This is a genomic window from Spirillospora sp. NPDC049024 (assembly GCF_040649235.1).
Taxonomy (GTDB): Bacteria; Actinomycetota; Actinomycetes; order Streptosporangiales; family Streptosporangiaceae; genus Spirillospora.
The window spans coordinates 371,439-482,731 of the sequence record NZ_JBEZFD010000002.1 but is presented as its reverse complement, the minus strand read 5'-3'; the positions used below and the strand labels follow the sequence as shown (position 1 = coordinate 482,731).

At 72.7% G+C, this 111,293-nt stretch carries 108 protein-coding genes and 1 pseudogene (2 of these 109 cut by a window edge); 53 read left to right on the top strand and 56 right to left on the bottom strand.

What is annotated here, in order from left to right; all coding sequences use genetic code 11:
* On the bottom strand, positions 1-115 hold the beginning of the coding sequence (locus AB0C21_RS05090; protein WP_500202771.1) for a response regulator transcription factor. It extends 569 nt beyond the left edge of the window; the window shows 115 of its 684 coding nt (coding positions 1-115); its start codon is at positions 113-115; its stop codon lies beyond the left edge, outside the window.
* A 110-nt stretch (positions 116-225) separates the two neighbouring features.
* Between AB0C21_RS05090 and AB0C21_RS05085 the strand changes: the two genes are divergently transcribed.
* From AB0C21_RS05085 to AB0C21_RS05075, 3 genes are all read left to right on the top strand, one after another.
* Complete coding sequence (locus AB0C21_RS05085; protein ID WP_500202770.1) at positions 226-789, top strand: hypothetical protein; 564 nt, start codon at positions 226-228, stop codon at positions 787-789.
* A gap of 204 nt (positions 790-993) precedes the next feature.
* Positions 994-1,407, top strand: coding sequence for a protein kinase domain-containing protein (locus AB0C21_RS05080; RefSeq protein WP_500202769.1), 414 nt, complete (start codon positions 994-996; stop codon positions 1,405-1,407).
* 151 nt (positions 1,408-1,558) lie between these two features.
* Positions 1,559-2,044 carry a hypothetical protein gene (locus AB0C21_RS05075; RefSeq protein WP_500202768.1) on the top strand — a complete coding sequence of 162 codons (486 nt, stop codon included), beginning with the start codon at positions 1,559-1,561 and terminating at the stop codon, positions 2,042-2,044.
* Here the strand turns inward: AB0C21_RS05075 and AB0C21_RS05070 are convergent, their stop codons facing one another.
* The 3 genes from AB0C21_RS05070 to AB0C21_RS05060 all read right to left on the bottom strand — a co-directional run bounded on the left by AB0C21_RS05070 (position 2,045) and on the right by AB0C21_RS05060 (position 4,144).
* Positions 2,045-2,212 carry a hypothetical protein gene (locus tag AB0C21_RS05070; protein ID WP_500202767.1) on the bottom strand — a complete coding sequence of 56 codons (168 nt, stop codon included), beginning with the start codon at positions 2,210-2,212 and terminating at the stop codon, positions 2,045-2,047.
* Entirely contained in the window at positions 2,212-3,153 is a 942-nt protein-coding gene (locus AB0C21_RS05065) for a hypothetical protein (protein WP_500202766.1), read from the bottom strand. Before AB0C21_RS05065 ends, AB0C21_RS05070 begins: the two co-directional genes overlap by 1 nt.
* A gap of 103 nt (positions 3,154-3,256) precedes the next feature.
* The gene (locus AB0C21_RS05060; protein WP_500202765.1) at positions 3,257-4,144 is read right to left on the bottom strand and encodes an alpha/beta fold hydrolase; all 888 of its coding nucleotides are present in this window, start codon (positions 4,142-4,144) and stop codon (positions 3,257-3,259) included.
* A gap of 79 nt (positions 4,145-4,223) precedes the next feature.
* On the opposite strand from AB0C21_RS05060, the gene AB0C21_RS05055 reads away from it, so the two are divergent.
* Positions 4,224-4,703: a MarR family winged helix-turn-helix transcriptional regulator gene (locus tag AB0C21_RS05055; RefSeq protein ID WP_500202764.1), complete on the top strand. Its 480-nt coding sequence runs from the start codon at positions 4,224-4,226 to the stop codon at positions 4,701-4,703.
* Positions 4,704-4,718: 15 nt separating this feature from the next.
* Here the strand turns inward: AB0C21_RS05055 and AB0C21_RS05050 are convergent, their stop codons facing one another.
* Complete coding sequence (locus AB0C21_RS05050) at positions 4,719-5,396, bottom strand: GAP family protein (RefSeq protein ID WP_500202763.1); 678 nt, start codon at positions 5,394-5,396, stop codon at positions 4,719-4,721.
* An 11-nt stretch (positions 5,397-5,407) separates the two neighbouring features.
* Positions 5,408-6,997 carry a DUF1254 domain-containing protein gene (locus AB0C21_RS05045; protein ID WP_500202762.1) on the bottom strand — a complete coding sequence of 530 codons (1,590 nt, stop codon included), beginning with the start codon at positions 6,995-6,997 and terminating at the stop codon, positions 5,408-5,410.
* Positions 6,998-7,237: 240 nt separating this feature from the next.
* Here AB0C21_RS05045 and AB0C21_RS05040 point away from each other — a divergent pair, with 240 nt between their 5' ends.
* Entirely contained in the window at positions 7,238-8,203 is a 966-nt protein-coding gene (locus AB0C21_RS05040; protein ID WP_500202761.1) for a metallophosphoesterase, read from the top strand.
* 250 nt (positions 8,204-8,453) lie between these two features.
* Here the strand turns inward: AB0C21_RS05040 and AB0C21_RS05035 are convergent, their stop codons facing one another.
* The 3 genes and pseudogenes from AB0C21_RS05035 to AB0C21_RS05025 all read right to left on the bottom strand — a co-directional run.
* Positions 8,454-8,597, bottom strand: a complete 144-nt coding sequence (locus AB0C21_RS05035) for a hypothetical protein (protein ID WP_500202760.1) — start codon at positions 8,595-8,597, stop codon at positions 8,454-8,456.
* 419 nt (positions 8,598-9,016) lie between these two features.
* The gene (locus tag AB0C21_RS05030) at positions 9,017-9,445 is read right to left on the bottom strand and encodes a hypothetical protein (protein WP_500202759.1); all 429 of its coding nucleotides are present in this window, start codon (positions 9,443-9,445) and stop codon (positions 9,017-9,019) included.
* A gap of 294 nt (positions 9,446-9,739) precedes the next feature.
* A pseudogene (locus AB0C21_RS05025) lies at positions 9,740-10,006 on the bottom strand (ATP-binding cassette domain-containing protein); the annotation flags it as partial.
* A gap of 126 nt (positions 10,007-10,132) precedes the next feature.
* On the opposite strand from AB0C21_RS05025, the gene AB0C21_RS05020 reads away from it, so the two are divergent.
* From AB0C21_RS05020 to AB0C21_RS05005, 4 genes are read left to right on the top strand one after another with little or no spacing between them, the layout of a single operon-like run.
* A complete protein-coding gene (locus AB0C21_RS05020; RefSeq protein ID WP_500202758.1) occupies positions 10,133-11,239 on the top strand; it encodes a TetR/AcrR family transcriptional regulator in 1,107 nt (368 codons plus the stop codon).
* Entirely contained in the window at positions 11,236-11,862 is a 627-nt protein-coding gene (locus AB0C21_RS05015) for a transcriptional regulator (protein WP_500202757.1), read from the top strand. Before AB0C21_RS05020 ends, AB0C21_RS05015 begins: the two co-directional genes overlap by 4 nt.
* Positions 11,859-13,439 carry a pyruvate, phosphate dikinase gene (locus tag AB0C21_RS05010; protein WP_500202756.1) on the top strand — a complete coding sequence of 527 codons (1,581 nt, stop codon included), beginning with the start codon at positions 11,859-11,861 and terminating at the stop codon, positions 13,437-13,439. The genes AB0C21_RS05015 and AB0C21_RS05010 overlap by 4 nt, the downstream gene beginning before the upstream one ends.
* Positions 13,436-13,654, top strand: coding sequence for a hypothetical protein (locus AB0C21_RS05005; RefSeq protein ID WP_500202755.1), 219 nt, complete (start codon positions 13,436-13,438; stop codon positions 13,652-13,654). Before AB0C21_RS05010 ends, AB0C21_RS05005 begins: the two co-directional genes overlap by 4 nt.
* A gap of 30 nt (positions 13,655-13,684) precedes the next feature.
* Here AB0C21_RS05005 and AB0C21_RS05000 read toward each other — a convergent pair whose 3' ends face one another.
* A complete protein-coding gene (locus AB0C21_RS05000; protein ID WP_500202754.1) occupies positions 13,685-14,380 on the bottom strand; it encodes a GntR family transcriptional regulator in 696 nt (231 codons plus the stop codon).
* Positions 14,381-14,532: 152 nt separating this feature from the next.
* Here AB0C21_RS05000 and AB0C21_RS04995 point away from each other — a divergent pair, with 152 nt between their 5' ends.
* Entirely contained in the window at positions 14,533-15,066 is a 534-nt protein-coding gene (locus tag AB0C21_RS04995) for a YbhB/YbcL family Raf kinase inhibitor-like protein (RefSeq protein ID WP_500202753.1), read from the top strand.
* Positions 15,067-15,220: 154 nt separating this feature from the next.
* Here the strand turns inward: AB0C21_RS04995 and msrA are convergent, their stop codons facing one another.
* From msrA to AB0C21_RS04980, 3 genes are all read right to left on the bottom strand, one after another.
* Positions 15,221-15,730 carry a peptide-methionine (S)-S-oxide reductase MsrA gene (msrA, locus tag AB0C21_RS04990; RefSeq protein ID WP_500202752.1) on the bottom strand — a complete coding sequence of 170 codons (510 nt, stop codon included), beginning with the start codon at positions 15,728-15,730 and terminating at the stop codon, positions 15,221-15,223.
* A gap of 245 nt (positions 15,731-15,975) precedes the next feature.
* The gene (locus AB0C21_RS04985; RefSeq protein ID WP_500202751.1) at positions 15,976-16,275 is read right to left on the bottom strand and encodes a hypothetical protein; all 300 of its coding nucleotides are present in this window, start codon (positions 16,273-16,275) and stop codon (positions 15,976-15,978) included.
* A gap of 90 nt (positions 16,276-16,365) precedes the next feature.
* Positions 16,366-17,127 (bottom strand): FadR/GntR family transcriptional regulator, encoded by a 762-nt coding sequence (locus tag AB0C21_RS04980; protein WP_500202750.1) that lies wholly within the window; start codon positions 17,125-17,127, stop codon positions 16,366-16,368.
* Positions 17,128-17,231: 104 nt separating this feature from the next.
* On the opposite strand from AB0C21_RS04980, the gene AB0C21_RS04975 reads away from it, so the two are divergent.
* Both AB0C21_RS04975 and AB0C21_RS04970 read left to right on the top strand, forming a co-directional pair.
* Positions 17,232-18,122, top strand: a complete 891-nt coding sequence (locus tag AB0C21_RS04975; protein WP_500202749.1) for a carbon-nitrogen hydrolase family protein — start codon at positions 17,232-17,234, stop codon at positions 18,120-18,122.
* Between the two features lie 35 nt (positions 18,123-18,157).
* The gene (locus AB0C21_RS04970) at positions 18,158-19,525 is read left to right on the top strand and encodes an APC family permease (RefSeq protein WP_500202748.1); all 1,368 of its coding nucleotides are present in this window, start codon (positions 18,158-18,160) and stop codon (positions 19,523-19,525) included.
* Positions 19,526-19,613: 88 nt separating this feature from the next.
* Here the strand turns inward: AB0C21_RS04970 and AB0C21_RS04965 are convergent, their stop codons facing one another.
* A complete protein-coding gene (locus AB0C21_RS04965; RefSeq protein WP_500202747.1) occupies positions 19,614-20,687 on the bottom strand; it encodes a GNAT family N-acetyltransferase in 1,074 nt (357 codons plus the stop codon).
* 30 nt (positions 20,688-20,717) lie between these two features.
* Here AB0C21_RS04965 and AB0C21_RS04960 point away from each other — a divergent pair, with 30 nt between their 5' ends.
* On the top strand, positions 20,718-21,206 hold the full coding sequence (locus AB0C21_RS04960) for a MarR family winged helix-turn-helix transcriptional regulator (RefSeq protein ID WP_500202746.1): 489 nt from the start codon (positions 20,718-20,720) through the stop codon (positions 21,204-21,206).
* A gap of 130 nt (positions 21,207-21,336) precedes the next feature.
* Here the strand turns inward: AB0C21_RS04960 and AB0C21_RS04955 are convergent, their stop codons facing one another.
* A complete protein-coding gene (locus AB0C21_RS04955) occupies positions 21,337-21,903 on the bottom strand; it encodes a hypothetical protein (RefSeq protein WP_500202745.1) in 567 nt (188 codons plus the stop codon).
* Between the two features lie 508 nt (positions 21,904-22,411).
* On the opposite strand from AB0C21_RS04955, the gene AB0C21_RS04950 reads away from it, so the two are divergent.
* The 5 genes from AB0C21_RS04950 to AB0C21_RS04930 all read left to right on the top strand — a co-directional run bounded on the left by AB0C21_RS04950 (position 22,412) and on the right by AB0C21_RS04930 (position 28,434).
* Positions 22,412-23,851, top strand: a complete 1,440-nt coding sequence (locus AB0C21_RS04950; RefSeq protein ID WP_500202744.1) for a serine/threonine-protein kinase — start codon at positions 22,412-22,414, stop codon at positions 23,849-23,851.
* 191 nt (positions 23,852-24,042) lie between these two features.
* Positions 24,043-25,368 (top strand): amino acid permease, encoded by a 1,326-nt coding sequence (locus tag AB0C21_RS04945; RefSeq protein WP_500202743.1) that lies wholly within the window; start codon positions 24,043-24,045, stop codon positions 25,366-25,368.
* A gap of 26 nt (positions 25,369-25,394) precedes the next feature.
* Positions 25,395-26,603: an arginine deiminase gene (locus AB0C21_RS04940; protein WP_500202742.1), complete on the top strand. Its 1,209-nt coding sequence runs from the start codon at positions 25,395-25,397 to the stop codon at positions 26,601-26,603.
* Positions 26,600-27,538: an ornithine carbamoyltransferase gene (gene argF, locus AB0C21_RS04935; protein ID WP_500202741.1), complete on the top strand. Its 939-nt coding sequence runs from the start codon at positions 26,600-26,602 to the stop codon at positions 27,536-27,538. The genes AB0C21_RS04940 and argF overlap by 4 nt, the downstream gene beginning before the upstream one ends.
* Entirely contained in the window at positions 27,535-28,434 is a 900-nt protein-coding gene (locus AB0C21_RS04930) for a carbamate kinase (RefSeq protein WP_500202740.1), read from the top strand. Before argF ends, AB0C21_RS04930 begins: the two co-directional genes overlap by 4 nt.
* 36 nt (positions 28,435-28,470) lie before the next feature.
* Here AB0C21_RS04930 and AB0C21_RS04925 read toward each other — a convergent pair whose 3' ends face one another.
* Both AB0C21_RS04925 and AB0C21_RS04920 read right to left on the bottom strand, forming a co-directional pair.
* On the bottom strand, positions 28,471-29,013 hold the full coding sequence (locus tag AB0C21_RS04925) for a hemerythrin domain-containing protein (RefSeq protein ID WP_500202739.1): 543 nt from the start codon (positions 29,011-29,013) through the stop codon (positions 28,471-28,473).
* A gap of 164 nt (positions 29,014-29,177) precedes the next feature.
* Positions 29,178-30,074, bottom strand: a complete 897-nt coding sequence (locus AB0C21_RS04920) for a LysR family transcriptional regulator (protein WP_500202738.1) — start codon at positions 30,072-30,074, stop codon at positions 29,178-29,180.
* A 112-nt stretch (positions 30,075-30,186) separates the two neighbouring features.
* Between AB0C21_RS04920 and AB0C21_RS04915 the strand changes: the two genes are divergently transcribed.
* Positions 30,187-30,909 (top strand): aspartate/glutamate racemase family protein, encoded by a 723-nt coding sequence (locus tag AB0C21_RS04915; RefSeq protein WP_500202737.1) that lies wholly within the window; start codon positions 30,187-30,189, stop codon positions 30,907-30,909.
* 75 nt (positions 30,910-30,984) lie between these two features.
* Here the strand turns inward: AB0C21_RS04915 and AB0C21_RS04910 are convergent, their stop codons facing one another.
* The 5 genes from AB0C21_RS04910 to AB0C21_RS04890 form a co-directional block, all read right to left on the bottom strand.
* Entirely contained in the window at positions 30,985-31,200 is a 216-nt protein-coding gene (locus AB0C21_RS04910) for a hypothetical protein (RefSeq protein ID WP_500202736.1), read from the bottom strand.
* 10 nt (positions 31,201-31,210) lie between these two features.
* Positions 31,211-31,750, bottom strand: a complete 540-nt coding sequence (locus tag AB0C21_RS04905; protein WP_500202735.1) for an isoprenylcysteine carboxyl methyltransferase family protein — start codon at positions 31,748-31,750, stop codon at positions 31,211-31,213.
* Positions 31,747-32,808: a type III polyketide synthase gene (locus tag AB0C21_RS04900; RefSeq protein ID WP_500202734.1), complete on the bottom strand. Its 1,062-nt coding sequence runs from the start codon at positions 32,806-32,808 to the stop codon at positions 31,747-31,749. The genes AB0C21_RS04905 and AB0C21_RS04900 overlap by 4 nt, the downstream gene beginning before the upstream one ends.
* 117 nt (positions 32,809-32,925) lie before the next feature.
* The gene (locus tag AB0C21_RS04895; RefSeq protein ID WP_500202733.1) at positions 32,926-33,159 is read right to left on the bottom strand and encodes a hypothetical protein; all 234 of its coding nucleotides are present in this window, start codon (positions 33,157-33,159) and stop codon (positions 32,926-32,928) included.
* On the bottom strand, positions 33,156-33,872 hold the full coding sequence (locus tag AB0C21_RS04890; protein WP_500202732.1) for a helix-turn-helix transcriptional regulator: 717 nt from the start codon (positions 33,870-33,872) through the stop codon (positions 33,156-33,158). The genes AB0C21_RS04895 and AB0C21_RS04890 overlap by 4 nt, the downstream gene beginning before the upstream one ends.
* A gap of 92 nt (positions 33,873-33,964) precedes the next feature.
* On the opposite strand from AB0C21_RS04890, the gene folE reads away from it, so the two are divergent.
* Together folE and AB0C21_RS04880 are read left to right on the top strand one after the other, a co-directional pair.
* The gene (gene folE, locus AB0C21_RS04885) at positions 33,965-34,582 is read left to right on the top strand and encodes a GTP cyclohydrolase I (protein ID WP_500202731.1); all 618 of its coding nucleotides are present in this window, start codon (positions 33,965-33,967) and stop codon (positions 34,580-34,582) included.
* A 71-nt stretch (positions 34,583-34,653) separates the two neighbouring features.
* Complete coding sequence (locus AB0C21_RS04880) at positions 34,654-35,865, top strand: NAD(P)/FAD-dependent oxidoreductase (protein WP_500202730.1); 1,212 nt, start codon at positions 34,654-34,656, stop codon at positions 35,863-35,865.
* Positions 35,866-35,908: 43 nt separating this feature from the next.
* Here AB0C21_RS04880 and AB0C21_RS04875 read toward each other — a convergent pair whose 3' ends face one another.
* Positions 35,909-36,100, bottom strand: a complete 192-nt coding sequence (locus AB0C21_RS04875) for an AMP-binding enzyme (RefSeq protein WP_500202729.1) — start codon at positions 36,098-36,100, stop codon at positions 35,909-35,911.
* Positions 36,101-36,305: 205 nt separating this feature from the next.
* Positions 36,306-37,418, bottom strand: coding sequence for an ABC transporter substrate-binding protein (locus AB0C21_RS04870; protein ID WP_500202728.1), 1,113 nt, complete (start codon positions 37,416-37,418; stop codon positions 36,306-36,308).
* 143 nt (positions 37,419-37,561) lie between these two features.
* Between AB0C21_RS04870 and AB0C21_RS04865 the strand changes: the two genes are divergently transcribed.
* Positions 37,562-38,065, top strand: coding sequence for a SigE family RNA polymerase sigma factor (locus tag AB0C21_RS04865; RefSeq protein WP_500202727.1), 504 nt, complete (start codon positions 37,562-37,564; stop codon positions 38,063-38,065).
* Positions 38,066-38,068: 3 nt separating this feature from the next.
* Positions 38,069-38,740 (top strand): hypothetical protein, encoded by a 672-nt coding sequence (locus AB0C21_RS04860; protein ID WP_500202726.1) that lies wholly within the window; start codon positions 38,069-38,071, stop codon positions 38,738-38,740.
* Between the two features lie 70 nt (positions 38,741-38,810).
* On the opposite strand, the gene AB0C21_RS04855 is transcribed toward AB0C21_RS04860, so the two are convergent.
* The 7 genes from AB0C21_RS04855 to AB0C21_RS04825 are packed head-to-tail and all read right to left on the bottom strand — an operon-like array spanning position 38,811 to position 47,012.
* On the bottom strand, positions 38,811-39,488 hold the full coding sequence (locus AB0C21_RS04855) for a response regulator (RefSeq protein ID WP_500202725.1): 678 nt from the start codon (positions 39,486-39,488) through the stop codon (positions 38,811-38,813).
* On the bottom strand, positions 39,485-42,031 hold the full coding sequence (locus AB0C21_RS04850; RefSeq protein ID WP_500202724.1) for a DUF4118 domain-containing protein: 2,547 nt from the start codon (positions 42,029-42,031) through the stop codon (positions 39,485-39,487). The genes AB0C21_RS04855 and AB0C21_RS04850 overlap by 4 nt, the downstream gene beginning before the upstream one ends.
* Positions 42,032-42,047: 16 nt before the next feature.
* On the bottom strand, positions 42,048-42,962 hold the full coding sequence (locus AB0C21_RS04845; protein ID WP_500202723.1) for a potassium-transporting ATPase subunit C: 915 nt from the start codon (positions 42,960-42,962) through the stop codon (positions 42,048-42,050).
* Entirely contained in the window at positions 42,959-45,133 is a 2,175-nt protein-coding gene (gene kdpB, locus AB0C21_RS04840) for a potassium-transporting ATPase subunit KdpB (protein WP_500202722.1), read from the bottom strand. Before kdpB ends, AB0C21_RS04845 begins: the two co-directional genes overlap by 4 nt.
* Positions 45,133-46,794, bottom strand: coding sequence for a potassium-transporting ATPase subunit KdpA (kdpA, locus tag AB0C21_RS04835; RefSeq protein WP_500202721.1), 1,662 nt, complete (start codon positions 46,792-46,794; stop codon positions 45,133-45,135). The genes kdpB and kdpA overlap by 1 nt, the downstream gene beginning before the upstream one ends.
* On the bottom strand, positions 46,795-46,884 hold the full coding sequence (gene kdpF / locus AB0C21_RS04830) for a K(+)-transporting ATPase subunit F (RefSeq protein WP_149261790.1): 90 nt from the start codon (positions 46,882-46,884) through the stop codon (positions 46,795-46,797).
* Positions 46,881-47,012 (bottom strand): hypothetical protein, encoded by a 132-nt coding sequence (locus AB0C21_RS04825; protein ID WP_500202720.1) that lies wholly within the window; start codon positions 47,010-47,012, stop codon positions 46,881-46,883. The genes kdpF and AB0C21_RS04825 overlap by 4 nt, the downstream gene beginning before the upstream one ends.
* A 138-nt stretch (positions 47,013-47,150) precedes the next feature.
* Between AB0C21_RS04825 and AB0C21_RS04820 the strand changes: the two genes are divergently transcribed.
* Complete coding sequence (locus AB0C21_RS04820; RefSeq protein ID WP_500202719.1) at positions 47,151-49,010, top strand: glycoside hydrolase family 15 protein; 1,860 nt, start codon at positions 47,151-47,153, stop codon at positions 49,008-49,010.
* Positions 49,007-49,492 carry a hypothetical protein gene (locus AB0C21_RS04815; protein ID WP_500202718.1) on the top strand — a complete coding sequence of 162 codons (486 nt, stop codon included), beginning with the start codon at positions 49,007-49,009 and terminating at the stop codon, positions 49,490-49,492. Before AB0C21_RS04820 ends, AB0C21_RS04815 begins: the two co-directional genes overlap by 4 nt.
* A 49-nt stretch (positions 49,493-49,541) precedes the next feature.
* Here the strand turns inward: AB0C21_RS04815 and AB0C21_RS04810 are convergent, their stop codons facing one another.
* The 7 genes from AB0C21_RS04810 to AB0C21_RS04780 form a co-directional block, all read right to left on the bottom strand.
* Positions 49,542-50,117 (bottom strand): dihydrofolate reductase family protein, encoded by a 576-nt coding sequence (locus AB0C21_RS04810; RefSeq protein ID WP_500202717.1) that lies wholly within the window; start codon positions 50,115-50,117, stop codon positions 49,542-49,544.
* A gap of 144 nt (positions 50,118-50,261) precedes the next feature.
* Entirely contained in the window at positions 50,262-50,390 is a 129-nt protein-coding gene (locus AB0C21_RS04805) for a hypothetical protein (RefSeq protein WP_500202716.1), read from the bottom strand.
* A 57-nt stretch (positions 50,391-50,447) separates the two neighbouring features.
* A complete protein-coding gene (locus AB0C21_RS04800; protein WP_500202864.1) occupies positions 50,448-51,119 on the bottom strand; it encodes an aldo/keto reductase in 672 nt (223 codons plus the stop codon).
* A gap of 79 nt (positions 51,120-51,198) precedes the next feature.
* The gene (locus tag AB0C21_RS04795; RefSeq protein ID WP_500202715.1) at positions 51,199-51,504 is read right to left on the bottom strand and encodes a putative quinol monooxygenase; all 306 of its coding nucleotides are present in this window, start codon (positions 51,502-51,504) and stop codon (positions 51,199-51,201) included.
* Positions 51,505-51,526: 22 nt separating this feature from the next.
* Entirely contained in the window at positions 51,527-52,345 is an 819-nt protein-coding gene (locus AB0C21_RS04790) for a helix-turn-helix domain-containing protein (protein WP_500202714.1), read from the bottom strand.
* A gap of 74 nt (positions 52,346-52,419) precedes the next feature.
* Entirely contained in the window at positions 52,420-53,013 is a 594-nt protein-coding gene (locus AB0C21_RS04785) for a TetR/AcrR family transcriptional regulator (RefSeq protein ID WP_500202713.1), read from the bottom strand.
* Between the two features lie 349 nt (positions 53,014-53,362).
* Positions 53,363-55,315: a potassium transporter Kup gene (locus AB0C21_RS04780; protein WP_500202712.1), complete on the bottom strand. Its 1,953-nt coding sequence runs from the start codon at positions 55,313-55,315 to the stop codon at positions 53,363-53,365.
* A gap of 114 nt (positions 55,316-55,429) precedes the next feature.
* Between AB0C21_RS04780 and AB0C21_RS04775 the strand changes: the two genes are divergently transcribed.
* Entirely contained in the window at positions 55,430-56,443 is a 1,014-nt protein-coding gene (locus AB0C21_RS04775) for a TerC family protein (RefSeq protein ID WP_500202711.1), read from the top strand.
* 33 nt (positions 56,444-56,476) lie between these two features.
* On the opposite strand, the gene AB0C21_RS04770 is transcribed toward AB0C21_RS04775, so the two are convergent.
* The gene (locus AB0C21_RS04770; RefSeq protein ID WP_500202710.1) at positions 56,477-57,736 is read right to left on the bottom strand and encodes a hypothetical protein; all 1,260 of its coding nucleotides are present in this window, start codon (positions 57,734-57,736) and stop codon (positions 56,477-56,479) included.
* Positions 57,737-57,896: 160 nt separating this feature from the next.
* Between AB0C21_RS04770 and AB0C21_RS04765 the strand changes: the two genes are divergently transcribed.
* The 8 genes from AB0C21_RS04765 to AB0C21_RS04730 all read left to right on the top strand — a co-directional run bounded on the left by AB0C21_RS04765 (position 57,897) and on the right by AB0C21_RS04730 (position 65,004).
* Positions 57,897-58,865: an AraC-like ligand-binding domain-containing protein gene (locus tag AB0C21_RS04765; RefSeq protein ID WP_500202709.1), complete on the top strand. Its 969-nt coding sequence runs from the start codon at positions 57,897-57,899 to the stop codon at positions 58,863-58,865.
* A 116-nt stretch (positions 58,866-58,981) separates the two neighbouring features.
* Positions 58,982-59,374, top strand: a complete 393-nt coding sequence (locus AB0C21_RS04760; RefSeq protein ID WP_500202708.1) for a VOC family protein — start codon at positions 58,982-58,984, stop codon at positions 59,372-59,374.
* Between the two features lies 1 nt (position 59,375).
* Positions 59,376-59,501, top strand: a complete 126-nt coding sequence (locus AB0C21_RS04755) for a hypothetical protein (protein ID WP_500202707.1) — start codon at positions 59,376-59,378, stop codon at positions 59,499-59,501.
* 25 nt (positions 59,502-59,526) lie between these two features.
* Positions 59,527-61,308: an N-acyl-D-amino-acid deacylase family protein gene (locus tag AB0C21_RS04750; RefSeq protein WP_500202706.1), complete on the top strand. Its 1,782-nt coding sequence runs from the start codon at positions 59,527-59,529 to the stop codon at positions 61,306-61,308.
* Complete coding sequence (locus tag AB0C21_RS04745) at positions 61,309-61,938, top strand: TetR/AcrR family transcriptional regulator (RefSeq protein ID WP_500202705.1); 630 nt, start codon at positions 61,309-61,311, stop codon at positions 61,936-61,938.
* 76 nt (positions 61,939-62,014) lie between these two features.
* Positions 62,015-62,965, top strand: coding sequence for a LysR family transcriptional regulator (locus tag AB0C21_RS04740; protein WP_500202704.1), 951 nt, complete (start codon positions 62,015-62,017; stop codon positions 62,963-62,965).
* 77 nt (positions 62,966-63,042) lie between these two features.
* A complete protein-coding gene (locus tag AB0C21_RS04735; RefSeq protein ID WP_500202702.1) occupies positions 63,043-63,585 on the top strand; it encodes a DapH/DapD/GlmU-related protein in 543 nt (180 codons plus the stop codon).
* 126 nt (positions 63,586-63,711) lie between these two features.
* Positions 63,712-65,004 carry a cation:proton antiporter gene (locus tag AB0C21_RS04730; protein WP_500202701.1) on the top strand — a complete coding sequence of 431 codons (1,293 nt, stop codon included), beginning with the start codon at positions 63,712-63,714 and terminating at the stop codon, positions 65,002-65,004.
* 22 nt (positions 65,005-65,026) lie between these two features.
* Here the strand turns inward: AB0C21_RS04730 and AB0C21_RS04725 are convergent, their stop codons facing one another.
* From AB0C21_RS04725 to AB0C21_RS04710, 4 genes are all read right to left on the bottom strand, one after another.
* Complete coding sequence (locus AB0C21_RS04725; protein WP_500202863.1) at positions 65,027-69,892, bottom strand: DNA repair ATPase; 4,866 nt, start codon at positions 69,890-69,892, stop codon at positions 65,027-65,029.
* 110 nt (positions 69,893-70,002) lie between these two features.
* Positions 70,003-72,039 carry a flotillin family protein gene (locus tag AB0C21_RS04720; protein ID WP_500202700.1) on the bottom strand — a complete coding sequence of 679 codons (2,037 nt, stop codon included), beginning with the start codon at positions 72,037-72,039 and terminating at the stop codon, positions 70,003-70,005.
* 59 nt (positions 72,040-72,098) lie between these two features.
* The gene (locus AB0C21_RS04715; RefSeq protein ID WP_500202699.1) at positions 72,099-72,758 is read right to left on the bottom strand and encodes a hypothetical protein; all 660 of its coding nucleotides are present in this window, start codon (positions 72,756-72,758) and stop codon (positions 72,099-72,101) included.
* 412 nt (positions 72,759-73,170) lie between these two features.
* Positions 73,171-73,482: a hypothetical protein gene (locus tag AB0C21_RS04710; RefSeq protein ID WP_500202698.1), complete on the bottom strand. Its 312-nt coding sequence runs from the start codon at positions 73,480-73,482 to the stop codon at positions 73,171-73,173.
* 81 nt (positions 73,483-73,563) lie between these two features.
* On the opposite strand from AB0C21_RS04710, the gene AB0C21_RS04705 reads away from it, so the two are divergent.
* Positions 73,564-74,025, top strand: coding sequence for a tellurite resistance TerB family protein (locus tag AB0C21_RS04705; RefSeq protein ID WP_500202697.1), 462 nt, complete (start codon positions 73,564-73,566; stop codon positions 74,023-74,025).
* A gap of 16 nt (positions 74,026-74,041) precedes the next feature.
* Here AB0C21_RS04705 and AB0C21_RS04700 read toward each other — a convergent pair whose 3' ends face one another.
* Genes AB0C21_RS04700 through AB0C21_RS04690 form a run of 3 tightly spaced genes read right to left on the bottom strand, consistent with a single transcriptional unit; the run spans position 74,042 to position 76,217 of the window.
* Positions 74,042-74,932 (bottom strand): M56 family metallopeptidase, encoded by an 891-nt coding sequence (locus AB0C21_RS04700; protein ID WP_500202696.1) that lies wholly within the window; start codon positions 74,930-74,932, stop codon positions 74,042-74,044.
* The gene (locus tag AB0C21_RS04695; protein WP_149261816.1) at positions 74,929-75,291 is read right to left on the bottom strand and encodes a BlaI/MecI/CopY family transcriptional regulator; all 363 of its coding nucleotides are present in this window, start codon (positions 75,289-75,291) and stop codon (positions 74,929-74,931) included. Before AB0C21_RS04695 ends, AB0C21_RS04700 begins: the two co-directional genes overlap by 4 nt.
* A gap of 5 nt (positions 75,292-75,296) precedes the next feature.
* A complete protein-coding gene (locus tag AB0C21_RS04690) occupies positions 75,297-76,217 on the bottom strand; it encodes a cation diffusion facilitator family transporter (protein WP_500202695.1) in 921 nt (306 codons plus the stop codon).
* 208 nt (positions 76,218-76,425) lie between these two features.
* Here AB0C21_RS04690 and AB0C21_RS04685 point away from each other — a divergent pair, with 208 nt between their 5' ends.
* On the top strand, positions 76,426-77,841 hold the full coding sequence (locus AB0C21_RS04685) for a dihydrolipoyl dehydrogenase family protein (protein WP_500202694.1): 1,416 nt from the start codon (positions 76,426-76,428) through the stop codon (positions 77,839-77,841).
* On the opposite strand, the gene AB0C21_RS04680 is transcribed toward AB0C21_RS04685, so the two are convergent.
* A complete protein-coding gene (locus AB0C21_RS04680; RefSeq protein WP_500202693.1) occupies positions 77,829-78,542 on the bottom strand; it encodes an ABC transporter ATP-binding protein in 714 nt (237 codons plus the stop codon). The genes AB0C21_RS04685 and AB0C21_RS04680 overlap by 13 nt on opposite strands.
* Positions 78,539-79,594, bottom strand: coding sequence for an FtsX-like permease family protein (locus tag AB0C21_RS04675; protein WP_500202692.1), 1,056 nt, complete (start codon positions 79,592-79,594; stop codon positions 78,539-78,541). The genes AB0C21_RS04680 and AB0C21_RS04675 overlap by 4 nt, the downstream gene beginning before the upstream one ends.
* A 169-nt stretch (positions 79,595-79,763) precedes the next feature.
* Between AB0C21_RS04675 and AB0C21_RS04670 the strand changes: the two genes are divergently transcribed.
* Positions 79,764-80,969: a sensor histidine kinase gene (locus AB0C21_RS04670; protein ID WP_500202691.1), complete on the top strand. Its 1,206-nt coding sequence runs from the start codon at positions 79,764-79,766 to the stop codon at positions 80,967-80,969.
* Positions 80,966-81,604: a response regulator gene (locus AB0C21_RS04665; protein WP_500202690.1), complete on the top strand. Its 639-nt coding sequence runs from the start codon at positions 80,966-80,968 to the stop codon at positions 81,602-81,604. The genes AB0C21_RS04670 and AB0C21_RS04665 overlap by 4 nt, the downstream gene beginning before the upstream one ends.
* 35 nt (positions 81,605-81,639) lie before the next feature.
* Here AB0C21_RS04665 and AB0C21_RS04660 read toward each other — a convergent pair whose 3' ends face one another.
* The gene (locus AB0C21_RS04660; protein ID WP_500202689.1) at positions 81,640-83,796 is read right to left on the bottom strand and encodes an MMPL family transporter; all 2,157 of its coding nucleotides are present in this window, start codon (positions 83,794-83,796) and stop codon (positions 81,640-81,642) included.
* A 164-nt stretch (positions 83,797-83,960) separates the two neighbouring features.
* Between AB0C21_RS04660 and AB0C21_RS04655 the strand changes: the two genes are divergently transcribed.
* On the top strand, positions 83,961-85,178 hold the full coding sequence (locus AB0C21_RS04655; RefSeq protein WP_500202688.1) for a sensor histidine kinase: 1,218 nt from the start codon (positions 83,961-83,963) through the stop codon (positions 85,176-85,178).
* Positions 85,175-85,858, top strand: a complete 684-nt coding sequence (locus tag AB0C21_RS04650; RefSeq protein ID WP_500202687.1) for a response regulator — start codon at positions 85,175-85,177, stop codon at positions 85,856-85,858. Before AB0C21_RS04655 ends, AB0C21_RS04650 begins: the two co-directional genes overlap by 4 nt.
* A gap of 23 nt (positions 85,859-85,881) precedes the next feature.
* Here AB0C21_RS04650 and AB0C21_RS04645 read toward each other — a convergent pair whose 3' ends face one another.
* Positions 85,882-86,526 (bottom strand): TetR/AcrR family transcriptional regulator, encoded by a 645-nt coding sequence (locus tag AB0C21_RS04645; RefSeq protein WP_500202686.1) that lies wholly within the window; start codon positions 86,524-86,526, stop codon positions 85,882-85,884.
* 144 nt (positions 86,527-86,670) lie between these two features.
* Here AB0C21_RS04645 and AB0C21_RS04640 point away from each other — a divergent pair, with 144 nt between their 5' ends.
* A complete protein-coding gene (locus tag AB0C21_RS04640) occupies positions 86,671-86,946 on the top strand; it encodes a hypothetical protein (RefSeq protein ID WP_500202685.1) in 276 nt (91 codons plus the stop codon).
* A 213-nt stretch (positions 86,947-87,159) separates the two neighbouring features.
* Here the strand turns inward: AB0C21_RS04640 and AB0C21_RS04635 are convergent, their stop codons facing one another.
* Positions 87,160-87,615, bottom strand: a complete 456-nt coding sequence (locus tag AB0C21_RS04635) for an STAS domain-containing protein (RefSeq protein ID WP_500202684.1) — start codon at positions 87,613-87,615, stop codon at positions 87,160-87,162.
* Positions 87,616-87,856: 241 nt separating this feature from the next.
* Here AB0C21_RS04635 and AB0C21_RS04630 point away from each other — a divergent pair, with 241 nt between their 5' ends.
* The 5 genes from AB0C21_RS04630 to AB0C21_RS04610 all read left to right on the top strand — a co-directional run bounded on the left by AB0C21_RS04630 (position 87,857) and on the right by AB0C21_RS04610 (position 94,170).
* Positions 87,857-89,584: a PP2C family protein-serine/threonine phosphatase gene (locus AB0C21_RS04630; protein ID WP_500202683.1), complete on the top strand. Its 1,728-nt coding sequence runs from the start codon at positions 87,857-87,859 to the stop codon at positions 89,582-89,584.
* Complete coding sequence (locus AB0C21_RS04625; protein WP_500202682.1) at positions 89,581-90,726, top strand: cobalamin B12-binding domain-containing protein; 1,146 nt, start codon at positions 89,581-89,583, stop codon at positions 90,724-90,726. Before AB0C21_RS04630 ends, AB0C21_RS04625 begins: the two co-directional genes overlap by 4 nt.
* On the top strand, positions 90,723-91,121 hold the full coding sequence (locus AB0C21_RS04620; protein ID WP_500202681.1) for an STAS domain-containing protein: 399 nt from the start codon (positions 90,723-90,725) through the stop codon (positions 91,119-91,121). Before AB0C21_RS04625 ends, AB0C21_RS04620 begins: the two co-directional genes overlap by 4 nt.
* Positions 91,122-91,312: 191 nt before the next feature.
* On the top strand, positions 91,313-91,924 hold the full coding sequence (locus AB0C21_RS04615; protein WP_500202680.1) for a TetR/AcrR family transcriptional regulator: 612 nt from the start codon (positions 91,313-91,315) through the stop codon (positions 91,922-91,924).
* On the top strand, positions 91,924-94,170 hold the full coding sequence (locus tag AB0C21_RS04610; RefSeq protein WP_500202679.1) for an MMPL family transporter: 2,247 nt from the start codon (positions 91,924-91,926) through the stop codon (positions 94,168-94,170). The genes AB0C21_RS04615 and AB0C21_RS04610 overlap by 1 nt, the downstream gene beginning before the upstream one ends.
* Here AB0C21_RS04610 and AB0C21_RS04605 read toward each other — a convergent pair.
* The gene (locus AB0C21_RS04605) at positions 94,131-95,141 is read right to left on the bottom strand and encodes an ArsR/SmtB family transcription factor (RefSeq protein WP_500202678.1); all 1,011 of its coding nucleotides are present in this window, start codon (positions 95,139-95,141) and stop codon (positions 94,131-94,133) included. The two genes, AB0C21_RS04610 and AB0C21_RS04605, sit on opposite strands and share 40 nt — an antisense overlap.
* Before the next feature lie 59 nt (positions 95,142-95,200).
* Here AB0C21_RS04605 and AB0C21_RS04600 point away from each other — a divergent pair, with 59 nt between their 5' ends.
* The 3 genes from AB0C21_RS04600 (at position 95,201) to AB0C21_RS04590 (ending at position 103,641) form a co-directional block, all read left to right on the top strand.
* A complete protein-coding gene (locus AB0C21_RS04600) occupies positions 95,201-96,379 on the top strand; it encodes an MFS transporter (RefSeq protein ID WP_500202677.1) in 1,179 nt (392 codons plus the stop codon).
* 85 nt (positions 96,380-96,464) lie between these two features.
* A complete protein-coding gene (locus AB0C21_RS04595) occupies positions 96,465-97,877 on the top strand; it encodes a B12-binding domain-containing radical SAM protein (RefSeq protein ID WP_500202676.1) in 1,413 nt (470 codons plus the stop codon).
* Between the two features lie 193 nt (positions 97,878-98,070).
* Entirely contained in the window at positions 98,071-103,641 is a 5,571-nt protein-coding gene (locus AB0C21_RS04590) for an ATP-binding protein (RefSeq protein ID WP_500202675.1), read from the top strand.
* Between the two features lie 84 nt (positions 103,642-103,725).
* On the opposite strand, the gene AB0C21_RS04585 is transcribed toward AB0C21_RS04590, so the two are convergent.
* The 3 genes from AB0C21_RS04585 to AB0C21_RS04575 form a co-directional block, all read right to left on the bottom strand.
* Positions 103,726-104,067 (bottom strand): HEAT repeat domain-containing protein, encoded by a 342-nt coding sequence (locus tag AB0C21_RS04585; RefSeq protein WP_500202674.1) that lies wholly within the window; start codon positions 104,065-104,067, stop codon positions 103,726-103,728.
* Positions 104,068-104,203: 136 nt separating this feature from the next.
* The gene (locus AB0C21_RS04580) at positions 104,204-104,635 is read right to left on the bottom strand and encodes a lytic polysaccharide monooxygenase (protein WP_500202862.1); all 432 of its coding nucleotides are present in this window, start codon (positions 104,633-104,635) and stop codon (positions 104,204-104,206) included.
* An 18-nt stretch (positions 104,636-104,653) separates the two neighbouring features.
* Positions 104,654-105,127 carry a MarR family transcriptional regulator gene (locus AB0C21_RS04575; protein WP_353817652.1) on the bottom strand — a complete coding sequence of 158 codons (474 nt, stop codon included), beginning with the start codon at positions 105,125-105,127 and terminating at the stop codon, positions 104,654-104,656.
* Positions 105,128-105,174: 47 nt separating this feature from the next.
* Between AB0C21_RS04575 and AB0C21_RS04570 the strand changes: the two genes are divergently transcribed.
* The 4 genes from AB0C21_RS04570 to AB0C21_RS04555 all read left to right on the top strand — a co-directional run bounded on the left by AB0C21_RS04570 (position 105,175) and on the right by AB0C21_RS04555 (position 110,294).
* On the top strand, positions 105,175-106,302 hold the full coding sequence (locus tag AB0C21_RS04570; protein WP_500202673.1) for a substrate-binding domain-containing protein: 1,128 nt from the start codon (positions 105,175-105,177) through the stop codon (positions 106,300-106,302).
* Positions 106,303-106,395: 93 nt separating this feature from the next.
* Positions 106,396-107,799 (top strand): APC family permease, encoded by a 1,404-nt coding sequence (locus AB0C21_RS04565; RefSeq protein ID WP_500202672.1) that lies wholly within the window; start codon positions 106,396-106,398, stop codon positions 107,797-107,799.
* Positions 107,796-108,806, top strand: coding sequence for an acetamidase/formamidase family protein (locus tag AB0C21_RS04560; protein WP_500202671.1), 1,011 nt, complete (start codon positions 107,796-107,798; stop codon positions 108,804-108,806). The genes AB0C21_RS04565 and AB0C21_RS04560 overlap by 4 nt, the downstream gene beginning before the upstream one ends.
* Before the next feature lie 117 nt (positions 108,807-108,923).
* Entirely contained in the window at positions 108,924-110,294 is a 1,371-nt protein-coding gene (locus AB0C21_RS04555; RefSeq protein WP_500202670.1) for a hypothetical protein, read from the top strand.
* Positions 110,295-110,378: 84 nt separating this feature from the next.
* Here the strand turns inward: AB0C21_RS04555 and dacB are convergent, their stop codons facing one another.
* A protein-coding gene (gene dacB / locus AB0C21_RS04550; protein ID WP_500202669.1) for a D-alanyl-D-alanine carboxypeptidase/D-alanyl-D-alanine endopeptidase crosses the window boundary here: on the bottom strand, positions 110,379-111,293 show its 3' portion. Its footprint extends 627 nt past the window's final position; 915 of the gene's 1,542 nt are visible here — the last part of the coding sequence; the start codon falls outside the window, past its right edge — the gene reads right to left on this strand; it ends in the stop codon at positions 110,379-110,381.

The following is a 111,293-nucleotide window of genomic DNA, read 5'->3' as shown; positions in this document are numbered from 1 at the left end:
GGATCCCTTCCATGCCGGTCGGGACCGACGCCACCGCGTGCCCGCGCTCACCGAGCGCCCGGACGAGCCTGCCGCGCACCTCGATGTCGTCTTCCACGAGCAACAGTTGGACCACGCGGCAACGCTAGACCGCCCGCGCCGCCGGCACCGGCCGGATCACCCCCTTACGGGGGCCTTAAGGGCAACTTAACCGACCCTTAGCCACGAACATGCGACAGTCGGCACATGTCCAAGCACAGCGCGCTCGCCGCCATGGCGTGGGCGGCGGCCGCTGTCATCGCGATCATCTCGGGCATGGCGGCGATCTCCGCGGTGGGCTCCGGCATCACCGACCGCGGCACCGAGCCCATGAGCCCGCGCGAGGTGGAGGCCGCGCTGGCCGCCCCCACGGCCGGACCGGCCCCGTCGCCCTCGTCGCCCGCGGCGCCGCGGCCCTCGCGCCGCCCGGCTCCGACGGTCACGGTCACCCAGAAGATCACCACCTCCGTCACCAACCTCGCCTCCGAGGCCGGCGACATCGTCGCCCGCTGCAACCACGGCTCGGCGTACCTGGTCTCCTGGACGCCCCGGCAGGGTTACAGCGTCGGCGACAGCCGCCGCGGACCGCAGGGCCCCGTCTTCGTCCGGTTCCGCTTGTCCGCCCGCCAGGTCACCATGGTCGTCGCCTGCCGCGGCGACCGCCCCTTCGCCACCGTCCGCAGGGAGCGCACGGACCGCACCGGCGAGCATCCCGATGACCGCACGCATACCGAAGACCCTTACCACCACCATTCCGAGAGCCGCGAATAGCCTCGTCCGGCCTGGTGGTGCACGGTGAGGAAGGCGCGACCACCCGGTCCCGATTCCAGGGACGATCCGCTCCCGGCGCCGCTGCCGGAACGCGGTCGATGTGATGTTCCGCTTGGATCTGACGCTGTTCCTGGGTAGTCGCATGTCAGGCCGGGCGTGGCCATCGGAGACAGAGGATCGGGGACAAGTGCTGGTAGCGGGTCGATGGCGCCGTCGCGGGTCGCCGACATCGCAGCGCAGGCGGCGGCCGGGCTGTCCGCCGCGCACCGGCAGGGCGTCGTCCACCGCGACGTCAAACCGGGAAACCTGCTGCTCGCCGCCGACGGCACCGTGAAGATCGCGGACTTCGGCATCGCACGGTTCACCGGCGAGGCGTCGGCGGCGCTCACCATGACCGGGCAGGTGATCGGCACCAGTACCTATCCGGCGCCCGAACGGGGCCCGGGCCGTCCCGCCGGGGCCGCCTCCGACGTGTACTCCCTCGGCTGCGTCCTGTACGAGTTGCTGACCGGGCGACCGCCGTTCCAGGGCGACAGCGCCGCCGCCGTCGTGTACCAGCACGTGGACGCCGAACCCGTGCCGCCCCGGCACCTGTGCCCGGGTTTGCCGGCACACTGAAACCAGCCAAGAGGCCGGCCAAGCACAAGCAGGGCAAGCACGAGCAAGGCAAGCGCAGGTGAGCCGCCCGGTTTCGCTGGAGGCTGCACACCGGCCCACCTGAACTGCCCATACCTCCCGGCTCGGGTAAGAGATCCCTTATGCTCGCCGCATGCAGCTCGTGGCAATGGGGGACGGCACCCCGGCGGTCCTCGCGGTCGGGCCCCGGGCCGTCGGCGTGTTCGCCGTCGGGCAGGAAGCCAGCGGGATCATCGCCATCGGTCAGATCGCCACCGGTGTCATCGCTGTCGGCCAATTCGCGCGGGGCGTCGTCGCCGTCGGCCAGCTCGCCATCGGGGCCGTCGCGGTCGGCCAGGGGGCCTTCGGCCTCTGCGCCGCGGGGATGGGCGCCATCGGAGTCGTCTTCCAAGCCGGGTTCGGTATCGGCGGGACCAGCGCGATCTCATCCAAACTCGGCTTCTGGGGCAAGCTCCACGTCGACCGGGTGTTCGACCCGCACGCCCGCGGCCCGATCCTCGAGAACGGCGGCCTGCCCGGCTGGCGGGTCGCGCTCGCGCTCGTCGGCACGCTGATCCTCGCCGGGGCCTGGTGGAAGATCACCGGCGAGCCGCTCCGGGCGGCGATCCGGGAAATGTGATCAGGCGAAGAGCAGCAGGCAGAGCAGGACGATCAGTACCAGCCCGCCGAGGGCGTTCAACCAGACCGGGATCCGGCCGAACAGCTCCTCCCCGCCCGGAGACAGCGCCGGAAGCGTCCCGGCCTTGCCGCTCCTGCCGCTCCTGCCGCTCTCGCGCCGACGCGTCATCAGCCCGCCTCCGCCAGCCCGCCGGGCAGCAGCGTGAGCCCGGTTCTGCGCGCCTTCTCCACGCTGCGCCGCAGCGCCTCCTCGAGCTTCTTCGCCTCGTCGGTGAGCCCGTCGATCTCCGCGACCGCCAACTCGTCCCGGACGGTCCGCGCGAGCAGTTCGCCGTAGGCGTCGCTGCTGTCGGCCAAGCGCTGCAGGGTCTTCCACTGCAGGAGCGCCCGATCGGCGGCCGTCACCTGCTCGGCGTACCGCTCGATCGCCTCGATGCGCTCGGTGACCGAGGCCGTGGCCAGCTTCAGCGCTTTGGCCTGCGGGGCCATCATCTGGGCGAGCTCGGCGCTCTGCCCGGCCAGGCGCGCCGTCCGCTGCTCCTCCGACAAGCGGCTGATCTCCTGAAGGGTCTGGGCGACCTCCCACTCCTGCGCCGGCAACGTGACGGTGTTCCGCAGATCGTCGAGCAGGCCCTCCTTGGTGACCTCGGAGGTCAGCACCACCCGGATCGCCCGCTGGACCCGCCCGAGCAGAGCGGCCGTGGCGGTGTCGAGGTCGCCCGGCACCACGTAGGAGCCGTGGAGCCGCCGCGCGAGGGAACCGGCACGGCCCTGACCGCACCGGGCCAGCAGCACACCGAACGCGACCACGGCCGCTCCCGACAGGACGAGGACGCCGCCGGGCGCGAAGATCAGCACCGCGCCCGCCACGACCTGCCCGATCGCTCCGGCGATCAGAGCCTTGCGCCCGTAGAACGGAGCGACGACGAGGGGCAGAAGTGCCCACAAGGGGGCATTCCAAAGGCTGAAGAGCACATCCCGGGGGGTCCGCCCACCGACCGGCCCCGACGGCCGCACTCCGGCGGCGGGGTGCAGCAACTCAGGCCGCGCCTCCAGCAGGGCGCGGTCCTCCGCCGCGATGAGCGGGTCGAACGAGGGTCTGACGGTCACGGGAGTATCTAAGCACTTACCTCCTCGGGAACTAAGGGGTCCGTTTCTCGGCGCATCCTCGATCAGCGCAACGGGGAACGTCCGACCCGCCGTCGCTCGCGCCCTAGGCGGCGTCGATGGCGTCGACGAAGTCGAGGACGGCCTTCGCCAGCTCTTCGGGAGCCTCCATCGCGGCGTAGTGGCCGACGCCGTCGAGCTGGACGGAGGTGACTCCTGCTGACGCGACCTGGGACATGCTCCTGGCCGTGAACGCGCCGCCGCCGGCCCCGACCGCGAGCACGGGCACGTTAAGCCCGGAGGACTCGGCGAGCGCCTTGAGCTCGGGCCCTTCTCGAAGCAGCGACCGGTAGAGGCCGGTCGCGCCGCGCCAGCCGTCCGGGCGTGCGTAGGCGCGGGCGAAGTCGTCGATGTCGGCATCGGTGACCGCACCCGGGACGGCGGTCATGGACGGGAACGCGTACTGCGCGAGGAACTCGCGCTCGCGGCCCGCCAGGAGCATCTCGGGTATGCCGGGCGCGGCGAGGACACCGATGTGCCAGGCCCCGCCGTGAGCGACGTCGGCCAGCATCTCCCAGCCGAAGCCGGGCAGGCCCGTCTCGATCGCGGTGAGGCTGAGCACGTCCTCCGGGTGGGTGGCGGCCAACCGGAAGACCGTCGCCCCGCTGATGTCCTGCCCGGTCAGGTGGACCGGGCCGAGGCCGAGGTGCGCGATCAGCTGGTGCAGGTCCTCGGTCGAGGTCCTGCTGTCGTAGTCGCCCGGCGCGGTGTCGGAGTCACCGAAGCCGCGCAGGTCCACGGCGAAGACCCGGTGGCCGACGGCGAGCAGGGGGATGAGCTTGCGGAAGGCCCGCCATGTCTCGGGGAACCCGTGGACCAGCAGGACCGGGGACCCGGCGGTCCCGGCGGCGGCGTAATGCAGGGTCGTTCCGTTGACGTGGGCGCGGTGGTGGGTGATCTCGGGGACCGTGAGGCCCGCCGGTGCGGTGGCCATGTCTCTCCTCATTTCGACAGCCTGGCTGTCCAATATAGCCAGCCAGGCTGTCTTTTGTCCACGGTCATATCCTTCTCGCATGTCTCGTTCTGGCGCTGATCTCGCGCTGCTGCTGCTCGGGGGCTTCCGCACGCTCGTGGACACCGCCACCGCCGAGCTGGCCGACCGCGGCCACGAGGACGTGCGTCCTGTCCACGACTTCGCCATACGGGCCATCGCCGCCGGCGCCGACAGCGCCTCGGAGCTGGCCCGCCGCCTGTCGATCACCAAGCAGTCGGCCGCGAAGACCATCGCCGTCCTGCAGGAGCGCGGGTACGTCACCCGCGACACCGACCCGCGCGACGCCCGCCGCAAACGCCTTCAGGTGACCGAGCTCGGCTTCGACGTGCTGCGCCAGGGCGAGGCGATCTTCGAGGAGCTCCGCGACCAGTGGGCGCAGCGCATCGGCGCGGCCGAGCTGGAGCGGCTCGAAGACCACCTCAGGGCGCTGGCGGGCGCGCAGCCGGTCCGCTTCGACACGCCGGCGTGGATCGCCCGCGACGTCGGCGAGCCGGCCTGAGCATGCTCGGCCTCGTCAGGAGGAGAGATCGCTGATGGCGCCGCCCACCAGCTTCGCGGCGAGGATCAGGCAGATCACCGTCATGATCGCCGAGTTGTTCCGCTCCATCCAGAGCTTGAGGCCGTCGAGGATGTGCTCGGAGCGCTCCTTGAGCGCGAAGTAGAGCACGACCGGCGCTCCGGTCCCGAGCGCCCCGATCACGACGAAGACCGCGAGCGCCGCGGCCTGCGCGCCGGCCGAGACGTCCGTGCGCGCGATCGCCGCCGCCGCGGCGATCACGAGCAGCAGGTTCTTCGGGTTGACGGCGGACAGCGCGATCCCGAGTGCCCCCGCCTTGACGGGGGTGAACGAGTCGACCGCGTGCAGCCACTTCGGCAGCGACACCTCCTCGTCGCCGCGCGGCCGGCCGCGCCACTCCTTCACCGCCACCCACAGCAGCAGCACGCCGAGCGCGAGATCGAGCGCGCTGGCCCACTCGGCCGGCTGCCCCTGCTCGCTCGGGCCCGCGCCGCCCGACACCAGCAGCACGACCGTGCCGACCAGGGACAGCCCCAGGATCCAGCCCAGGAGCAGCGCCGGCCCGTTGGACCGCGCCCTGGGAGTCGCGAGCATCAGCACCACACCGATGATCGGAAACGGGCTCAGGGCCACCCCGACGCCGTACGACAGAACCTGACCGATCGCCTCGCCCACGGCCGTCTACCTCACGTCGGCTCGACCTCGCCCGGCCGCCAGGTCTTGTCGAAGAACGGCGGCAGAGGGCTGTAGAGCCGCAGGACCACGAACCATCCCTTGCCCGGCACGGTCTGGATCCAGTTGCCCTCCGGCACGCCGTCGGGCCGGTCGGACCCGAAGTGCACCGTGGTCGTGCCGTCCGCGGCGGCGGCCGCCGCCGGGGTGGGATAGTCCTGGCTGCCGGCCCGGGGGAAGCGTTGCGGTGTGGAGAGCATCGAGCGGGTCTGGTTGTCGTAGACGGTGCACGACCAGAAACGGGCGGCGGGGATGTCCGGCGGGAGCACCAGGCGGTAGTGCCCGCCCCCGTCGAGTGCCCGGCCATGCCGGTCCGCGAAGGCGAACAGGTACTGCGAGCCGATGCCGGGCAACGGTGCGGTGAACGCCGGGCTGATGCCCACGCCCAGGTACCACCACCAGGTCCGCAGGTTCAGCTTGCGGGCGCCGTCGCTCGGACGGAGCTCGACGCCCCGGTCGGTGATGTCCGGAGGCGGGGTCATGAAGTCGTAGCCGGACACGAGCAGGCCGTTGACCCACTGGGAGGACGCGCCGTAGAAGTGCGCCCCCTCCTCCGGGCGCGGGCGGCAGGCGAGGGTACGGGCCGTCGCGTTCCCCACCGCGGCCGCCTCGGCGAGGATTCCGCGCATCCGCGAATCCGGCTGGAAGGGCCGGTCCTTGGCGATCCCAAGGGCGGCCAGAGCACCGGCGATCTCGGGATCGAGCGCCTCGGCCGGCTGGTCGTGCACGAGCTCGCTCGCGAGGTCGAAGTAGGTCGCGTCCGCGGGTGGGACCGTGTTCACGGCGAACCCGGTGCCCTCGACGAAGCGCGGCGGGTCGGGCCTGCGGAGCGCGGCGGTCCACGTCTGAGCGGTCCACGGCGACGGCTGGGCCGTGCCCCCGGTGACGATCTCCCCGATGCCGGTTCCGAAGAATCCGGGGGCGTAGCGGTGGATGCGCAGCCCGTCCTTGATGCGCGCGACCGCCGGCTTCGGGTCGTCCCCCTCCAGGAATGCCCGCCCGCCCAGGAGAAGCCGCGTGGTGCGGGTCGGCTGGGTGAAGTAGCCGCCCTGCGGAAGGGGGCCCTCATAACCGGGCGGGAGGAAGAGGTATTTGCCGCCGGCCCCGCGATCCGGCCCGGCCATACCGGGGTCCGCGACCCAGCGGAACCACATGTCATTGACGAAGCACAGGGAGAGGGGCGGCATTTCCACTACCAGCGGGCCCTCAGTCAGGTCGAGAAACGTCACGAAATAGACGGTGTCCGCGTTCCCTGTCAGCACGAGCGTCTCGGAATCCATGAACTCCGAGAAGAGCAGGACGTCGTGGTCCCTGATCCCGGCCTCGAGGAAGCCCTTGCGCGCCGCCCACACGTTGACCCCGGAGTACGCGTCCAGGAACGCTCCGACGGCGTGCACATGGTCCAGATGGTCGTAGACGCGGTCGGCGGTCTCGTCGGTGGGCATGCCCAGCGGGAATTCCAGAGTGCCCAGACGCGTCTCCACCCGCTCGGGCGTCGAGAGCGACTCCAGGACCTGGGGCGGGATCCGTCCGGCTTGCTGCAAAGCATCGCTCCGTTCTCGGGAGAGGGCTCCCCTCGCCCACGAGCCGTACCTGCCGCGAACCATCACCAAACGCAGTGTCCTGAGTCATTGGTTTCTCGCTGGCCGAAAGATGAACGATCGCCGCCGTGGACAGGGCCACCCGTCGTCGCGGGCGCCGCGGCGCCGCCGTGTCGGCCGGCCGTCGTCGCCGGGCCATTCGCCGGTCATGGTGCGTTGGTTCGGACGCGCAGAGAATTCCCCATGAAAAAATTCCTATGGGCGGCGCAGGTCATGGCGGCCGCCGCCGCCGTCGGACTGGTCGTACCGGGCACCGCCGAGGCTCAGGCCGACCGCGGCCGTCCGGTCACGTTCGCCCTGCTCGGTGACACGCCCTACGGCGACGCCCAGCGAGCCGCCTTCCCGGCGCTGGTCTCGGACGTGAACGACGACAGGAAGATCCGGTTCGTCCTGCATGCGGGCGATGTCAAGAACGGCTCGTCCACGTGCGACGACGCCCGGTTCGCGGATCTGGCCGGGCTGTTCGGCACCTTCCAGGCCCCGTTCGTCTTGACGCCCGGCGACAACGAGTGGACCGACTGCCACCGCACCGCCGCCGGCGGCTACCTGCCGACCGAACGCCTCGACAAGGTCCGCAAGGTCTTCTACCCCGTGGCGGGCAGGACCCTGGGCCGCCGGCCGATGGGCGTGTCCAGCCAGGCCACCGACCCCCGGCACCGCGCCTACCGCGAGAACGTGATGTTCAGCCGCGACCGGGTGGTGTTCTCCACCCTGCATGTCGTCGGCAGCGAGAACGACCTGGAGCCGTGGGCGGACCTGCCCGGCGGCGACCGGCCCGCGCCGCGGCTGGCCGAGTTCGAGGCCCGCAAGGCCGCCGCCCTGGACTGGATCGACACCACCTTCGCCAAGGCGAGCCGCACCCACGCCCCTGGAGTGCTGCTGATGATGCAGGCCGAGCCGACGGCGTCGCCCGGATTCGCCGAGATCAGGGAGCGGATCGTCCAGCGCTCCAGGGCGTACGGAAAGCCGGTGCTGCTGGTCCATGGCGACGAGCACCACTATGAGGTGGAGCCCGCGTACGCCGGGGTCCCCAACCTGACGCGCCTGGAGACCTTCGGGTCCACTGCTTCCCAGTGGCTCCGCGTCACGGCCGACCGGAACGACCCGAAGGTGTTCACCTGGGAGCCCCAGACGGTCCCCGCCGGCTGACTCCTCCTCCACGCGCGCGCTTCCGGCTCGGCGATCCTGCCCCGCTGCTCTCTCGACCGTGCGCACACCCGGCGTCCGCGTCCCCGGTGCGGTCATGCACCGGGGATGCGGCGTATCAGTCGCCGCCGTGCCCCTGGGGCTTGCGCTGGTGGCGGCGGCACCGCGGGCTGGCCCGGCTCGGGTTCGGGTACTGGGATGTTCGACGCCGCCTGGGCGGCACGGCGGGCTACCGCGGTCGGCGAGATCTCGCTCAGGCCAGGGCGGGCATCACATTGCCCGCTGGGTTGCGGCGCTGGCGTGCCGTCTGCACAAACTGCACGAGCAGGCGCGTGAGGAGGGCCTCGACAGCCGCGACGAGAGCCTTGGCGAGGATGCTGGCGAGGAGGTCCGACATCGAAGTTCTCCAACAGGAAGACGAAAGATTACCTTTTGTCCGTTATGCCGGGTTACGGCTTCCCTTGGGGAACCAGAACTTGGCCAGAAGGTGAACATTGGCCCATGACCGGTTAATGCCTTGTGCGGGGGGCGGGCGCCGATGGCCGGGCGACCGTGTGGGCGGGACCGCCGGCAGCGGGCACGCCCTGCGGATCCGAGGGCGGCGATGGCCCAGCCATCGGGAAGCAGCAACCGATAGCCGAAGCAGTGGGTCGGTGATGGTCCCGGGCGGTCAGCCGCAGCTCGTCCGGGCGGCGTGCATGACGCCTCGGTCAACCTCTCGATCAACGCGATGCCTGGTCATCGGGTCGCCGGTGACGGCGTGTGGCCAGGTCGTGGTGCCGTTGTCCGGGGGGCATCAACCAGCCGACCGTCCTCCTACTGCCTGCGCCCCGTCTGCTCATGCCGCTGCTCGTCGGAGCGGCGTGCCCGCTTCGCGACAGCGACCCCGACTCCGATCGCTGCGGCAACCGGCCATTCCACGACACCGAACGCGGCCAGGGCGCCCAGCCCGGCGTAGTAGACCAGCCGGCCCGGCGGCCGAATGAACGAGGTCACGGTCTTGCCCGCCGTCACCATGTCGTCGCCGCTCACCGGAAGGGTCGGCGCCGGCACGTCCACCTTGTGGACGGTGAAGTGCGGGGCGACGAGAGGGACGCTGACCGTCCGGTGCGCCTTTTCGGTGCTCTTCTTCGCCGCGGGCCGCCTCGCAGGGGCGGCCCGGCCCTTGGTCTGGGGCTTCTCCTTCTGCGGCGCACGACTACGCGTGGTGGTGGTCGTGGTCCTGGCTTTTTGGGGCGCTGCCATATCGGCCTCCTGGAGAGGATCTCGGCCTCTCATCGTCCGAAGACGGGCCTGCTGTCTGCGAGTCCGCTAGGGCCGCCTACCCATGGCATCAGCGCCACAATCACCACGTTGCACCGCGTTTACGGTGGTTTAAGAACTCTTCTCCGTCGCCCCCAGCGTGCTCCCGCGCCCAACGCCCAGATCAGCGTTTGCGGTTGTAGGTGGCGATGGCCATGGGGCAGAAGACGATGAGGGTCGTCGCCGACCAGATGAGGGTCAGGGGTACGGAGTCGTGGGCCGGGGTGCCGGTGAGCAGAGTGCGGCGTACTGGCCGGCCAGCCCGATGAGCGGCCGGACCGCGGCGGCGTCCTGGACGACGTCGAGTCCACCGACGCGCGCGATGCCCTCGTCGGGGTCCGTCAGCGTCGCCAGGACACGGATCGCCGTGGTCTTGCCCGCACCATTCGGTCCCAGCACGCCCAGCACCGTTCCGGGGCGCGCGTGCAGATCGACCCCGGCCAGGGCCGTGGTGCTCCCGAACCTCTTGACCAGTCCTTCGGTCTGGAACGCGTATTCCTCCACGCGCCTGCCCTCCTCTCGCGGTCGCGTCCCCCCTCGGTCCCGGAAGGACGACCGGAGTTCAGATGGTGCCATCATTCGGATGATGTGAGTATCTTGGAGCCTCGTGGAGTTGTGGGAGTGGTGGCGATGGCCCGGCTGACGCGGGTCCAACAGCAGGCACGCACACGCGCGTCGGTGCTGGCGGCGGCCAGGCAGGAGTTCATCGAGCAGGGCTACGCGGGGGCGAAGATCGACCAGATCGCGTCGCGGGCGCAGTTGACCCGGGGGGCCGTCTACTCCAACTTTCCCGGCAAGCGGGCGCTGTACCTGGCGGTGCTGATCGAGATGGTCGAAGGCACCGACGTCGCGGAGCCTCCGCAACGGCCGGAGTCCGCGGGCGATGCGCTCGGCTCGTTCGCCCGGGCGTGGTTGGAGCGGTTGCCGCTGACGGGCGACACGGCGCCGGAAGGCCGCCTGCGGCTGCGCTCACTGGCGGAGGTCGTCGATGACGAGCAGAGCCGCACCGTGCTGGCACAGATCGCCCGGCTGGAGGCGCTGCTGCTGGCCATCGGGCTGGAGAGCTGCGGACGGAACGGCTCCGCATCGCGGCAGGTCCGGCTCGCCGAGCTGGCACTGACGTTGCTGGGCGGATCCGCCCTGCTCGCGGAGATGGCACCCGGTTTCGGCGACCCCTTCGACCGGGCCCGCGCCTGCGAGCATCTGGCCGGCCTGCCCCTGGCCGACACCTGGGCGCCGCCGTACCTGCCCTTCGTCAAGCCCGCTCGTACCAGCCGCGACGTCTGGTCCCCGCCGGGGGGACTCACCGATCGGCTCACCGGCGATCGCATCGACCTCCGCGCCGACGGGCTGGTGAGCGTGGTGGGCGCACACCGGATGGAGGCGGCCGAGGACGCCGTCCGGTCGGCTCGGTCCGGCGAACGGGTCACGGTGGCCGTCGTCACCAGTGACCCCGACGAGACGGGACTTCTCCTCCGGCTGAGAATCGCCGACCTCGCCTCCTGCCTGCGCCGCGTGTTCCCCACCGAGATCTGGCGGCGCTTCCGGCTGGTCATCGGCGACGACGCGGACGCCGTGGCGACGTCCATCGGCCTGGCCGGCACCGACGACACGACCGAGGCCGCGGTGCGGATCCAGGCCGGGGCGATCGTCGCCCGGGCCCACGGCCGGGGAGCCGCCCACGCGGCCGCCACCGCCGGCACCGTGCGCGCGACGTCGCGGGAGGCGGGAACGTGACCTCGCCGGGACCTTCTTCGACCGACGGCGACCTGCTGGTGCTGCACGCCCTGCGCTGCTGCGGCCACACGGGCACCGCCCGCCTGGCGGCCGCCACCGGTATGGACGAGTCCGCGGTCGAGTCCGAGCTGATCGACCTCGCGGTCGCCGGGCTCGTCGCCTACGAGTCCGGTGTGTTCAGCGCCTGGGGGCTGACGGACGCCGGACGCCTCGCCGCCGGCGAGCGCATCACCGCGCAGCTCCGATCGGACGGCGCCCGCGCGGCCGTGGCCGGGGCGTACGAGCGGTTCATGGTGCTCAACCCGGAGCTCCTGGACCTCTGCACGGCCTGGCAGCTGAGGCCTGTCGACGGCGTCACGACCGTCAACGACCACGGTGATCCCGCCTACGACGCCCGTGTCCTCGGCCGGTTCGCCGATCTGGACGAGCGGGCCGCGGCCGTCTGCGCCGACCTGGCGGCGGTGGTGCCGCGCTTCGGCCTCTATCGGGAACGCCTTGCCGACGCCCTCGCCCGTGCCGCCTCGGGGCAGCTGGAGTACGTGGCCGACCACATCGCGTCGTACCACACCGTGTGGGCCGAGCTGCACGAAGACCTGCTCGCCACCCTCGGGGTCCCCCGGTGAAATGGATCCGCCAGATCTCCGCCGAGGTCGAGGACCCCGCCGAGACGCTGGGCGCCAAAGCACACGGTCTGGTGTCACTGCACCGCTTGGAACTACCGGTGCCCGCCGCATTCGTCGTCACCACCGAGGCATGCCGGGCCTTCCTCAGCGAAGGAAGCCTGCCCGCCGGGCTCGACACCGAACTCGCGGCCGCGATGAGCGCCCTGGAGGCCGCGACGGGACGACGTTTCGGCGGTGACCGGACGCCGCTGGCCGTATCGGTCCGCTCGGGGGCGAGCGTGTCGATGCCCGGCATGATGAACACCATCCTCAACCTCGGTCTCACGACCGGAGCTGCGCAGGCGCTCGCGGCCGAGACCGGCGACGAGCGGTTCGCCCGCGACTCGCGGCTGCGGTTCCGGTCCGGATTCGCCTCCGCGCTCGCCGACAGCGGCGCCGCCGGGCGCCTCGGTGGGGCGGTGCGCGCGACCAGGGCGGACCGGCGGCCGCGCGGGGAGACGATTCCGGACGATGCGTTCCGGCAACTGGAGTTGGCGGTCGAGACCGTGTTCTCGTCGTGGGAAGCCCCGCGCGCGCGGACCTACCGTGAGCTCCACGGCATCCCGCACGACCTCGGCACCGCCGTGATCGTGCAGGCCATGGTGTTCGGGAACCGCGACGAGCGCAGCGGCTCCGGAGTGGCCTTCAGCCGCGACCCCAACACGGGGAGGAACGTCCCGTTCGGTGACGTCCTGTTCTGTCGCCAGGGCGAGGACGTCGTCTCGGGCCGATCGGCGGCTCGGCCCCTGCACGAACTCCACTCGCGGGAACCGGCCGTGTGGGCCGCCCTGACCGCTGCCCTGGCCCGGCTGGAGCGGCACTACCGCGACGCCTGCTACGTCGAGTTCACCTTCCAGGCCGGCGAGTTGTGGCTGCTGCAGGTCCGGCCCTGCCGGTACGGCGGCGCCGCCGGCGTGGGCGTCGCGACCGACCTGGCCGACGAGCACCTGATCAGCCGCCGCGAAGCGCTGCGTCGTGTCTCACCGCACCATCTCGAGCACGTCCGTACACCGCGCGTCGCGGCCTCCGCGCAGACCGACGTGCTCGCCCGGGGGGTGGGAGCCTGTCCCGGCGTCGCCACTGGCAGGGTCGCCACCACGACGGAAGCGGCGGTACGGATGGCCGCCGACGGTCCCGTCGTCCTGGTACGCCCGGAGACCTCCCCGCACGACATGCGCGGCCTGGCCGCGGCCGCGGGCATCGTCACCGCTCTCGGCGGGCCGGCCAGCCACGCCGCGGTCGTCGCCCGAGCGATGCACAAGCCCGCCGTCGTCGGCATCGCCGACCTGGAGATCGACGCCGGCGCCTCGGTGACGGCCGGTGGACGCACCATCGGCGAAGGCACCCTGGTCACCATCGACGGGAGCAGCGGGACGGTGGCCCTCGGCAGCCCCCCGACCACCACCGGCACGGCCGACCCGCGTCTGCGCCGACTGCTGTCATGGGCGGACGAGGTATCGGGCGACCACACCGAACGCGACGAGGCCCGACGCCTCAAAGCGGCCCACGCCGCATTGGGCCGCACACTCCAAGGATGATCACGCGGAGGAGCTCGGCGATGCCGCCGGGCAGGCCCTACACCGGCACGGCCGCCGACGCCGACGACCCGCTCGTCATGACGGCGATCGAGCACCTCACCCACCGCTACGCCGCCCGCGCTGGGCGGCAGGCCGCCGAGGCTTGGCGCGAGCGCCTTGCGGTACTGGACGCCCGCACCGCCGCCCGCCCCACCCGCCTCTCACACCAGCCCTGAGGACGCGAGCCGAGACCCACCGGGCATTCGTCAGATGGGTACGGCGGCGTTGTGGTCGGTCAGGCCGGCGGCGGTCAGGGTGAGGTGCTGGGTCAGGACCTCGGCCGCTGTGTCGGCGTCGCGGGCCAGTGCCGCCTCCTCCAGCCTGCGGTGCTCGCCAACGGCGTCCCGGCCGGGAGCGCGGAGCGCCGACAGGCGGCGCGCCAGTTCGCTCGCCGTCCACAGCCGGTCGAAGGTCTCCAGCAGGACGGGGTTGCCGCACCCGTCCAGCAGGGTGCGGTGGAAGACCCGGTGGGCCTCGGCCCAGGCGTCGCTGTAGTACTCGCCCTCCTCCGGCACGTGCGTCGGGGTGCGGGCCAGCCGGTGATGGGCGGCGCGCAGGCGGGCCTCCCAGTCGACGTCACCGCGCTCGATGGACATGCGCAGCATGACCGGCTCGATCGTCCGGCGGGCCTCCGCGATCTGCTGCCAGCGGAGGGCGGAGAAGGCCGGGACGGCGAAGCCGCGGTTGGGCAGCCGCTCGGCCAGCCCCTCGCCGACCAGCCGCACGAGCGCCTCGCGCACGACCGCCAGGCTCACCCCCTGCTGTTTGGCCAGGTCCTGCGGTTTGAGGGCGGCCCCGGGGGCGTGCCGGCCATGCATGATCGCGTCCCGCAGGTGCGCGTGGACCTGCTCGGAGAGCATCTGCTTCCCCGACGGGGGCGGGGTGTGGAGCGGCTGACTCATGGACGCCAGCATAGACGATTCGGAAGATAATCGATTATTAGTGTTATGGTCGATTCACAGCGGACGGACGGCGGCGCCGTCGCGGCCGCGTGCTGCCGGCCGTCGTCGACCGCATCTCCGCCGCCCGTCACGATTCGAAAGGAAGACGCGACATGAGCGCCAACGACCCCTTCGCCCGCCTCCCCGAGGCGGCGTCCTTCTCCGTGACCAGCACCGCCGTCGCCGACGGTGGCGTCTGGCCGCCCGAGCAGTTCTCCTCGGGCGTCCCCGGCGGCAAGGACCTCTCACCGCAGCTGTCCTGGAGCGGTGCCCCGGAAGGCACCAAGAGCTACGCCGTCACCGTCTACGACCCCGACGCCCCCACCGGGTCGGGGTTCTGGCACTGGGCGGTCGCCGACATCCCCGCCGAAGTCACCGAACTGCCCGAGGGCGCCGGCGACGACACCGGCTCCGGCCTGCCCGAAGGCGCCTTCCAGTTGCCCAACGACGCCCGCGCGGCCCGCTACATCGGCGCCGCGCCTCCGGCCGGGCACGGCCCGCACCGCTACTTCGTCGTGGTGCACGCCCTCGACGTCGCCTCGGTCGGCGTCCCGGCCGACGCCACCCCCGCCCTCCTCGGCTTCACCATGACCGGCCACATCCTCGGCCGCGCGGTCCTGACCGCCACCGCCGAGACCGCCGCCTGATGAACGGCAGTGAGGGTGGCTCTCGACCGCGAGAGTGGTCGAGAGCCACCCTCACCACATCGAGGCACGGGGCAGCCGCAGGCGGCTCAACGTTGTTGTAGTCGCCGGCACAGCGCGGGGACGGCGCGTGCTGATGCCCGCGCCGTCCGCTGTGTCAGGCTTCGGCGGTCCGCTTGGGCAGCTTCCAGCCGGGGCGGGGGAAGTGGCAGGTGTAGCCGTTCGGGTACTTCTGCAGGTAGTCCTGGTGCTCGGGCTCGGCTTCCCAGAAGTCGCCGGCGGCGGACACCTCGGTGACGACCTTGCCCGGCCACAGGCCGGACGCGTCGACGTCGGCGATGGTGTCCTCGGCGACCTTCCGCTGCTCCTCCGAGGTGTAGAAGATCGCGGAGCGGTAGCTCGTGCCGATGTCGTTGCCCTGCCGGTTCACGGTCGTGGGGTCGTGGATCTGGAAGAAGAACTCCAGCAGCGCCCGGAAGTCGGTCTGGCCGGTGTCGTAGACGACCTCGATGGTCTCGGCGTGGGACCCGTGGTCGCGGTAGGTGGCGTTGGGCACGTCGCCGCCGCTGTAGCCGACGCGCGTGGAGACCACTCCGGGCTGCCGGCGGAACAGCTCCTCCATCCCCCAGAAGCAGCCGCCCGCGAGCAGGGCCCTCTCGGTTGCCATGTTCTTCGTCCCCCTCGTCTCCTTTGTCGATGACTACAGCGGTCATCGCCTCGGCGCTATTCCGCGCCGCTCAGCTCGCCTCGCGCCGCTTCTTCCATTCGGCGACGACGGCCTCGACGTGTTTGCGGATGTCGTCACTGCGGTCCGCGCTGCCGTTGACGTCCCGGCACGCCTGGTCGTACTCGGCCCACAGGGCGTCGTCGGCGAGGCGGAACTTGCGCTGCGGACTGCCCGGTGTAGGGATGTCAGCCGCCCAGCTTCGCGACCAGCGAGCGCAGGTGAGGTGTCGCGGCGTTCTCCTGGCCGCGCTTCACCCATTCCGCGATGTGTTCGCTGACCAACTCGGCGAGGCTCGCGCGCTCGTCGTCGCTGAGGTCCACCGTGATCGTGGTGTTGGTCCGGCAGTCGTAAGCCGTGAAGAGGATGTCCCCGACGGCCTGTTCGGCCGCGGGAGGCTTGCGGTTGCGCTGAGCATGCCAGTCGGCACTGTTGTTGACGACGCCCCAGCCGTGCAGGGCTTCGTAGTTCGTGAGTTCGAGCCTCATGGGGCCGGCACCTCTCGCTGCAAGGGTGTGGCCACACCCCTTGCGACCACTCTACGCAGGTGTGCGCACCCGGAGTGAGGAGCCGGACGCTCAGGCGTCGCTCGACAGGCCGACGAACATCGTCCGGTGGAGCTGCACGACATGATCGTGGGCTATGCCTGCCGCCGCGGCCGCGTCGCGCCGGCGAATCGCCAAGACCAGGGCCCGGTGCTCCTCGTTGGATCGCCGCAGCGTCTCGAGCGGGTACGGCAGGTAGTAGTGGTACAGCTCGCGCAGCACCGCGCCGTACGGTTCGACGGCCGACGGGGCGCCGGTCGCGGCGGCGACGGCGAGGTGGAACCGCTCGTCGCAACCGTGGAACTCCGCCCAGTTCGGGGCCCGGTCCATGTCCGCGACGAGGTCGTCGAGGGCCGCGACCGCCGCGGCGTCGGCGTCCCTGGAGGCGAGGTAGGCGATGCCGCATTCGAGGGTCAGGCGGTGGTCGATCAGCCGGTGCACGTCGACGGCGGCGGACCGGTAGGCGTTCATGGCCGCGACGGCCTGCCGCCTGGGGTGCTCGGCGACGAGGGTGCCGCCGTTCCGGCCGCGCCGCCGTTCGAGCAGCCCGTCCTCGCAGAGGGAGACGAGCGCCCGCCGCACGGTGATCTCCGCGACGTCGAGGGCCCGGGCGATCTGGTCACTTGGGGGAAGCCGCTCGCCGGGAGCCAGCAGCCCGAGTTCGACCGCGAGCGCGATCCGGGCCCGTACCGTCTCCAGCGCCGAGAGCCGCCGGATGCCGCTCAGCGCCGGCGCGCGAAGCCTTTCGGTGGTCGCACGGTCGCCCGGCTCGGACGCGGCAGGGGGGACGGGCATGGCCTCACTCTAGCCATCCCGCCGAAGATTCCCGGTCGGCCGGTCTTGGATAACTGCTCATTTTGCTCTATTTTCTTTCCCAGTCCCCAGAGAGGCGGATGACCGTGGCCCGACCCCTGCCCATCACGCTCGCGCAAGTGCCGCCGCACCCGCTCACGGCGCCTCTCGCCGACTACGCCGCCGAGGCCCGTGACCTCGTCGCCCGGTTCCGGCGAACGCGCGCCTTGGTTTACCCGGAGCTGCACCTGTGCGGTGTGGACGTCGCGCGCGGGGACGTACGGCGGCAGGTGCGGGACGCCGCCGAGCCGCTGGACGGGCCGCGGGTGGCGGAGCTCGCCGAGCTGGCGCGCGAACTCGGGATCTGGCTGCTGCCGGGCAGCGTCCCCGAACGCGGCGAGAACGGCGAGCTGTTCAACACCGCGCTCGCCTTCTCTCCCGACGGCCGACTCGCCGCGTCGTACCGGAAGATCTTCCCCTGGAGGCCCTATGAGCCGTACGACCCCGGTGACCGGTTCGTCGTCTTCGACCTCGACGGCGTGGGCCGGGTGGGCTTCGCGATCTGCTACGACATCTGGTTTCCCGAGGTCGCCCGGCACCTGGCCTGGATGGGCGCCGAGCTGATCGTCAACCCGGTGATGACCACGACGAAGGACCGGGCGCAGGAGCTGGTCCTCGTACGCGCCGCGGCCATCGCCAACCAGGTCTTCGTCGCGAGCGTGAACACCGCCGGCCCCACCGGCACCGGCCACTCCCTGGTGGTCGACCCGGAGGGCGCCGTACGCGCCGAGGCCCCCGGCGACGCCCCCGCCGTCCTCACCGACCTGCTGGACCTGGACGAGGCCACCCGCGTCCGTACAGCCGGCACGGCCGGACTGAACCGCATGTGGGATCAGTTCACCGACGCCGACGTCTCCATCGAACTGCCGCTGTACGAGGGCCGCATCGACCCTCGGCGGTGGCGCCCGGCCGGCCTCCCCCCGTCCGAGACCGACTGAGCCCGTCCCTCCGCACCACCTCACGGAGCCGTCCCATGGACACCCACCCCCGTACGCTCAAGCGCAGCCTGACCCTGAGATCGGTCGTCCTGTTCGGCCTGGCTTACATGACACCGCTGATCGTCCTCGGCACGTTCGGGGTGGTGGCGACCACCACGAACGGCGTGGTGCCGACGGCGTACCTGCTCGCGCTCGTCGCGATGCTCTTCACCGCCTACAGCTACGGGCGGATGGCGACGACGTACCCGGTGGCCGGCTCGGCGTATACCTACGTGCGGCGCGCGATCGAGCCCCGCGTGGGGTTCCTCGTCGGCTGGGCCACGCTCCTGGACTACTTCTTCCTGCCGATGGTCATCTGGCTGATCGGCGGGGCGTACCTGCATGCCAGGTTCCCCGGCGTGCCGGGCTGGACGTGGATCCTCGCCTACATCGCCGTGACCACGGTGCTGAACCTGCTGGGGATCAAGACCGCGGAGCGCGCCAACGACCTGCTCATGGTGTTCCAGATCCTGGTCATTGCGATCTTCGTGCTGCTGTCACTGCGCCACGTCGTCCACGTCGGCGGCGCCTCGGCGCTGGCCTCGGGCACACCGTTCTTCCACGGCGGGACGACGTTCTCCGGGATCTCGGGCGGTGCGGCCATCGCGGCGTACTCCTTCCTCGGCTTCGACGCGGTCACCACCCTCACCGAGGAGACCGTCGATCCCAAACGCACGATGCCGCGCGCGATCCTCCTGACCGCGCTGATAGGCGGCGCCATCTTCGTCACGGTCGCGTTCACCACGCAGCTGGCCCATCCGGGCAGCGCGTTCCAGGACTCCAGCTCGGCGGCGTTCGAGATCGCCGCGACCATCGGCGGTGACCTGTTCTCCTCGGTCTTCCTCGCGGGGCTGGTCGTGGCGCAGTTCGCCTCCGGGATCGCGGCGCAGGCCAGCACGTCCCGCCTGCTGTTCGCGATGGGCCGCGACTCGGTCCTGCCGCGCCGGCTGTTCGGCTACGTCCACCCGCGTTTCCGAACGCCCGCCTTCAACATCCTGCTCACGGGCGCGGTCGGCCTCATCGCGCTCCGGCTGAGCGTCGCCACCTCGACGTCGTTCATCAACTTCGGCGCCTTCATGGCCTTCACGTTCGTGAACCTGAGCGTCATCGCGATGTTCGTCCGCGACCGCCGCTCCGGCGCGGGCGGCCGAGTCCTGACGGACGTCCTGGTCCCCGCGGTCGGCGCGCTGGTGGACCTGTGGCTGCTGTTCCACCTTGATGGACGGGCCCAGATCCTCGGTCTGATCTGGCTCGCACTCGGCGTCGCCTACCTGGCGTACCTGACGAGGTTCTTCCGTCTCGCGCCCCCGGAGTTGGAGTTCACCGAGGAGAAGCGGCCCACCGAGCCGCTGCCCGCCGAGTAGGCCCGGAACGCCGAACCTCCGAGGAGGCACGTCGGCACGCAGCCGCCCGGCTGGGCACCCCCAAAGGAGCCTTCCCAGGGGTCACCGCTCAGCCGGTGCGGACGGGCTCCTTGGTGAGGCGGATGGTGCCGTCCTCGCCGGGGAGCGGGGCCGGGTCGTATCCCTCGCTCCGGTAGAGCGCGATGTTGTTCCGGCTGCCCGCTCCCGTGGACAGCACGATGCGGCGGCAGGCGGGGTCGGCGACGGTCTCCGCCTTACGGAGCAGCCAGCGTCCCAGGCCGCGCCCCCGCAGGTCGGGGGCGACGCCGAGCCGTCCCACGTGCCACTCGGCGTCGACGCGGCGGGTCCGCACCATGCCGAGGAGCCGGCCGTCCCGCCACAGTCCGACCGCGTCCCAGTCGGCGAGCCAGTCACGCACCTGCTCCACGGACTCGTGCAGCGCCGGGACGGTGCCGGGGTCGTTGGCGAGGGCCTCGTCCACCCAGCAGCACCGCTGCAGGACGGTCACCTCGGGGGCGTCGTCCGGCGTCAACCGCCGCAGGTAGGACCCCGGTTCGGGCCCTGCCACCGACTCGGGCCGCGCCTGCTCGCGCATCGGCCGGAGCGCGTGCGCGACCCGGACCAGCTCGTCGAGGACATCGATCGCGGCCTCGCCCGCGGCGGGAGCGGGCCGCACTTCCCCGTCTTGCACGGCGTCGGCGATGCGGAGCGCGACCGTGGCCCCGAGCGGCACCAGGCGCAGCGTGGTCACCACCTGCTTGGCGTGCTGCACGGACCTCGTGCCCGCCGAGGTGTTGCCGTAGCTGACGAAACCGACCGGCTTCCACGCCCACTCGCGGGAGAGGTAGTCCAGCGCGTTCTTCAGGGACGCCGGCATCCCGTAGTTGTACTCCGGCGTCACGACGATGACGCCGTCCGCCGCGTCCACGATCGCGCTCCACCTTCGCGTGTGCTCGTTCCGGTACACGCCCGACGACGGATGCTCCTCCTCGTCGAGGAACGGGAGGCCGAGGTCGGCGAGGGCCACCGGCACCAGCTCGGCGCCGAGTTCGGCGGCACGGGGAGAGATCGTCTCGGTCAGCCATGCCCCCACCGCGGGGCCGAGGGCGCCGGGACGGGTGCTGCACACCAGCACGAGGACGCGCATCTGTTTCGTTGACATGTAAATGAATCTAGACGATAGGTTGTTTACATGTCAAAGAAACCGTCGGACGGGTCGGTGCGCTGGCTGACCCCGGACGAGGAACGGGCGTGGCGGGCCTTTCGCCGCACGATGATCGCCGTCCAGACCGGCACCGCGCGCGACCTCTCCCAGGTCGGCCTCTCCGAAGCCGACTACGAGGTGCTCAGCACGCTGTCGGAACGGCCGGACCACGCCGGCACCCTGCACGAGCAGGCCGCGAAGATGGGCTGGTCGCGCAGCCGCCTCTCCCGGCACGCCACCCGCATGGAGGCGCGCGGCCTCATCCGGCGCGCGCCCGACCCGGACGACGGGAGGGGCTGCCTCCTCGTCCTCACCGAACACGGCCTGGACACTCTGGTGGACGCCGCGCCCGCGCACCTGCGATCGGTGCGCCACCACTTCATCGACCGCCTCGCACCCGAAGACCTGACCGCCCTGGAGCACATCGCCAGGAAGGTGGAGGCCTCAGACGAGGCATCCCGGCCACCCCAGACCTGACACCGCCGCTGTCGCGTGCTGTCCCGCCTTCGTGGGGTCGGTCTGGTTTGGCTGCTGTGGCGTCGCCTTCACGGGCAAACGCGAAGAGAGGCGCTCACCGTGGTGAGCGCCCCTCTTCGTCTTGGTGTGGCTACTTGAGGAAGGGGAGGCGGCGGACCAGTGGGGTGTTGGCCCACCAGCGGCCCAGGCCCAGGGTGTCGCCGGCGCTGACCAGGGCCAGACCGACCGCCAGCAGAGCGTAGACCAGGTGGTCGTCCATGAACGGGTTGTTCTCCGGAGGCAGGACCGCCGCCCACATCATGACCAGCAGCAGCGCCCCGGCACCGGCCGCGACGCGCATCCCGATCCCCAGCACCAGCGCCGCGCCGATCCCCGCCAGCCCCAGCATGAACAGCCAGTCGGCCCAGGCCAGCCCGGCCAGATCGTTGTAGAACCCGGCCAACGGGCCCTTGGGGGCGTGGGCCAGGAACCCCTCGGTGGGGCTGCCGCCATCGATCCACCCCTTGCCCGCCGGGGTCTCGTGCCCCAGCCCGAAGGCCTTGTCCAGGAACGCCCAGAGGAACACCCACCCCAGCGCGATCCGCGCGACCGCCCACACGTACCGCGCGGCCGGCGACTCGGTGATCGGCCTGGCCGCCACCACCTTCAGACTCACCAGAGCCCGGCGCCCGCTGATCCTGTGCTCGGAGACAGCCATTGTCGTCCCCACCCTTCCATCGAACCCCGAACTCCTGTCACTGATCATTCAACGCCCCCCCAACCACCCCCCATAGGTGCATTCGCCCCACCCTTTAAGGGACCTTCGTCCCACAATGACCACGGAGATCAGAAGGCACGCAGCGGGATGGCCGACCTCTGGGACGGGCCCCCAGTCGCGTCCTCCGAAGCCCCGGCTCCACGCGCCCATCCGCGTCCAGTGGCGTCCGTCAGGTGGAGGCGAGCCGCAATGAGGGACTTTCGGCCCTGGGCCGTGCATCGGCCAAGGCGGTCTTATAAGTAATGCGCGGGAGGAACCGCGGAAAGGGTGCGGAGCAGCGGCTTGCCGTTCACCACACATCTCGGATCGCTGCCTAAGCGGCGAAGGGCTCCTCCCGCGCGACACATCACCGACCGGCGGTTCGGAGGGCCTCGTCACCCGGACGTCGCCTAGTCATACACAAGTGTTTGTTTGACAGGGCGTGCGGTGGTTGGGCTACGGTCCTGCCGTGGCTGAGGACCTCGGGCGAATGCTGCTGGGTCGGTACCGGCTCATGGATCCGCTGGGACGCGGCGGTATGGGCACGGTCTGGCGCGCGTACGACGAGCGGCTCGGCCGCCAGGTCGCGGTCAAGGAGCTGCGGCTGCCCGAGGGCCTGGACGCCGAGCAGCGCCGCGCGTGGACGGCCCGGCTCGATCGGGAGGCGCGTGCGGCGGCCCGGCTCCGGCACCCCGGCATCGTCACCGTGCACGACCTGGTCACCACCGACGACGGCCAACCGTGGATCATCATGGAACTGGTGCCCGGTCCGTCCTTGGCCGATGTGCTCGCCGAACAGGGACCGCTTTCCCCCGGCCGTGCCGCCGCGCTCGGCGTACGGGTACTGGACGCGTTGCGCGCGGCCCACCGGGCGGGCATCGTCCATCGCGACATCAAGCCCGCCAACGTGCTGCTGGAGGGTGACCGGGTCGTCCTGACCGACTTCGGCATCGCCGCCGTCGAGGGCGACGCGACCCTGACACGCTCGGGCGCGCTCCTAGGGACCCCTGCGTACATGTCCCCCGAGCAGGTCCGCGGCCTGCCCGCTGGCCCGGAGTCGGACCTGTGGTCGCTGGGGGCGACATTGCACACCGCGGTGGAAGGCCGTCCGCCCTTTTCAGGTACCAGCCCCGGAGCCGTCTTCGTCGCCGTCGCGACCGAAGAACCGGCCCCCGCTCCCAACGCCGGTCCCCTCGCACCCGTTCTCCACGGCCTCATGCGCAAGAACGCGGCCGAACGGATGAGCCTTGACCAGGCGCTGCAGATGCTGGACGCGCTCGCGTCCCACCAAGCCGTGTCCGCCCCCGCGCCGGTCGTTCAGCAGGGCCCGCCCGGGCCGGTTCCCGGACCAGCGCCCAATGTCGCACCACCGCCACAGGGCCATCCAGGACGTCAGGCTCCCTGGCAGCCACCGGCGCCATACGTGTCACGCCCGAGCAGGCACATAGGCCGTTTGCTCGGGTTCGTCATCGCGGGCGCAGCGGCACTGTTGATGGCCGCGGTGCTGCTGCCCTGGCAGACGGTGACCGTCTCCGGGGCAGGTCTCCCCCACATCCCGCCGACCACCTCCACCGGACTCGGTTCGGCCGGGGGCTGGGTGACGCTGCTGTGTGCGGCGGCGGCAGCCGTGCTCGGCGTGCTCGGCGGCGTCCGCTCCAAGGGCCGGCTCGCGGCGACCGCGGCGGCGCCGGCGCTGGTCGGCCTGGTGATGCTGGCCGCCGCGGCCGTCCTGCCTCAGATCAGGAAGCCGGCGATCCCGAACGCGAAGGCGCTGCCTCCACCGGTGGCCCAGATGGTGATCAGTCATACCAAGGTCTCCGTGGGATTCGGGTGGTACCTCGCGGTGCTCCTGACACTGCTGGTCATCGGCCTGAGCATCGTTTCTCTCGCGCTCGCGACCCGGGACTGAACACCAGCGCGGTGCGGTGACCGCCGGACGAACGTCTTCACGGGGCGGGACCTTGGTCCGGGGTTTTGCGGGACCGACGACCGGCGACCGGGCGGGACGCCGGTGATCGACTGAGTGTCGCGGCACGCAGGCCGCTGATCGAGGAGACGCTCATGGGCACGCAATCCCCCCGCCGAAGACTGGGTTTCTGGATGGCCACCGCACTCGTCGTGGGCAACATGATCGGCTCGGGCGTCTTCCTGCTGCCCAGCTCGCTGGCCGAGTACGGCCCCATCAGCCTGATCGCCTGGGTGTTCACCAGCGCGGGCGCCGTGCTGCTGGCGCTGGTGTTCGCCCGCCTGGCCCGCGCCTACCCGCGGACGGGCGGGCCTTACGCCTACGCGCGGCGGGCCTTCGGCGACTTCGTCGGATTCCAGACGGCCTGGGGCTACTGGATCGCCGTCTGGGCGGGGAACGCGGCGATCGCGGTGGCGTTCGTCGGCTACCTGGCCCACTTCTGGCACGCGCTGGCCACCGACAGGGTCCTGGCGGCCGCGGTGGGGATCGCGGTGATCTGGCTCCTGACCGCCGTGAACGCCTACGGCGTGCGGCAGGGCGGCGCGGTCCAGGTCGTGACGACCGTGCTGAAGCTGGCGCCGCTGCTGCTGATCGCGGTCGGCGGGCTGTTCTTCATCAAGTCCGCCAACTTCGGGCCGTTCAACGCCAGCGGCGAAGGCGCGTTCGGTGCGGTGACGGCCGCGGCGGCGCTGACGCTGTGGGCGTTCATCGGCCTGGAGTCGGCCACCGTTCCGGCCGAGGACGTGGAGAACCCGGAGAAGACCATCCCGAGGGCCACCATCGCCGGCACGGCCGTCACCGCGCTGATCTACATCCTCGGCACCGTCGCCGTCCTCGGCCTGGTGCCCGCCGCCGCGCTGGCGACCTCGACCGCGCCGTTCGCCGACGCCGCCGACGCCGCGTTCGGCGGATGGGCCGCCGACCTCGTCGCGGCGGGCGCCGCGATCAGCGCGTTCGGGGCGCTGAACGGCTGGATCCTGCTGCAGGGCCAGGTGCCGTTCGCCGCCGCACGCGACGGCCTGTTCCCCCGGGTCTTCGCCCGCACCACGCGCGGCGGCACCCCGGTCGCCGGGCTGGTGATCTCCAGCGTGCTGGTGACGGCGCTGATGGCGATGAACTACAACGCGAGCCTCGTCGACCAGTTCACGTTCGTGATCCTGCTCGCCACCCTCACCACCGTCATCCCCTACGCCTACGCGGCGGCCGCCGAGCTGGTGCTGCTCGCCACCGACCACGCCGCGTTCTCCGGACGCCGGCTCGCCCGCGACGCGGTGATCGCGCTGCTCGCGTTCGGCTACTCGGTGTGGGCGATCTCCGGCGCCGGCCAGGAGGTCGTCTTCAAGGGCACGCTGCTGGTCTTCGCCGGATTCCCCGTCTACGCGTGGCTGAAGTACCGCGACGCCCGCACCCCGCTCGAGGCCGTTGCGAGCCGCCCCGAACCGCCCGCCAAGGCCGCCTGAACCGCCGCTCGAAAGGAAAGATCTCCGTGTTCACCGTTTCCTCCGAGGTCGGGCGGCTGCGGCAGGTGCTGCTGCACCGCCCCGACCTGGAACTGCTCCGGCTCACCCCGGCCAACAAGGACGACCTGCTCTTCGACGAGGTCCTGTGGGCCAAGCGCGCCCGGCAGGAGCACGACGTGTTCGCCGACACCCTCCGCGAGCGCGGCGTCCAGGTGCTCTACCTCACCGAACTGCTGGCCGAGACCCTCAAGAACGACCAGGCGCGGGCGCACGTGCTGGACCACACCGCGTCCGAGACCGTGCTCGGGCCGACGCTGGCCGGTCCCGTCAGGGCCGCGCTGGACGGCCTCGACCCCGACTCCCTCGCCCGGCACCTCATCGGCGGGCTGACGAAGGCGGAGACGGGCCTGGCCGTCCACAGCCTGCTGCTGGCCTCGCTCGACGACGGCGACTTCGTCCTGCCGCCGCTGCCCAACCACCTGTTCACCCGCGACCCGTCGGCCTGGGTGTACGGCGGTGTCACCCTGCATCCGATGGCCAAGCCCGCCCGCCGCCGCGAGACCCTCCATCTCGACGCGATCTACCGGTACCACCCGATGTTCGCCGAGCAGCACCCGCCGGTCTGGTATCCGGGCGCCGGCTTCGCCCTCCCCTCGCTCGAAGGCGGCGACATCCACGTCCTCGGCAAGGGCCTGGTCCTGGTCGGCATGAGCGAGCGGACGACGCCGCAGGCCATCGAGCTGCTCGCCCAGCGGCTGTTCGCCGCGGGCGCGGCGCACCGCGTCATCGCCGCCCAGCTGCCCCGGCGGCGGGCGTTCATGCACCTCGACACCGTCATGACCATGGTCGACCGGGACGCCTTCACCGTCTACCGCGGGCTGCCGCCGCTGCGGTCCTACACGCTCACGCCCGGACGGGCCACCGAGGTCCTCGTGCACGAGAACGAGGCGCTGTTCCCCGCGATCGCCCGCGCCCTCGACCTGCCCCGCGTCCGCGTCCTGACCGCCGAGCAGGACGTCCGCGCCGCCGAGCGCGAGCAGTGGGACGACGGCGACAACGTCCTGGCCCTCGAACCGGGCGTCGTCGTCGCCTACGAGCGCAACGTCACCACCAACACGATGCTCCGCCACCACGGCATCGAGGTCGTCACCATCCCCGGCAGCGAACTCGGCCGCGGCCGGGGCGGCCCCCGCTGCATGTCCTGCCCCCTGCTCCGCGACGAGGTGACCCCATGAAAGACCTGCTCCGCACCGCCGACCTCAGCGCCGACGACCTGGCCCTGCTGCTGAAGCTGGCCACCGGGTTCCAGGACGAACCGGGCGCGGCTCACGACCTGCTGGCCGGCCGCATCGTGCCGATGTACTTCGCCAAGCCGTCCACCCGGACCCGCCTGTCCACCGCGGCGGCGGTCGCGCGGCTCGGCGGCGCGCCCGTCACCGTCGGACCGGACGAGCTGCAGCTGCGGCGCGGCGAGACCATCGCCGACACCGCCCGGGTCATGGGCTCCTACGCCGCCGCGATCGTCATCCGCACCTTCGCCGACGCCGACGTCGAGGAGCTGGCGGCCGCCGCGCCGATCCCGGTGGTCAACGCGCTGACCGACGGGCACCATCCGCTGCAGGCCGTCGCCGACCTGCTGACCGTCAAGGAGCACTTCGGCGAGCTGCGCGGCCACCGCGTCGCCTACGTCGGCGACGGCGGCAACAACGTCGCCCGCAGCCTGATGGAGGCCGCGGCGGTCGCCGGCATGGAGATGGCCATCGCGGCCCCGGACGGCTACCTGCCCCAAGAGGAGGCTCTCGCGTCCGCCAGGGCCGAAGCCGAACGGCGCGGCGGAGGCATCGCGGTGACGCATGACCCCGCCGCGGCCGTCAGTGGCGCAAGCGTCGTCTACACCGACGTCTGGCTGTCCATGGGGGATTCCGAGGACGAACGCGCGCGCCGCCGCTCCGTGTTCGCCGCGTACCAGGTCGACCAGGAGCTCATGAACGGCGCCGGTGAGGACGCCGTGTTCATGCACTGCCTTCCCGCCCATCGCGGCGAGGAGGTCGCCGCGGCCGTCATCGACGGCGGACGGTCGCTGGCCTTCAGGCAGGCCGCCAACCGGCTCCCGGCCACCCAGGCCGTCCTCCACGCCCTCCTGACCGACCAGTTGGAGGGACGGCGATGAGGATCGTCGCCGCACTCGGCGGCAACGCGCTGCTGCGGCGCGGGGAGCCCCTGGACGCCGCCGTCCAGATCGCGCATGTCCGCGAGGCCGTCCGCGGCCTCGCGGCCCTCGCGGACGGCAACGACCTGATCGTGACGCACGGGAACGGCCCGCAGGTGGGGCTGCTGGCGATCGAGAGCGCCGCCGACCCCGAGCTCGCCGCGCCCTACCCGCTCGACGCCCTCGGCGCCGCGACCCAGGGCATGATCGGCTACTGGCTGATCCGCGAGCTCCGCCGCGTCCTCCCCCACCGGGAGGTCGTCGCCCTGCTGACCGAGACCCTGGTCGACCCGGCCGACCCCGCCTTCCGCGATCCGACCAAGTTCATCGGCCGCGGCTACCCGCCGGCCGAGGCGCGGCGGCTGCGGGACGCCAGGGGCTGGGCGATGCGCCCGGACGGCCGCATGTGGCGGAGGGTCGTCCCGTCCCCCGAACCGCGCGGCATCGTGGAACTCGCGGCCATGCGGCGGCTCGTCGACGACGGATGCGTGGTGGTCGCGGCCGGCGGTGGGGGCGTCCCGGTCGACCCGGACCACCACGGGGTCGAGGCAGTGGTCGACAAGGACCTCACGGCCGCGCTCCTCGCCGCGCACCTGAAGGCGGACACGCTGATGCTGCTCACCGACGTCCCCGCGGTGATCTCCGGCTACGGCACCGCGGACGCCCGTCCGGTCGGACTCATCACGCCGTCCCGGCTCCGCGCGATGGACCTCCCGAGCGGCTCCATGGGGCCGAAGGCTGAAGCGGCCTGCCGGTTCGCCGAGCAGCGTCCCGGCGCCGTGGCGGTCATCGGCTCGCTCACCGACGCGCCCGCCCTGCTCGCCGGTGAGGCGGGCACCAGGGTCGAGGCGCCATGAGCCCCAGGGTCGCGCCAGCGGCGTGGCGTTCGGCGGTCAGGCCGCGCTCGGCCGCCCGGGAAGCGCCGAACCGACCCGGTCCCGGATCTCTTCGATCGCCTCCCACTGCGCGGTGGCGAGGTTCGCCAGCGCGGCGGGGAAGACGCCGTCCTGTTCCGTGAGGATGTGCTGCCGCAGGACGTGCAGGGCGTCCAGCAGCCGGTCCTCCCCGCCCGGCTCCACCGCTTGGGCCGCCTCGGAGAGCGCCGCCTCGACGAGGCGGTGCTCGTGGACGAGCGCATCGATGTGGTCGGGGAAGTCGCCGGCCATCGCGGGGAACAGCCCCTGCTCCTCGACGGCGGTGTGCGGACCGAGGACCGCGGCGATCCGGCCCGCGAGAGCGCTCATCAGGGCCCGGTCGCCGGCTCGGCGGGCGGAGCGCACCTCGCCGATCAGGTCGACCACGAGTTCGTGCTCATCGGTCAGCCGCCCGATCGACTCGATGGCCTGACATCCGCAGTACTCGCACATGACGCGCTGCCCGCCTCCCGCCGCGGTGCCGGTTGTCGACCGCCGGCACATCGTTCTCCCTCCCAGCATCGGCGGACCCTCATGGCCCCGGGCAGGGCCATTGGTCCCGCCCGGGCATCGTCTCGAATCCACGGCACCGCAGATCCCTCTGACTCGCCCAAGCCGCAGGTACCAGGGATCTTCCGGGTGGCCTTCCCGACACCCGACCATGGCGCGGCCGTCGCACCCTGGGGTCACTCCGCGCGGTGCCCGGCCTTCACGGTGTTCAGGACGGCCATGAAGCGCGCGAGGAGCGGGTCGGTATCTCCGGCCCGCCAGACCAGGTGCAAGGTGGTGGCGGTGCCCGCGAGCCGCCGCGGTGTCACGCCCTCCCGGTGCAGCACGCGATAGGAGTCGGCCATCACGGCCGCACCGAAGCCGGCGGCGACCAGCGCGAGGATGGTCTGGACGGTCCGGCCCCGCGCGCCGACGCGCGGCACGACCCCGGCGCGGTGGCACACCGCGGTGATCTCGTCATGCGCGCGGGGCGCGGATTCGCGCGGCCACAGCACCAGGGGGATCTCACCGAGTACGGACGCCGGCGCGGGCTCACCGGTCCTGGCGAGAGGGTGCCCGGACGGCAGGAAGAGGGTCAGCGGCTCGCGCGCCCAGACCCGTGTGGCGAGACGGGCGTCGCGGACCGGCAGCCGCTGCACCGCCACGTCGAGGCTTCCGTCCAGGATTCCGGCCGACATCTCGGTGTCGTCGAACAGCTCCACCAGGGACAGGTCGACGTCGGGAAGCTCCGCCCGAAGCCGCCCGAGGGCGTGCCCCAGCGCGCCGTTGATGCCCGATCCGGCGAACCCCACCGTCAGGCGGCCGGTCTTGCCCTCGGCGGCCAGCCGGACGTCGTGCAGGGCGGCCTCGGCATCGGCCAGCATGCGCACGGCCCGCCGGAGCAGCGCCTCCCCGGCGGCGGTCGGGACGAGTCCGCGGCCGGCGCGGACGAACAGCTCGGCCCCCAGGCGCCGTTCCAGTTCGCGGAGCTGCCGGCTCAGGTTCGGCTGGGTCAGCCGCAGCCGGCGGGCGGCTCCGCTGATGGACCCCTCCTCGGCGATCGCCACCACATAGCCCAGCAAGCGCAGATCCATCCATACCTCCAAGGCATGGGCGCCATATCGATCGATGCCTCAGAGTAGGCGGGTCGTGCTCCTCCGGGAAGAATTAGATCGTCCCGATTCACCGGAGAAAGCCGGAGCCGTCGTGCAACACCTTGGGGTCCTCGCCCACAGCACGGGAGGGGCCGCGCTGTGCTTCCTCACCTTCTGCGAGGAGGGATTCCGCCGGACGGGCCGCAACGAGCATCCCGACATCACCCTGGACTACATCGCCTTCGGGTACAGCATGCCCGCCTGGGACGCGGGGGATCACGCGGCCGTCCGGGCCACCCTGGCCACCAGCGCGCAGCGGCTCGCCCGGGCCGGCGCCGACTTCTTCGTCTGCCCGGACAACACCGCCCACATGGCCCTGGAGGCGCCGGGACCGGACCTGGCGCTGCCGGGCCTGCACATCGCCGAGGTCGTCGCGGACCAGGCCGCGGCCGAGGGGCGCACCCGCGTCGGCGTGCTGGGCACCAGGTACACGATGGACGGCCCGCTGTATCCGCGCGCGTTCGCCGCCCGCGGGATCGCCGCGGAACTGCCGGACGCCGACGACCGCGACCTCGTCAACGAGGTCATCTTCGCGGAGCTGGTGAACGGCGTGATCAGCGACGCGTCGCGCCGGGAGTACCTCCGCGTCATCGACCGGCTGGCCGACCGGGGCTGCGACGCGGTCGCCCTCGTCTGCACCGAGATCCCGCTGCTGATCACGCCCGACGTCTCGGCCCTGCCGACGCTGGACTCGACCCGTCTGCTGGCCCGCGCGGCCTATGACGTCGCCGTCGGCGACCGGGCGGTGCCCGACTGGCGCGGCGGCCCCCGATGAGCCCGGGACGCCGCGGAACGGCGGAGATCGGAGACCTGGCGGCGGTGACCCGCGTGGTCAAGGCCCTGGCGATCGTCAGAGAGCCGGGCGGGAAGGGCCGGGGCGCGGAAACACTCTGGTACCGGGATGGTCCGCGCGGAACCGGGACAGCGTCGGGGCCGTCACCTCGGTGTCGACGAGGTCGAGGTGGTCGAGGTCGTACCGCTCGAGCACCGGAACGATCGCATCGGTGACCGGTGTCCCGCGAAGGCTCAGCGACCTCATGCACGTGACGCCGTCGAGCAGCGTCATCCCGGCCAACCTACTGCCCGAAAGCGTCCGGGTCGGCGGCGTATTGGAGGGCGGTGTTCTCGGTTCTGATGCGGGACCTCAGAAGGCCGAGGTTCACGACGGTGAACACCAGGGCGGTGGTCCAGCAGGAGTGCACCAGCGGCAGCGCGATGCCTTCGGCGACGACCGCGACGTAGTTGGGGTGGCGCAGCCGGCGGTAGGGGCCCGCGTCCACCAGCGGCAGGTGCGGAACGATGATCACCCTGGTGTTCCAGCGCCTGCCGAGGGTCGCGATGCACCACCAGCGCAGTCCCTGGGCCAGGACGGTCAGACCCAGCATCGACCAGCCCAGGAGCGGGATGAAGGGGCGGTCGAGCAGCCGCACTTCGAGCAGCGCGCCGCCGAGCAGGCCGACGTGGGCGGCGACGATCCCCGGGTAGAGTTCGCGCCCGTACTCGACGCCGCCCCTGCTCCTGGCCCAGGCCTGGTTGCGGCGGGCCACGACCAGCTCCGCGATCCGCTCGGCTCCGACGAGCGCCATGAGCAGCGTGAACCCGGTCACGGAGGTCACCAGCGCAGCAGGAGCAGTTCGGCGGAGAACCCGGGTCCGAGTGCCAGCAGCAGCCCGGGTTCCCCCTCCGGCGGGCGGCGCCGTTCGATCGTCTCCTGCAGGACGTTGAGCACCGAGACCGAGGACAGGTTGCCGTGCTTGCGCAGGGAGTCCCAGGTCAGGTCGAGTTCGCCGGCCCCGAGGGCGAAGGCCTCGGCGATCTTCTCGATCACCTTCGGCCCGCCGGGATGGCAGACCCACGAGGGCACCTCGTCGGGAGACAGGCCGTGCTCGCCGAGGAAGGCGGCGACGTCGTCCGCCAGCGTCGCCTCGACGTGGTCCACCAGGTCGGCGGCCAGGACGATCCGGAAGCCGTGCTCGCCGACGTCCCATCCCATGAGCCGCTGGGTGCCGGGATAGAGCTTGCTGCGGGTCGCGACGACCCGTGGCCCCCAGCGGACCGGCCCCCTCGCGGCGGCCTCCCGGTCGTTCCCGACCGCCACGGCGGCCGCGGCGCCGTCCCCGAACAGGCCACTGGCCACCAGGTTGGCCAGCGAGTCGTCGTCGCGCTGCGCCGTCAGCGAGCACAGCTCGACGCAGACCAGCACCGCCACCTGGTCGGGCCACGCGCGCAGGTAGTCGTACAGCCGCGACAGCCCCGCGGCGCCGGCCGCGCATCCCAGGCCGAAGATCGGGACCCGCTTGACGTCCTGCCGCAGGCCCAGGCGCTGTGCCAGGGTCGCGTCCAGCGAGGGGGTGGCGACTCCGGTCGAGGAGCAGAAGACCAGCTGATCGACCTGCGACGCGTCGACCCCGGCCGCCTCCAGCGCGCCCCTGGCGGCCCGTTCCCCGAGGGACAGCGCGGCATCGACATAGGCGCCGTTCGACGTGGTGAAACCGTCGAGGTTCGCGTACTTGTCGATCGGGAGCGCGAGGTACCGGCCCGCCACCCGGGTGGCGGTGTGGAAGCGCTCCACCACCCGCCGATCGGCGCTGGTCGCCCTGACGACGGCCTCGGTGATCTCACTCTGGTCGTAGTGATGTTCCGGCAGGACGGTCCGCACAGCCCCTACACGCACAGCTCCCCCCTAAGCCACCCCTCCGGCTCCTTCCCCACCAGCGCGGCTTGTACCAGCGGATCAATCTCCCCCATGTCGGAACCGACCAGACCCGCGGCGAGGCGAACGCCTCCGCTGTCACTCCTCGCTGCTGGAACGGCCGGCGAGGAAGGCCAGCAGCGAGGGATCGGCCGAGGTGAACCGCTCGACCTCCTGGCCGCCGTCGCACTGGCACAACGCCACCGTGACCGCGGACGAGCCCCGGGCCAGCACCCGCCACACGGCCCCGCAGTCCTCCCAGCGCTGCAGGACGGCGACCAGGTCGCGTCCGTCGGCCCCTTCGGCGTGAGCGTCGTGCGGAGAGGTGGTCATCGCGGCCTCGCCGTGAGGGTCACACAGCAGCGGTCCTCGCCGGGATCGAGGCTCGCCTCGAACTCGCGGGCCCCGACCGCGTCGATGAGCCCGTTGATGAGGGCATGGTTCATGTGGCAGACGAGCTCGGTGTGCGTCCGAGCGAGGGCATGGAAGGGGCAGTTGGCCATGACCGCGCGGTCGCCCTCGCGCCGCGGCTCGTAGCCGTACTCGGCCAGCGCGCTGAGAGCGGTGTCGAGAGCCTCGGCAGGCGGTGTTCGAGAGCCGTTTGCGACCGCGCTTCCGATCGCCCTGCCATGCGCGGCGGCGACCCGGTGGAGAGTGTCGAGGACGGGTGCGCCGGTCCGCGCCGACTCCGTGATCGCCTCGGCCATCAGCCGTCCTGCCAGCTCGTACCGCCGGTCCGGCAGCGAGACGGCGATGTCGCGCGGCGTGCGGCGGTAGCGCTTGGAGGTGCGTCCGGCGCCGGGTCCGGTCCGGCCGGTGAGGCGGGCGTAGTCGGCTTCGAGGAGCCCTTCGGCCTCGAGCCGGTCGAGATGGAACTTGGCCTGGTGGCGCGGCACGCCCACCGCCTCGGCGGCCTCGTCCCGGCTCACCGGCGCCGCCTGCGCGCACACGTACAGGTAGAGCGCCCGGCGCACCGGTTCGGCGAGGGCGCCGATCCCGGCCACGTTCTGCTCGAATCCAGGCACCGCCCACCTTCTAACGGACATCAGTGTTGACGTTACAGTCGCTCCAGTTCTAACGTTGATTCTACTATCCGTTAGACCTGGAGCCAATCCATGCGCACCGATCGTCTGCCTTCATGACCGAGACCATCAGCTCCCCGAGCGGCCACCCGGACGCCGGCCACGACCCGATCTCGATGGACCCGGATGTCGGCCTGCAGGTGGCGGCACGCGCGGCACGGGAGTTCCTCGAAGCGCTCGGCGTGGCCTGCGACGAACCCGGCACGCGCAACAGCCCGTTGCGGATGGCCCAGGCGTACCGGGAGATGCTCACGCCGCGCACCTTCGAGATGACCACCTTCCCCAACCACGAGGGGTACGACGAGCTGGTCGTGGTCAGGTCGATACCGGTGCAGTCGGTCTGCGAGCACCATCTGCTCCCCTTCACCGGGACCGCGCACGTCGGCTACCTGCCGGGCGACCGGATCCTCGGGCTGTCGAAGTTCGCCCGCGTGGTGGAGATGTTCGCCCGCCGCCCGCAGGTCCAGGAGCGCCTCACCTGGCAGATCACCACCTGGCTGGACGAGCGGCTGCGCCCCGGCGGGGTCGGCGTCGTCATCGAGGCTGAGCACACCTGTATGACCCTGCGGGGCGTACGGGCCGGCGGGACGGTCACCAGGACGACGGCACTGTCCGGCGCCCTCCGCGAGAACCCGGCCACCCGTGCCGAGTTCCTCGCCGCGACGACCACCTGACGCCCCCGCGCGCGACCCGCCTGACCGCTGCCCCCCTGGCCGCGAACGAAATGATCGGAAAGGAGCCTGCGATGGCCGCAGATCCGGGATGTGTCGTCATCGGAGCCGGACTCGCCGCCGCGAACGTCGCACAGACCCTGCGGGAGCAAGGGTTCGATGAGCCGATCACGCTCATCGGAGACGAACGCGAACGGCCGTACGAGCGACCCGCCCTGTCCAAGGGCTACCTACAGGGGAAGACCGAGGCCTCCTCGCTGTACGTCCACGGCGAGAACTGGTACGCCGACCACGGGATCGACACCCGGTTCGGTGAGGCGGCCGTGTCCATCGACCGGATCGGACGGCAGGTGCGGCTCGCGTCAGGGGACTCGGTGGCCTTCCGGAAACTCGTGATCACGACCGGATCCAGCCCGCGCGTCCTCGACATCCCCGGCACCGGGCTGGCGGGGGTGCACACGCTCCGGCGGATCGGCGACGGCGACGCGCTGAGAGCCGCGCTGGACGAGGGCGGTCGATGGGTCGTGATCGGCGGCGGCTGGATCGGGCTGGAGGTGGCGGCCGCCGCGCGCGCGGCCGGTCGGGAGGTGACGGTGCTCGAGTACGCGCCGCTCCCCCTCCAGCGCGTGCTGGGCGACCGTCTGGGCCGGTACTTCGCCGAGCTGCACCGCTCCCACGGCGTCGACCTCCGCACCGGGGTGTCGGTCACCGAGATCGTGGGCTCCGGCGGGAAGGCGACCGGAGTGCGGACGGACCGCGGCCTGGTCCCCGCCGACCTGGTCGTCATGGGTGTGGGCGCGACCCCCAACACCGCTCTCGCCGCCGAGGCCGGCCTCAAGGTCGACGGCGGGGTCGTCGCCGACGAACGGCTCCGCACCGGCGACCCCGCGATCCTCGCGGCGGGCGATGTCGTCACCGCCCACAACACCGCGCTCGGACGGTCCCTGCGGGTGGAGCACTGGGACAACGCCATCCGCCAGGGCCGGCTGGCCGCGATGTCGATCCTCGACCGTCCCGGCCGGTACGACTGGCAGCCGTACTTCTACACCGACCAGTTCGACCTCGGCATGGAGTACGTCGGGCACGCCAACGCCGACGACGACGTGGTCATCCGAGGGGACACCGCCGGCGGCGAGTACATCGCCTTCTGGCTCCGCGACGGCCTCGTCACCGCCGCGATGAACGTCAACATCTGGGACGTCAACGACGACCTCCGCTCGCTTATCGGCCGCACGATCGCGACCGACCGGCTCGCCGACGCGGACATCGCCCTCACAGACCTCTGACCCGCTCCAACCCCGTCCTCGCGCCGCCTGCGCGGCATGGCGGTCACTCCTCGGGGAGGGTTCCGGTGACCAGATAGCGGCGCGGCACCTTGTACCGCGCGAACCGCGACCGCAGGTCGGCGTCCACCCTGGCGACCAGCGGCCGCGGGGAGACGTCTGCGCGGGCGACGAGATGGGCGACGACGACCTCGCCGTGCCGCTCGTCGGGTTCCCCGCGTACAAGGACGTCGGCCACGCCGGGGACGCGGCGGACGGTCCATCGCGGAGATCGGCGCCCGCTGGGGCCTGCCGGACGCGCCCGGCCTCAGCCGCGCCTTCCGGGCCCGCTACGGCATGAGCCCCCGCGAGCACCGCAGAGCGGCCCTGTCGATGTGCGACGACCCGCCGCGCCGACCGGCGACGAGCCCGTTCTGAGGCTTCGGGCGGTCGGGCCTCGTGGCTCAGCCGGTGTGCAAAATCCGGAATCGATCAGGTCGGGCCGGGTCGCGGTCGACGACCTGGATCGGCGGCCAGGCCCACTGCCAGACGCTGATGCCCTGCGCACGGGAGAACCGGATCTGCCCGCGGGTGCCCTCGACCGCGACCCGCGGCCAGGACTCGGCGACGCCGGCCCGGTCCGCGCCGCGACGGCGCAGCACGTCGGCGAGGACGGCGACCGTGTCGTAGCCCTCGAAGGCGACGAAGGACGGCGCTCGGCCCAGCCGCTCGCGGAGGGCCGTCTCGACTCGGGCGCCGAGCGGGCCGAGACGCTCGGGCAGGTAGCGCAGGAACGGGATCGCTGAGCCGGCGTCGCCCAGCAGCGCCGCCCATTCGGTGAACTCCGGCTGCCCGGCCGGCGCGCCGATCAGGATCTCGGTGAGGCGCCGGTCGCGGCGGACGGCCTCGACGATCGGCACCGCCGGCTCCGGGTGGCCGACCAGGAGCAGGAGGGCCGTCGCGCGGTGTGCCACGAGTTCGTCGCACACCGCCGAGGGGGCGAGCACGCCCATGTCGAGCTCGATGAGGGTGCCGCCGCGTCGATCGAGATGGTCCCGCAGGATGCGGGTCCCCGACGTCCAGTAGACGCTCGGCTGCGCTGCCACGGCGATGCGGCTGTGGCCCTGGTCGAGGAGGAAGTCAGCGTAGGTCCGCCAGCCGCGGGACTGCGCCGGGGCCAGGCGCGCGACCCATTCGGTGGGCTTGTCGGTGAGCGCGTCGAGAACCGCCGACGAGCAGAGGAAGGGCAGGCCGAGGGCGTCGGCCCTGGCAGCCGCGGCGCGGGCGACGACGCTGTGGTACTCCCCCGCCAAGGCGGCCACGCCCAGGCGGGCCAGTTCGTCGACCGCCGCCTCGGCCCGCCGCGGATCGGCCGCGGTGTCCCTGACCACCAGTTCGAGCCGTCGTCCGGCGATCCCGCCGGCGTCGTTGACGTCGCGGACGGCCAGCTCAAGGCCGGCGAGCAGGTGCCGGCCCGCCTCGACCCAGCCGGGCGGGGTCAGCGGGACGAGCGCGCCGATCTGGAGGGACGACCCGTCAGTCCGCTCCGCTCCAGACCGTGATGACGACGTTTCCATGCGCTGCCCCCCGTATGGCGATTCGGTCAACCATAATCCCTGGCCCCCGAGGCCACGGGAAGACGGAAATGTCCGGCGGGGGCGGGCAACCGTTCCGGTGGGCCAACCGGTAGATGTCGGCAGAACATCTTTTGGGAGGTCGGATGCGGGAGCGACCGGAGTACGCGGCGTATGTGACGGAGCGGTCGCCGCGCCTGCTCAGGACGGCCTACCTACTGTGCCGCGACTGGGGCCAGGCCGAGGACCTGCTGCAGACGGCGCTGGTGAAGGCATGGCGGGCCTGGCGGCGGATCGGGAACGACCCCGATCCCTACGTCTACCGGATCCTCGTCAACACGCACGCGTCGTGGGCGAGGCGCCGCTGGCGGGGCGAGCGGCCCACCGAACGCCCACCGGAGGCGGCGGACCCGGCGGACGGGATCGGCGCGGCCGAGGACAAGGCCGTGCTCTGGGCGGCGCTCGGGCGGCTCCCGCACCGGCAGCGCGCCACGGTGGTGCTGCGCTTCTTCGAGGACCTGTCCGAGCCGCAGGTCGCCGAGGTCCTCGGCTGCTCGGTCGGCACGGTCAAGAGCCAGACCAGCAAGGCCCTCGCCAAGCTCAGGGTCGATCCGGGCGTCCTCGCCGCCACGCCGCAGGGAAGGGAGTGACCGATGGCCCACACGCTGAAGGACTTGACCGAGGTCATGGAGGCCGCGAGCGCGCCCGGCCGGCCCTCGCCCGACCTGCTCGCCGACGTCCGGCGCCGGGTCGGGCACGGCAACCGGGCCCGCGCCGCCGCCGGGGCCCTCGGGGTCGCGCTGGTGGCCGGGGGGACGTTCGGGACCGTCCAGGCGCTGGCCGGGAACGACTCCGGCCCCGCCCCTCGCAAGCAGGAGGTGCTCGGACCGGCGATGCCCGGCGTCACGAACGGCGCCTTTCCGAACTCCGCCCGGGTCGAGGGACTGCGACCGGTGGCGGAGGTGCACTACTCCGAGTTCGGCCGGACGGCCCGCCTCACGTTCACCCCGACCGGCGAGTTCACCATGATCAGGGCGGCCGACTGCGGGAACGCGACCGTCTTCGGACTGAGCCGCGACACCCTGAGCAGTTACAGGTGCGGAGGGGAGGCCTACATGCTCACCACCCCCGGCGTGCCCGTCACCGTCGAGACGACCGTCCTGCCCAGCGGGGAGGCCCGGGGGGTGGGCAACATGCCCACACTCGCCGCGCTCAACCGGTACCTGGCCGCGCACAAGCCGACGCCGGGGCACTGGAGCGTCCAGGTCTACAGCGGCCGGTGCACATCCGACACGTGCAAGACGCAGCATCCGCCGAAGCCATGAGCCGCTCCCGTGAAACCCGCCGGAGCGTGGGCCCTGGAGGTCTGCGCACGCCGAGCACGGAGCCGGCGCGTCAGGGGTTGTAGCGGTAGCCCATGCCGGGCTCGGTCAGGAGGTGGCGGGGACGGGTCGGGTCCGGTTCCAGTTTGCGGCGGAGCTGGGCCATGTACTGGCGGAGGTAGTGGCTCTCCCGGACGTACTCGGGCCCCCAGACCTCCGTCAGCAGGTACCGGTGGCCGATCAGCTTGCCGGGGTTGCGCAGCAGGATCTCCAGCAGGTGCCACTCGGTCGGCGTCAGGCGCAGGGTCGTGCCGTCGGACGCGGTGACGGTCTTGTTCACCAGGTCGACGGTGTGGTCGCCGACGGAGGCCGCGGGGACGGATTCGCCGGGCCTGGCGCGGCGGGTGACGGCGCGGATGCGCGCGATGAGCTCCTCGACGGTGAAGGGCTTGGTGACGTAGTCGTCGGCCCCGGCGTCGAGGGCGTCGACCTTGTCGCGGCTGCCCGCCCGCCCGGACAGGACGATGATCGGGACGTCGGTCCAGCCGCGCAGGCCGTGGATGACGTCGAGTCCCTCGATGTCGGGCAGGCCGAGGTCCAGGACGACGAGGTCGGGGCGGGCGGTGCCGGCGAGGCGGAGCGCGGCGGTGCCGTCGGCGGCGGTCTCGACGTCGTAGTGGCGGGCGCGCAGGTTGATGCGCAGGGCCCGCAGGATCTGGGGGTCGTCGTCGACGACGAGCACGCGGGTCATGGGCCGTCCGTCCGGGTCGCGCGGGGAAGCGAGACGATCATTGTGAGGCCGCCGCCGGGGGTGTCCTCGGGGATCAGCTCGCCGCCCATCGCCTCGGTGAGCCCGCGGGCGAGGGCGAGGCCGAGGCCGGAGCCGGTGTGGTTGTCGCGGTCCGACAGCCGCTGGAACGGCAGGAAGATCCGGTCATGGTCGGCGGCGGGGACGCCGGGGCCGCGGTCGGCGACACGCAGCTCGACGCGGTCCCGGAGCGCGCCCGCGGTGACGAGGACGGACCTGCCGGGCGGGTTGTAGCGCAGCGCGTTCGTGATCAGGTTGACCAGGACCCGCTGCAGCAGCGCCGGGTCGGCCTCGACCTCGGGGAGGTCGGCGGGGATCCGGACGCCGACGTCGTGGCCTTCGGGTCCGGCCTCGTCCAGGGCGCGGGGGACGACCTCGTCCAGGGCCAGCGGGCGGGCGGCCATGCCGAGGGCGCCGGCCTGCAGGCGGCTCATGTCGAGGAGGTCGGCGACGAGGCGGTCGAGCCGGTCGAGGGACTCGGCGGCGGTGTCGAGGAGTTCGGCGCGCTCCTCGGGCGTCCAGCGGATCTCGGTGTTGCCGAGGCTCTCGACGGCGGCCTTGGCGGACGCGAGGGGGGTGCGCAGGTCGTGGCTGACGGCGCTGAGCAGGGCGGTGCGCATCCGGTCCACGGCCTCCAGCGGCCGGGCCCGCTCGGCCTCGGCCTCCAGCCGCTGCTGTTCCAGCGCGGCGACGGCCTGGACGGCGAACGCCTCCAGGATGCGGCGGTCCCCGGCGGTCGGGATGCGTCCACGCAGGGCGAGGGCGAGGCCCTCGTCGAAGGGGATCTCGGTGTCGGCCTCCTCCGGGGTGGTGCAGGGACGTCCGCCGACCGCGGCGATGACCTTCCAGTCGGCGGTGCCGCCGTGGCCGCCGGGCGCGGGCAGGGCGCCGGGGACGCGCTCCAGGAGGGTGACCGAGTCGAGCCCGAAGGTCTCCCGCAGCCGGCCGAGCAGCGCGTCGAGCGCGCGCTCGCCGCGCAGGACGTTGCCGGCGAGGGTGAAGAGGACCTCGGCGTCCGCGCCGAGGCGGGTGGCCTCGCGGGATCTCCGGGCGGCGAGGTCGACGACGGCGCTGACGGCGGCGGCCACCACCAGGAACACGCCGAGGGCCAGCAGGTTCTCGTGCTCGGCGATGGTGAGGGTGTGCAGGGGCGGGGTGAAGAAGTAGTTCAGCAGGACGGACCCGGTGACCGCGGCGATGAGCGCCGGCCACATGCCGCCGACGAGCGCGACCCCGACGATGGCGGCGAGGAAGAACATGATGTCGACGGGCAGGGAGAACGCGCCGCGCAGTTCGGCGAGGGTGAAGCTGAGCAGCGGGAGGCCGAGGACCGCGAGGACGAACCCGGCGAGCCGGCGGCGCGGCGCCAGGCCGGTGTCCGCCGCGCGATGGTGCCGCAGGCCGCGGTGGGCGTGCTCGTGGGTGACCATGTGGACGTCGATCGAGCCGGACAGCGCGGTGGTGGCGACGCCGACGCCGGGGAACAGGGCCTGCGCGAACCGGTTGCGGCGCGAGACGCCGAGGACGAGCTGCGTGGCGTTGACGGCGCGCGCGAACTCCAGCAGCGCCTTCGGCACGTCGTCGCCGACGACCTGGTGGTAGGTGCCGCCGACGCTCTCGACGAGGTCGCGCTGGCGGGCGAGCCGGTCGGGGCGGGTGCCGGAGAGGCCGTCGCCGCGGATGACGTGCACGGCGAGCAGGTCGGCGCCCTTGGTGCGGGCGGCGATGCGGGACGCGCGGCGGATCAGGGTCTCGCTCTCGGGCCCGCCGGTGAGCGCGACGACGACGCGCTCGCGGGCCTCCCAGGTGCGGGCGATGCCGTGGTCGGCGCGGTACCGGTCGAGCTGCTCGTCGACCTTGCCGGCCAGCCACAGCAGGGCCAGCTCGCGGAGGGCGGTGAGGTTCCCGACGCGGAAGTAGTTGGACAGCGCCGCGTCGATCTTCTCCGGCGGGTAGACGTTGCCGTGCGCCATCCGGCGGCGCAGGGCCTCGGCGGACATGTCGACCAGCTCGACCTGGTCGGCGCGGCGCACGACCTCGTCCGGCAGGGTCTCGCGCTGGGCGACCCCGGTGATCTGCTCGACGACGTCGTTCACCGACTCCAGGTGCTGGATGTTGACGGTGGTGACGACGTCGATCCCGGCCTCCAGGATCTCCTCGACGTCCTGCCACCGCTTGGGGTTGCGGCTGCCCGGGACGTTGGTGTGCGCGAGCTCGTCGATCAGGGCGGCCTGGGGCGCGCGGGCGATGACGGCCTCGGCGTCCAGCTCGGTGAACTCCGCGCCGCGGTAGGTGAGGGCGCGGCGCGGGACGATCTCCAGGCCGTCGAGGAGCTCGGCGGTGTGGACGCGGCCGTGGGTCTCGACGAAGCCGACGACGAGGTCGGTGCCGCGGGCGACGCGCCGCCGGCCTTCGGCGAGCATGGCGTAGGTCTTGCCCACGCCGGGGGCGGCCCCCAGGTAGATGCGGAGCAGCCCCCTGGCCATGGTCGGTCTCCTCCGTTCAGCCCCGGTACGGGGCGGTCCTGTCGAGGTCGATGTTGAGCTGGACGACGTTCACCGCGGGCTCCCCCATGAACCCCAGCGCACGCCCGGCGGTGTTCCCGTCGATCAGCGCGCGGACGCGGTCGACGCTCAGACCGCGCGCCCGCGCGACGCGTCCGGCCTGCAGTCTCGCGTACGCGGGGGAGATGTGCGGGTCGAGGCCGCTGCCGCTCGCGGTGACGGCGTCGGACGGGACTGCGGGCCGCGCCGGAGCCCCGCCTCGGACGGGGGTGATCCGGCCCTCGTCGACGTCTTCCCCCGCGGCGCGGCACTCGACCGTGACTCCACGGTACGTCGCGAGGAACGGCGTCGCGGGGCACGCCTCGTTGACGCTGACGACCCGCGCCGGGCGCACGACGGCGCCGCTCGCGTCGCGCGGACCGATCACCGACAGCACGGCGCCCACGCCACCGCTGGTGCAGTACGGACGCGCCCCGTCCACGCCTTCCCGGGCGCCGATCGCCTTGCTGCGTGCGCAGACCTGGGTGAGGAGGCTCTGCCGGGCGTTCGGGTCCGGTTTGCCTGCCTTGACCAGCGCGGGGTCGGGGAGGACGTCCACGACGTCCTCGGGACCGAGGTTGCTCGCGCCGGACGCTGCGGGGTCGTAGCCGTCGCCTGCTGCGGACGGGCGGCCCTGGAAGTACTGCCTGAGCGGCTCGCCGTGCCCGTCGGTGAACCTCTGGCCGATCAGTGCGCTGCCGGCGTCCCTGCCGTCCACGACGACGCGGGAGCCGTCGGCCTTGTGCCGGAGGCCGGGCGCCTGGGCGACGGCGGTGACGGCCAGCGGGTAGAGGACGCCGCAGACGGCGGTGAAGACCAGCAGCGCGCGGAGGGCCGCCAGATGCCGGCGGGCCCAGGCGGGAAGCGTGTTCATGAGATCCCCGGAATGAACTGGACGATGAGGTCGATCACCTTGATCCCGGCGAACGGGGCGAGGACGCCGCCCAGCCCGTAGAGGGACAGGTTGCGGCGCAGGAGCCGGGACGCCGAGGTCGGCCGGTAGCGGACGCCCCGGAGCGCCAGCGGGATCAGCGCGACGATGACGAGCGCGTTGAACACGACCGCCGAGAGGATCGCCGACTCCGGGCTGGTCAGCCGCATGACGTTCAGCGCCTCCAGGCCGGGGAACAGCGACACGAACAGCGCCGGGATGATCGCGAAGTACTTGGCCACGTCGTTGGCGATGGAGAAGGTGGTCAGCGCGCCCCGGGTGATGAGGAGCTGCTTGCCGATCTCGACGATCTCGATGAGCTTGGTCGGGTCGGAGTCGAGGTCGACCATGTTCCCGGCCTCCTTGGCGGCGGAGGTGCCGGTGTTCATGGCGACGCCGACGTCCGCCTGGGCGAGGGCGGGCGCGTCGTTGGTCCCGTCGCCGGTCATGGCGACGAGCCGGCCGCCCCGCTGCTCGGCCCTGATGAAGGCGAGCTTGTCCTCGGGCCGGGCCTCGGCGAGGTAGTCGTCCACGCCCGCCTCGTCGGCGATCGCCCGGGCGGTCAGCGGGTTGTCCCCGGTCACCATGATCGTCTTGATGCCCATGGCGCGCATCCGGTCGAACCGGGCGCGCATCCCCTGCTTGACGACGTCCTTGAGATGGACGACGCCGAGCACGGCCGCGCTGGGCGTCCCGTCCGGGCCGGGGCGGGTCTCGCCGACGGCCAGCGGGGTGCCGCCCGCCGCCGCGATGCCGTCGGCGACCTCCGCGAGCGCGGGCGGCACCTGCCCGCCCTGCTCGCGGACCCACGCGGCCACCGCCCCGGCGGCGCCCTTGCGGAGCCGGCGCCCGTCGAGGTCGACGCCGGACATGCGGGTCTGCGCGGTGAACGGGATCCAGTCGGCGTGCGCGAGCTCGCCCGGAGACCGCTCCCGCAGCCCGTACGCCTCCTTCGCGTAGACGACGATGGAGCGGCCCTCCGGCGTCGCGTCCGCGAGGCTCGACAGCTGGGCGGCGTCCGCGAGGGCCTCCTCGGAGACGCCGCCGACCGGGACGAACTCCGCCGCCTGCCGGTTGCCGAGGGTGATGGTGCCGGTCTTGTCGAGCAGCAGGGTGTCGACGTCGCCCGCGGCCTCGACGGCGCGGCCGGACATCGCCAGGACGTTGCGCTGCACCAGCCGGTCCATCCCGGCGATGCCGATGGCGCTGAGCAGCGCGCCGATCGTCGTCGGGATCAGGCAGACCAGCAGCGAGACGAGCACGACGCCGGTGACGCCGTTCCCGTCCAGCGCCGCGCTGTCCGGGACGCCTGGGTTGTCGGCCTTGGCGTAGATCGCGAACGGCTGCATGGTGGCGGTGGCGACCAGGAAGATGATCGTCAGCGCGGCCAGCAGGATGTTCAGCGCGATCTCGTTGGGCGTCTTCTGCCGGGCGGCGCCCTCCACCAGCCCGATCATCCGGTCGATGAACGACTCGCCGGGCCGCTGGGTGATCTCGACGACGATCCGGTCGGACAGCACCTTCGTCCCGCCGGTCACCGCGTTGCGGTCGCCGCCCGACTCCCGGATGACCGGGGCGGACTCCCCGGTGATCGCGGACTCGTCGACGCTGGCGATGCCCTCGACGACGTCGCCGTCCCCCGGGATGACCTGCCCCGCCTCGACCACGACCACGTCACCGCGCCGCAGTTCCGCGGCCGGGACCTCATCCTCGTCCAGGGCGGCGGCACCGGGCGTCCAGCCGCGCAGCCGGCGCGCGAGAGTGCCCCGCTTGGCCTTGCGCAGCGTCTCGGCCTGGGCCTTGCCGCGCCCCTCGGCGACCGCCTCAGCCAGGTTCGCGAAGAGCGCCGTCAGCCACAGCCACACCGCGATCAGGACCGAGAACGACGACGGGTCCGCGATCGCCAGGACCGTCGTCCACACCGCGCCGACCTCGACGATCAGCATGACGGGGTTGCGCCACATGACGCGCGGGTCGAGCTTGCGGAGCGCGGCGGGCAGCGAGACGAGCAGCTGCCCGGGGTCGAGCAGGCCGCCGCCCACCAGGTCCGACGCGGGACGGCCGCGTGCGGGGCGCCGTCCGGACGGCCTCGTCCGGAGGTTTCGGGGGGACATCAGTGGATCCCTTCGGCGAGCGGCCCGAGGGCCAGCGCGGGGAAGAACGTCAGGGCGACCAGGACGACCGCCACGCCCACGACCAGGCCGACGAACTGCGGGCGGTGGGTCGGCAGCGTCCCGGCCGACGCGGGGACGGGGGTCTGGCGGGCCAGCGAGCCCGCCAGCCCGAGCACGAGGACGATCGGGAGGAACCGGCCGAGGAGCATCGCCAGGCCGAGCGCGACGTCGTAGAACCAGGTCGCGGCCGAAAGCCCGGCGAACGCCGACCCGTTGTTGTTGGCCGCCGAGGTGAACGCGTACAGCACCTCGGAGAAGCCGTGCGCCCCGCCGTTCAGCATCGACGCGCGCGGGCCGGGGAACGCCATCGCGATCCCCGCGCCGACCAGCACCAGCGCGGGGGTGACCAGGAAGTACAGCGCCGCGAACTTGATCTCCCGGGCGCCGATCCGCTTGCCGAGGTACTCGGGCGTCCGGCCGACCATCAGCCCGGCGACGAACACCGCGATCACGGCGAGGATCAGCATGCCGTACAGGCCCGAGCCGGCGCCGCCCGGCGCGACCTCGCCGAGCATCATGTCCACCAGCAGCATCCCGCCGCCGAGGCTCGTGTAGGAGTCGTGCGCGGAGTCGACGGCGCCGGTGGAGGTGAGCGTGGTCGCGGCGGCGAACATCGCAGAGCCGATGATCCCGAAGCGGGTCTCGGTGCCCTCGGCCGCCGCGCCCGCCGCCTGCGGGACGGTGCCGTGGTGGACGGCCTGCGCCGCCGCCGTCGCGCAGACGGCGATCAGCGCCAGGACGGCCATCACCGCGGCGATCGCGTACCCCTGCCGCTTCTGCCCGACGAGCCGGCCGAACGTGCGGGGCAGCGCGGACGCGATCAGCAGCAGCAGGAAGATCTCGATCCAGTTCGTCCAGGCCGTGGGGTTCTCGAACGGGTGGGCGGAGTTGGCGTTGTAGAAGCCGCCGCCGTTCGTCCCGAGTTCCTTGATCACCTCTTGCGAGGCCACCGGCCCGCCCGGGAGCGCCTGCCGCTGCCCGGCGATCGTGGTGACGGCGTGCGGATCCGCGAAGTTCTGCACGACGCCGCCCGCGACCAGCACGACCGCGCCGACGGCCGCGACGGGCAGCAGGATCCGCAGGGTGCCGCGGGTGAGGTCCACCCAGAAGTTGCCGAGTTCACCGGTCCGCTGCCGGGCGAACCCGCGGACCAGCGCGACCGCCACGGACATCCCGACCGCCGCCGACACGAAGTTCTGCACCGCGAGCCCGGCCATCTGCGTCAGGTAGCCCATCGTGGACTCGCCGGAGTAGGCCTGCCAGTTGGTGTTGGTGACGAAGCTGACGGCGGTGTTCCAGGCGACCTGGTCCTCCACCCCGCCGAGGCCCAGGCTGTACGGCAGCAGCCCCTGAAGGCGCTGCAACCCGTACAGCACGAGCACCGACACCAGGGAGAACGCCAGGACGCTGCGGGCGTAGACGCCCCAAGTCTGCTCGGCCTCCGGGTCCACGCCCATGACCTTGTAGAGGGCCTTCTCCACCCGCAGGTGCCGGGGCGAGGAGTACACCCGGTACATGTGGTCGCCGAGCGGCGCGTGCACCGCGGCGAGCGCCAGGAGCAGGGAAGCGACAAACACGATCCCCGCGGTCGTGGAACCCATTCAGAACCTCTCCGGGAAGAGCAGCGCGACCACGAGGAGGACGACCAGCCCGACGGCGAGCACCAGCCCCGCCGCGTTCTCGACGCTCACAGGCGCCCCACCGCCTTCACCACCAGCGCGAGCACCGCGAACACCGCGATGGTCAGCGCCACGAGCACCACGTCTGCCATGACTCCGAGTCCCTGCCGTCCCGTCCGGTGCCGCGCGATCCACGGCACACCCCCGCAGAAAACACCCGTCAGCAGGACAAATGGCTCATCTTGACGCCTTCCTTACGCCCGACCGCGCGATCTTCACGCGCCCCCTACGGCCCTCCCCTTCCCGGGACGGCCGGAACCGGATGAGATCCTGGTTGCATGAGAGTCAGCGGTCCGCCCGTTGACCCCCCGCCCGGCCCCGGAAGCGCGACGGCCTTCCGGAGGGACGGCTACGCCCGGCTGCGCGACTACGCCGTGATCGGAGACGGGCGGAGTGCCGCGCTGATCGCCGCCGACGGGTCCGTGGACTGGCTGGGAATGCCGGACCTGGACTCCCCCTCGGTGTTCGCCGCCGTCCTGGACCCCGCCCGAGGCGGCCGCTTCCTGCTGGAGCCGGAGGAGCCCTACACGGTCGCGCGCCGGTACCTCCCCGGGACGAACGTGCTGGAGACGACGTTCACCACCGACCGCGGCAGCGTGCGCGTCACCGATGCGATGACCCTGGATGCCGATGGGGCCCTAGGGCCGATGCGGGAGGTGCAGCGGCGCCTCGACGGCGTGGCCGGAACGGTACCGCTGCGCTGGAGCGTGCAGCCGCGGTTCGGCTACGGCGCCCACCGTCCACGCATCACCAAGCGGGCCGGTACCCCGGTCGCGGTGGCCGGAGCGGACGCGCTCGCCGTCTGCGCCTGGGACGCGGGAGAGCCCGAGTGCACCGACAGGTCGATCAACGGCCGCTTCGATGTGCGGCAGGGAGGGCGGGCGCTGCTGGCGATGCCGCTCGCCCACCAGGAACCGCTCGTCCTGCCGACCCGTTCCGAGTGCGATGCCCGCATGGACCACACCATCGCGGCGTGGCGCGACTGGGCCCGGGCCCGCTCCTGCGGCGGCAGGTGGCGGGACGCCGTGCTGCGCAGCGCGCTGGCGCTCAAGCTCCTGATCTTCGCGCCCTCGGGGGCGATCGCCGCCGCGGTGACCTCCTCGCTGCCGGAGCAGGTCGGAGGCGAACGGAACTGGGACTACCGCTTCTCCTGGGTCCGCGACTCGGCGTTCACCCTCGACGCGTTCCTGAGGCTGGGATGCCCCGCCGAGGCGGACGCCTACTTCTGGTGGCTCATGCACGCCTCCCAGCTCACACATCCGCGGCTGCGGGTGCTCTACCGGCTGAACGGCGGCGGCCACGCCCCGGAACGGACGCTCCCCCTCGACGGGTACCGCGGCTCCAGACCGGTGCGGATCGGCAACGCGGCGGGCGCGCAGACCCAGCTCGACACCTATGGCGAGCTGCTGCAGACCGGGTGGCTGTACGCGGGCGCCGCCGGACGGCTGGACGCGGACATCGCCCGGCGCCTCGCGGAACTCGCCGGCTTCGTCTGCGCCGCCTGGCGGGAGCCGGACTCGGGGATCTGGGAGGTGCGCAGCGCTCCCCTGCACTTCACGCAATCGAAGATGATGTGCTGGGTCGCGCTCGACCGGGCGATCGACCTCTGCGAGCGCGGCCTGATCCCCGACCGCGGTTCGGCCCGCTGGCGGCAGGCCCGCGCGCAGGTGCGCGACTTCATCGAGACACGCTGCTTCTCCTCGCTCCGCCACTGCTACACGCGCTCCGCCGACAGCCCGGAGCTGGACGCCGCTGTGCTGCTCGGCCTCCTGCACGGGTATGCGCGTCCCGGCGATCCCCGCATGCGCTCCACGGTCGATGTGCTGGATCGGGAACTGCGCCACGGCCCGTTCGTCGACAGGTACTCGGGCGAGGACGGGGTCAGCGGCACCGAGGGCGCGTTCCTGGCCTGCTCCTTCTGGCTGGCCGAATGCCTCGCCCGCACCGGGCGCCTCGAACAGGCCACGGCGCTGATGGACGACCTGGTCGGGCTGGCCAACGACGTCGGCCTGTACGGCGAGGAGATCGACCCGGCCACCGGCGCCTTCCTGGGGAACCTGCCCCAGGGACTGAGCCACCTGGCATTGATCAGTGCCGCGTGCGCCATCGACTCGATCAGCGGGGAGGCGGGCGGGTGAGCGCCTGGGGGACCGCCGCGGGCGCCTTCGTCGGCACGCTGGTGCTGACCACCGTCCTGCGCACCGCCAGCGAGCTCCGACTCACCCGCATGGACCTGCCGTTCCTGCTCGGGACCGCCGTGACCGCCGACCGGGGCCGCGCCAAGGCGCTCGGCTACCTCGTGCACTTCGCCAACGGAGAGGTGTTCGCGTTCGTCTACTACGCGGTCTTCCTCGCCATCGGCCAGGCCGGCTGGTGGCTCGGAGCCCTCTTCGGCCTGGTGCACGGACTGTTCTCCGGCACCGCGCTGGTGAACATCCTGCTGCCGCTGGTCCACCCCCGAATGGGCAGCCCCCTGACGAGCGCCCCTCGGGTGGCCCTCCTGGAACCCCCGGGCTTCCTGATGCTCAACTACGGGCCCACCACACCCCTGGTCACCGTCCTCGCCCACGTCGGCTACGGCGCCATAGTCGGCGGCTTCACCTCACTCGGCTCAACCTGACCCCCAACCCGACCCTCGGGTTGGGGGCGGTCGAGCCGCTGGGGGGTGGTCAGGTGATGGTGTAGGTCAGGTTCACGAGGCCGTCCGGGAGGGGCCGGACGTCGCGCAGTTGGAGCGTGTGGCGGCGTTCCGTCGTCCCGAACAGGGGCTTGGCCTCACCGGCGATGAGCGGGTAGACGATGAGCCGGAGCTCGTCCACCAGTCCGGCGTCGATGAGGCTCGCCGTGATCCGGGCGCCGCCCATGAGGTAGATGTCCTTGCCGGGCTGCTGCTTGAGCTCCGCGATCTCCTCCACCTTGCGGAGGAAGCGGGTCTGCGGCCACGCGGCCGAGGTCACGGTGCTCGACAGGACGTAGTGCGGGGTCCGCTCGGCGAAGCGGGACCATTCGATCTCGCCCGGGGTGGGGGTGTGGCCGGTCAGCGGGTGGGGCCCCTCCGGCTTGTCCTTGAGCGCGGTCCAGTACTGCTCGTAGCCGGGGTACATGCCCGCCCCGATCACGACCGCGTCCACCTGGGGCGTCAGGCCGTAGTCCTCCGACCAGGCCGGTACCCAGTCCGCGTATCCCTCCGGGCCCTCCACCTGCCCGTCGAGCGAGGTCTTGAAGGCGGCGATCAGCTTGCGCACGTCGTTCTCCCTGGTCGCTTCCGCCGGTGGACTTCACCGGCGGTTCGACCCACCGACGAACAGGGCGCCCGCGCATCTACATTCTCGTCAAGGAACTTCGGGCGAACCCTGGGCATGACGGAGGGGCGCCGTGCAGGAGGGCGTCTAGCCTCGCAGGGCCTCGGCGGCCTGGTCGGCGATGGTCGCGACGATCTCGGCTGCGGACGCCCGGTCGCGGACCAGCCCGGCGCTTTGCCCGGCGTACAGGGCCAGGGCCGTGAGGTCTCCGCTCATGCCTTCGAGTCTGGTTTGCCGGACCGACGGTCGGGCGACTCTTCCGGGGCGGTCGGCTCAGCCGTTCAAGGTGGCCATGAAGGGGGCCGGCCGGCGCTCACCCGCGGCGGCTCCCGGCGGGAACGTCTCGTCCAGGAGCCTGCGGTCCTCCTCGGTCAGTTCGACGTCCAGCGCGGCGGCGTTCTGCTCGACCCGTTCCGGCCGGGTCGTGCCGGGGATCGGGACGGCGTCCGGTACCGAGGCGAGCACCCACGCCAGCGCGACCTGCGCGGCGGTGGCACCGCGGTCAGCGGCGATCCGCTGGACGTGCCCGACCAGTTCGCGGTTGCGGACGAGGCTGTCCCCCTGGAAGCGCGGGTTGGTACGCCGGAAGTCGTTCTCGGCGAGGTCGTCCGGGCCGCTGATGCTCCCCGTGAGGAACCCGCGGCCAAGGGGGCTGTAAGGAACGAAGCCGATGCCCAGCCCGTGCAGTGTCGGGATGACCTCGGCCTCCATGTCGCGGCTCCACAAGGAGTACTCGCTCTGGACGGCCGTCAGCGGATGGACGGCGTGGGCGCGGCGGATCGTGTCCGCCGACGCCTCGCTGAGTCCCAGGCTCTCGGGCCCGTAATGGTCGGAGGTGTCGAAGAAGGTGACACCCAGCTCAAGTGCCCGGTCGATAGTGGCGATGGCGCGCTCCCGCGCGACCGGGCCATAGCCGAATGTCATTCCCATGCAGCCGAGGCCCATGGCGGAAACCTCCGCCCCCTGGCTGCCCAACGCACGCCTCAACATTCGAATACTCCTTGGCTTTGGGGGATGCCGTGCCTCAGGCGGTGGTGGAGGCGCGGAAGCCGGCGACTCTCGAGCCGAAGTCCACCTGGGGGGCCGCGACGAGTAGATCGGCCAACCGCTCCAGCAGGTCCTGCACGTAGGGAGCGGTGAAATGGGCATCGCATGCGGCCTGGTCGACGTACTCCTCGTACACCAGGAAACGGACCTGGTCGTGGCGGACCACCGAGTAGGCGACCGCTCCCGGCTCCCGCGCCGTCCGCTCCGCGACCTCGGCCAGGGCCGCCTCCACCTCGTCGGCCCGGCCGGGAACGGCCTCCAGCCTCGCCATCGCAACCGTCATCGCACTGCCTCCCGTCGTTCGGTCAGTGCCGAGTCTCCGGCCCCTCCGGCAGCGACGGATAGTAAAAATGCGACGTCCCCCGCCCGAGCACCGCCGTCGGGGACTCCCCCGTGATGCGCCGGAACTCGCGGATGAAGTGGCTCTGGTCGTAGAAACCGGCATCCAGCGCGGCGTGCGCATAGTCCGTGCTCCCGCTCAGCAGCAGCGGCCGCACCACCGACCGGAACCGGGCCAGCCGCTGGAACTCCTTGGGCGTCGCGCCGGCGGCTCTGGGGAACGTCCGCTGCAACTGGCGCGTCGTCAGCCCCAGCTCGCTCGCCAACCCGTCCACCCGGGTCGTCCCGGGACGGGTATGAAGCACCCGGACGGCAACGTCCACCCGGGACTCCTCCCGCCCGTGCGAGCGTCGCAACTCCTCCAGCCCGCGGTCCAGCACCCGGGCCCAGGCCGTCGACCGCGACGGCGGGCCCGCCTCTGCGACCTGCTCTACGATCCGGTTTCCGAGGCGTCCCCAGAGCTCCTCGGCGCTCACCACGCGGTCGGCCAACTCCGCGAGTCCCGGCCCGGTGAAGTGGCGCAATGCGCCCGCGCGAAAACGGACGGCGACAAAGCTCGCCTCACCGCGGGGTCTCAGCGACCAGCGTGTGCGGCGCAGGCAGACGGCATGGGCGCGCGGCAGAGGCGCACCGTCCAACTCGACGTCGCCCGCCAGGTGGATCCAGAACTCCGCGCCGGTGCCCGGGAACACCACCGGCAGTTCCGTCGCACCGGCACACCACCAGTAGCGCTCGATCAATCCCCGCAGCGGCGCCGCCGGCAGCACGCGCCCGATCTGGAGCACCCGCCCAGCCTACCCACCGTCTTCGCCCGCCCACTGGGGCGTGATCAGCGGCGCCCATCGTGTTCCCGGGGCGCTCAGGCGGCGGTGCGCTCCAGCATGTCGTGCATGTAGGCGCGGAAGCGGCGGAGGGTCGGGGGATGGTCCCCGAAGCGGCGTGTGCCCTCCGCGTCGATGAGGCCCACGTGGATGAACCCGTTCACCATCCAGATGATGTTCCAGAAGCCGAGTTCGAGGTCGTAGCCGGGGCGGACCGCGTCCTTGAACATCTCGACCAGGGCGCCGAGCAGCGGCCGGTACAGGCCTTCGACGTCCTGCACGTCGGCCGCGTCCTTGAGCCAGCGGTGCACCCACAGGGCCCGCAGCTCCGGATGGGCGATCGAGTAGTCCAGGTAGCCGTCCACGAGCGTGTGGAGACCGGCCATGTCGGGCGAGATGCGCTCCATCACGCCCCTCATGTATACGGCCTCGGCCCTGGAGTACCGGGTCATCACCTCCAGGTAGAGATGCTGCTTGTCCTCCACGAGACGGCTGACCTGCTGCGCGCTCATCCCGGCGACCGCCCCGATCATCTGCAGCGTGGTGCCGTCGTATCCGAGCTGGACGAAGAGCCTGGCCGCCGCCTCGATGACCAGCTCACGCTCCTCCCCCGCGCCCTCCTGGGCAGCCACAGTCCCCCCTTCCCAGAAACACGCACTCCCGCCCTCGGTCCTTCCCCCCGTCGCCCACGACACCCGCCACCCGGCGTGAAATAACCCTGCTTTGCGGTCATATCTGGACAAGTCCGCATCATCCGCTTGCCCTCGCGCCCGGAGCGCGCCACCGGTCGGGCGGCGCTCTCCGCCCGACCGGGGCGCGTCATCTCATGGGTGGCACCGGGCTCACCGCCTCCGGGTCCCGTCGGGCCCGTCGCGCACGAATGCTCGCATCCGTGGTGGCCCACATCGCATGCGGACGGATGACATCCGCCGGGCCGCGCGTCTCCGCGCGATGGCCAAATGGAAGCCATTTCGCACCGCGTCAGATGTCGACCTGGGAGCCCATGGTGACCGTGCGGTTCTCGGGGAGGCGGAAGTATTCGGCCGGGTCGGCGGCGTTGCGGGCCAGGGCGAGGAAGAGCCTCTTGCGCCACTGGCGCATGCCGGGCGCCCGGGTGAGCTGCGGGGTGATCCGGGACAGGAAGTAGGAGGCGTGGTCGGGGTCGAAACGCAGCTCGGGGACGGGGAGCGCGGCGGCGCGGCGCAGCGCGGCGGGGAGGTCCTGGGGGTCCTGGAACCCGTGGCGCACGGTGACGTGGAGGATGCCGTCGTCGCGGTAGCCGAGGTCGTCGATGCGGAGCTGCTCCTCGGCGGGGACGTAAGGGACGTTCTCCGACACCATCGTGACGATCACGACGTGCTCGTGGACGACGTGGTTGTGCTCGAAGTTGGCGCGCAGGGCGATCGGGGTCGTCGCCTTGTTCGCGTGCGGGAACACCGCGGTGCCCGGTACGCGCCGCGCGCCGGTCCGGTGCAGGCGCTCGATGAACTGCGGCAGCGGCCCCTCCTTGGCCGTGCGGCCGGCGGTGACGATCTCCCGTCCGTGCTCCCAGGTCTTCATCAGCGTGAACACCGCCATCCCGATGAGCAGCGGGAGCCAGCCGCCGTGCGCGACCTTGGTCAGGTTCGCCGAGAAGTAGGTGATCTCCGCACCGCCGATGACGACCCCGGCCGCCACCAGCTTCCAGGCCGCCCACCGCCAGGAGACCCGCGCGACGACCAGGAACAGCGTCGTGGTGATCAGGAAGGTGCCGGTGACGGCCAGGCCGTAGGCGGTGGCCAGCCGCTGGGAGGAGCGGAAGCCCACCATCAGGATCAGCACGCCGGCGAACAGGATCCAGTTGACGGCGGGCAGGTACACCTGCCCGGCCTCGCGCGCCGAGGTGTGCCGGACGCGCAGGTGCGGCAGGAACCCCAGCCGGATCGCCTGGCGCGACACCGAGAACGCACCGGAGATCACCGCCTGGGAGGCGATCACCGTCGCCGCGGTGGCCAGGAGCACCATCGGCAGCCGCGCCCACTCCGGGAACAGCAGGAAGAAGGGGTTCGCGGTGTTCTCCGGGTCGTCGAGGATCAGGGCCCCCTGCCCGAGATAGTTCAGCGTCAGGGCCGGGAAGACGACGGCGAACCAGGCCCGGCGGATCGGCCCCTTGCCGAAGTGGCCCATGTCGGCGTAGAGGGCCTCGGCGCCCGTGATCACCAGGACCACCGCGCCCAGCGCGATGAACGCGGTGTAGGGGCGGTCCAGCATGAAGGCCCCGGCATAGGCGGGCGACAGCCCCCGCACGACGCCCGGCCGCTGGACGACCTCGGCGAGTCCCGCCGCCGCGAGCGCCGCGAACCACGCCAGCATGACGGGACCGAAGAGGCCGCCGACCCGATGCGTCCCCCAGCGCTGCGCCATGAACAGCAGCGTCAGGATCGTCACCGCGACCGGCACCACGACGTGCGACAGCTCGGGGGTGCTCACCTTCAGCCCCTCGACCGCCGACAGCACGGAGATCGCGGGAGTGATCACGCTGTCGCCGTAGAACAGCGAGGCGCCGAACACCCCCAGCGCCATCACCGGGGCCGCTCTCCCCCGCCCGCCCCCGAGGACCCGGCGCACCAGCGCGGCCAGCGCCATCACGCCGCCCTCGCCGTCGTTGTCGGCCCGCAGGATGAGCGTCACGTACTTCACCGACACGATCAGCGTGACCGTCCAGAACACCAGCGAGATCACGCCGTAGACGTCGTCGGTCGTCGGATGGACCGCTCCATGGTCGATCGAGAAGACCGTCTGCAGGGCGTACAGCGGGCTGGTGCCGATGTCGCCGTAGACCACGCCGAGAGCGCCCAGCAACAACACGCCGCGCCCCCGCGCCCAGGACGTGAGGGCGCCGTTCCCGGACGCGGGCGACCCCGGCGTGTCCTTCGCCGTCCGCGGGTCGGTCATGACGCCATACCTACCCCGACGGCGGGTACGGGTGAGGTACCCGGCGGCGGGGCGTTTCCCCTGGTCGCCGGGCTTGGAGATCCACCCCGCGTCCACGAGGAGGCCAGCCGTCCCATGAACGATCTGACGTTCGCCGTCCCGCTGTGGGTCTGGGCCGCGGTCATGGCCGGCATCGTCGCCATGCTCGCCGTCGACCTGCTCGCCCACCGCGACGGCCACGTGATCGGCTTCCGGGAGGCCGCGCTGTGGAGCGGGGGCTGGATCGCCGCCGGCCTGGGCTTCGGCGGCGTCCTCATGCTGTGGCAGGGCGGCGAGGTCGCCTCCACCTACTACGCCGGCTACCTGATCGAGAAGGCCCTCTCGATCGACAACGTGTTCGTCTTCGCGCTCGTCTTCTCGTTCTTCGCCGTCCCGGACGCCTACCAGCACAAGGTCCTGTTCTGGGGCGTGATCGGCGCGCTGGGGGCCCGGCTGGTGTTCATCTTCGTCGGCGCCGAACTGCTGCGGGTGTTCTTCTGGACCGCCTACGTCTTCGGCGCCTTCCTCATCTGGACCGGCTACAAGATGGCCGTCTCCAAGGACTCCGAAGTCCACCCCGACAGGAACCCGGTCGTCCGCGCCGTCCAGAAGATCGTCCCGACCGACCCCCGCTTCCACGGCGACCGGTTCGTCACCCGCGTCGACGGACGGCGCGTCGCGACGCTGCTCCTGGTCGTCCTGGTCGCCGTCGAGGCCACCGACCTGATCTTCGCCGTGGACTCCGTCGCCGCCGTGCTGGCCATCACCACCAACACCTTCCTGGTGTGGACCGCGAACGCCTTCGCCGTCCTCGGCCTGCGGAGCCTCTACTTCTGCCTGTCCGGCCTCCTGCGCCGCTTCGCCTACCTGCACTACGGCCTGGCCGTCCTGCTCGTGTTCGCCGGCGTCAAGCTCATCCTGTCCGAGACGCCCGTCGGCAAGCTCCCCATCCCCCTCACCCTCTCGGTCATCGCCGTCACCATCGCCGTCTCCATCGGCTGGTCCCTCATCGCCACCCGCGGTGGGCCCGACGGAGACCACGATGGACGGGCCCCAGGGTCGCCGGACGTCCCCGAGCCAGGAGCCCGTCCGCCCGGAGACGACCTGTGACCGTGCAAATCGACGGGCGTCAGGCGGTGCCGATCAGGACAAGGCGACCGACAGGTTCCCCAGCGTGGTGCCGGTGTCCGAAGGGCGCGACGCCTTCTCGGCGGTCGAGCGGCGGGCGCGGGCCGCCGCCGACGCGGCGCCGCCGGGTCCCGCTGACGGGGCGCGGCGCAGCCGGTACGCCAGGACGGCGGCGGCCAGCAGCGGACCCCAGATCGGGAACGGGAAGATCAGCAGCGCCATGACCATGCCGACGCCCATGCCGTCGCTCTCCAGCCCGTGCACGACGAAGCCCGGCGCGGCCACGCAGGCCGCCGCGGCGACCACGCCGCCCGGGATCACGGCCATCCTGGGCGGCACGGGACGTCCGCCCACGACCGGGACCCAGCGCGGGAACCGCTCGCCCCACCGGGCGATCAGCCCCAGGGTGAGCACCGTGCCGCCGACCGCGGCCACCCCGAGTCCCGCGCCCTGCATCCGGGTCGCCGGATTGTCCTCGCTGCCCATCAGTCCTATGGGCCACGGGGTCAGCCAGGTCAGCCGGACGAGGCCGTACGTCAGCGGGCACAGTCCCGCCGCGATCGTGGCGATCCGTCCCCATCGGCGGGCGCCCTCGGGGGTCGCCCAGGCCGGAAGACGACCGCCACCGCGCAGAAGCATCGAGCGGCGCAGCAGCCGGTAGGCCAGGAACGCCCAGCCGGCGGTGACGGCCGACATCCCGATGCCCCAGACGAGCCGCAGGTCGTAGTCGGCGAAGCCGTGCCCCACGTTGCGGGCGAACCGGGACACCGAGCCGACGGTGAGGAAGCCGGTCGCCACCCCGACGGCGGCCAGGGCCAGCAGCATCCCGGCGGCCAGGTACCCGACCCGCTGGCGGCGGGCGCAGGCCACCAGGACGGTCGTCAGCACGATCAACGGGCTGGTGAGCGCGAGGGTGTAGGCGAGCCCCACCATCAGCGTGATGTCGGCCATCACCAGGCCGAAGAACAGGGTCTCGGCGAGGGCGATCGCACCGGCGGCGCGCAGCGCGGCGACGCGGGCGCGCCCGCGGGCGGCGAACGCGGTGGCCGCGAGCCCGGCGGCCGAGGCCGCCAGCAGCATCGCGCCCGCCGCCCGGTGCTCGATCAGGTGGGTGACCGACACCGTGACCTTGTCGGCGGAGCCGAACGGATAGCTCGACGGGCGGGCGAACCACAGCGCGCCCACTCCGGCGACGAGCAGCGTGAGCATTCCCGACGCCGCGACCGGCCCTCGGGGCGGCCTCGACTCGCAGGCGTCGTCCTTCTCGGTTTCCATGGCAGGGAGGCTAGAAAGACCTGGCCGGAGCCCGGTTCCCCCTCCAGGGGGAGCCGCCTCCCTCCGGCGAGCGAACCTACCGCCCGGACGGTCGCGAAGTGCTCCACCACGCGTGTCCGAGCCGAGTGCCACAATGCGGACGGCATTTGCAGGAGGTGGGATGGCCGTCCTCATCCACGCCAGTGAGGTGCCTGCCGCGGAGCGGGCGCAGACCTGGCTCGACGTGGTCTGCGACACCCTGGGCCCGCTGGATGTGCGGATGGATCGGGACGTCCCTCTTGAAGGACGGATCGAGGCCGCGCGACTCGGCCCGCTCGGCGTCGGCAGGATCCAGACCTCGACACCGCACAGCGTCCACCGCACGCCCGGGTTGATCAAGCGGGGCGGGCCGGCGCTGTACCGGGTGCTGCTGGCGGCTTCGGGAACGGTGCTGCTCCGCCAGGACGACCGGACGGCGCGGCTGCGCGGCGGCGACCTGGCGGTGTACGACTTCACCCGTCCGTACGAGCTGGTCTACGACTCGACCGTCGAGCTGGCGGTCTTCAGCCTCCCCAGGGAAGCGCTCGCCGTACCCGCCGGCACGCTGCACCGGCTCACCGGCGTCCCGATCCCTGGGGACGGCGGCACGGCGGCCCTCGCCGGGCCGCTGCTGCGCAGGGTCGCCGAGGACGTGGACACCTACCAGCCGGCCAGCGCCGCCCGGCTGGCCACGGTGGTGACCGACCTGCTCACCACGACGGTCGCCGAGCACGCGTCGCAGGCCGACGCGCTGGAGCCGGAGACCCGCGAGCGGGTGCTGCTGCACCGCGTCCACGCGTTCGTCGAGCAACACCTCGGCGACCCCGACCTCAGCCCGGCCCTGGTGGCGGCGGCGCACCACGTGTCCCTGCGCTGCCTGCACCGGCTGTTCGAGTCGCAGGACACCACGGTCGCGGGGTGGATCCGGCACCGGCGGCTGGAACGCTGCCGCCGGGACCTGGCCGACCCGGGCTGCTCCGACCAGTCGGTCGGCACCATCGCCGCGCGGTGGGGGCTGCCCGATCCGGCCCACTTCAGCCGGCTCTTCCGCCGGGCGTACGGGAGGCCGCCGGCCGAGTACCGCAGGGCGTGCCTGGCGCCGGGCGGCTGAGTCCCGCACGGATCGTCAAGTCCCCGGCTCTCAGGTACAAGCCCCGCCGCGCCGCGGTCCGCAGAATCGTGGACGTGGCAGGCCGCATGGCCACGACCTCCGAGAAGGGAACGGAAATGTCCCACACCCTGTTCGTCAACATGCCCGTCAAGGACCTCGACCGGTCCAAGAAGTTCTTCACCGAGCTCGGCTTCGACTTCTTCGGCATGACCGACGACATCGCCTCCGTGGTCATCAGCGAGCGCACCCAGGTCATGCTGCTGGCGGAGCCGACGTTCGCCGGCTACAGCCGCAACCCGGTCGCCGACCCGGCCGAGACCACCGAGGTGATCCTGGTGCTCGGCCTCGACGGCCCCGCGGAGGTGGACGAGCTGTTCGACAAGGCGGTGGCCGCCGGCGCGACGCCCGTCGGCGAGCCGCTGACCGAGGGCCCCCGCTACCAGCGCGGCTTCGCCGACCTCGACGGCCACCAGTGGTCGGCGCTGTGCCTGATCAACCCGGCCGGCTGAGATGGCGGCGATTCCGGCTCCGATCGCCACGGACACCGCGACCTCGGCCGACGGCACGCCGATCGTCTTCGACCGCAGCGGCACGGGCCCCGCGCTCGTCCTGGTGCACGGCGCCCTTGACACGTAGCGACCGATTGGTTTCTATGTCGGCCATGGGCTTCGACGTCATCATCCGCGGCGGCCGCTGGTTCGACGGGACGGGCGCGCCCTCCGCGATCCGCACCCTCGGCATCAAGGACGGCAAGGTCGCCGCCGTATCCGCCGCCGACCTCCCCGCAGAGGGCGCGCGGGTCGTCGACGCGTCCGGCAAGTGGGTCATGCCGGGCTTCATCGACATCCACACCCACTACGACGTCGAGGCCCTCGCAGCGCCGGGACTGGGCGAGTCGGTGCGCCACGGGGTCACCACGGTCGTGTTCGGGTCGTGCTCGCTGGGCACCGTCCACGTCGAGCCCCTGGACGCGGCCGACCTGTTCAGCAGGGTCGAGGCCGTGCCGCGCGAGCACGTCCTGTCCATCCTGGGACGGCACCGCGACACCTGGGGCTCGGCCGCCGAGTACATCGCGGCGCTCGAAGACCGGCCGCTGGGCCCGAACGTCACCGCGTTCCTCGGCCACTCCGACCTGCGCGCCGCGGTGATGGGGCTGGGCCGCTCCACCGACGCGAAGGCCGCCCCGACCGGCGCCGAGCTGCGCAGGATGGAGCTGCTGCTGGTCGACGCCCTGCGCGCCGGGATGATCGGCATGTCGGAGATGCGCAACCCCTGGGACAAGCTGGACGGCGACCGCTACCGCTCGCGCACCCTTCCCTCCACCTTCGGGACCCGCGCCGAACGCCGCCGCCTCTACCGCATCCTGCGCAGCTCCGGGCGTGTCCTGCAGTCCATCCCGAACCTCAACCTGCCCGTCTCCCTGATCCCCGCGCTGCTGTCCTCCATCGGACGGGGCGGCACGAAGCCGCTGAAGACCAGCTACCTGACCGCCGCCGACGTCAAGGCCAACCCGTTCCTCATGCACATCATGGGACCGCTGGCCCGCGCGGTGAACCGGCTGGGCGGCGACTTCCGCTGGCAGCACCTGCCCGTCCCGTTCCAGGTGTTCGCCGACGGCATCGACCTGGTGGTGTTCGAGGAGTTCGGCGCCGGCGCCGCCGCGCTGCACCTGAAGGACGAGATCGAGCGCAACGCCCTGCTGCGGGACGAGGCCTACCGGCGGCGCTTCCGGCGGGAGTACGAGAACCGGTGGACGCCGCGCGTGTGGCACCGCGACCTGTACGACGCGCACATCGTCGACTGCCCCGACGCGTCCGCCGTCGGCAAGACGTTCGGGCAGGTCGGCGACGAGCGCGGAGTGCACCCGGTCGACGCCTTCCTGGACCTGGTGGTCGAGCACGGTCCGAAGGTCCGCTGGCACACCACCATCTCCAACCACCGGCCCGAGGCCCTGAACCACCTCAGCTCCCTGCCCGAGGTGCAGATGGGGTTCTCCGACGCCGGGGCCCACCTGCGCAACATGGCGTTCTACAACTTCCCGCTGCGGCTGCTGCGCCGCGCCCACCACGAGGGCTTCATGACGATCGAGCGGGCCGTCCACCGGCTCACCGGCGAGCTGGGCTCCTGGTACGGGCTGGACGCCGGGTTCCTGCGCGAGGGGGATCGCGCCGACCTCGTCATCGTCGACCCCGACCACCTGGGTCCGGAGCTCGACCAGGCGCAGGAGGCCCCGGTCGAGGCGTTCGGCGGGCTGCGGCGCATGGTCAACCGCAACGACGCCACGGTCGTGGCGACGTTCGTCGCGGGCACCCGGATCTTCGGCGCGGGCGAGTACGCCCCCGAGCTCGGCCGCCGCCGCACCGGCCGCTTCCTGCGGGCCGGCGAGCCGCGCGGCACCGTCGACCCCCGGACCCTGCCGGGCCCGGCTGCTATCGTCGGCTGAGTGGACGCCCAGCAGCCCGTCCGGCGGCGCACGCAGCGCGAACGCAAGGAGGCGACCGTCACCCGGCTGCTGGACGCGACGATCGCGGCCGTCGCCGAAGTCGGCTACGCCGGCACCTCGGTGGGCGAGGTCTGCGCCCGCTCGGGCGTCTCGCGCGGCGGGCTGTTCCGCCACTTCGGGTCCCGGCTCGACCTCGTCGTCGCCGCGGCCGAGCGGGTCGCCGCCCACCACCTCGAAGCCGCCGCCGACCACCTGGCCGCCGCGCCGCCGTCGGACCTGCGCGCCGCACTGGAGTGGATGCGCGGCCGCCACCGCGACCGCGAGAACGTCGTCTGGTTCGAACTGATGGTGGCCGCCCGCACCGACGCCGCGCTGCGCGCCCGCCTGTCCCCCGTCGCCGAGCGCTTCTTCGCCGACATCACGCGTCTCGCCCGCCGGGTCCCCGCCCTGGCCGACTTCCCCGACGAGACCCTCCACCTGCTCGTCTCCTCCGCGCGCAACCTCCTCGACGGCGAGACCATCTCCCGGACCCTCGTCCCCGAACCCGCCGTCGAGGACGCCCGCCTCGACTTCCTGGCCGACTTCGCGCAGTTCCTCGCCGTCCGCCGGACCCGCGTCCCCAGCCTGTGAGCGCCGGCGGCGCGTGACCGGACAACCGGTTCCCGGCGCGCCACAACGGTCGGTTGTGCGCGCCTAGGGTGAACCGGTGGACACCGAGGCATTGCGATCGTTCGTCCGGGCGGCCGAGCTCGGGCAGCTGGGACACGCGGCCGACGAGCTGGGCGTGACGCAGCAGGCGGTCTCCAAGCGGATCGCCGCCCTGGAGCGCGATCTGGAAGTCCGCCTGTTCACGCGTACCGCGCGAGGGGTGGAGCTGACCCTCGACGGCCAGGCGTTCCTCCCCCACGCGCGGAGCGTCGTCGCCGGTGTGGAGCGCGCCGTCACCGCGGTCAGGCCGGGGGCGCGCGCCCTTCGCATCGACGTCCTCGGCTTTCGGAGCGCGCAGGCCGTCGTCCTGCACGAGTACTGGCGGTCGCATCCCGGGACCGACCTCGACGTGGTGACCCTCCGGGTCGACGACCCGCGCGCGGCGGTCGCCGCCATCGAAGCCGGCGAGATCGACGCCTCGTTCCGCACCGTGACCGACCCGGCCGCCCTGCCGTCCGGCGTGCGGATGATCCGGGCGTTCGACTCCCCGCTGGAACTCCTCGTCGGCCCGGGCCACCCGCTCGCCTCCGCGCGGGAGCTGACCCCGGCCCGGCTGCGCAAGCACCGGATATGGGTGCCGGGCATCGCGCCCCGAAGCGAGTGGGGAGAGTTCTACGACCAGCTCACCGCCCGATTCGACCTGCGCATCGACGCGGCGGGCCCGCACTTCGGCGACGAAGTGCTCCTGGACGTCCTCGCGGACTCCGCCGACGTCGCCACCCTCGTCGGCGCCCGGGACCGCTACATCTGGCCGGCGAGCTACGACCTGCGCCGCATCCCCATCATCGAGCCGGCCCTCGCGTACCCGCTCTCGCTCATCCTCCCCAGAACGAACCCCCACCCGGGACTACGCGGAATCATCGCCCACCTCAGAACGCTGCCGAGCCTCCCCGACCCGGTCTGGCTCCCCTCCTGGGCCCCTCAGGAGGCGTCACAAGAGCTCGCCTGACGAAGGCGACCCGGCCGACCGCTGATGGCGGCCTCCCTTGAGCCCCATCTCACCGATTCACCAGAAGGGATCGCGGCATGCCCAGCGACCGCCTCATGCGCATCCACAGCGCCGAGTTCAAGGCCATGGCCGAGAGGGTCCTCCGGGCCACCGAGCTCACCTCCCGCCTGAACGTCCTGCCCTTCGAGGACGAGGCGGGCAAGGCCGAACTGTTCGAACGGATCCTCGGCAGGCCGCTGCCCGCGGGCGTCACGATCTACCCGCCCTTCTACACCGATCACGGCCTGCGCCTGGACCTCGCGGAGCGCGTGTTCGTCAACCAGAACTGCACGTTCCTGGACTACGCCGGAATCCGCCTCGGCGAGCGCGTGATGGTCGGGCCGAAGGCCACGTTCATCACCGCCGGCCATCCGGTCGATCCCGGGGAGCGGCGGGAATGGCTGACCGGCGCGCCGATCGACGTGGCGGAGAACGTGTGGATCGGCGCGGGCGCCACCATCCTGCCCGGCGTCAGCATCGGCCGGGACTCGGTGGTCGCCGCCGGAGCGGTCGTGGCCGACGACGTCCCGCCCGCAACCCTGGTGACCGGCCCGAAAGCGACCCTGAACCGCCAGTGGTGACCGCGGCGGGACCAGGCCGGGGACGGCATGCGTGGAAATCGACCCGTGAGTCCCGTTAGGGTCGTGGCTTGGTGAGCCGGGAAGTCTGGTCGGCGCTGCGTCCGCCATTCCCGAGAGAGCCCCGGTATGACCAACCTTCTGCTCGCCTTCTCCGCCATGCTGCTGCTGGCGGTGCTGGTGTCCAACCTCGCCCACCGCACCGTGCTGTCGACGGCGGCGCTGTTCCTGGTCGGCGGGTTCCTGCTGGGCGACGGCGTCACCGGCGTCATCACTCTGAAGCCGGGCGACACGCTGGTGTCCGAACTGGCCGAGCTGGCGCTGTTCGCCGTCCTGTTCACCGACGGCATGCACGCCGGCTGGCAGGACCTGCGCAGCGCCTGGCGGCTGCCCGGCCGCGCCCTCGGCTGGGGACTGCCCCTCACGCTGCTCGTCACCGCGCTCTTCGCGCACTACGTCGTCGGGCTCGGCTGGGTGGAGTCGCTGCTGATCGCGGCGATCCTCACGCCGACCGACCCGGTGTTCGCCGCCGCGCTGGTCGGCAACGACAAGGTGCCGCCGCGGCTGCGCCACCTGCTGAACGTGGAGTCGGGCGTCAACGACGGGCTCGTCCTGCCGTTCGTGGTGCTGTTCCTGGCGATCGCGCGGGGCGAGGAGAGCCTGCATCTGGGTGAGCTGGGCGCCGAGCTGGCAGGCGGCGTGGCCATCGGCGTGGCGATCCCGTGGGCCGCGATCATGCTGGTGCGGACCCGGTGGTTCGCGATCGCGCCCAAGTACGAGCCGCTCAACGCCGTGGCCATCGGGCTGCTCGTGCTGGCCACCGCGCAGGCCACGCACGGCAACCTGTTCCTGGCCGCGTTCGCCGCCGGCGTCACCGTCGCGACCGTCGGGCACCGCCACCGCGAGGCGTTCGAGCAGTTCGGCGAACTGGTCGCGGAACTGCTCAAGCTCGCCGCGCTGCTGGTGTTCGGCGCGCTGCTGTCCCCCGCGTTCCTCGGCGACGTCGGCTGGACCGGCTGGGCCTTCGCCGTGCTCGCCCTGGTCGTCGCGCGCCCGGTGGCGATCTGGGTGTCCTTCCTCGGCTCCGGGCTCACCGCCCGCGAACAGGGCGCGGTGATGTGGTTCGGGCCCAAGGGCTTCGCCTCGGTCGTCTACGGCCTGCTCGTCCTGGAGTCCGGCATCCCGGCCGGCGAAAAGATCTTCCACCTCGTCGGCGTCACCATCACCCTGTCGATCCTCGCGCACTCCTCCACCGACATCGTCGTCGCGCGCGGCTTCGACGAGGAGCGCGAGGTGCCCGCCTGGTTCGGCAAGGCCCGCGCCCGCCTCCGGCGCCCCGCCCCCGCCGAAGGCGTCGGATCCGACGAAGGCGGTGCCGGACCGGCCGCCGAGTCCGGGGCGGATCGCGAGCCCTCTCCCTGATCAGGAGCCGCGACCGGGCACCTCAACGGGTCGTGCGGAGGGTCGTTTCTATCGCGGTGAGTTTGTCGGCCAGGTGGAGGAGGGCGCCGACGGACGGGTCCTCGGTGCTGCCCGCGAGGGTCTGGGCGCGCCGGTAGGCGGCTTTGATCTCGGTCCAGCGCTCGGCCTCGGACGGGGTGAGGGCGCCCTGGAGTTCGGCGAGCTTGAGGAGGTTGGCCTCCGCGTCCGAGGTGAGGGTCTGGGACTCGGCCCGGTAGTGGTCGTCGATGACCGCTTGCAGTTCCGTGTCGTCCATGACCGGGAGGATGCGTTCGGCGAGCTTGTTCATGTCGCGGTAGGAGCCCTGGAGGCGGAACGGCGGTTCGGTGCGGGACGAGTCGTCCTGGGCGGCGGAGGCTATGTAGGCGCGGTTGACCGTCAGGACCACCTGCTGCGCGCGGTGGAGCTTGGCCAGCACGGACAGGATGTCGTCCAGCTCGGCTTGGGAGTACGGGTGGGACAGGCGGTCGGGGTGGACGGTCTGGTCCCCCGCCGCCAGGCGGACGAGCAGTTCGATGTCACCGCGGTCGCGGCCTCCAAGGGGCGCGAGGACGGGGTTCGAGGTCAGGGCGTTCTCGATGTAGCTGAGCGCGAACAGTTCGTCCTTGCCGGACAGGACGTCGCCGAGGTTCCACACGTCGGCGCGGTTGGCGAGCATGTCGGGGATGCGGAAGCGGCGGCCCGACTCGGTGTAGGGGTTGCCCGCCATGCAGACGGCGAAGCGCTTGCCGCGCAGGTCGTAGGTGCGTTCGGCTCCCTCGATGCGGCGCTGGGCGTCGCAGAGCGGGATGAACTTCTGCAGGAGCTCCGGCGAGGTGTGCTGGATGTCGTCGAGGTACAGCAGGACGTTGGTGCCCATGTCGAGCGCGAAGTTGATCTTCTCGACCTCGCGGGCGGCGGTGGCGTCCGGGGCCTTGGCCGGGTCGAGGGACGTGACGCCGTGGCCGAGCGCCGGGCCGTCCACCTTGACCAGGGCCAGGCCGAGGCGGTCGGCGACGTACTCCATCAGGGTCGTCTTGCCGTAGCCGGGCGGTGAGATGAGCAGGAGCAGCCCCATCTGGTCGGCGCGCTCGCCGTCGCCCGCGGCGCCCAGCTGCTTGGCGAGGTTGTCGCCGATGAGAGGGAGGTAGACCTCGTCGATGAGGCGGTTGCGGACGAACGCGCTCATCGTGCGGGGCCGGAGGCCGGCCACTCCCAGGCGCTTCTCCTCGGCCGCGACCAGCTCGTTCCGCTTCCGCTGGTAGGCGCGGAACGCGGGGACCCGCTCGGTGCGGAAGCGGTGCGTCCTGGTGAGGAGCTCGTCCAGGCGCAGGTCGAGCCGGCGGCCGGTGATCCGCGGGTGGCGGCCGAGCAGGTCGTCGACGGTGGCCGCGAGCGCGGCCGGCGAGTCGTACCGGGCGGACGGGCACAGCAGCATGGACACGGCCTCGGGCAGGTCGGCCGGGTCGCCGTCCGCCCCCGTCCCGAGGTAGGCGGAGAGCCACGCCTCGGCGAGCTGCCGGCGTGCGGCGAGGGTGCCCGCGCCGCGCAGGTCCTCGTCCAGGGGGACGTCGCCGAGCGCCTGGGTGAAGTCCTTCAGCAGGGTGCGGGCGCCCTGGCTCGTCACGAAGCCGTCCGGGGCGGTGGCGAGCTCCTCGACCAGGTACTCGGCGGCGAGCGGGTCGGGGGCGGGCATGGCGTCGCGGTCGGCGAACGCCTCGATCGCCGAGCGGAGTTCCTCGGTCAGCCCGGTGAGGGCGCCGGGACGTCCGAACGCCTCGCGGGCGCGGACGAGCGACCGGGCACGGACCGTCCACGTCGCGCGCTCTGCCTCGTCGGGGCCGTGCGTCCAGAAGAGCTGGGCGGCGGCGCGGGCCTCGCCCGGGTAGCGCAGGAGGCCCGCCTCGGTGTGCAGGCGCAGGAGCGCCTCCAGGATGCGGGCGGCGTCGTGGTCGTGGACGCCGCGCTCGTATCCCTCGTCGTAGCGGTCGGCGGCGGTCTCCCGGACGAGGGCGAGCAGGCGCCCGTCGGCCGCGGCCCGGCGCAGGTCGCCGGGGTCGGCGCCGGCGAGGAGCGACGCCGCCAGGTACTCGGCGCGGTAGGTCTCCGCCGTCTCCGAGACGAGGCTCTGGCTCCAGAAGGGGCGGGTCGCGGCGAAGTCCGCGTCGTGGACGGGCGCGCGGTAGTCGGTCCCGGTGATCGTGAAGGCGACCGTGTCGCGGTGCGGGACGAGGGTCAGCTCGATCGGACGGGTGTTGACCGCGAACCGGTGGCGTCCGAGCCGGATCGTCCCGCCGCCGTCGCCGTACAGGTCGAGGCGGTCGCGCAGGGCGCGGCCGGCCTCCTGGCGGGCGGCGTTGAGGCGGCCGTCCAGCTCCTCGGCGCGGGCGGCCTCGCCCAGGGCGCGCAGCTCGTCGGCGATCGCGCGCAGCCGGCGCACCATGGCGTCGGTCGTGAAGTAGGCGGTGACCTCGGCGGGGGACGCGAGCGCGGCGGCGCGGCGGCGGACACCGGACAGGATCCGGTCGGCCGAGTCGGTGAGCCGGTCGCCGCGGCGGGCGCGCTCGTCCAGGAGCGTCTGCTTGCGGGAGGTGAACGCCTCGTTGAGCTCGGTCCGCTTCGTCTCCAGCTCGGCAAGGAACTCCTCCGGCTCGGCGAAGCGGGCCTGGAGCGTCTCCAGGCGGAGCAGCAGGCGGCCGAGCTGCGCGTCGCAGTCCTCGGGGGTCGCCGCCGCGGCGAGGGCGCCGGCGATGGCCTGGTCCAAGAGGCCGAGTTCGGCGGCGAACGCGGCGCTTCCCTCGCGGGCGAGGAGCTCGCGGCGGCGGTCGTCGAGGACGGCGCGGGCCCGGTTGAGGCCGCCGAGCACCTCGCCGACGCGCTCCAGGATCGCGGTCCGCGCGGTCGCGTCGGTGACGTCGAGGTCGCCGACGACCTCGGTGACGACGTCCAGCCCCTCGTTCTGGGCGTCGAGGAGGGCGGCCAGCGGCGCGGCGTCGGCGGCCGTCCCGATGGCGCGCGCCGCCTCGGCGATGCGCTCGACCTCGGCGTGGTAGCCGGTGAACGCGTCCTCGCCCTGGAGGTACTCGACGGCCTGCCGCGCGGCCTCGTCCAGCTCCGCCCGGACGTCGTCCGAAAGCTCGTCGATCCGGGCGGCGTCGGCGTAGCGGAGGTCGCGGAGCGTCTCCAGGTGCCCCTGGGCGCGGCGGAACTCCGCCAGGCGGGAGACCCAGCCGTCCGCGCTCTCCGGTTCCTCGGTCCGCGCGCGGCGGATCAGGGCGGCGAGTCGCTCGCCCGCCTCGGCGACGGCGGCGGCCGCCTGCCCGGTGAGCGCGCGGACCTTCTCGTACTCGTCCAGGACCTGGCCCGCGGTGGAGCGGACTTCGGCGAGCGGCGCGGCGAGGTCCCCGAGGCGGTCGTCGCCGAGCCAGGGGTACAGGTCCGCCGCGCGCGTGCACGCGGCGATCAGCGCCTCGAACACCCGGCCGGACGGCGACGTCTCCGCCGCCATCCGGGTGATCGACAGGCACTCGGAGACGCCGCGCACGAGGTCGGCGTTCCCGACCCGCTCCAGCGGGCCCGTGCCGACGGGCTGCGCGGCGGCGTGCGCGTCGGACACGAACGGGGTCGCCCAGATCTGCATCGGGTGGACGCGGGACGGCTCGTCGGAGAGCGCCCGCATGACCACGAGCGTCCCGTCGTCGAACAGCGAGTACCCGTGGCAGGTGATCGGCGTCGCGACCTGCTTGCGGATCACGTTGTAGGGCAGCAGCAGCGACCGGCCGTCCTCCCGCGAGTGGAAGACGTACAGGACGTCCTCTCCGTTGGGAGAGCGGACGACCCGCTCGTACTCCAGGCCCGGGACGTCGGTGTCGAACGTCTTCGCGGCGCCCGTGTCGAGGTGGTAGCCGCCGGGGAAGATGATCCCGTGGTCGTCCGGCAGCCGGCGGCACGCCTGCGCGATCCCGTCGAGCCGCACGACCTCCTTGGTGCGGACGTTGAACACCAGGTGCCGCCACGCGGACTCGTTGTACGGCCTGATCCGCAGCAGGACCAGCGCCCCGACCCGCGCGTGCAGGACGTCGGCGTCCGCGAGCGACTGGAGCGGCTCGTCCACCGGCTCGGAGTAGATCCCCTCGCCGGTCCCGGTGTTGTCCTCGATCTTGACGGTGAGGGTCCCGCCGATCGTCTCGACGAACACCTCGCCCTCGATCGAGATGTGCGGGTGCCGCCCGGCGACGTGGTCGTCCCGGGTGGTCTCCACCCAGTCGACGTCGTGCGCGGGTGGGAACGCGTGGTCGCGCTCGCCCTGGTTGTCCTCGTAGGCGACGCCGCCGTCCGGCGCGGTCCGCCACCGCAGGACGCGCAGGTCCGACAGGCGCGGACCGGTCTGGAAGACGGCGAGCAGCCGCCCCTCCACCAGGCGCAGCTGGAGCAGCCGCGCCTGCCGGTAGTACCGGTACATGTCGGCGAAGTCGCGCAGGAAGCGCGGGTCGTCCAGCAGGCCCGGCACGGCCTCCGGCCCGGTCTGGACGAACCGGACGCCCTCCTCTCCGCGCGTGAAACGGTGCAGCGAGAAGACGTCGACGACCGTCGTCTCGGGCTTCAGCCCGAGGAAGGCGTTGCAGCCGAAAAGCATCACCCCGCCGAGCGCCACCACGTCGCGGGGCACGCTGTTGTGCGCCGTGCGGATCCGCTCGGTGCCCGCGAGCCGCAGGTCCGAGCCGCCGAAGACCTCCAGCCGCCGGGCGTTGAGCGCCTCCGCGCGGCGTGCCAGCTCGCCGGCGTGCCCGGCGAGCCGCGCGCGCAGCACCTCGTACGTGCCGTGGTCCGGCTCCGCGTGCCGGTTCACGGCCGCGCCGGGCTCTGTCATGTCCACGCCCACCTGCCTCCCGTTCGTCTACCGCGACGCGTGCCGAACCCCGACCTCGTCCAAGCGGTCCGTCCTGCGGCGAGCCGCCGTCCGGCGGCTCGCCGCGCGTGTCAGCGGGCCGCGGCGCCGACGGTCAGATCGGTGCCGTTCGGCGCGGCCTTCGGCAGCGGGGCGTCGGCGACGCCCAGGCGGCGCGCGGTGTCCAGGAGGTCCTGGAGGCCGGCGGTGTCCGGGCCGCCCGTTCTGATCAGGCGCAGCAGGAGCGCCGAGAGGGTCAGGTCCCGCACGCCGCCGGTGTCGACCGCGCCGAGCACGCGGGACAGGTCCTCGGTGAAGCTCGCCGAGCCGTCCAGCCACGGACCCGCCACCGCCCGCGCGATCTCGGAGTTCTGAACGAAGCCGTCCACGCTCCTGCCGAGGGCGACCGACCCGACCAGGCGGTCGAAGAAGACCGAGTCGCCGCCGACGATGCTGATGTCGGCCTGCTCCAGCCCGGTGGCGAGGACGGTGGCCTGCGCCTCCGCGACCTTCTGCTGCACCTCGATGCCGGCCAGCCGGACGTCCTTCTCCGCCTCCAGGCGCAGCCGGTACTCCTCGTGCTGGCGGGACGCCTCGTCCAGCGCGGCCATCGCGCCGGCCTTCTCGGTCAGCCCCTCCGCCTCGGCCTTCAGGCTCTCGCGGATCCGGTCGGCCTCGGCCATGGCCTTCTCCCGCGCGACCGCGGCCTCGGCGCGCCCGACCTTCTCGATGGCCTCGGCGTCGCGCTCGCGCACCTGGACCTCGGCGAGCCCGGCCGCGGCGGCCTCCGCGCGGAGCCCCTCGGCCAGCCTGATCTTCGCCTGCGCGTCCAGCTCGGCGGTCTCCTGCCGGGCCTGCGCCAGCGTCAGCTCCTCGCGGGCGCGGTGCGCGGCGGCCGCCTCCGCCGCCTCGGCGGCCTTGATGTCCTTGACCAGGTTCTCCTGCGCCTCCGCCTCCGCGTGGATGATCACGGACTGGCGGGCGCGCTCGGCCTCCTCGACCGCGCGGAGCCGCTTGATGGCCTCCTCCTGCTCGGCGACCGTCCGCTCCACCGCGATCCGCTCGCGGACGACGTTCGCGATCTCCCGCTTCTCCGCCTCGACCTCCTTGTCGGCCGCGATGCGGGTCAGCTGCGTCTCGCGCTCGCGGGCGATGACCTCCAGCAGGCGGTCCTTCTCGATCCGCTCGCTCTCGATCGCGAGGACCCGCTCCTTGTTCTTCGCCGCGACCGACACCTCGCGGTCCCGGTTCTCGTTCTGGACGCCGAGCTGCTCGTCGGTGCGCAGGTGCGCGGCCTGCGCCCGCAGCCGCTCCTCGGCCTTGACCCGCTCGATCTCGGCGGCCTCGCGGGCCCGGACGGTCTCGACCTCGCGCTCCTGCCGCAGCTCGGCGTCCGCCTGCCGGCGCTCCAGCTCCAGGATCGCCTCGCGCGCCTCCACGTTCTGGCGCGTGATCTCCTTCTCCTCGTTGCGGGCGTGCTCGTTGGTGCGGACGTGCTCGATCGCGGTCAGCTCGGTGATCTTCCGGATGCCCTGGGCGTCGAGGATGTTCGACTTGTCCAGGGAGAGCAGGGACGTCTGCTCCAAATGGTCGATGGCGGCGTCCTCGAGGCTGTAGCCGTTCAGGTCCGTCCCGATGACGCGGATGATGTGGTCGCGGAACTCGTTGCGGCGGGTGTAGAGGTCGGCGAAGTCCAGGTGCTTGCCGACGGTCTTCAGGGCCTCGGAGAACTTGGCGGCGAACAGCTCCTGCAGCGTCTCCTGGTTGCTGGCGCGCTCGGTGCCGATCGCCTGCGCCACCTTGATCACGTCCTCGACGGTCTTGTTGACGCGGACGAAGAACGTGATGCGGATGTCGGCGCGGATGTTGTCCTGGCAGATCAGCCCGTCCCGGCCGGTCCGCTCGATCTCGATCGTCTTGACCGAGATGTCCATGAGCTCCGCCCGGTGCAGGACGGGCAGGACGATCGCCCCGGTGAAGGTGACGTCGACCTTCTTGAGCTTGGAGATGATGAGCGCGCGGCCCTGGTCGACCTTGCGGAACAACCGGGTCACCATGAGCACGAGGCCGAGGGCGACGAGCAGCGCGAGAGCGAGGAGCACACCGGCTCCTATCGTGATGGTGTCCATCGAGATCCCTGTCTGCCAGAGGGGATGAGAACGCGGGGGCCGGGCGGGGCCCGGGAGTCCTAGCGGAGGCCGGGGGCCGTGTCGTACGGCATGACCCAGAAGAAGCGGCCGTCCGGATCGATATCGAAGATCAGTGCGGTGCTGCCGGTGGTGAGGCCGGTGCCGGCCGCGGCGCCCGCCACGGGCACGTCCATGGCGTGCTGCCGCACCTGGACGATCGCGGACGAACCGTCCGGGGCGGTGACCTCCGCCTGGCCGAAGTCCGGCCCGACCTGCCCGGTGCGGATGACGCACGGCAGGCCGACGAAGTCGCGCAGGGACGCCTCGGCCCGGCCCTGGAAGACGCGCCGCAGCGGCAGGACCGCCGCCCGCGTCCCGATCCAGGCGACGACCAGGGCGAAGGGCAGGACGAGCGCCCGGAGGACGGCGCCGTCCAGCAGCGCCGAACCGGCCAGGCTGACGAACCAGGCGAGGCCGACGAGCACCGACAGCACCACCGTCGCCGGGACGCCCCCGAGCCCGAGCGGTGCGAGGTGCTCTGCGGCGAACCCGTCCTCGGCGCCGGCGCCGGCCCCCGTGTCGGCATCGGCGCCGGCGCCGAGGAAGTCCACTCCGAGGCCGCCGAGCAGGACGAGCGTCCAGTACCCGGCCACGACCAGGAGAGAGAAACTGAAAAGCGCGGTCGGAAAACCGAGCGCGACTTCGACGAATTCGCCCATTGAATGCACGCTTCCGCATCGAGACGGCATGAACTGCGGAAGGGCGCACCGCTACGGCCGCCCGACCGTGAGGAAAGGCTTCGTCAAGCGAAGAAGGGGACCAGCTCAGCTATCCAGGAAGGCGTGCGCCCAGAACACCCGGAAGAAGACGGGGGGCACGTCGCGGCTCGGAGCGCCACGGCGCCGCGGAGCCGCCGGAACGAGAAAGTGCCGGGGAGTCATAGACCCTCCTGATCGGAGACGTATCCTGTCTCGCCGACCAGGCTTCCCGGCACACCGAGAGACACTTTAACTCATTTGCCGGGCTAACGGAAGCCTTTTACCCCGGACTCGGGCTTCGCGCCCGTCCGCCGGCAGGGAAGCCCGTTAATGGCGGCCGACCCCGGACACCGTTTCCCGTAAACCCCGGCCGCTATTTGCTACAAGTGTCGTAGGCCGGGACGGCCCCTTCGCGCCGGGGCGGGCGCGGGAGGACGAGGATGCGGCCGAGGCAGGCCAGGAGCAGGCCGAGCGCCCAGCCCGCGACGGCGCCGGTCGGCCAGTGGTACCCGAGCGTGACGACGGCGACCGCGACACCCGCCGCCATGGCGTGGGCGGCGGCGAGGTGCCGCAGCGGCCCGCCGAGCAGGACGTCCAAGGTCACCGCCACCGCGACCAGTGCGGCGACCGCCGCGAGCGCGTAGGGCGGCCTGCCGTCTCCCGTTCCGGACGCCTTCACCGGCATGTGGCCGGCACCTCCCCGGGGTTTGCTACTACGTTTGTAGCAGTTGGACTAGGGTCGGTGGAGACGGCCGACGAGCGGAGGATGACGATGCCTTTCTGGGACAAGCTGCGCGAGTCAACCCAGACCATGCAGACGCAGCTGCTCAGTAGGAAGAACGAACTGAAGAGCGGAGCGTTCCGTGACGCGAGCATGGCGATGTGCGCGCTCGTCGCGGCCGCCGACGGCAGCGTGGACCCGTCCGAACGGCAGCGCACCGCGTCCCTCATCGCCTCCAACGAGGTGCTGCAGAACTTCCCGGCCGACGACCTGCAGCGGCGGTTCAACGACTACGTGGCCAAGCTCACCGCCGACTTCGACTTCGGGAAGGTGGCGGTGCTGCAGGACATCGGCAAGACCAAGAAGAGGCCGGCCGAGGCGCGCGCCGTCATCCAGATCGGCATCGTGATCGGCGGCGCGGACGGGCACTTCGACCAGAGCGAGAAGGCCGTCGTCCGCGAGGCCTGCTTCGCCGTCGGCCTCGACCCCGCCGAGTTCGAGCTCTGAGGGGCGGCGCGGCCCGTCAGCGGAACGCCAGCACCGACAGCAGGAACGACACGAGGACGTGGTCGAGCTGGAGGGTCGCGGCGGTCAGCGACCCGGTGACGACGCCGTTGCCCATGAACAGCAGCGGGCCGGTGACCGTGTTCTTGGCCGGGGGCGTGCCCATCAGCGCCTCGACCCGTTCGACGACCCCGGACTCGGCGAACGCGCTCAGCGGTCCGGGGTCGCGCGGCTGCGCGAGGGCGACCTTGGCGATCGTCCGGGCGACGGCGGCGCGGTCGCCGGTCGCCTCCGCGGCGTCCTCGTCCGCCCACCGCTCCGTGGCCAGCCGCAGCCGGGCGGCGAGGGGGCGCAGCGGCGGCAGGACGGCCGAGGCCAGCGCCCCGGCGGCGAGGTAGCGGTGGTGCCGGTGCCTGAGGTGGGAGCTCTCATGCTCGAAGACGACGTGGAGCTCCTCGGCCGTCAGCTTCCGCAGCAGGCCCCGGGAGACCAGGACGCCGCCGCGGCGGCCGGGGACCGCGACGGCGATCGGGACCTCGGTGTCGAGCGGCTCGCGGGCGTCCGCCCGCGCGGCGCGGAGCGCGGCGGCCCCCCGGGCGGCGGCCCTGCCCGCGGCCGCCAGCCCGGCCGCCGACAGCACGGCCGCCGGGACCCCCACCGCGTCCGGGACCGGCCGGTCGTCCCCGAACAGCGCCCACTCGGGGACGTGCGCCGCGGCGGCGGGCGCCAGCGTCGCCGCGTAGTTGACGGCCACGAAGAAGCCGGTGCCGAGCGCGGCCACGCCGGTCAGCGCCCCGGTGGTCGCCAGCAGCCGCGCCGACCAGGACGGGTGGAGCCGCGACGGCGCCTTCGCCAGCACGGCGCTCAGCGTCAGCATGATGGCGAGGGGCAGGAAGGTGTACCAGTTCACCCGCCGGCCTCCGGACGGTCGAGGAACTCGCGCAGCTTGCGCGCCTCCTCGGCGCTGAGCGACCGCGCGAACCGGTTCAGCACGTTGCCGGGGTCGCTGGCGTGCCGCAGGTGGTCGCGCATGCGCCCCGCCACCAGCTCGGACTCGTCGACGGCGAGCCGGTACCGGTAGTGCCGGCCCGTCCGGGTCCGCGAGACCAGCTTCTTCTCGTGGAGCCGGTGCAGGATCGTGTTCACCGTCGTGTAGGCGGGGTCGCCGTCCAGCCGCTCCACCAGTTCGGCGGTGCTGGCCGCCCCGCCGAGCCCGGCCAGCGCGGCGAGCACCTCTGCCTCCAACTGCCCGAGCGGCCTGCGCCCCACCGTCCTCAGCCCCCTTTCCGCAGCACGTCCGGCTCGAGGTAGACGAGCCGGGCGATCGGCACCGCCGCGCGGATGCGGGCCTCGGCGTCGTTGATCGCGTCGGCGACCTCCCGCGCGTCGTCCTGGAGGTCGACGGCGACCTTCGCGGCGACCAGCAGCTCGTCCGGCCCGAGGTGCATGGTGCGCATGTGGATCACGGCGGGGACGTCGCGGCCCTCCAGGATCGCCTGCCTGATCAGCCGCACGTGCTCCGGGGTCGCCGACTCCCCGATGAGCAGGCTCTTGACCTCGGTGGCCAGCACGATCGCGATGGCCGCCAGCAGCAGGCCGATCGCGGCGGTGCCGATCCCGTCCCAGACGCCGTCACCGGTGACGAGGGTCAGCCCGACGCCCGCGAGCGCGAACACCAGCCCGATCAGCGCCCCGGTGTCCTCCAGCAGGATGACCGGCAGCTCCGGCGACTTGGAGCGGCGGACGAACTGCACCCAGCCCGCCCGCCCCCTGCTCCGGTTCGACTCGCGGACCGCGGTGCGCAGCGCCGCCCCCTCCAGGACGATCGCGACCAGCAGGACGGCGATCGGCACCCACTGCCACTCCTCGATCGGGTGCGGATCGGCGATCTTGTGCCAGGCCTCGTACAGGGCGAACAGCCCGCCCAGGCTGAACAGCACGATCGCCACCAGGAAGGCGTAGATGTAGCGCTCCCGCCCGTAGCCGAACGGGTGCTCCTCGGTCGCGTCCCGCTCCGCGCGCTTCCCGCCGATCAGCAGCAGCGCCTGGTTGCTGGAGTCGGCGACCGAGTGGATCGCCTCCGCCAGCATCGACGACGACCCCGTCAGCGCGAACGCCACGAACTTGGTGGCCGCGATGCCCAGGTTCGCGCCCAGCGCGGTGACGACGGCCTTGGTACTGCCTTCGGCGCTCACGGACTCCCCTGTCGTATCCCCGGAACGTCCGGCTAAGCGTAGGCGGTGATCGCGGGCAGCATGTCCTGAAGGGTTCGCCCCTGGCCGGGTTCGCCGCCGCGGCGCCGCGGGGGCGGCTCTTCGCGCGTCCGCGACCTGGCTGCTCGCTCATTAGTGTGGTTCCGGCAGATCCGCGTGGACAGGGACCGCGCTGACCGAAGGGCGGGGCATGGACGAGTTCGATGTCGTGGTGGTGGGGGCCGGGCCGACCGGGGAGAACCTGGCGGAGCGGGCCCACGCCGGCGGGCTCAGCGCGGCGGTCGTGGAGAGCGAGCTGGTGGGCGGGGAGTGCTCGTACTGGGCGTGTATGCCCAGCAAGGCGCTGCTGCGCCCGGCCGCCGCGCTCGCGGACGCGCGGCGGGTGGCCGGCGCGCGCGAGGCGGTCGGCGGGACGCTGGACGCGGCGGCGGTCCTCAGCCGCCGGGACGAGTTCACCTCGCACTGGAAGGACGACGGCCAGGTCTCCTGGCTTGAGGGCGCCGGGCTCGTCCTGGTGCGCGGCCATGGGCGGCTGGACGGGCCGAAACGCGTCGTGGTGCGGACCCCGGACGGCGGGCAGCGGGTGCTGACCGCCCGGCACGCGGTCGCGGTGTGCACGGGTACCCGTGCGGCGCTGCCCGACCTGCCCGGACTGGCCGAGGTCCGTCCCTGGACAAGCCGCGAGGCGACCGCCTCCGAGCGGGTTCCGCCGCGGCTCGCGGTCGTGGGCGGCGGCGTGGTGGCGTGCGAGATGGCCACGGCCTGGCGGGCGCTGGGCAGCGAGGTGGTGCAGCTGGTGCGCGGGTCGCGCCTGCTGCCCCGGATGGAGCCGTTCGCGGGAGAGCTGGTGGCCGAGGGCCTGCGCGCGGCCGGGGTCGACCTGCGCTTCGGCACGTCCGTCACCGCCGCCCGCCGCGACGGAGCGGTGGTGCTCACCCTCGACGGCGGCGAGACGGTGACCGCGGACGAGGTCCTGTTCGCCACCGGACGGGTCCCGGCGACGGCCGACCTCGGGCTGGAGACCGTCGGGCTGGCCCCGGGCCGGTCGATCGAGGTCGACTCCACCGGGCTGGCGGCCGGCGTGTCCGGCGAGTGGCTCTACGCGGCGGGCGACGTCAACGGCCGCGCGCTGCTGACCCACCAGGGCAAGTACCAGGGGCGGATCTTCGGGACGGTGATCGCCGACCGCGCCGCCGGACGGCCGCTCGACACCGCCGACTGGGGGCGCAGCGTGGCGACCGCGGACGAGCGGGCGGTGCCGCAGGTCGTCTTCACCGATCCCGAGGCCGCGGCCGTCGGGCTCAGCCTGGAGGAGGCGAACCGGGCCGGGCACCGGGTGCGGGCGGTCGACTACGACCTCGGCGGCGTGGCCGGGGCCTCGCTGTACGCCGACGGCTACCAGGGGCGCGCCCGCGCGGTGGTCGACCTCGACCGCGAGACGCTCCTCGGCGTCACCTTCGTCGGCGCGGGCGTGGCCGAACTGCTCCACTCGGCCACGGTCGCGGTCGCCGGCGAGGTCCCGATCTCCCGCCTGTGGCACGCCGTCCCGTCCTACCCCACGATCAGCGAGATCTGGCTCCGCCTCCTGGAGGCCTATCGCGGCTGAGCCCGTCCGGCGGCCTGCGAACCGGCCGAACTGTCCTCGGACAACCGGCCGTCGGTCATGGAGTACACGCGGTCGGCGGCGGTGAGCCGGGCCAGGTCGTGGGTGACCATGACCGTGGCCAGCCGCCGGTCGCGGGTGAGCCCGTCCAGCAGCTCGACGACCTGCTCGCCGCGGTGGTGGTCGAGGGCGCTGGTGGGCTCGTCCACGAGCAGCACCTCCGGGCCGTTCATCAGCGCGCGGGCGATGTTGACCCGCTGGCGCTCGCCGCCCGACATCTGGTGCGGCCGCTTGTGCTCCATGCCGGCGAGGTCCACGGCGGCCAGGAGTTCGCGGGCCCGGGCGGCGGCCCGCCGCGGCGACCGGCCGGCCATGTGCGCCATCACCGTCAACTGGTCGAGGGCCGTCAGCGAGGCCGGCAGGTTGGGCTGCTGGAAGACGATGCCGATGTGGTCGCGGCGCAACCGGGTCCGTTCGGCGGGACGCAGCCCGGTGGTCTCCCGGCCCGCCACCAGCACCGTCCCGGAGGCGGGGGCGATGAGCGTCGCGGCGACGGCCAGCAGGCTCGACTTGCCGGATCCGGACGGCCCGACGACCGCGGCGAACTCGCCGGACCCGACCGCCAGGCTCACGTGGTCGAGCGCGGTGAGGGTGCGGTCCCCGTCGGGATAGGTCAGGACGACGTCGGTGAGGGCCAGGCTCATCGTGCGGCTCCCAGCGCGGTCAGCGGATCGACAGAGGTGATCTTGCGGATGGCCAGCGCGGCGCCCGCCGCCCCGAGGACGACCATCACCGCGACGGGCAGCACGGTGGTGGCGGCCGAGACCACGAACGGGACCCGGTCCCCGATGGCGAGCCCCGCCAGTCCGCCGACGGCGCCGCCGAGCCCGGCCCCGGCCAGGAGCACCAGGACGGCCTGGGCGAGCGCGTCGCGCAGCAGGTAGCCGGTGCTCGCGCCGAGCGCCTTCAGCACGGCCACGTCGCCGCGGCGCTGGATCGTCCAGACCGTGAAGAACGCGCCGATGACCAGCGCCGAGATGGCGAACAGGAAGCCCCGCATGAGTTGCAGCGACCCGTTCTCGGAGGAGAACGACGGGATCGCGGACTTGGCGTCCCCCTGGGCGATGGTGGTGGTGCCGAGCCGCCGGTCGGCCGCGTCCAGGTCGGCACGGCCGGTCTCGCGGAGCAGCAGGACGGTCGCGGCCCGGTCGCCGCCGGACGGTTCGAGGGCGCGCCAGTCGTCGATCCCGATCCAGGCGACCGGCGTGTGGCTGTAAGAGGAAGCACCGCCCGTACCCGCCACGGTGAGCCCGTGCCCGAAGACCTGCACCCTGTCGCCGGCCGCCAACCCGGTGTTCTTGGCCATTTCCTCCGACAGCACGACCTGCCCGGACGCGGGCGGGTGCGCCCGGTTCCCCGGAGCGACCCCGAAGAGCGCCGCCGGCGCGCCGCGCTCACCGGACGGGCCGAAGGACATCCGGCCCATCGAGATGCCGAGCGGCTCGGCCCTCACCCCCGGGACGTCCCGCCAGCCCTTCGCCGTCGCCGTACCGATCCGGCTCCCCGAGAAGGTGGCCTCACCGCCGAAGACGATGTGGTCGGCGGGCAGGTCCTCGACGGCCGAGGCGCTGTCGCGCGCCAGCCCGGCCGTCAGCCCGGACAGCAGGGTCACCAGCAGCGTGATGAGCAGCACGACCGACCCCATGAGCGCGAACCGCCCCTTGGCGAACCGCAGGTCCCGCAGTGCCACGAACACCGGCGCCCCCGTTCCACGTGATCTGGGATTGACGTCTCCCAGCGTGCGCCGCGGGCCCGTCCCGGCACATCGTGCGCCGGGACGCGCGGAACGCCTTCTTCCGGACGGCCGGACATCAACCTTTCGATCGATGCGACCAGGGGAACCCGTCGCCTACGCTGAGTGAGAAATGCCGAACGATCCGTTCTCGCCGGCGGTGCGGCTGCTCGGCTGGGCCGTGCACGGCACCTTCCTGGTGCTGCTCGCGATCGCCCTGGTGCGCACGCTGCACGACGGGCAGGCGGGGGCGGCGGCCGGGGGCCTCGCGCTCGGCGTCCTCTACGCCGGCGGGGTGGTCTGGGCCGGACGGCACCGGACGCCTCGTCCGGTCCCCGCCCGGTTGTGGCTCGCGCTGCTCACCGCGGGCTGGGCGGGGCTGGCCCTGGCGTCGCCCGACTTCGTCTGGCTGGCCTTCCCGCTGTTCTTCCTCTACCTGCACCTGCTGCCGCTGCCCGCCGCGCTGCCCGGCGTCGTGCTGCTGACGGCCGCGGCGGTCGCGGCCGTGGCCTGGCACGGCGGCGGGGTCACGCTGGCGGAGGTGCTGGGCCCGAGCATCGGCGCCTCGGTCGCCACGCTCATGGCCCTCGCCTACCGGGCCCTGTACCGGGAGAGCGAGCAGCGCCGCCGGCTCATCGAGGACCTCGTCCGCACCCGCGAGAAGCTCCTCGGCGCGGAGGCCGACGCGGCGCGGCTCACCGAGCGCGAGCGCCTGGCCCGCGAGATCCACGACACGCTCGCCCAGGGGATGTCCAGCATCATCCTGCTGCTGCGCGCCGCCCGCCGCGACCTCGACACCGACCGGGGCGCGGCGCTCGGACGGCTGGCGGAGGCCGAGCAGGCCGCCGCCGAGAACCTGGAGGAGGCCCGCAACTTCGTGCGCGCGCTGGCCCCGCCCGCCCTCCAGCGCTCGTCCCTGCCGGACGCGCTGCGCCGTCTCACCGAGTCGGCCGCCGCCCGTTCCGCGGCCCGCATCCGCTTCGAGGTGTCCGGGTCCCCCGCCGAACTCCCGGTCGACTACGAGGTGGCCCTGCTGCGCATCGCCCAAGGAGCCCTCGGAAACGCCGCCAGGCACTCCGGCGCCGAGAACGTCGGAGTCACCCTGACCTACCTCGACGACATGGTGGTGCTGGACGTCTACGACGACGGCCGCGGCTTCGACCCGGCGGCGGGCGGCGGGCGTCCACCGGAGGACGGGCCGGGCACCGGCTACGGGCTGCGGACGATGCGCGACCGGGCCCGCGCGCTGGGCGGGGCGCTCACCGTCGAGTCGGCCCCTCGGGAGGGGACGGCCGTGGTCGCGACCCTGCCGCTGCCCGACGGCGAGGAGCGGCGGTGAGCGGGCCGATCCGCATCCTGCTGGTGGACGACCATCCCGTGGTGCGCTCCGGGATCCGCGCCATGCTCGCCGACCAGCCCGACTTCGTGCTGGTCGGCGAGGCCGCGACGGGGCAGGAGGGCGTCGAGGAGGCGCGCCGCCTCTCCCCCGACGTCGTGCTCATGGACCTGCAACTCGGCACCGGGATCCACGGCAGCGAGGCCACCCGCCAGATCACCGCCGCCGGGCCGGACGCGCCGCGCGTCCTCGTGCTGACCACGTTCGACACCGACTCCGACATCCTCGCCGCCGTCGAGGCCGGCGCCACCGGCTACCTGCTCAAGGACGCGCCCCCGGACAGGCTGTTCACTGCGATCCGGTCGGCCGCGGCCGGCGACAGCGCGCTCGCGCCTAGCGTCGCCTCGCGCCTCCTCGGCCGGATGCGCTCGCCCACCGCGACGCTGACCGCCCGCGAACTGGAGGTGCTGCGGCTGGTCGCCGAGGGGCTCTCGAACCGGCAGATCAGCAAGCGGCTCTTCCTCAGCGAGACCACGATCAAGACGCACCTGGTGCACATCTACGCCAAGCTCGGCGTCGACTCCCGCACGGCCGCGGTCGCCGCCGCCACCCGCCGCGGCCTGATCCGCCCGACCTGACCCGCCTCCCGCACCGCGCCGCCGGGGCCGATTGCTCAGACCCGGGCCTTCTCCGCGGCTTTGACCGGGGTGGGCTTTGCGGGGCGGTGGCCGGGCATCCACCAGTTGGCCCTGCCGCACAGTTCCATCACCGCGGGGACGAGGATCATCCGGACCACGGTGGCGTCGATGAGGACGGCGACGGCCATGCCGAGGCCGATCTGCTTGACCGACACGTCGGAGCCGAGCAGGGACGTCCCGAAGACGGCGATCATGATGGCGGCCGCGGCCGTGATGACCTTGGCGGTGCGGGCCAGCCCGCGGGTGACGGCCGCCCGGGTGTCGCCGGTGCGCTCGTACTCCTCCCGGACCCGCGAGATCAGGAACACCTCGTAGTCCATGGACAGGCCGAACAGGAGCGGGAACATCATCATCGGGACCCAGGTCGTGATCGGCATCTCGGTGGGGAAGCCGAGGGCCGAGCCGAGCCATCCCCACTGGACGACCGCGACCAGCACGCCGTAGGCGGCGCCGATCGACAGCAGGTTCATCACCGCGGCCTGCACCGCGATCGTCACCGACCGGACGAGCGCGATCAGCAGCACCAGGGACAGGGCGAGGACGACCGCGACCATCAGGGGCAGGCGCGCGCCGACGTCCTCCGCGACGTCGATCGCGGCGGCGTTGGGCCCGCCCACCTGGACCTCGGCGCCGCCGGGCGCCTTGGGCAGGACGTCGTCGCGCAGCTCGTGCACCAGGTCGGCGGTCGCCTCGTCCTGCGACCCGGTCTTCGGGAAGGCCATGAACGTGGCGGCCCGCCCGTCCTCGCTGATCCGGGCCGGAGTGACGGAGGCGATGCCGCCGGTCCTGCCGACCGCCTCGACGACGGGACGCAGATCGGCGTCCGCCGAGCCGATCCGGGCGGCGAAGATCAGGGGCGCGCCGTAGCCGGGGCCGAAGCCCTCGGAGAGGATCTCGTAGGAGGTGTAGCTGCTCCGGTCGCGCGGCTGGACGCTGGCGTCGGGCAGGCTCAGCCGCATCGACAGCGTGGGAGCCGCGAGCACGAGCAGGCCGGCGCCCGCCAGGACCGCCGCGAGCAGCGGCCGGCGCTGCACCGTCACGGCCCACCGCTCGGCCGGGGGGCGCCGCTCGGCGGAGCGCGGGCGGGGCGCGCGGCGCGGCAGCCGCAGCGAGTCGATCCGGTGGCCGGTGAAGCCGAGCAGCGCAGGCAGCAGGGTCACCGCGGCGACCATCGTGACCAGCACGGTCACCGACGCGGCGATGGCCACGCCGGTCATCAGCCGCTGCCCCATGACGACCAGGCCGAGCAGCGCGATCACGACCGTCGTGCCGGCGAACAGCACCGCGTGGCCCGCAGTGGTGATGGCCCTGACCGCGGCGCTCTCGGGCTCGTCGCCGTCCTGGCGCGCCTCCCTGTAGCGGGTCACGATGAACAGCGCGTAGTCGATGCCGACGCCGAGCCCGACCATCGCCGCGACGAGCACGGTGAAGTCCGGCGAGGGGACGAGGTATCCGACCAGCCTGATCAGGGCGATGCCGCCGAGGATCGCCATCAGCGCCGTCATGATCGGCAGGCCCATCGCGACCAGGGATCCGAAGGAGACGAACAGGATCACCGCCGCGGTGAGGATGCCCACGCCCTCGGTCGGCCCCTGCGGCGGCGTCTCGGCCTTCTCCGCCCGCTCGCCGCCGAGGCCCAGCGTCACGCCGTCGCCGGAGGCGTCCTTGACCTCGTCCACGAGGGGCTTGACGGCGGTCTTCTTCACCTCCTTGTCGGTCAGCGGGATGGTCATGCGGGCGATGCGGCGGTCCGGCGTCACCTGGGCGGCGTCCCGGTACGGCGAGGTCACCGGCCCGGTCAGGGGCGAGGCGTCCAGGTCGGCGACGACCTTCTCGATCCGCCGCCGGGCGGCGGGGTCGTCGATCCCCTTCGACGCCTTGATCGCGAGGGTCAGCGTGTCGCCCTGCCGCTCGGGGAAGTGCCGCTCGATCAGCGCCTGCGCCTTGGCGGATCCGGAGTCCCCGCCGGAGAAGTCGTTGTCGGAGGCGGCGCCGTAGCCGAAGCCGGCGAAGGCCACCGCGGCCACGCCGAAGATCCAGGCCAGCAGGACCAGGCGGCGCCGCCGGTGGCAGAACCGGGCCAGCGCCGCGAGGGCGCCGTCCGTTCGCGGAATGGAGGAATGATCGCTCATGGCGGCGATCGTCGCGCCGGCGGGGCGTCCGCCGCGTCTGCCGACGATCGGCCGCGCCTACACGATCGGGCGTACGCCGTCCGGGCGGCGCTACACCGGACGGAGTAGCAGGTCACGCGGTTGAGCGCAGCGGCGCCCGCGCACCGGCTCGGTACGATCGCGTCATGGAACGCCATACCGGGCCGTTCTCCCTGCGTGCGGTGACGCACGACACGCTGCTCGCGCTCTTCGTCACCGTGATGCAGGTGCAGGGGACGGTCGCCCGCGTCGCCGCCGAAGGGGCGACCCGCCCGCTCGCCGACCTGGGGAACCTCGGGTACGCGCTGCTGGCGGTGAGCGGCCTGGTCCTGGTCGTCCGCCGCAGGTGGCCGGTGCCGGTGTTCGCCGCCACCGCCCTCGCCAGCCTCGCGTACTACGCCGTCGACTTCCCGGACGGGCCCGGCTGGCTCGGACTCTTCGTCTCCCTGTACACGCTCGCGGCCTACGGGGACGGGCGCCGCTCCCTGCTGATCGCCGGGACGGGGATCGCCGTGCTCGCCGCCGTCTGGCTGTACCAGGCGTCCGACATCGAGCCCCGGGCCGCCATCGGATGGGTGTTCTTCCGCATCGGCGCCTCGGTCATGAGCGCGGCGCTCGGCGAGTCCGTCCGGTCCCGGCGGGTCATCGCGGCCGAGGCGCAGGAGCGCGCGGAACTGGCCGAGCGGACCCGCGAGGAGGTGGCGCGGGCCCGGGTCGACGCCGAGCGCCTCCGGATCGCCCGCGAGGTCCACGACACCGTCGCGCACGCGGTCGCGATCATCAACGTGCAGTCCGGGGTCACCGCGCACGTGCTCGACAAGCGGCCCGAGCAGGCGCGCGAAGCGCTGCGGGCCATCGAGGAGACCAGTTCCCGGGCGCTGCAGGAGATGCGGGCCATCCTCGGCGTGCTCCGTGACGACGACGACGGGCGCGCACCGCAACCCGGCCTGGACCAGATCGACGAACTCACCGCGAAGGCGCGCGAGGCGGGGCTCGACGTCACGCTGGACGCGTCCCCGCCCACGGCGCCGCTGCCGGGCGCGGTGGGAAGCGCCGCCTACCGGATCCTTCAGGAGTCGGTCACCAACGTGATCCGCCACGTCGGGCCCACCCGGGTGACGGTCGCGCTGAATCCGGGGACCGACGCGCTGGAGATCCGCGTGACCGACGAGGGCCGCCGCACCGGAGGCGGGAACGGCTCCGCGCCCGGCGGTACCGACTCGCGCGGGCCGGGCCGCGGCATCCTGGGCATGCGCGAGCGCTGCCGGCTGCTCGGCGGCGAGTTCGACGCCGGGCCCACGCCGGGCGGAGGCTTCGAGGTGACGGCCCGGCTGCCCCTCGCACCGGCCGGGCGGCCGCGGTGAGCGCGGCGCCCGCGGCGCCCATCAAGGTGCTGCTCGCCGACGACGAGGGGCTCGTGCGGTCCGGGTTCCGGCTCCTCATCGACGTCGAGGACGACATCACCGTGGTCGCGGAGGCGACCGACGGCGCCCGGGCCGTCGAGCTGGCCCGCGCCACCTGCCCCGACGTCGTCCTCATGGACATCCGCATGCCGAACCTGGACGGCATCCAGGCCACGGCGCAGATCACCAAGATGCGGGGGCTGGAGGGCGTCCGGATCCTCATCCTCACCACCTACGACACCGACGCCTACGTCTTCGAGGCGCTGCAGGCCGGCGCCAGCGGCTTCCTGCTCAAGGACGCCGGACCGGCCGAGCTGCTGCACGCCATCCGCGTGGTCGCGGCCGGGGACGCCCTGCTCGCACCGCGGATCACCCGGCGGCTCATCGGCCGGTTCACCGCGCGGCACACGGCGTCCAAGGCCGCGCAGGACCGGCTCTCGGTGCTCACCGAGCGCGAGCGGGAGGTGCTGGCCCTGATCGGGCGGGGGCTGAGCAACCAGGAGATCGGCGCCGCACTGTTCATCAGCCCGGCCACCGCGCGCACCCATGTCAGCCGCGCGATGGCGAAGCTGGGCGCCCGCGACCGCGCCCAGCTGGTCGTCGCCGCCTACCAGACGGGACTCGTCGAGCCCGACGCATGACCGCGCGGCTCGCCGGGGGTCTGCTACGTCCCTGACGGTTCGGACGTGCCGCGCCCGCCGGCCGCCTCGCCACCGGCGGCCGGCCGTTCGATCAGGGCCTCGACGAGGCGGACGAGCGCGGCGCGCTGGCCGTCCGGGTCGTCGTCGAGGTCGGGCATCAGCATCCGCCGCAGTTGCGGGGTCGCGAACCACCAGCCGGCCAGGACGATGACGGCGTACAGCAGCTCCCGCGGCGCGAGCCGGGTGTCCAGGCGCCCCGATTCCTGCGCCCCGGCCAGCGCGGCGATCTTCTCGGCGTAGTGCGCGGTCCGCTCGGCCTCGGCCGCCACGGGCTCGTCGTCGGCGGTGTGGAGGCCCTCCCAGTGCAGCAGCCGGACGAAGTGCGGGTGCTCGCGGTGGTAGTCGAAGACCTGCCCGGCGTACTCGCCCAGGTCGGAGGCGGCGCGCTCGTCCAGCGGCACGGCCTCGGCCAGGCGCTCCAGCTCCGTGGTCAGCACGATCGCGAACATCTGCCGCTTGTTGCCGAAGTAGGAGTAGATCCGCTCCTTGTTCACCCCGGCCGTGGCCGCGATCCGGTCCATGCGGGCCGCCTCGGGCCCGTGGGCGGCGAACTCGGCGACCGCGGCGTCCAGGATGAGCCGCCTCGTCCTCGCGGTGTCCCATGCCATGACCCGAGCCTACCGCAATTACCAACTAGCGAGTTGGAATCTGGCGCCGGGTGTGGCAAACTCCAACTCACGAGTTGGAGTTTGGCGACTCAACGAACTACGAGCCCGCCGAACCACGAGCCCGCCGAACCACGAGGAGGCGCCATGCCGTCGCTCCGCCCCACGTCCGCCGCCGTCGCGGGTCCCTCGATCCACCTGCGCGCCGCGTTCACCTGGCTGGCCGTGTACCTGATGATCATGCTCACGCAGCTGCTGCTCGGCCCCCTGCTGGGATCGCTTTCGCTGCCGCTTCGAACGCTGGTGGTGACCGGCGTGGTCGTGCCCACCGTCGTGTACGCGCTCGTCCCCGCGATTCTGCGGACCTACGCCGCGCTGCGGCGCCGCGCAGCGGAACGTCGGACGCCCGTGGAAGAAATCTAGCCCGCCCACCGCGCCGCCGATCGCCTTCGGGACGCCCGCCCTTTCGGACGGGACGCCGGACGCTTCGATCCGGCGACCATGTGTCTGGATCGAGATAAGGAGCGGTGGGCGATTCAGGTGGTGCCGGGTCGTCCGCCAAGCCCCCAAGGGATGCCGGAGCTGGTCATTTCGAAGCAGAAGGCCGAACTGGACCGCTCGACAGTTCGGCGCCGTTCAGGAGGCGTCCTGGCGCGCGTTGGGAACCAATGGCGAAGGCCGCGCACTGGCCTGGTCGCCGGCGACCGTCGCGAACGCGTGCCGGAGGGTCGGGCTGATGAGCATGTGCGCGTCGAGGCCCGTGCGTTGGAGGATCCGGTGGCACACCGGGCTCGGGCGGCTGAGGACCAGCCGGCCGCGCTGGGCCGTGACGGCCTTCCAGACGCCCACCAGGGCACCCAGCCCGGAGGAGTCGCAGAACTTCACATCCTGCAGATCCAGGACGATTCTCCAGGTGGTGGAACAGTGAGAAAGAACATGCTCCCGGAAGCCGTCGGCCGTGAGGTAATCGATTTCACCGTCCACCCGGACGAGAAGGCAGGTATCGCGGTTCTCGATGCCGATCCGAAGCCTGTCGTGAGGATCGTGCCATCGTCGTGGCGACGTGTGATTTCCGTCTTGTACCGCGTCCATCACCGGACTCCACCTCCTGTGGAGGCGAGGCTACCCCGGAACGCGGACGGCATTCCTGAGGCCCCGACCACACCCGCTGACCTCGGTGCTTACCGGCCTTGTCCAGGCCCGCAAGGGGAAACCGCACGAATCTTTGCCTTCCGGCAACTGTCTTGTTGTGGTTAGGGTGGTGGCGAGGACACGATCCTCGTTCAGCGGCTCAGTGCAGGAAGGAAGTGGTCCCGCCGCAGGCTGCGACGTGATGGAACTGACCCAAGGCATAGACGGCACTCAGCGCGTTCTCGACCCGGCGCTGGGGCCCGGCCCCTACCCCGCGCTCGCGGTGGACCCGACCGGCACCGTCATGCGGCTCAACGACGCGGCGCGCCTGCTGCTCGGCATGCTGCCGGGCACACGGCTGGACGACGCGGCGCCCGCCTGGCTGGCCGAGGCCCACCACTCCCTGACCGAGACCCCCCTCTCCGACGTGGCGGCCGACGATCTGCCGCAGACCGGCGCATCGCGGCCCGGCCCCCTCGCCGACGGCCCCATCGGCGACCGCGTCTTCGAGGCCCACGGCGTGCCCGACGAGGGCACGGGCGCCCCCGACGCGCAGCCCGGCATCGCGCCGGGGACGGTCTGGTGGCTGTTCGACGTCACCGCGCACCGGCGGCTGGAACGCGAACTCGCCGACGAGCGGGAGCGGACGGCCTTCCTGGCGGAGGCGTCCGGCCAGTTGCTGGCGTCGCTGAACTTGGAACGGTGCATGGAGGTGACCGTCCAGCTGGCGGCGCGGTACCTCGCCGACGCCGCACTGGTGATCGCGCCCGGTCCCGGGCGCGCCTACCCCGTCTCCTACTGCGGCCCGGACGGCGAGGTGGACCACCAGCAGCTCCTCGTCGACCCCGCGGAGGTGCCGGGGCTCGCGGAGGCGATGCAGGGCTTCCCGCCGGTGCCGTCGCGCTGGCTCGACCCGACCGCCGCGCCCTCCTGGATCGTCCGCACGGACCTGGGCGACCTCGGCGCGATGGTGGTCACCGCCCTGCCGGGGCAGGGCATGCCCGCCGGGGCGCTGGTACTGCTCCGCCGGGGCGGGCGGCGCGCGTTCTCCGAGGGCGAGGAGACCATCGCTCGCCTGTTCGCGGCGCGGGCCGGCGCGGCCATGTCGGCCGCCCGCGTGTACGCCGAGCAGGCGTCCATCACCGACACGCTGATGCGCGACCTGCTGCCGCCGCGCACCAGGGAGCTGGAGGAGGTGGAGCTCGCGGCCCGCTACCGGCCGGCGGGCGCCGGCGAGCGCGTCGGAGGCGACTTCTACGACCTGCACCCTGCGGCCGCCGACGGCTCCGGCGCCGAGCAGGAGTCGCTGGTCGTGCTGGGGGACGTGTGCGGCAAGGGCCTGGAGGCCGCCGTGCTCACCGGCAAGATCCGCAACACGCTGCAGGCCCTGCTTCCGCTGGCCGGCGACCACAAGCGCGTGCTGGAGCTGCTGAACGGGACCCTGCTGAACAGCGAGTCCACCCGATTCGTCACCCTCGTGCTGGCGTCGGTCCGGCGCGAGGGCAACCTCGTGCGGCTGCGGCTGACCAGCGCCGGCCATTCCCGCCCGCTGATCGTGCGGGCCGGCGGCGAGGTCGAGGCCCCCGACACGGGCGGGTCGCTGATCGGCGTGCTGGACAAGATCTCGTCCACGACCGCGACCGTGCTGATGGAGCCGGGCGACACGTGCCTGCTCTACACCGACGGCATCACCGAGGCCTTCGGCGGGCCGCTGGGCGACGAGATGTTCGGCGACGAGCGGCTGAGCGGTGAACTCGCCCGCTGCGGGGGAATGCCCCCGGAAGCGCTCGTCGAACGGGTGCACATGCTCGCCGCCGAATGGGTGGGCACGGGCAAGCACGACGACATGGCCGTGGTCGCCATCACCGCTCCCCGGCGCTTCCACCTCAGCGCCGTAGGGGGGCAGGGACCAGGGAGGTTCACCGCGTGACGAGGCCCGCAGAGCACCACGGGCCGCCCCCGGAGCTCGACGGCTGGACGGACGCGCTCTGGGACGCCCTCCTCGCCGGCGACGAGTACGCGGCCGCCGACGCGGTGACCGCCGCGCTCGACCACGGGATGGACGCCGAGACCGTCCTGCTGGACGTCATCGCTCCGGCGCAGGCCCGGGTGGGCCGGGAGTGGGCGGCGAACCGGCTCACGGTCGCGCAGGAGCACACCGCGACCGCGATCAACGAGCGGACGATCGCGGCGCTGGCGCACCATCCGGCCGTCCGCGAGGCCATGGCGCGGCACCGCGCCGAACCGCGCGGCCGGGTCGCGGTGGCGTGCATCGACGGGGAGTGGCACGCCCTGCCCGCGCGGATCCTGGCCGAGGTGCTGCGGCTGCGCGGGTGGCAGGTCGACTACCTCGGCGCCCAGGTCCCGACCCCGCACCTGATCTCCCACGTGCACCGGGCGAACCCGGCGGTGGTGGCGCTGTCGTCCTCGATCGCCACCCGGCTGCCGGCCGCGCACGCGGCCATCACCGCCTGCCAGGCGACCGGTACGCCCGTCATCGTGGGCGGCGCCGCGTACGGGATCGACGGCCGGTACGCCTCCCTGCTCGGCGCCGACGGCTGGGCCCCCGACGCCCGCGCCGCCGCCGACCAGCTCGCGGAGGGGCCGCTGCCGAAGCCGCCGCCCCTGCACCAGGTCATCGACGACCTGCCGCACCTGGCCGACCAGGAGTACACGCAAGTCAGCCGGACCTCGCGCAAGCTGGTGCGGCACGTGATGGCCGAGCTCCCGGCCCGCTTCCCGGCGATGGCGGACTACACCGACGAGCAGCTCCGCCACACCGCCGAGGACATCGCCCACATCGTCGACTTCCTCGCCACCGCCCTCTACGTGGACGACCCCGGCCTGTTCACCGGGTTCATCGAGTGGACGGCGGGCATCCTCACCGCAAGGGGCGTGCCGGCGAAGAGCCTCCTGCCAGGGCTGGAGCTGCTGGCGGAGCAACTCGTCGACTACCCCCGGGCCACGGGGATGCTCTCCAGCGCCTGTGAGTCGCTCCGGCAGCCGGTGCCGGACGCCGCCGACGCCGATACGGACGCGCCGGGCGGTTCCGCCGGAGAAAGGACCGCATGACCGCCTTTGTTCCCGATACTCCGCTGCGTGTCGTCGCGACCCTCCCCGGGCCGCGGGCGCTGCGGATCGAGATTGAGGGCGACCTGGACTTCTACACCGCCGACACGCTGGTGGCGACCGTCCGCAGGCAGATGGAGGACCACCCGGACGTCCGCGACCTGGAGCTGGCCTGCGGCGGGATGGGCATGTGCGACTCGGCCGGCCTGGCGGCCCTGCTGATGGTCCGCCGCCGGACGGCCGCCGCGGGCGTCGGCCTCGTGCTGAGCGGCCGGCCTCCGCAGCTCGACCGGCTCCTGCACCTCACGGGGACCTTCCAGCACCTCACCGGCGAGTCGGCCGAATCGGCTCAGGCCGCCGGGTCCGCCGAGAGCCAGGACCAAGAACCCGCCCAGTGACCTCCTGACGGCCCCCGGCGCTGCGGGTCAGGTCCCGGCCCGGCACGTCGTCGGCATTGGATGCCACGCCCAGGGAGCCCTGGGCAGGCGCGAGGACGCGTCGAGGAGCCCGCCCGGTGAGCGCCGGCGGGCCCGCGCACTTTCCTTGCCCGTCTATTGCATTGTGCAACGGTCGGGCGTACCTTGGCCAAGTGGCCAAAGCGAATGGACGAGGCGTTCGGCCGACGAGTGCCGAGCAAGGCGCCGCCACCCGTGCGGCGATCCTGGAGGCGACCGCCGCCCTGATCGCCGAACTGGGGTGGGGGCGGGTCACCATGCGGGCGATCGCGGCGCGGGCCGGGGTGCCGCACGGCGTGATCAGCTACCACTTCCAGGGCAAGGACGACGTGCTCCGGCAGGCCGCCGTCACGGCGACGCTCCAGGCGCTCGCCGAGCCGTTGGAGGCGCTCGCGACGGCGAGCAGCGTCCAGGAGATGTTCGAGGGCACGCTCGCGTGGTTCGCGGGCGGCGGTCTCGAGGACCCGTCCGTGGGACTGCTGCTGGAGACCGCGCGCCAGTCCTCGCGCGATCCGGCCCTGCGCGAGCCCATCGCCGCGGCGACGCGGGAGTTCCGGGCCGCGCTCACCGAGCTGGTCCGGCGGGACCAGGAGCGCGGCGGCGTCACCGCGAGCGCGCCCGCGTCCGGCACGGCGACGGTGGTCGCCGCGCTCCTGGACGGGCTGCTGCTGCACCTGGTCATGGACCCCGAACTCGATCTGGCAGGCGCGGTCGAGGCCGTGCGAACCCTCCTGGGAGGCAAATGATGGGACGACGTCGCTGGGGCGCCCTCATGGCCGAGCACCGCCGGCTGGTGATCACCACCTGGATCGTGGTGCTGATCGCCTGCGGGGCGAGCTTCCCCCTCCTGACCAAGCAGCTCAAGTCACCCGACTACGGGGTGGACGGCGCGCCGTCCACCGCGGCCTCCCGGCTCGTCCAGCGGTACTTCGCCGGCCAGGGGGACGAGCAGGACGTCATCGTCTTCGACGCCGCGCGGGGCCGGATCGACGACCCGGCGCGCAAGGCCGCCGTCCAGAAGGTGGTCGGCGCGGCCCGCGGGGAGGAGGGCGTGGTCACCGTCATCGGCCCGTTCGACCCGCAGGCGAGAGGGCAGGTGGCGCCCGACGGGCGCGCCGCGATCGCGGTCGTCGGCCTCAAGGGCGACGGCCGCGAGCGGCCCGCCAGGGCGGCCGGCCTCCAGGACGCACTCGACAGGGCGGCCCCCGGTGACGGGGTGGCGGCCTACCTGACCGGCTACTCTCCGATCACCAACGACCAGACCGTCGTCGGGACGGCCGATGCCGAGCGCGGCGAGGCGATCGGCATGCCGATCGCGCTCGCGGTGATGGTGCTGGCGTTCGGGGCGGTGGCGGCCGCGGTGCTGCCGCTGGTGCTGTCCATGGCCGGGCTGGTCCTCACGTTCGGCGTCGTCTACCTGCTCACGTTCGGGTTCTCCTTCGACTCCTTCCTGCTGACCATCGTCACGATGATCGGGACGGGCATCGGCATCGACTACGCCATGTTCATCGTCAGCCGGTTCAGGGAGGAGCTGGCCCGGCGCGGGGTGACGCGGGGCGGGCCGCGCCGGCCGGAGGCCGTCGCGGAGGCCGCCGGGACGGCCGTCGCGACCTCCGGGCGGACCGTGCTGTTCTCCGGCGTCGTCGTCGCGATCTCGGTGTGCTCGCTGTTCGTCATGGAGGCCCCGGTCTTCCGGGAGATCTCCACCGGCGTGCTGATCTCGGTGGTGTGCACTCTCGCCGCCGCGCTGACGCTGCTGCCCGCCGTCCTCGCCGTCCTCGGGCCGCGGGTCGACGCCTGGTCGCTGCCCGAGCGGTGGCGCCCGGCCGACACTCGGTCCGGCGCGGGCGCCGAGCACGGCACGTGGGCGCGGTGGGCCCGGCTGGTGATGCGCAGGCCGGTCGTGTTCGGTCTGGCGGCCGCCGCCGTCCTGGTCGTCTGCGCGCTCCCGGTGCCCGGAGTGAAGTACGGCATCGACCTCGGCACCGCGTCCCTGGAGGGCCGGCCGACCGCCAGGGCGCAGACCGTCCTCGAACGCTCCTTCACCGCCGGGGCGGTGTCGCCGGTGCAGGTCGTGGTCACCGGTCCGGACGGCGCGGCGCTGGACGCCGCCGGGCAGCGCCAGGCCGCGCGGGTGGCGGCCCTCATCCGGCAGGACCGGCGGGTCGCCGACGTGGAGTCCCTGCCCGGTTCCGGACGGGTGCTGATCAACGCGGTCCCCCGGGTGCCCATCGACTCGCCCGCCGCCACCCGGCTGGTCAAGGACATCCGGAGCGGCATCGCGCCCGAGGCCGCCCCGGACCAGCAGGTGCTGGTGGGGGGCGCCACCGCGACCTTCGTCGACCTGTCCGAGGAGACCACCGGCAAGCTCCCCTACGTGATGGCGCTCGTGCTCGGCCTGTCGCTGCTGTTCCTGCTCGTGGTGTTCCGGAGCGTCGCGCTGCCGGTCAAGGCCGTGGCCATGAACCTGCTCGTCACCGCCGCGTCGGTCGGCCTCACCGTCTGGGTCTTCCAGCACGGCCACGGCGAGGGCCTGCTCGGCTTCCACAGCACCGGGTTCGTCCAGGTGTACCTGCCGATCACCGTGTTCGTGCTGCTGTTCGGCCTCTCGATGGACTACGAGGTCTTCCTCATCCGCCGCATGAAGGAGGCGTGGGAGGACGGCCACGACAACGCGACCGCCGTCGCCGCCGGGGTCGAGCACACGGCCCGCCCGATCGCGGCGGCGGCGGCGATCATGGTGGCGGTGTTCGGCGGCTTCCTGACCGCCGGGATCCTGGAGCTGAAGGAGTTCGGGCTCTCGCTGGCGACCGCGATCGCGCTGGACGCGACCCTGGTGCGGCTGGTGCTCGTCCCGGCCCTGATGAGGCTGTTCGGCGACTGGAACTGGTGGCTGCCCGGCGGGCTCGGCCGGCGGCTCCCCCGGTTCGGCGAGGAGGGGGCCCGGACGGCTCACCCGGAGGTCGGCCCGGCGGGGGCGTCCGGAGCCTGAACGCCGTCCACGAGGGCGGCGCCGGTGGCCGTCCGGTAGTACAGGACGGAGCGTCCGGCGCGGCGCCGGTCGATCAGGCGGGCGTCGGACAGCACCCGGAGGTGGCGGCCGACCGAGCCGAGCCCCTGCCCGCTGAGCGCCACGAGCTGCGTGGTGCTCAGCGGGGTCTCCAGCAGGACGAGGACGCGGGCGCGTCCGGGCCCGAGGAGGCGTTCGAGCGCCTGGGGGACGGGCGCGCCGCCCGCGCCCGCGAGCGGGGCCGAGCAGGGGTAGACGATCGCGTACCGGTCGGGTTCCGGCTCCTCCCAGGCCACCCAGCCCACGCGCGGGGTGACCGGGACGAAGAGCAGCCGGGCCCCGGAGACGTCGCGCGGCGGGTAGTCGAAGACGTTGATCTGCAGGCGGCCGTCACCGAGCCAGCGCATCCCCGGGTTCATGTCGTCCAGCGTGGCGGCCCACCCGCCGTGGCTCAGCTGCGCGGCGCGCGCGACCGCATCGGCCTCGATGACGCGTCGGCGGCGCTCCCAGTCGGGCTCGACGGTGTTCGTCCACACCCACTCCAGGAGGTCGGCTATCCGCTCGGGCGCGTCCGTGCGGCGCAGCTCGGCGGGCAGCGGCCCGCCGAACGAGACCTCCAGGTCGGCGTACGCGCGCTCGGGCGGCGTCTTGCGGACGGCGGCGAGCTCCTCGCGGAACGTCGGTGATCCCACTCCCGGATGCGGCGGCGTCAGGAGGTCGGCGATCCACCGGGTCCTGGCACCGAGGGCGGCGTCCAGCAGCGCGGCGGTGACGGGGTCGCGCCGGAGCATCCGCCGGTAGCAGGGCAGGTGGTTGTCGAGCCATGCCTGCTCCCCCGGGTGCGCGGCGGCGCCCTTCGCCAGCAGCTTCACGCAGGCCGTGGTCTCCGCGAGGGCCGAGACCACGAACCGCCCGCTCGCGAGCGTGTCCGCGTTGACCAGCCACCAGCCCATGTTTCGCCTCCTCGCGAAACATTACCGGCCGCCCGGCGGCACGCCCCAGCCTGTCGATCATGCGCACGTATCGGGATCTCTTCCGCACGCCGGAGTACACGCCGCTCTTCGCGGCGTTCACGGTCCAGGTGTCCGCCCAGACGGTCAGCGGCCTGGCGCTCGGCACGCTGGTGTTCGACTCGACCCGGTCGCCGCTGCTGGCGGCGCTGAGCATGTTCGGCGGCTCGTTCGCCCAGCTGGCCGGCGCGCTGACGCTGCTCTCGGCCGCCGACCGCCTGCCGCCGAGGGCGGCGCTCGCGTGCATGGCCCTGCTCTTCGGTACGGGGACGGCGGTCCTGGCGGTTCCCGGCCTCCCGCTCGCGGCGCTGTTCGCCGTCGTCCTGGGCCTCGGCATGGTCGCCTCGCTGAGCAGCGGCGTCCGCCACAGCCTGATGAGCCAGATCCTGCCGAGGGAGGGCCAGCTCCTCGGCCGCTCCGTCCTGAACATGTCGGTGGGGACGACGCAGATCTGCGGCTTCGCCGTCGGCGGCGTCCTCGTCGTCGCGTTCTCTCCCCGGGGGACCCTGCTCACCGGTGCCGCGCTCTACCTGCTCACCGCCGTCGTGGCGCTCGCCGGGCTGAGCCGCCGCCCGCCCCGGGCCGCCGGGCGTCCGAGCCCGTCGGAGACCTGGCGCACCAACGTGCGGCTGCTCTCCTCGGCGCCGCGCCGCCACACCTACCTCGCGATGTGGGTGCCGAACGGCCTGATCGTCGGTTGCGAGGCCCTCTTCGTCTCCTACTCCCCGGACCACGCCGGCCTCCTGCTCGCCGCGGCCGCCGTCGGCATGCTGATCGGGGACACCGTCGCGGGCCGCTTCGTCCCGGTGGGCCTGCGCGAGCGCCTCGGCCCGGGCCTGCGGCTGTTGCTGGCCGTCCCCTACCTGCTGTTCGCCTTCGACCCGCCGCTCCCGCTCGCGGCCGCGGCCGCCCTGCTGGCCTCCGTCGGCTTCGCGGCGACCCTTCTCCTGCAGGACCGCCTCATGGCGCTGACGCCGGACCACCTGCACGGGCACGCTCTCGGCCTGCAGGGGTCCGGCATGGTCACCATGCAGGGCATAGGCGCGGCAGTGGCGGGCGGCGCCGCCCAGGCGACCTCGCCCGCGATCGCCATAGCGATCATGGCCGCCGCCTCCGTGGCCGTCACTCTCGCCCTGGCGCCCGGGCTCCGTCCCCTCCCCGAACTCCGGCCCGCGAGCTGAGCGGCGGCGCCGGCCTGCACGGAGTCTCCACACGATCCGCACACGGCGGACGCCACCGGCGCGGCGGGGCGGCGTCCAATGAGGCATGCGCGTGAAGATGATCCTCCCGGCCCTGACCGAGGCGACGTCGCCGTTCTTCCGCCCGATCAAGTACTCGCTGTTCCCGCCGCTCGGGCTGGCCACGCTCGCCGCCTACCTCGACCCGGACGACGAGGTGACGCTGACCGACGAGCACGTCCAGAAGGTCGACACCTCCGACGAGCCCGACCTCGTGGTGATCCAGGTCTACATCACCTCGGCGCGGCGCGCCTACGAGCTGGCCGACCTCTACCGCGCCCGGGGCGCGCACGTCTGCCTGGGCGGGCTGCACGTCACCTCGCTCCCGGACGAGGCGGCCCGGCACGCCGACACGGTCTTCTGCGGGCCGGGCGAGGACATCTGGCCCCGCTTCCTCGCCGACCTGCGCGCCGGGCGCCCGGCGGCCCGCTACGACTCCGCCGAGCGGACGCTCGCCGGGCTGCCGCCGGTCCGCCGCGACCTCATCGCCCGCGAGCGCTACCTGGTCCCGAACTCGATCGTGGTGTCGCGCGGCTGCCCGCACGTGTGCGACTTCTGCTACAAGGAGGCGTTCTTCGAGGGCGGCAAGTCGTTCTACACCCAGACGGTCGACGCCGCGCTCGCCGAGATCGACCGGCTGCCGGGGCGGCACCTGTACTTTCTCGACGACCACCTGTTCGGCAACGCCCGGTTCGCGTCCGCGCTGTTCGACGGCATGCGCGGGATGGGGCGGCTCTGGCAGGCGGCGGGGACGGTGAAGGCGGTGCTGAACCCCGGGCTCCTGGAGAAGGCCGTCGAGTCCGGGCTGCGGAGCCTGTTCGTCGGCTTCGAGACCGTCAACGCCGGCAACCTCACCGAGCAGCGCAAATGGCAGAACATCGACCGCGACTACGGCGCGGTGGTCCGCCGCCTGCACGACAACGGCGTGATGGTCAACGGAAGCTTCGTGTTCGGGATGGACGAGGACGACCCGGCGGTGTTCGACCGCACCGTCGAGTGGGCGGTCGGCCAGGGCATCGAGACCGCGACCTTCCACATCCTGACCCCCTATCCGGGCACTCGCCTCTATGACCGCATGGCCAAGGCCGACCGGCTCCTTCATTCCGACTGGGACCGGTACGACACCCGTACGGTCGTCTTCAAGCCCGCCAAGATGACCGCCCGCCAACTGGAGGACGGTTACTGGCGCGCCTACCGCGACTTCTACCGGTGGGGCTCGATCCTGCGCGGCGCCGCGACCAAGCCGACCCTGCGCGGCAAGGCCAGGCACGCCGCCTACGCCGGGGGCTGGAAGAAGTTCGAGCCCGCCTGGGACCTGGTCATCCGCGCGAAGCGGGCGGGGCGCGCGCTGCCGCTGCTGGAGGCCGTCCTGTCCGGCTTCGGCGGCCGTCCGGCCCGCTCCGGGCCTCACCGCGAACCGGAGCGGGCATCCGTATCCTGATCACTTCCGGCGCCGGTGCGCCGCTCGGTGCCCGCGCAGCGTAGGCGACCGCTTTGCAGGTTTCCTACAACTGGAGCGGCGCAGCGTGCGTTGTCGGCGGCATGGCGCCGCCGCCCTCTGGGCGGAAAGGTGAACAGTGTCCGGGTGCGCCGTGTCCCGGCGCCGCAATCGTCTAACAGGAGGGCTCGGTCGGGTGTTCAGTCGTGTCGCCATCGTGAACCGGGGTGAGGCCGCCATGCGCCTCATCCACGCCGTACGGGACATCGCCGCGGAGAGCGGGACGCGGATCGAGACCGTCGCCCTGTACACCGATGTCGACCGGACGGCCACCTTCGTCCGCGAGGCGGACCTGGCCTACGACCTCGGGCCCGCGTCGGCCCGGCCGTACCTGGACCTGGAGGTCCTGGAGCGCGCGCTGGTGGAGACCGGCGCCGACGCCGCGTGGGTCGGGTGGGGCTTCGTCGCCGAGGATCCGGCGTTCGCGGAGCTGTGCGAGCGGATCGGGGTCGCCTTCGTCGGGCCGAGCCCGGAGGCCATGCGCCGGCTCGGCGACAAGATCGGCGCGAAGCTGATCGCCGAGGAGGTCGGCGTGCCGGTCGCGCCGTGGAGCCGCGGCGCGGTCGAGTCCCTGGACGACGCGCTCGCGGCGGCGGCGAAGATCGGCTACCCGCTGATGCTGAAGGCGACCGCGGGCGGCGGCGGGCGCGGCATCCGCGTCATCACGAGCGAGGCCGAGCTGGCGGACGCCTACGAGCGCACCAGCCAGGAGGCGGCGCGGGCGTTCGGCAGCGGCGTCGTGTTCCTGGAGCGCCTGGTCACCGGCGCCCGGCACGTCGAGGTGCAGGTGATCGCCGACGGCGAGACGGCGTGGGCGCTGGGCGTGCGCGACTGCTCGGTGCAGCGCCGCAACCAGAAGATCATCGAGGAGTCGGCGTCGCCGGTGCTCGGCGCCGAGCAGACCGCCGAGCTGAAGGCGTCGGCCGAGCGGCTCGCCGTCGCGGTCGGATACCGGGGCGCGGCGACCGTCGAGTTCCTCTACCACCCCGGCGACCGCATGTTCGCGTTCCTCGAGGTCAACACCCGCCTGCAGGTCGAGCACCCGATCACCGAGTCCACCACCGGGTTCGACCTGGTCAAGGCGCAGCTGCACGTGGCCTCCGGCGGCCGGCTCGAAGGCGCGCCGCCGGTGGAGCGCGGGCACGCGATCGAGGCCCGGCTGAACGCCGAGGACCCCGACCGCGACTTCGCCCCCTCGCCGGGCCGCATCGCCCGGCTGGACCTGCCCGCCGGGCCGGGCGTCCGGGTGGACACCGGCGTCAGCGAGGGCGACGCGATCCCCGCCGACTTCGACTCGATGATCGCCAAGATCATCGCCTATGGCCGCGACCGCGACGAGGCGCTCGGCCGGCTGCGCCGCGCGATGACCGAGACCACGGTCATCATCGAGGGCGGCGCGACGAACAAGAGCTTCGTGCTGGACCTGCTCGACCGGCCCGAGGTGGTCGAGGCGAGCGCGGACACCGGCTGGATCGACCGCGTCCGCGCCGAGGGCGGGCTCGTCTCGCACCGGCACTCCGCCGTCGCGCTCGCGGCCGCCGCCATCGAGGCCTACGAGGAGGCGGAGGGCGCCGAGCGGCGGCGGCTGCTGTCGACGGCGTCCGGCGGGCGCCCCCAGGCGCGGCACGAGAGCGGCCGGCCGCTGGACCTCAAGCTGCGCGGCGCGACCTACCGGGTGCGCGTGGCCCGCACCGGCGCGGACCGGTTCCGCGTCGCCGTCGAGGCGGGCGCCGACGTCCGCACCGCCGACGTCGAACTCGAACGCTTCGACCGGCACCTCGGCCAGATCACCGTCAACGGCGTCCGGTACCGCCTGCTCACCGGCACCCACGGGCCGATCCACTTCGTCGAGGTGGACGGCGTGGCGCACCGGGTCAGCCGGGACGAGGGCGGCGTCGTCCGCTCGCCCGCGCCCGCGCTCGTCGTCGCCACCCCGCTGGAGGTCGGCGCCGAGGTCGAGGCGGGCGCGCCGGTGCTGGTGCTGGAGAGCATGAAGATGGAGACGGTGCTGCGGGCGCCGTTCAAGGCGCGGCTGAAGGAGTGCGTCGTCTCCGTCGGCAGCCAGGTGGAGACCGGCGCGCCGCTGCTGCGCCTGGAGCCGCTCGCCGACGAGGCCGAGGCCGCCGACACCGCGGCGGCGGGCGCCGCCCCGCTGGACCTGCCCGCCGCGCCCGGGGCCGCCCCGGCGCGGGACCGCACCCGGCGCGGCCTGGAGGACCTGCGCGGCCTGCTGCTCGGTTTCGACGTCGACCCGCACGACGAGCGCCGCGCCCTGGACGACTACCTCGCCGCGCGCCGGGCCGCCGCCGCGGACGGCCACCGGCCGGTGGCCGAGGAGATCGCCCTCTTCGACGTGTTCGCCGACCTCGCCGAGCTGGGCCGCGACCGGCCGGCGGGCGGGGACGGCACCGACGGCGGCCACGTGCACAGCGCCCGCGAGTACTTCCACACCTACCTGCAGAGCCTCGACGTCGAGCGGGCCGGGCTGCCCGAGGCGTTCCAGGCCAAGCTCGCCAAGGCGCTCGGCCACTACGGCGTCACCGACCTGGACCGCACCCCCGAGCTCGAGGCGGCGGTGTTCCGGATCTTCCTCGCGCAGCAGCGCACGTCCGCCGACGCCTCGGCGGTCGCCGCGCTGCTCCGCGAGTGGCTGGGCGAGCCCCCGCCGGAGGACGCGCTGCGCGAGTCCGCGGGCCTCGCGCTGGAGCGGCTGATCGCCGCGACGCAGGTCCGGTTCCCGGTGGTCTACGACCTCGCGTGCGGCGTGGTGTTCGCCTGGTTCGCCCAGCCGCTGCTGCGCCGCAACCGCGCCGCGGTCTACGCCCGCGTCCGCCGGAACCTGCGGCACCTGGACGAGCACCCGGACGCGCCGGAGCGCGACGAGCTCATCGCCGAGATGGTGCGCAGCACCGAACCGCTGGTGCGGGTGCTCGGCCAGCGGCTCGTGCGCGGCAACCGGAACAACGCCGTGATGCTGGAGGTGCTCACCCGGCGGTACTACGGCAACAAGGGCCTCACCGGCGTCCGCACCAGGGAGGCCGGCGGCTGCGAGTTCGTGGTCGCCGAGCGCGCCGGCTCGCGCCTGGCCTCCTCCGCGGTGAGCTTCGACTCCCTCGGCGCGGCGCTGCGCGGGCTCGCGGAGCTGGCGGACGGCGGCGAGGACGTGGACGCCGACGTCTACCTGTCCTGGGAGCGGCAGCCGGAGGACCACGACGCGATGGCGGCCGCGCTCCAGGAGGTCGTCAACGCGCACCCGCTGCCGCCGCGGGTCCGGCGGCTGACCACCACCGTCGCGGGCAGCAGCGGCGCCGTGATGCACCACCACTTCACGTTCCGCCCGGCCGGGGGCGGCGGCACGGATGAGCGGAGCGATCCGGGGGGTGTGGGGGGTCGTCCCCCCACAGGCGGCACGGATGAGCGGAGCGATCCGGGGGGTGTGGGGGGTCGTCCCCCCGCAGGGGGCATGGTGGAGGAGCGGCTGATCCGCGGCCTGCACCCGTTCATCGCGCAGCGGATGCAGATGGAGCGGCTGCACAAGTTCGACCTCACCCGGCTGCCGTCCTCGGACGAGGAGGTCTACCTCTTCCAGTGCGTGGCGCGCGACAACCCGTCCGACGACCGGCTCGTCGCGTTCGCGCAGGTGCGCGACCTCACGGCGCTGCGCGACGGCGACGGCAGGCTGCGCTCGCTGCCGACGGCCGAGTTCACCCTCGCCACCTGCCTGGACTCGATCCGCCGGGCGCAGGCGCGGCGGCCGACGAAGAAGCGGTTCCCCACCAACCGCATCGTGATCTACGTCTGGCCGGTGAGCGACCTCACCCGCGCGGAGCTGCAGCGGATCGCCAACCGCATGCTGCCGACGGCCGCGGGCGCCGGGCTGGAGGAGGTCCTGCTCATCGCGCGGCAGCGCGACCCGCGGACGGGCGAGCCGATGAAGGTCGCCGTCAGGATCTCCTTCGACGCCACCGGCGGCACCCGGCTCACCGTCGGCGCGCCTTCGGACGAGCCGGTCGAGCCGCTCGACGGCTACCGGCAGAAGGTGCTCCGCGCGAGCAGCCGCAACACCGTGTACCCGTACGAGCTGACCGGCCTGCTCGGCGACTTCGTCGAGCACGACCTCGACGACGGCAACGTCCTCGTGCCGGTCGACCGGCCGAAGGGGCGCAACACCGCGGCGCTCGTCGCGGGCGTGGTCACCAAGCGGACCCGGCGGCACCCGCAGGGCGTCACCCGGGTCGTGCTGCTCGGCGACCCGACGAAGTCGCTCGGCGCGCTGTCGGAACCGGAGTGCCGCCGAGTGATCGCCGCGCTGGACCTGGCCGAGCGGATGCGGGTGCCGCTGGAGTGGTACGCGCTGTCCTCGGGCGCCCGGATCTCCATGGAGTCGGGCACGGAGAACATGGACTGGGTGGCGGCGGCGCTCAAGCGGATCGTCGAGTTCACCCAGGACGGCGGCGAGATCAACGTCGTCGTCGCGGGCATCAACGTCGGCGCCCAGCCGTACTGGAACGCCGAGGCGACGATGCTCATGCACACCAAGGGCGTGCTCGTCATGACGCCGGACTCGGCGATGGTGCTCACCGGCAAGCAGGCGCTCGACTTCTCCGGCGGCGTGTCGGCCGAGGACAACTTCGGCATCGGCGGCTACGACCGGGTGATGGGCCCGAACGGGCAGGCGCAGTACTGGGCGCCGAACCTCATCGCCGCGCGGGACGTCCTGATGTCGCACTACGACCACACCTACGTCGCGCCCGGGGAGCCCGGACCGCGCCGCGCCGGCACGAGCGACCCCCTCGACCGCGACGTCTCCGCCTTCCCGCACGTCCTGGAGGGCAGCGACTTCACCACCGTCGGCGAGATCTTCTCCGCCGAGGCGAACCCGGACCGCAAGAAGCCGTTCGACATCCGGACCGTGATGCGGGCGCTCTCCGACCAGGACCACCCGGTGCTGGAGCGCTGGGCGGGCATGGCCGACGCCGAGACCGCGGTTGTGCAGGACGTGCACCTCGGCGGCATGCCGGTGTGCCTGCTCGGCATCGAGTCGCAGTCGGTGCCGCGGCGCGGCTTCCCGCCCACCGACGGCCCGGACGCCTACACCGCCGGCACGCTGTTCCCGAAGTCGTCCAAGAAGGCGGCGCGGGCGATCAACGCGGCCAGCGGCAACCGGCCGCTGGTGGTGCTGGCGAACCTGTCGGGCTTCGACGGCTCGCCGGAGTCGATGCGCCAGCTCCAGCTGGAGTACGGCGCCGAGATCGGCCGCGCGATCGTCAACTTCCGCGGGCCCATCGTGTTCTGCGTGATCTCCCGGTACCACGGCGGCGCGTTCGTGGTGTTCTCCAAGGCGCTGAACCCGAACATGACCGTGCTCGCGCTGGAGGGCTCGTTCGCGTCGGTGCTCGGCGGCGCGCCGGCCGCCGCGGCGGTGTTCGCCGCCGACGTCAACGCCCGGACCGCCGCCGACCCGCGGGTGCGGGAGCTGGAGACCCGCGTCGCGGCCTCCACCGGCCCCGCCCGCGCCACGCTGACCGCGGAGCTGGACGAGCTGCGCGCGTCGGTCCGCACGGAGAAGCTCGGCGAGGTGGCGGCGGAGTTCGACCGCGTGCACGACATCCGGCGCGCGGTCGAGGTCGGCTCCGTCGACGCCGTCATCGGCGCCGCGGAGATGCGTCCGCGGATCATCGAGGCCATCGAGGCCCGCCTGGGGTGACGCGGGGGCGCGGGGGCCGACCGGCTCCCGCGCCGCCGGCGGTTCCGGGGCGACGGTGGTTCCGGGTCGGGGACGCCGGGGCCGCTAGAAGACCCAGCCGTTGGCGTACGCCTCTTCGAGCGCCTGCTCGGCCTCGCGGGTGTCCAACATCTCCAGACCGCGCACCGCCCAGAACCGCAGCGAATCGTCCTGGCTTTCGAGCTGGCCGCGGAACACCTCCAGGGCCTCCGGCGACCGGGCCTCGGCGATCAGTTCGAGCAGCCAGCAGCGCAGGCCGGGGTCGTCGCGCTCCGCCGCGAACTCCGCGATCAGCTCGCCCACGTAGGCGTCGGCGTGCTCGCGCAGGAAGTCGAAGGCGTCCTCCCGGACCCGCGGCTCCTTCGTCCGCATGAGCTGCATGGCCTGATCGAAACGCCGCCGCGACATGGCCCCGACCCTACGGCCGACCCCCGACAGTCGGCCACCGGCAACCCACCACCGGCGAACGGCCACCGCCGGGCCGGGCACGCCCGCCGGACGGGGCACGGTCCGTCCGGCGGGCGGCGTCCAGCGGCGGGAGCGGTCAGCCGAAGTTCACATCGCTGCAGATGTAGTACGACTGGTCCATGTGCGACGCCTGCCAGATCGTGTAGACGACGTGGCGTCCGCTGCGGCCGGGGGCGCTCACATCGGCGACCACGTAGTTGTTGCTCGGCGCGTACCGGCCGGTCTCCCGGACGAGTTCCAGGTCGCTCCACCGCAACGGCCGGGTCAGCGGGTCGTACCCCTGGCGGGTGACGTAGACGCGGATGTAGTCGGCGCCGTGGCTCGCCTGGTCGTACAGGTTGATCGTGAAGGTGGTGCCGATGTCCGTGGTCGTCCACGGGCCGACGGCGTCCATGGACCGGTACCGCCCGCCCTCGGTCTGGCCGCCGCTGCACAGCTGCCCGTCGGGGATCGCCGCCTGGACGCGCCTCGGTCCGCGGTCACCCGCGCCATGAAAGCTTTCACGCAGCCGCGGGCGAGCGCCGCGTCAGCGGATGCCCTTCCAGAGGTCGGACAGGAGGGCCGACAGGTTCTGGACCGTGTCGCGGCCGTGCCGCTCGGCGAGGGCCTGCTCGTGGGCGCGGGCCAGCGCCTCCAGCCGCTCCAGCTTGGCGCGGCCCAGGTCGGAGACGCGCACCGACACCCGGCGGCGGTCGCGGCTGGAGTGGGACCGGTAGAGGCAGGCGGAGTCGACCAGGGCGTCCACGAGCCGGGTCAGGGTGGGGTGCGGGATCTCGACGATGACCGCGAGCTCGCCCATCGAGACGTCCTCGGCCTCGGCCAGGGCGCGCAGCACCCGCCACTGCTCGACCGTCGCGCCCTCCTCCTGCTCTAGACGGGCGCCCAGGTCGCGGGCCAGACTGCGCTGGGTGCGTGTGAGGATGTCGACGAGATCGCTCGCCGCCGTACGCGCCACCGCGTCGTGCTGCTCGGCCACCAAGTCGCCTCCCTTGCCGGTCACCCGTAGCGGATAGCATAGATGACCTGGTCATGAAGGGTTCGGCGGTGATGCGTTCGGTGGTGCGGGACAGCACGGAAGTGCTGGTCGCCGGCCCTGATCCCGCCGTGCTGCGGCTGGGGCTGCTGCTGCCGCTGTCGGGGCCGCTCGGGCTGACCGGGCCGTCCGGGCTGAGCGCCGCGTGCCTGGCCGCGACCGAGGTCAACGCCTCCGGCGGGGCGGCGGGACGCGCCGTCGAGCTGGTGCCGGTGGACGCCGGACGCTCGCCGGGAGCGGTGGCGGGCGAGGCGCGGTTCCTCGCCGACGCCGGGCTCGTCCAGGCGTTCGTCGGGTTCCACACGAGCGACGTGCACCGGGGCCTGGAGGCGGCGCTCGCCGGGCGGGCGCCGTACGTGTTCACGCCGCCGCACGAGGGCGGGGCGCGGCGGGAGGGCGTCGTCCTGCTCGGCGATTCGCCGGAGCGGCAGCTCGGCACCGCCCTCGACTGGCTGAGCTCGCGGCTGCGGCTGCGGCGGTGGGCGCTGGTGGGCAGCGACTACATCTGGCCGCGCTCGGTGCACCGGGCGGGAGCGCGGCTGGTCCGGGCGGCCGGCGGCGAGGTGGTCCTCGACCGGCTCGTGCCCTTCCCCTGGGCGCCCGGCGACGAGCCGGAGGCGCGCTTCGAGGAGATCGTGGACGCGCTGGCTCGCACGGGCGCGGAGGCGATCCTGCTCAGCCTGGTCGGCCGCGACCTCGTCGTGTTCAACCGGGTGTTCGCCGCCTCGCGGCTGTCGGCCCGGGTCGTCCGGCTGTCGGGGGCCCTGGAGGAGAACGTCCTGCTCGCCTCCGGCGGCGACGACACCGGGGAGCTGTACTCGGCGATGCGGTCGTTCGCGGGGCAGGGCGACGAGCGGCAGATCGCACTGGCCGAGCGGTACCGTTCGGCGTTCGGCGAGGTGGCGCCCGTCCTCGACGTCTACGCGGAGGGCTGCTACGACGGCGTCCACCTGCTGGCCGCACTGGCCGCCGCGGGGATGCTGGGCGTGCGGAACGGGAGGGCCGCCTCGGCGCGGCTGCTGGCGGGCGCCGACCCCGTCGCCCGGCACGCGTGGGCGGCCGCGCCGCTCGGGCCGCCGCGGCCGGAACGCTATCTGGCCAGGGCCGACGGCCTGGATCTCACCGTGGTCACGCGCCTCTAATCTTTACCAGACGAAACCTTTCCATTTGAAAAGATTACCTCTAGGCTCCGCTGAGCGGGATCCACCCGCGTCCGCGCGGTCAGAGGAGGAAGCATGGCCGTCGACTCGGCGCAGCCCGAGGGCATCGAGCGCTACGGGTACACCCAGGAGCTGCGACGCTCCCTCACGTTCAAGGACCTGGTGGTCTACGGACTGATCTTCATGGTGCCGATCGCGCCGTTCGGCATCTTCGGCAGCGTCTTCCAGGGGTCGGGCGGCATGGTCGCGCTCGCCTACGCGATCGGGATGCTGGCCATGCTGTTCACCGCCGGCTCCTACGCGCAGATGTCGCGGGCGTTCCCGATGGCCGGGTCGGTCTACACCTACGCCGGGCGGGGCATCACGGCGCCGGTCGGGTTCCTGTCCGGCTGGATGATCCTGCTCGACTACGTGCTGGTGCCGTCCCTGCTGTACCTGATCGCCAGCGTGGCGATGAACTCGCTCGTGCCGGGCGTCCCGGTGTGGCTCTGGCTCATCGCGTTCGTCGTGCTCAACACGGTCGTCAACTTCTTCGGCATCGAGATGACCGCGCGGATCAACCGGATCATGCTGGTCGCCGAGCTGGTCATCCTGGCGATCTTCCTGGTGGTGGGCCTGGTGGCGCTCGCCCAGGGCAAGGGCCACGGCGGGGGGAGCCTCACCCCGATCTACAACGGCGGGACGTTCTCGTGGGGGCTGGTGTTCGGCGCCGTGTCGATCGCCGTGCTGAGCTTCCTCGGCTTCGACGGCATCTCCACGCTGGCCGAGGAGAACCGCGAGTCCGCCCGCGCCATCGGACGGTCGATGGTCGCCGCGCTGCTGCTGGTCGGCGTCCTGTTCATCGTGCAGACCTGGGTCGCCTCGCTGCTGGTCACCGACCCGGACAAGCTGATCAAGGAAGGGGACGCGGACGGCGTCGCCTTCTACGACGCCGCGCGGGTCGCCGGCGGCGCGTGGCTCGCCAAGCTGACCGCCCTCGCCACCGCGATCGCGTGGGGCTTCGCCAACTCGCTGGTGGCGCAGGCCGCGACGTCCCGGCTGCTGTACGCGATGGCGCGAGACCGGCAGCTGCCGAAGTTCCTCGCCAAGGTGCACCCCCGGCGGAAGGTCCCGGTCAACGCGACGCTCGTGGTCGCGGCCGTGTCGCTGGGCCTCGGCCTCTACATGGAGCAGCGCGAGGACGGCATCACGCTGCTCAGCTCGCTCGTCAACTTCGGCGCCATGACCGCGTTCCTGGTGCTGCACGTCTCGGTCGTCGTCCACTACGTCGTCCGGTCGGGCAGCCGGGACTGGTGGCGCCACCTGATCGCACCGGCGATCGGCTTCGGCATCCTCGGCTACGTGGTGGTCAACGCGAAGGTCGCCGCGCAGGAGCTGGGCTTCCTGTGGCTCGGCATCGGAGTGGTGCTGCTGGTCGGTCTGCTGCTCATGAAGCGCCGCCCGGCGCTGGCCGGCATCGAAGAGGAGGACGAGAAGTGACGTTCGACGTGGTCTCCATGGGGGACGCCGAGCCCGGCTTCGCGTTCGGCGGGCGGGAGGCGGCGCTCACCGTCGCGCCCGGCACCGTCGTGGAGCTGACGACCGAGGACTGCTTCGGCGGCGCGGTCCGCGGGGTGGACGACCTGCCGAGCCAGGTGTGCGCCTTCCCCTACCTCAACCCCGTCACCGGCCCCATCGCGGTGGCGGGCGCCGAGCCCGGGGACGCGGTGGCGGTGCACTTCGTGGACATCCGCCCCGCCCGCGACTGGGCGGTCTCGTCCACCTTCCCGCACTTCGGTGCACTGACCGCGACGCACACGACGGCGATGCTGCACCCGGCCCTGCCGGAGCGGGTGTGGATGTACGACGTGGACGCCGAACGCGGGATCTGCCGCTTCCGGGCCCGCGCGAGCGACCTGGAGATCGAGCTGCCGCTCGACCCCATGCACGGCACCGTGGGCGTGGCCCCGGCCGCGAACGAGGTGATCATGAGCATCACCCCGGGGGCGCACGGCGGCAACATGGACACCCCGGAGATGCGCGCGGGCACCACGGCGTACTTCCCGGTCAACGTCCCGGGCGGCATGATCTCGATCGGCGACGGCCACTGCCGCCAGGGCGAGGGCGAGGTCTGCGGCACCGCCGTGGAGGCGGCCATGAACACCGTCGTGGTCGTGGACCTGGTCAAGGGCGCGGCGCCCGCGTGGCCGCGCCTGGAGGACGACCTCCACCTGATGTCGACCGGCTCGGCCCGCCCGCTGGAGGACGCGTTCCGGATCAGCCAGCACGACCTGGTCACCTGGACGTCCTCGCTCCTCGGCCTGGACGAACTGGACGCCTACCAGCTCGTCAGCCAGGCGGGGCTCGCCCCGGCCGGCAACGTCGTCGACACCAACTACACGATGCTCGCGAAGCTCCCCAAGACCGCTCTGCCGGGCGTCTCCGCCTACGACGGGATCCACGCGCGCCTGCGTGAGACCGCCGAGCGCTACCTGTCCCAGCGCTGACCCGCTCAGGGCCAGCCTCCCCGATCGTCACTCTCCGTGTTCATATAATCCCCGTGCGTTGCGACGTCCAGGGACGGAGCGCGGTCGCGCTCCACGGGGAGGGTGTGCGTCTTGAGGATGAGCAGGAAAGTGGCGGGCGTGGCCGTGGGGGCGGCCGCCGCCGCGATCGTGGCCGCGGGATGGCCGGTCGGAGCCTCCGCGGGCGGCCAGTGGAAGCTGGTCGCCCGGGAGCGGTTCGACCGGCCGCTGCGCGTCGACGGCGCGCCGTGGCGGCTGGACCCGCAGGGGCCGCGCAGCCCGTGGCACGTCGACGCGTTCGACGACGACGGGGAGGCGTGGAGGAGGCTCAGCGGGCCGCTGTTCGAGCGGCAGATGAAGACCCTCAACGTGTTCCGCAAGCGCGTCGCCTTCGGGGAGCGGGGGTGGCTGACGGCGGAGGTCGCCGCCGTCGACAAGGACCGCGACGGGCGCCCCGACTCCCGGCCCGGCCTGTCGGCCGTGTCGCTGCCGGGCGGGCAGACCGCCGGGCGGATCTCCGAGCCGAGCTGGGACGCGGGGGTCCTGATCCGGCCGACCCGCCCGCTGCCCCGGTACTACCGGGTGGAGATGACGCTGCGCGGCATCCAGTTCGGCGGCAAGCGAAACGGCACGTTCGACTATGACGGCAGGCACAACGGCTACACCATGGAGCCGTGCAAGACCCGGTACCCCTGGACGTTCCAGGGCGCCCTGCCCGGCAGGTCGCGGTGCCAGTACCCGGACGTGACGCGGGAGAACGGGTTCTACTACCTGACGATCCTCGACTACGCGACCCCGGCGCCGCACGGCAACCCGGGCATCCACTTCCGGCGCAAGGTCATCATGGACGGCTACTACAGCGACGACGCCCGCTGGAAGAACGCCGCGACCTGCAACCCGAGGACCCGGAAGATGTACCGGACGTTCGAGGGCACCTTCAACGGCGTCAACGCGCTGTTCCCGCGCGGCGACCTGTTCCGCGAGACCGCGAACAACAACATCAGCAACGAGTACTACGCCAAGACCGCCTGCGGAGAGGCGTCCATGGACCGGCGGTACGGGCCGGGCGGCCGGTTCGAGGGGCACCTGACCAGCGCCGAGCTGCGGCCGGAACTGCTGCCGAAGGCCGCCTACCGGTTCGCCATCGAGCGCGACCGGACCGGGTACACGCTGGAGATGAGCGGCCCGTTCCTGCACACCGGGCAGACCACGCTGCGCGTCCACCACGACTTCGTGGAGAACGGGCGCCCGATCTGGCACTACAACCAGACGCCCGGCGAGTACGACGGCCGGTTCGACCGCAGGCTCGTCCACAAGGGCCCGGCCGGGACGTACACGACCGAGCACAGCTGGCCGAAGGGCTCGGCCTACCCCGACTCCTTCATCATCGGCGACCCGCACCTGAACTACTACGAGGGTGAGGCGTTCGTCGACGACATCCGCCTCTACGTCCCCAGAGACCAGGGATGACCCGCGCCGGCGGGGTGCGTTCCGCCGTCAGCGGGACGCGCCCCGCCGGCGGTCAGCGGGGTCGGCGGTGAACGGCGTCAGTGGTCAGCAGCGCCCGATCCAGGAGCACTCCAGCTGCGGGGAGTTCCCGGAGACGCGGAACGTCCGGACGGCGGCGGGGTCTCCCCCGGCCAGCCGGACCGCGATCCTGTCCTCGATGTCCTTGGGCGCGGCGCCCTGGTAGCCGTTCAGCACGACCGAGAAGACGAGCCGCCGCCCGGACGGGTCGGTGACGTAGCCCGACAGCGCGGAGGCGCCGGTCAGCGTGCCGGTCTTGGCGTGCACGTTGCCCACGGCGAGGGTGCCCTGCATTCGCGACCGCAGCGTGCCGCCTTCGAGGCGGTCCGGGTCACCGGCGACCGGCAGAGCCCGGTACCAGGCGGGGAACCAGGGCGCGCTCTGCGCCTTCTTCAGGATGGTGCTGACGTCCTGCGCGGTGGTGCGGTTCTCGCGCGACAGCCCGGAGCCGTCGGCCATTTCCAGCCGTCCGGTGGGGACGCCCTGGCCGCGCGCGTACCTCTCGACCACCGGCAGCCCCGCCTCCCAGCTCCCCATGCCCGCCTTCTCCCGGCCGATGGCCTTGACCAGGGTCTCGGCGACCATGTTGTTGCTGAGCTTGAGGAACGGCACCATCAGCCGCGACAGCGGCATCGAGGAGCGGACCGCGAGCGCGGCGGCGCCCCTCGGCGTCCTGCCGCGCTCGGTGACGCCCTCGACCTCGACGCCGTGGGCCTGGAGCGCGCTCCGGAACACGTCCGCCGCGTACAGGGTGGGATTGTCGACCGTCCGCAGGGTCGTGTAGGGCGCGGCGCCCGCCGGGTACGAGCCGCTCACCACGATGGTGTCGCTGCCGACGGCCCGGTTCACCGCCAGCGTGGACGGCGACCCCGGCGCGCCGGTGACCGCCTTGTTGTCGATCTTGACGGTGCGGGTGGCCGGGGACAGCCCCGCCTCGACCGG

Bases quoted from the DNA above. Each gene is read 5' to 3' on its own strand.
- AB0C21_RS05085 (WP_500202770.1), top strand. From the start codon at position 226: ATGTCCAAGCACAGCGCGCTCGCCGCCATGGCGTGGGCGGCGGCCGCT.
- AB0C21_RS05080 (WP_500202769.1), top strand. From the start codon at position 994: ATGGCGCCGTCGCGGGTCGCCGACATCGCAGCGCAGGCGGCGGCCGGG.
- AB0C21_RS05075 (WP_500202768.1), top strand. From the start codon at position 1,559: ATGCAGCTCGTGGCAATGGGGGACGGCACCCCGGCGGTCCTCGCGGTC.
- AB0C21_RS05070 (WP_500202767.1), bottom strand. From the start codon at position 2,212: ATGACGCGTCGGCGCGAGAGCGGCAGGAGCGGCAGGAGCGGCAAGGCC.
- AB0C21_RS05060 (WP_500202765.1), bottom strand. From the start codon at position 4,144: ATGGCCACCGCACCGGCGGGCCTCACGGTCCCCGAGATCACCCACCAC.
- AB0C21_RS05055 (WP_500202764.1), top strand. From the start codon at position 4,224: ATGTCTCGTTCTGGCGCTGATCTCGCGCTGCTGCTGCTCGGGGGCTTC.
- AB0C21_RS05040 (WP_500202761.1), top strand. From the start codon at position 7,238: ATGAAAAAATTCCTATGGGCGGCGCAGGTCATGGCGGCCGCCGCCGCC.
- AB0C21_RS05035 (WP_500202760.1), bottom strand. From the start codon at position 8,597: ATGTCGGACCTCCTCGCCAGCATCCTCGCCAAGGCTCTCGTCGCGGCT.
- AB0C21_RS05030 (WP_500202759.1), bottom strand. From the start codon at position 9,445: ATGGCAGCGCCCCAAAAAGCCAGGACCACGACCACCACCACGCGTAGT.
- AB0C21_RS05020 (WP_500202758.1), top strand. From the start codon at position 10,133: ATGGCCCGGCTGACGCGGGTCCAACAGCAGGCACGCACACGCGCGTCG.
- AB0C21_RS05005 (WP_500202755.1), top strand. From the start codon at position 13,436: ATGATCACGCGGAGGAGCTCGGCGATGCCGCCGGGCAGGCCCTACACC.
- AB0C21_RS05000 (WP_500202754.1), bottom strand. From the start codon at position 14,380: ATGAGTCAGCCGCTCCACACCCCGCCCCCGTCGGGGAAGCAGATGCTC.
- AB0C21_RS04995 (WP_500202753.1), top strand. From the start codon at position 14,533: ATGAGCGCCAACGACCCCTTCGCCCGCCTCCCCGAGGCGGCGTCCTTC.
- msrA (WP_500202752.1), bottom strand. From the start codon at position 15,730: ATGGCAACCGAGAGGGCCCTGCTCGCGGGCGGCTGCTTCTGGGGGATG.
- AB0C21_RS04985 (WP_500202751.1), bottom strand. From the start codon at position 16,275: ATGAGGCTCGAACTCACGAACTACGAAGCCCTGCACGGCTGGGGCGTC.
- AB0C21_RS04980 (WP_500202750.1), bottom strand. From the start codon at position 17,127: ATGCCCGTCCCCCCTGCCGCGTCCGAGCCGGGCGACCGTGCGACCACC.
- AB0C21_RS04970 (WP_500202748.1), top strand. From the start codon at position 18,158: ATGGACACCCACCCCCGTACGCTCAAGCGCAGCCTGACCCTGAGATCG.
- AB0C21_RS04965 (WP_500202747.1), bottom strand. From the start codon at position 20,687: ATGTCAACGAAACAGATGCGCGTCCTCGTGCTGGTGTGCAGCACCCGT.
- AB0C21_RS04960 (WP_500202746.1), top strand. From the start codon at position 20,718: ATGTCAAAGAAACCGTCGGACGGGTCGGTGCGCTGGCTGACCCCGGAC.
- AB0C21_RS04955 (WP_500202745.1), bottom strand. From the start codon at position 21,903: ATGGCTGTCTCCGAGCACAGGATCAGCGGGCGCCGGGCTCTGGTGAGT.
- AB0C21_RS04945 (WP_500202743.1), top strand. From the start codon at position 24,043: ATGGCCACCGCACTCGTCGTGGGCAACATGATCGGCTCGGGCGTCTTC.
- argF (WP_500202741.1), top strand. From the start codon at position 26,600: ATGAAAGACCTGCTCCGCACCGCCGACCTCAGCGCCGACGACCTGGCC.
- AB0C21_RS04930 (WP_500202740.1), top strand. From the start codon at position 27,535: ATGAGGATCGTCGCCGCACTCGGCGGCAACGCGCTGCTGCGGCGCGGG.
- AB0C21_RS04925 (WP_500202739.1), bottom strand. From the start codon at position 29,013: ATGCTGGGAGGGAGAACGATGTGCCGGCGGTCGACAACCGGCACCGCG.
- AB0C21_RS04920 (WP_500202738.1), bottom strand. From the start codon at position 30,074: ATGGATCTGCGCTTGCTGGGCTATGTGGTGGCGATCGCCGAGGAGGGG.
- AB0C21_RS04910 (WP_500202736.1), bottom strand. From the start codon at position 31,200: ATGACGCTGCTCGACGGCGTCACGTGCATGAGGTCGCTGAGCCTTCGC.
- AB0C21_RS04895 (WP_500202733.1), bottom strand. From the start codon at position 33,159: ATGACCACCTCTCCGCACGACGCTCACGCCGAAGGGGCCGACGGACGC.
- AB0C21_RS04890 (WP_500202732.1), bottom strand. From the start codon at position 33,872: ATGTCCGTTAGAAGGTGGGCGGTGCCTGGATTCGAGCAGAACGTGGCC.
- folE (WP_500202731.1), top strand. From the start codon at position 33,965: ATGACCGAGACCATCAGCTCCCCGAGCGGCCACCCGGACGCCGGCCAC.
- AB0C21_RS04880 (WP_500202730.1), top strand. From the start codon at position 34,654: ATGGCCGCAGATCCGGGATGTGTCGTCATCGGAGCCGGACTCGCCGCC.
- AB0C21_RS04870 (WP_500202728.1), bottom strand. From the start codon at position 37,418: ATGGAAACGTCGTCATCACGGTCTGGAGCGGAGCGGACTGACGGGTCG.
- AB0C21_RS04865 (WP_500202727.1), top strand. From the start codon at position 37,562: ATGCGGGAGCGACCGGAGTACGCGGCGTATGTGACGGAGCGGTCGCCG.
- AB0C21_RS04860 (WP_500202726.1), top strand. From the start codon at position 38,069: ATGGCCCACACGCTGAAGGACTTGACCGAGGTCATGGAGGCCGCGAGC.
- AB0C21_RS04855 (WP_500202725.1), bottom strand. From the start codon at position 39,488: ATGACCCGCGTGCTCGTCGTCGACGACGACCCCCAGATCCTGCGGGCC.
- AB0C21_RS04850 (WP_500202724.1), bottom strand. From the start codon at position 42,031: ATGGCCAGGGGGCTGCTCCGCATCTACCTGGGGGCCGCCCCCGGCGTG.
- AB0C21_RS04845 (WP_500202723.1), bottom strand. From the start codon at position 42,962: ATGAACACGCTTCCCGCCTGGGCCCGCCGGCATCTGGCGGCCCTCCGC.
- kdpB (WP_500202722.1), bottom strand. From the start codon at position 45,133: ATGTCCCCCCGAAACCTCCGGACGAGGCCGTCCGGACGGCGCCCCGCA.
- kdpA (WP_500202721.1), bottom strand. From the start codon at position 46,794: ATGGGTTCCACGACCGCGGGGATCGTGTTTGTCGCTTCCCTGCTCCTG.
- AB0C21_RS04820 (WP_500202719.1), top strand. From the start codon at position 47,151: ATGAGAGTCAGCGGTCCGCCCGTTGACCCCCCGCCCGGCCCCGGAAGC.
- AB0C21_RS04805 (WP_500202716.1), bottom strand. From the start codon at position 50,390: ATGAGCGGAGACCTCACGGCCCTGGCCCTGTACGCCGGGCAAAGCGCC.
- AB0C21_RS04800 (WP_500202864.1), bottom strand. From the start codon at position 51,119: ATGGGCCTCGGCTGCATGGGAATGACATTCGGCTATGGCCCGGTCGCG.
- AB0C21_RS04795 (WP_500202715.1), bottom strand. From the start codon at position 51,504: ATGACGGTTGCGATGGCGAGGCTGGAGGCCGTTCCCGGCCGGGCCGAC.
- AB0C21_RS04780 (WP_500202712.1), bottom strand. From the start codon at position 55,315: ATGACCGACCCGCGGACGGCGAAGGACACGCCGGGGTCGCCCGCGTCC.
- AB0C21_RS04775 (WP_500202711.1), top strand. From the start codon at position 55,430: ATGAACGATCTGACGTTCGCCGTCCCGCTGTGGGTCTGGGCCGCGGTC.
- AB0C21_RS04770 (WP_500202710.1), bottom strand. From the start codon at position 57,736: ATGGAAACCGAGAAGGACGACGCCTGCGAGTCGAGGCCGCCCCGAGGG.
- AB0C21_RS04765 (WP_500202709.1), top strand. From the start codon at position 57,897: ATGGCCGTCCTCATCCACGCCAGTGAGGTGCCTGCCGCGGAGCGGGCG.
- AB0C21_RS04760 (WP_500202708.1), top strand. From the start codon at position 58,982: ATGTCCCACACCCTGTTCGTCAACATGCCCGTCAAGGACCTCGACCGG.
- AB0C21_RS04755 (WP_500202707.1), top strand. From the start codon at position 59,376: ATGGCGGCGATTCCGGCTCCGATCGCCACGGACACCGCGACCTCGGCC.
- AB0C21_RS04750 (WP_500202706.1), top strand. From the start codon at position 59,527: ATGGGCTTCGACGTCATCATCCGCGGCGGCCGCTGGTTCGACGGGACG.
- AB0C21_RS04735 (WP_500202702.1), top strand. From the start codon at position 63,043: ATGCCCAGCGACCGCCTCATGCGCATCCACAGCGCCGAGTTCAAGGCC.
- AB0C21_RS04730 (WP_500202701.1), top strand. From the start codon at position 63,712: ATGACCAACCTTCTGCTCGCCTTCTCCGCCATGCTGCTGCTGGCGGTG.
- AB0C21_RS04725 (WP_500202863.1), bottom strand. From the start codon at position 69,892: ATGACAGAGCCCGGCGCGGCCGTGAACCGGCACGCGGAGCCGGACCAC.
- AB0C21_RS04720 (WP_500202700.1), bottom strand. From the start codon at position 72,039: ATGGACACCATCACGATAGGAGCCGGTGTGCTCCTCGCTCTCGCGCTG.
- AB0C21_RS04715 (WP_500202699.1), bottom strand. From the start codon at position 72,758: ATGGGCGAATTCGTCGAAGTCGCGCTCGGTTTTCCGACCGCGCTTTTC.
- AB0C21_RS04710 (WP_500202698.1), bottom strand. From the start codon at position 73,482: ATGCCGGTGAAGGCGTCCGGAACGGGAGACGGCAGGCCGCCCTACGCG.
- AB0C21_RS04705 (WP_500202697.1), top strand. From the start codon at position 73,564: ATGACGATGCCTTTCTGGGACAAGCTGCGCGAGTCAACCCAGACCATG.
- AB0C21_RS04685 (WP_500202694.1), top strand. From the start codon at position 76,426: ATGGACGAGTTCGATGTCGTGGTGGTGGGGGCCGGGCCGACCGGGGAG.
- AB0C21_RS04680 (WP_500202693.1), bottom strand. From the start codon at position 78,542: ATGAGCCTGGCCCTCACCGACGTCGTCCTGACCTATCCCGACGGGGAC.
- AB0C21_RS04670 (WP_500202691.1), top strand. From the start codon at position 79,764: ATGCCGAACGATCCGTTCTCGCCGGCGGTGCGGCTGCTCGGCTGGGCC.
- AB0C21_RS04660 (WP_500202689.1), bottom strand. From the start codon at position 83,796: ATGAGCGATCATTCCTCCATTCCGCGAACGGACGGCGCCCTCGCGGCG.
- AB0C21_RS04655 (WP_500202688.1), top strand. From the start codon at position 83,961: ATGGAACGCCATACCGGGCCGTTCTCCCTGCGTGCGGTGACGCACGAC.
- AB0C21_RS04645 (WP_500202686.1), bottom strand. From the start codon at position 86,526: ATGGCATGGGACACCGCGAGGACGAGGCGGCTCATCCTGGACGCCGCG.
- AB0C21_RS04640 (WP_500202685.1), top strand. From the start codon at position 86,671: ATGCCGTCGCTCCGCCCCACGTCCGCCGCCGTCGCGGGTCCCTCGATC.
- AB0C21_RS04635 (WP_500202684.1), bottom strand. From the start codon at position 87,615: ATGGACGCGGTACAAGACGGAAATCACACGTCGCCACGACGATGGCAC.
- AB0C21_RS04630 (WP_500202683.1), top strand. From the start codon at position 87,857: ATGGAACTGACCCAAGGCATAGACGGCACTCAGCGCGTTCTCGACCCG.
- AB0C21_RS04620 (WP_500202681.1), top strand. From the start codon at position 90,723: ATGACCGCCTTTGTTCCCGATACTCCGCTGCGTGTCGTCGCGACCCTC.
- AB0C21_RS04610 (WP_500202679.1), top strand. From the start codon at position 91,924: ATGGGACGACGTCGCTGGGGCGCCCTCATGGCCGAGCACCGCCGGCTG.
- AB0C21_RS04605 (WP_500202678.1), bottom strand. From the start codon at position 95,141: ATGGGCTGGTGGCTGGTCAACGCGGACACGCTCGCGAGCGGGCGGTTC.
- AB0C21_RS04600 (WP_500202677.1), top strand. From the start codon at position 95,201: ATGCGCACGTATCGGGATCTCTTCCGCACGCCGGAGTACACGCCGCTC.
- AB0C21_RS04595 (WP_500202676.1), top strand. From the start codon at position 96,465: ATGCGCGTGAAGATGATCCTCCCGGCCCTGACCGAGGCGACGTCGCCG.
- AB0C21_RS04585 (WP_500202674.1), bottom strand. From the start codon at position 104,067: ATGTCGCGGCGGCGTTTCGATCAGGCCATGCAGCTCATGCGGACGAAG.
- AB0C21_RS04570 (WP_500202673.1), top strand. From the start codon at position 105,175: ATGCGTTCGGTGGTGCGGGACAGCACGGAAGTGCTGGTCGCCGGCCCT.
- AB0C21_RS04565 (WP_500202672.1), top strand. From the start codon at position 106,396: ATGGCCGTCGACTCGGCGCAGCCCGAGGGCATCGAGCGCTACGGGTAC.
- AB0C21_RS04555 (WP_500202670.1), top strand. From the start codon at position 108,924: ATGAGCAGGAAAGTGGCGGGCGTGGCCGTGGGGGCGGCCGCCGCCGCG.